At 51.2% G+C, this 115,343-nt stretch carries 99 protein-coding genes, 1 pseudogene and 2 riboswitches (2 of these 102 cut by a window edge); of the genes and pseudogenes, 75 read left to right on the top strand and 25 right to left on the bottom strand.

Annotation, left to right across the window (positions count from 1 at the left end):
* The 9 genes from EV294_RS14415 to EV294_RS14375 form a co-directional block, all read left to right on the top strand.
* Positions 1-69: the end of an ABC transporter substrate-binding protein gene (locus EV294_RS14415; protein ID WP_132307858.1), read on the top strand. It extends 1,674 nt beyond the left edge of the window; only the last 69 of its 1,743 coding nucleotides appear in the window; its start codon lies off the left edge, out of view; it ends in the stop codon at positions 67-69.
* Between the two features lie 162 nt (positions 70-231).
* The gene (locus EV294_RS14410) at positions 232-1,203 is read left to right on the top strand and encodes an ABC transporter permease (RefSeq protein ID WP_132307856.1); all 972 of its coding nucleotides are present in this window, start codon (positions 232-234) and stop codon (positions 1,201-1,203) included.
* On the top strand, positions 1,200-2,171 hold the full coding sequence (locus tag EV294_RS14405) for an ABC transporter permease (protein ID WP_132307854.1): 972 nt from the start codon (positions 1,200-1,202) through the stop codon (positions 2,169-2,171). The genes EV294_RS14410 and EV294_RS14405 overlap by 4 nt, the downstream gene beginning before the upstream one ends.
* Positions 2,138-3,163: an ABC transporter ATP-binding protein gene (locus tag EV294_RS14400; RefSeq protein ID WP_132307852.1), complete on the top strand. Its 1,026-nt coding sequence runs from the start codon at positions 2,138-2,140 to the stop codon at positions 3,161-3,163. The genes EV294_RS14405 and EV294_RS14400 overlap by 34 nt, the downstream gene beginning before the upstream one ends.
* Positions 3,160-4,149, top strand: a complete 990-nt coding sequence (locus EV294_RS14395) for an ABC transporter ATP-binding protein (RefSeq protein WP_132307850.1) — start codon at positions 3,160-3,162, stop codon at positions 4,147-4,149. Before EV294_RS14400 ends, EV294_RS14395 begins: the two co-directional genes overlap by 4 nt.
* 223 nt (positions 4,150-4,372) lie before the next feature.
* Entirely contained in the window at positions 4,373-5,485 is a 1,113-nt protein-coding gene (locus EV294_RS14390) for a sulfate ABC transporter substrate-binding protein (protein WP_132307848.1), read from the top strand.
* Positions 5,486-5,520: 35 nt separating this feature from the next.
* The gene (gene cysT / locus EV294_RS14385) at positions 5,521-6,360 is read left to right on the top strand and encodes a sulfate ABC transporter permease subunit CysT (protein ID WP_015846372.1); all 840 of its coding nucleotides are present in this window, start codon (positions 5,521-5,523) and stop codon (positions 6,358-6,360) included.
* A gap of 13 nt (positions 6,361-6,373) precedes the next feature.
* Positions 6,374-7,258 (top strand): sulfate ABC transporter permease subunit CysW, encoded by an 885-nt coding sequence (gene cysW / locus EV294_RS14380; RefSeq protein ID WP_132307846.1) that lies wholly within the window; start codon positions 6,374-6,376, stop codon positions 7,256-7,258.
* A gap of 53 nt (positions 7,259-7,311) precedes the next feature.
* A complete protein-coding gene (locus EV294_RS14375; RefSeq protein ID WP_127493128.1) occupies positions 7,312-7,530 on the top strand; it encodes a YezD family protein in 219 nt (72 codons plus the stop codon).
* A 58-nt stretch (positions 7,531-7,588) separates the two neighbouring features.
* Here EV294_RS14375 and EV294_RS14370 read toward each other — a convergent pair whose 3' ends face one another.
* Positions 7,589-7,735, bottom strand: a complete 147-nt coding sequence (locus EV294_RS14370) for a YqzM family protein (RefSeq protein WP_132307844.1) — start codon at positions 7,733-7,735, stop codon at positions 7,589-7,591.
* A gap of 358 nt (positions 7,736-8,093) precedes the next feature.
* Between EV294_RS14370 and uvrC the strand changes: the two genes are divergently transcribed.
* Positions 8,094-9,974: an excinuclease ABC subunit UvrC gene (gene uvrC / locus EV294_RS14365; RefSeq protein ID WP_132307842.1), complete on the top strand. Its 1,881-nt coding sequence runs from the start codon at positions 8,094-8,096 to the stop codon at positions 9,972-9,974.
* 30 nt (positions 9,975-10,004) lie between these two features.
* Here uvrC and EV294_RS30530 read toward each other — a convergent pair whose 3' ends face one another.
* The 3 genes from EV294_RS30530 to EV294_RS14350 all read right to left on the bottom strand — a co-directional run bounded on the left by EV294_RS30530 (position 10,005) and on the right by EV294_RS14350 (position 12,809).
* Complete coding sequence (locus tag EV294_RS30530) at positions 10,005-10,457, bottom strand: hypothetical protein (protein WP_207918147.1); 453 nt, start codon at positions 10,455-10,457, stop codon at positions 10,005-10,007.
* 105 nt (positions 10,458-10,562) lie between these two features.
* Positions 10,563-11,051, bottom strand: a complete 489-nt coding sequence (locus tag EV294_RS14355) for a hypothetical protein (protein WP_132307840.1) — start codon at positions 11,049-11,051, stop codon at positions 10,563-10,565.
* 165 nt (positions 11,052-11,216) lie between these two features.
* A complete protein-coding gene (locus EV294_RS14350) occupies positions 11,217-12,809 on the bottom strand; it encodes a CPBP family intramembrane glutamic endopeptidase (protein WP_165930684.1) in 1,593 nt (530 codons plus the stop codon).
* A gap of 250 nt (positions 12,810-13,059) precedes the next feature.
* Positions 13,060-13,221: riboswitch (cyclic di-AMP (ydaO/yuaA leader) on the top strand.
* A gap of 71 nt (positions 13,222-13,292) precedes the next feature.
* Here EV294_RS14350 and EV294_RS14345 point away from each other — a divergent pair.
* A complete protein-coding gene (locus EV294_RS14345) occupies positions 13,293-14,633 on the top strand; it encodes a TrkH family potassium uptake protein (RefSeq protein ID WP_132307836.1) in 1,341 nt (446 codons plus the stop codon).
* Positions 14,634-14,650: 17 nt separating this feature from the next.
* Positions 14,651-15,313: a potassium channel family protein gene (locus tag EV294_RS14340; protein WP_132307834.1), complete on the top strand. Its 663-nt coding sequence runs from the start codon at positions 14,651-14,653 to the stop codon at positions 15,311-15,313.
* 371 nt (positions 15,314-15,684) lie between these two features.
* On the opposite strand, the gene EV294_RS14335 is transcribed toward EV294_RS14340, so the two are convergent.
* Positions 15,685-16,563, bottom strand: coding sequence for a LysR family transcriptional regulator (locus tag EV294_RS14335; RefSeq protein WP_132307832.1), 879 nt, complete (start codon positions 16,561-16,563; stop codon positions 15,685-15,687).
* A 323-nt stretch (positions 16,564-16,886) separates the two neighbouring features.
* Here EV294_RS14335 and EV294_RS14330 point away from each other — a divergent pair, with 323 nt between their 5' ends.
* From EV294_RS14330 to sdhB, 3 genes are read left to right on the top strand one after another with little or no spacing between them, the layout of a single operon-like run.
* Positions 16,887-17,558: a succinate dehydrogenase cytochrome b558 subunit gene (locus EV294_RS14330; protein WP_132307830.1), complete on the top strand. Its 672-nt coding sequence runs from the start codon at positions 16,887-16,889 to the stop codon at positions 17,556-17,558.
* A 27-nt stretch (positions 17,559-17,585) separates the two neighbouring features.
* Positions 17,586-19,343 carry a succinate dehydrogenase flavoprotein subunit gene (gene sdhA / locus EV294_RS14325; protein WP_132307828.1) on the top strand — a complete coding sequence of 586 codons (1,758 nt, stop codon included), beginning with the start codon at positions 17,586-17,588 and terminating at the stop codon, positions 19,341-19,343.
* A 2-nt stretch (positions 19,344-19,345) separates the two neighbouring features.
* Positions 19,346-20,104, top strand: coding sequence for a succinate dehydrogenase iron-sulfur subunit (gene sdhB / locus EV294_RS14320; protein WP_132307826.1), 759 nt, complete (start codon positions 19,346-19,348; stop codon positions 20,102-20,104).
* Positions 20,105-20,272: 168 nt separating this feature from the next.
* On the opposite strand, the gene EV294_RS14315 is transcribed toward sdhB, so the two are convergent.
* On the bottom strand, positions 20,273-20,581 hold the full coding sequence (locus tag EV294_RS14315; protein ID WP_279513580.1) for a winged helix-turn-helix transcriptional regulator: 309 nt from the start codon (positions 20,579-20,581) through the stop codon (positions 20,273-20,275).
* A 196-nt stretch (positions 20,582-20,777) separates the two neighbouring features.
* On the opposite strand from EV294_RS14315, the gene EV294_RS14310 reads away from it, so the two are divergent.
* A complete protein-coding gene (locus EV294_RS14310) occupies positions 20,778-21,176 on the top strand; it encodes a DoxX family protein (protein WP_132307824.1) in 399 nt (132 codons plus the stop codon).
* A gap of 495 nt (positions 21,177-21,671) precedes the next feature.
* On the opposite strand, the gene EV294_RS14300 is transcribed toward EV294_RS14310, so the two are convergent.
* Both EV294_RS14300 and EV294_RS14295 read right to left on the bottom strand, forming a co-directional pair.
* On the bottom strand, positions 21,672-22,481 hold the full coding sequence (locus tag EV294_RS14300) for a histidinol-phosphatase (RefSeq protein ID WP_132307822.1): 810 nt from the start codon (positions 22,479-22,481) through the stop codon (positions 21,672-21,674).
* Positions 22,482-22,618: 137 nt separating this feature from the next.
* Positions 22,619-23,521, bottom strand: a complete 903-nt coding sequence (locus EV294_RS14295) for a LysR family transcriptional regulator (protein WP_132307820.1) — start codon at positions 23,519-23,521, stop codon at positions 22,619-22,621.
* Between the two features lie 213 nt (positions 23,522-23,734).
* On the opposite strand from EV294_RS14295, the gene EV294_RS14290 reads away from it, so the two are divergent.
* Both EV294_RS14290 and cysK read left to right on the top strand, forming a co-directional pair.
* Positions 23,735-25,009, top strand: coding sequence for an MFS transporter (locus EV294_RS14290; RefSeq protein ID WP_132308042.1), 1,275 nt, complete (start codon positions 23,735-23,737; stop codon positions 25,007-25,009).
* A gap of 62 nt (positions 25,010-25,071) precedes the next feature.
* The gene (gene cysK, locus EV294_RS14285) at positions 25,072-26,007 is read left to right on the top strand and encodes a cysteine synthase A (RefSeq protein WP_132307818.1); all 936 of its coding nucleotides are present in this window, start codon (positions 25,072-25,074) and stop codon (positions 26,005-26,007) included.
* 753 nt (positions 26,008-26,760) lie between these two features.
* Here cysK and corA read toward each other — a convergent pair.
* Positions 26,761-27,696 (bottom strand): magnesium/cobalt transporter CorA, encoded by a 936-nt coding sequence (corA, locus tag EV294_RS14280; protein ID WP_132307816.1) that lies wholly within the window; start codon positions 27,694-27,696, stop codon positions 26,761-26,763.
* Positions 27,697-28,057: 361 nt separating this feature from the next.
* Positions 28,058-28,160, top strand: a riboswitch (SAM riboswitch).
* A 104-nt stretch (positions 28,161-28,264) separates the two neighbouring features.
* Here corA and metA point away from each other — a divergent pair.
* The 11 genes from metA (at position 28,265) to EV294_RS14230 (ending at position 38,433) form a co-directional block, all read left to right on the top strand.
* A complete protein-coding gene (metA, locus tag EV294_RS14275) occupies positions 28,265-29,182 on the top strand; it encodes a homoserine O-acetyltransferase MetA (RefSeq protein ID WP_132307814.1) in 918 nt (305 codons plus the stop codon).
* A 44-nt stretch (positions 29,183-29,226) separates the two neighbouring features.
* Positions 29,227-30,387 (top strand): aminotransferase class I/II-fold pyridoxal phosphate-dependent enzyme, encoded by a 1,161-nt coding sequence (locus tag EV294_RS14270; protein WP_132307812.1) that lies wholly within the window; start codon positions 29,227-29,229, stop codon positions 30,385-30,387.
* 6 nt (positions 30,388-30,393) lie between these two features.
* On the top strand, positions 30,394-31,566 hold the full coding sequence (locus EV294_RS14265) for an aminotransferase class I/II-fold pyridoxal phosphate-dependent enzyme (RefSeq protein WP_132307810.1): 1,173 nt from the start codon (positions 30,394-30,396) through the stop codon (positions 31,564-31,566).
* A gap of 153 nt (positions 31,567-31,719) precedes the next feature.
* Positions 31,720-32,859: a cyclic dehypoxanthinyl futalosine synthase gene (gene mqnC / locus EV294_RS14260; protein ID WP_132307809.1), complete on the top strand. Its 1,140-nt coding sequence runs from the start codon at positions 31,720-31,722 to the stop codon at positions 32,857-32,859.
* Positions 32,860-32,980: 121 nt separating this feature from the next.
* Positions 32,981-33,166: a hypothetical protein gene (locus tag EV294_RS14255; protein WP_132307808.1), complete on the top strand. Its 186-nt coding sequence runs from the start codon at positions 32,981-32,983 to the stop codon at positions 33,164-33,166.
* Positions 33,167-33,229: 63 nt separating this feature from the next.
* The gene (locus EV294_RS14250; RefSeq protein WP_132307806.1) at positions 33,230-33,610 is read left to right on the top strand and encodes a hypothetical protein; all 381 of its coding nucleotides are present in this window, start codon (positions 33,230-33,232) and stop codon (positions 33,608-33,610) included.
* A 120-nt stretch (positions 33,611-33,730) separates the two neighbouring features.
* Complete coding sequence (locus EV294_RS14245; RefSeq protein ID WP_132307804.1) at positions 33,731-34,678, top strand: putative sporulation protein YtxC; 948 nt, start codon at positions 33,731-33,733, stop codon at positions 34,676-34,678.
* 373 nt (positions 34,679-35,051) lie between these two features.
* On the top strand, positions 35,052-36,989 hold the full coding sequence (gene thrS / locus EV294_RS14240; protein ID WP_132307802.1) for a threonine--tRNA ligase: 1,938 nt from the start codon (positions 35,052-35,054) through the stop codon (positions 36,987-36,989).
* A 60-nt stretch (positions 36,990-37,049) separates the two neighbouring features.
* Positions 37,050-37,640 carry a 3D domain-containing protein gene (locus EV294_RS14235; RefSeq protein ID WP_132307800.1) on the top strand — a complete coding sequence of 197 codons (591 nt, stop codon included), beginning with the start codon at positions 37,050-37,052 and terminating at the stop codon, positions 37,638-37,640.
* 75 nt (positions 37,641-37,715) lie between these two features.
* Entirely contained in the window at positions 37,716-37,844 is a 129-nt protein-coding gene (locus EV294_RS30900; RefSeq protein WP_279513579.1) for a hypothetical protein, read from the top strand.
* 211 nt (positions 37,845-38,055) lie between these two features.
* A complete protein-coding gene (locus tag EV294_RS14230) occupies positions 38,056-38,433 on the top strand; it encodes a hypothetical protein (RefSeq protein WP_132307798.1) in 378 nt (125 codons plus the stop codon).
* Positions 38,434-38,495: 62 nt separating this feature from the next.
* Here the strand turns inward: EV294_RS14230 and EV294_RS14225 are convergent, their stop codons facing one another.
* Positions 38,496-39,788, bottom strand: coding sequence for an ammonium transporter (locus tag EV294_RS14225; protein WP_132307796.1), 1,293 nt, complete (start codon positions 39,786-39,788; stop codon positions 38,496-38,498).
* A gap of 315 nt (positions 39,789-40,103) precedes the next feature.
* On the opposite strand from EV294_RS14225, the gene liaF reads away from it, so the two are divergent.
* The 10 genes from liaF to glnA all read left to right on the top strand — a co-directional run bounded on the left by liaF (position 40,104) and on the right by glnA (position 51,926).
* Positions 40,104-41,213 (top strand): cell wall-active antibiotics response protein LiaF, encoded by a 1,110-nt coding sequence (liaF, locus tag EV294_RS14220; RefSeq protein ID WP_243711664.1) that lies wholly within the window; start codon positions 40,104-40,106, stop codon positions 41,211-41,213.
* Between the two features lie 6 nt (positions 41,214-41,219).
* Complete coding sequence (locus tag EV294_RS14215) at positions 41,220-42,266, top strand: sensor histidine kinase (protein WP_132307794.1); 1,047 nt, start codon at positions 41,220-41,222, stop codon at positions 42,264-42,266.
* The gene (locus tag EV294_RS14210) at positions 42,253-42,918 is read left to right on the top strand and encodes a response regulator (RefSeq protein ID WP_132307792.1); all 666 of its coding nucleotides are present in this window, start codon (positions 42,253-42,255) and stop codon (positions 42,916-42,918) included. Before EV294_RS14215 ends, EV294_RS14210 begins: the two co-directional genes overlap by 14 nt.
* 74 nt (positions 42,919-42,992) lie before the next feature.
* Positions 42,993-43,406 carry a YugN-like family protein gene (locus EV294_RS14205; RefSeq protein ID WP_132307790.1) on the top strand — a complete coding sequence of 138 codons (414 nt, stop codon included), beginning with the start codon at positions 42,993-42,995 and terminating at the stop codon, positions 43,404-43,406.
* Between the two features lie 220 nt (positions 43,407-43,626).
* Positions 43,627-45,258, top strand: coding sequence for a S1C family serine protease (locus EV294_RS14200; protein ID WP_132307788.1), 1,632 nt, complete (start codon positions 43,627-43,629; stop codon positions 45,256-45,258).
* A gap of 79 nt (positions 45,259-45,337) precedes the next feature.
* A complete protein-coding gene (locus tag EV294_RS14195; RefSeq protein WP_132307786.1) occupies positions 45,338-46,030 on the top strand; it encodes a response regulator transcription factor in 693 nt (230 codons plus the stop codon).
* Between the two features lie 6 nt (positions 46,031-46,036).
* The gene (locus EV294_RS14190; RefSeq protein ID WP_132307784.1) at positions 46,037-47,554 is read left to right on the top strand and encodes a sensor histidine kinase; all 1,518 of its coding nucleotides are present in this window, start codon (positions 46,037-46,039) and stop codon (positions 47,552-47,554) included.
* A gap of 30 nt (positions 47,555-47,584) precedes the next feature.
* Positions 47,585-48,550, top strand: coding sequence for a 4-hydroxy-3-methylbut-2-enyl diphosphate reductase (locus EV294_RS14185; protein ID WP_132307783.1), 966 nt, complete (start codon positions 47,585-47,587; stop codon positions 48,548-48,550).
* A gap of 636 nt (positions 48,551-49,186) precedes the next feature.
* Positions 49,187-50,248: a 3-deoxy-7-phosphoheptulonate synthase gene (gene aroF / locus EV294_RS14180; RefSeq protein WP_132307782.1), complete on the top strand. Its 1,062-nt coding sequence runs from the start codon at positions 49,187-49,189 to the stop codon at positions 50,246-50,248.
* Between the two features lie 253 nt (positions 50,249-50,501).
* A complete protein-coding gene (gene glnA / locus EV294_RS14175; protein WP_132307781.1) occupies positions 50,502-51,926 on the top strand; it encodes a type I glutamate--ammonia ligase in 1,425 nt (474 codons plus the stop codon).
* Positions 51,927-51,938: 12 nt separating this feature from the next.
* Here glnA and thpR read toward each other — a convergent pair whose 3' ends face one another.
* Complete coding sequence (thpR, locus tag EV294_RS14170; protein WP_165930683.1) at positions 51,939-52,553, bottom strand: RNA 2',3'-cyclic phosphodiesterase; 615 nt, start codon at positions 52,551-52,553, stop codon at positions 51,939-51,941.
* Positions 52,554-52,681: 128 nt separating this feature from the next.
* On the opposite strand from thpR, the gene serC reads away from it, so the two are divergent.
* Positions 52,682-53,770 carry a 3-phosphoserine/phosphohydroxythreonine transaminase gene (gene serC, locus EV294_RS14165; RefSeq protein ID WP_132307779.1) on the top strand — a complete coding sequence of 363 codons (1,089 nt, stop codon included), beginning with the start codon at positions 52,682-52,684 and terminating at the stop codon, positions 53,768-53,770.
* A 61-nt stretch (positions 53,771-53,831) separates the two neighbouring features.
* Here the strand turns inward: serC and EV294_RS14160 are convergent, their stop codons facing one another.
* Positions 53,832-54,548, bottom strand: a complete 717-nt coding sequence (locus EV294_RS14160) for a response regulator transcription factor (RefSeq protein ID WP_132307778.1) — start codon at positions 54,546-54,548, stop codon at positions 53,832-53,834.
* 167 nt (positions 54,549-54,715) lie between these two features.
* Here EV294_RS14160 and trmL point away from each other — a divergent pair, with 167 nt between their 5' ends.
* From trmL to EV294_RS14145, 3 genes are all read left to right on the top strand, one after another.
* Entirely contained in the window at positions 54,716-55,180 is a 465-nt protein-coding gene (gene trmL / locus EV294_RS14155; RefSeq protein WP_132307777.1) for a tRNA (uridine(34)/cytosine(34)/5-carboxymethylaminomethyluridine(34)-2'-O)-methyltransferase TrmL, read from the top strand.
* Between the two features lie 120 nt (positions 55,181-55,300).
* Positions 55,301-55,552 carry an AbrB/MazE/SpoVT family DNA-binding domain-containing protein gene (locus tag EV294_RS14150; protein WP_132307776.1) on the top strand — a complete coding sequence of 84 codons (252 nt, stop codon included), beginning with the start codon at positions 55,301-55,303 and terminating at the stop codon, positions 55,550-55,552.
* 392 nt (positions 55,553-55,944) lie between these two features.
* On the top strand, positions 55,945-57,144 hold the full coding sequence (locus tag EV294_RS14145) for an aminotransferase-like domain-containing protein (protein WP_132307775.1): 1,200 nt from the start codon (positions 55,945-55,947) through the stop codon (positions 57,142-57,144).
* Here EV294_RS14145 and EV294_RS14140 read toward each other — a convergent pair.
* Positions 57,128-57,958, bottom strand: a complete 831-nt coding sequence (locus tag EV294_RS14140; protein ID WP_132307773.1) for a DUF2161 family putative PD-(D/E)XK-type phosphodiesterase — start codon at positions 57,956-57,958, stop codon at positions 57,128-57,130. The genes EV294_RS14145 and EV294_RS14140 overlap by 17 nt on opposite strands.
* 209 nt (positions 57,959-58,167) lie before the next feature.
* Between EV294_RS14140 and EV294_RS14135 the strand changes: the two genes are divergently transcribed.
* From EV294_RS14135 to EV294_RS14115, 5 genes are all read left to right on the top strand, one after another.
* Positions 58,168-60,063, top strand: coding sequence for a PrkA family serine protein kinase (locus tag EV294_RS14135; RefSeq protein ID WP_132307771.1), 1,896 nt, complete (start codon positions 58,168-58,170; stop codon positions 60,061-60,063).
* A 220-nt stretch (positions 60,064-60,283) separates the two neighbouring features.
* Positions 60,284-61,285 (top strand): globin-coupled sensor protein, encoded by a 1,002-nt coding sequence (locus tag EV294_RS14130; RefSeq protein WP_132307769.1) that lies wholly within the window; start codon positions 60,284-60,286, stop codon positions 61,283-61,285.
* Positions 61,286-61,530: 245 nt separating this feature from the next.
* A complete protein-coding gene (locus EV294_RS14125) occupies positions 61,531-62,991 on the top strand; it encodes a circularly permuted type 2 ATP-grasp protein (RefSeq protein WP_132307767.1) in 1,461 nt (486 codons plus the stop codon).
* Between the two features lie 30 nt (positions 62,992-63,021).
* Entirely contained in the window at positions 63,022-64,017 is a 996-nt protein-coding gene (locus tag EV294_RS14120; protein WP_132307765.1) for an alpha-E domain-containing protein, read from the top strand.
* The gene (locus tag EV294_RS14115; protein ID WP_132307763.1) at positions 64,014-64,901 is read left to right on the top strand and encodes a transglutaminase family protein; all 888 of its coding nucleotides are present in this window, start codon (positions 64,014-64,016) and stop codon (positions 64,899-64,901) included. The genes EV294_RS14120 and EV294_RS14115 overlap by 4 nt, the downstream gene beginning before the upstream one ends.
* Positions 64,902-64,984: 83 nt before the next feature.
* Here EV294_RS14115 and EV294_RS30290 read toward each other — a convergent pair whose 3' ends face one another.
* Complete coding sequence (locus EV294_RS30290; RefSeq protein ID WP_165930682.1) at positions 64,985-65,128, bottom strand: hypothetical protein; 144 nt, start codon at positions 65,126-65,128, stop codon at positions 64,985-64,987.
* A gap of 433 nt (positions 65,129-65,561) precedes the next feature.
* Here EV294_RS30290 and EV294_RS14110 point away from each other — a divergent pair, with 433 nt between their 5' ends.
* Complete coding sequence (locus EV294_RS14110) at positions 65,562-66,590, top strand: C40 family peptidase (protein WP_132307761.1); 1,029 nt, start codon at positions 65,562-65,564, stop codon at positions 66,588-66,590.
* Positions 66,591-66,774: 184 nt separating this feature from the next.
* Here EV294_RS14110 and EV294_RS14105 read toward each other — a convergent pair whose 3' ends face one another.
* Positions 66,775-67,524 (bottom strand): hypothetical protein, encoded by a 750-nt coding sequence (locus EV294_RS14105; RefSeq protein ID WP_132307759.1) that lies wholly within the window; start codon positions 67,522-67,524, stop codon positions 66,775-66,777.
* 145 nt (positions 67,525-67,669) lie between these two features.
* Between EV294_RS14105 and EV294_RS14100 the strand changes: the two genes are divergently transcribed.
* Positions 67,670-68,449, top strand: a complete 780-nt coding sequence (locus EV294_RS14100; RefSeq protein ID WP_132307757.1) for a YheC/YheD family protein — start codon at positions 67,670-67,672, stop codon at positions 68,447-68,449.
* Between the two features lie 68 nt (positions 68,450-68,517).
* Here the strand turns inward: EV294_RS14100 and EV294_RS14095 are convergent, their stop codons facing one another.
* Positions 68,518-69,954: a SpoVR family protein gene (locus tag EV294_RS14095; protein ID WP_132307755.1), complete on the bottom strand. Its 1,437-nt coding sequence runs from the start codon at positions 69,952-69,954 to the stop codon at positions 68,518-68,520.
* 165 nt (positions 69,955-70,119) lie between these two features.
* Here EV294_RS14095 and EV294_RS14090 point away from each other — a divergent pair, with 165 nt between their 5' ends.
* The 7 genes from EV294_RS14090 (at position 70,120) to EV294_RS14060 (ending at position 81,639) form a co-directional block, all read left to right on the top strand.
* Positions 70,120-71,898 carry a sensor histidine kinase gene (locus EV294_RS14090; RefSeq protein WP_132307753.1) on the top strand — a complete coding sequence of 593 codons (1,779 nt, stop codon included), beginning with the start codon at positions 70,120-70,122 and terminating at the stop codon, positions 71,896-71,898.
* The gene (locus EV294_RS14085; RefSeq protein WP_132307751.1) at positions 71,895-73,454 is read left to right on the top strand and encodes a response regulator; all 1,560 of its coding nucleotides are present in this window, start codon (positions 71,895-71,897) and stop codon (positions 73,452-73,454) included. Before EV294_RS14090 ends, EV294_RS14085 begins: the two co-directional genes overlap by 4 nt.
* A gap of 203 nt (positions 73,455-73,657) precedes the next feature.
* Positions 73,658-74,578: an ABC transporter permease gene (locus tag EV294_RS14080; RefSeq protein ID WP_132307749.1), complete on the top strand. Its 921-nt coding sequence runs from the start codon at positions 73,658-73,660 to the stop codon at positions 74,576-74,578.
* 28 nt (positions 74,579-74,606) lie between these two features.
* Positions 74,607-75,524 (top strand): carbohydrate ABC transporter permease, encoded by a 918-nt coding sequence (locus EV294_RS14075; protein ID WP_132307747.1) that lies wholly within the window; start codon positions 74,607-74,609, stop codon positions 75,522-75,524.
* A gap of 56 nt (positions 75,525-75,580) precedes the next feature.
* Complete coding sequence (locus tag EV294_RS14070; RefSeq protein WP_132307746.1) at positions 75,581-77,164, top strand: DUF3502 domain-containing protein; 1,584 nt, start codon at positions 75,581-75,583, stop codon at positions 77,162-77,164.
* Between the two features lie 271 nt (positions 77,165-77,435).
* Entirely contained in the window at positions 77,436-80,888 is a 3,453-nt protein-coding gene (locus EV294_RS14065) for a glycosyl hydrolase 53 family protein (protein ID WP_132307744.1), read from the top strand.
* Positions 80,889-80,910: 22 nt separating this feature from the next.
* A complete protein-coding gene (locus tag EV294_RS14060; RefSeq protein ID WP_132307742.1) occupies positions 80,911-81,639 on the top strand; it encodes a sulfite exporter TauE/SafE family protein in 729 nt (242 codons plus the stop codon).
* On the opposite strand, the pseudogene EV294_RS31095 reads toward EV294_RS14060, so the two are convergent.
* Positions 81,636-82,010: pseudogene (locus EV294_RS31095) on the bottom strand (GGDEF domain-containing protein); the annotation flags it as partial. The gene EV294_RS14060 and the pseudogene EV294_RS31095 overlap by 4 nt on opposite strands.
* A 136-nt stretch (positions 82,011-82,146) precedes the next feature.
* Here EV294_RS31095 and arfA point away from each other — a divergent pair.
* Both arfA and EV294_RS14045 read left to right on the top strand, forming a co-directional pair.
* The gene (arfA, locus tag EV294_RS14050; RefSeq protein ID WP_132307740.1) at positions 82,147-83,658 is read left to right on the top strand and encodes an arabinosylfuranosidase ArfA; all 1,512 of its coding nucleotides are present in this window, start codon (positions 82,147-82,149) and stop codon (positions 83,656-83,658) included.
* 13 nt (positions 83,659-83,671) lie between these two features.
* Positions 83,672-84,589: an ArsR/SmtB family transcription factor gene (locus EV294_RS14045; RefSeq protein WP_132307739.1), complete on the top strand. Its 918-nt coding sequence runs from the start codon at positions 83,672-83,674 to the stop codon at positions 84,587-84,589.
* A gap of 515 nt (positions 84,590-85,104) precedes the next feature.
* Here EV294_RS14045 and odhB read toward each other — a convergent pair.
* Positions 85,105-86,346, bottom strand: coding sequence for a 2-oxoglutarate dehydrogenase complex dihydrolipoyllysine-residue succinyltransferase (gene odhB / locus EV294_RS14040; protein WP_132307737.1), 1,242 nt, complete (start codon positions 86,344-86,346; stop codon positions 85,105-85,107).
* A gap of 6 nt (positions 86,347-86,352) precedes the next feature.
* Entirely contained in the window at positions 86,353-89,235 is a 2,883-nt protein-coding gene (locus EV294_RS14035; RefSeq protein WP_132307735.1) for a 2-oxoglutarate dehydrogenase E1 component, read from the bottom strand.
* A 380-nt stretch (positions 89,236-89,615) separates the two neighbouring features.
* Here EV294_RS14035 and EV294_RS14030 point away from each other — a divergent pair, with 380 nt between their 5' ends.
* The 6 genes from EV294_RS14030 to EV294_RS14005 all read left to right on the top strand — a co-directional run bounded on the left by EV294_RS14030 (position 89,616) and on the right by EV294_RS14005 (position 95,535).
* A complete protein-coding gene (locus EV294_RS14030; protein WP_132307733.1) occupies positions 89,616-90,434 on the top strand; it encodes a sugar phosphate isomerase/epimerase family protein in 819 nt (272 codons plus the stop codon).
* The gene (locus tag EV294_RS14025) at positions 90,434-91,561 is read left to right on the top strand and encodes a Gfo/Idh/MocA family protein (RefSeq protein WP_132307731.1); all 1,128 of its coding nucleotides are present in this window, start codon (positions 90,434-90,436) and stop codon (positions 91,559-91,561) included. The genes EV294_RS14030 and EV294_RS14025 overlap by 1 nt, the downstream gene beginning before the upstream one ends.
* Before the next feature lie 27 nt (positions 91,562-91,588).
* On the top strand, positions 91,589-92,791 hold the full coding sequence (locus EV294_RS14020) for an MFS transporter (RefSeq protein WP_243711663.1): 1,203 nt from the start codon (positions 91,589-91,591) through the stop codon (positions 92,789-92,791).
* An 84-nt stretch (positions 92,792-92,875) separates the two neighbouring features.
* Positions 92,876-93,589: an S-layer homology domain-containing protein gene (locus tag EV294_RS14015; protein ID WP_132307727.1), complete on the top strand. Its 714-nt coding sequence runs from the start codon at positions 92,876-92,878 to the stop codon at positions 93,587-93,589.
* A 160-nt stretch (positions 93,590-93,749) separates the two neighbouring features.
* Positions 93,750-94,706 (top strand): 3'-5' exoribonuclease YhaM family protein, encoded by a 957-nt coding sequence (locus EV294_RS14010; protein ID WP_132307725.1) that lies wholly within the window; start codon positions 93,750-93,752, stop codon positions 94,704-94,706.
* Positions 94,707-94,758: 52 nt separating this feature from the next.
* Positions 94,759-95,535, top strand: a complete 777-nt coding sequence (locus tag EV294_RS14005; RefSeq protein WP_132308036.1) for an HNH endonuclease — start codon at positions 94,759-94,761, stop codon at positions 95,533-95,535.
* A gap of 313 nt (positions 95,536-95,848) precedes the next feature.
* Here the strand turns inward: EV294_RS14005 and glsA are convergent, their stop codons facing one another.
* On the bottom strand, positions 95,849-96,796 hold the full coding sequence (glsA, locus tag EV294_RS14000; RefSeq protein ID WP_132307723.1) for a glutaminase A: 948 nt from the start codon (positions 96,794-96,796) through the stop codon (positions 95,849-95,851).
* 250 nt (positions 96,797-97,046) lie between these two features.
* Here glsA and EV294_RS13995 point away from each other — a divergent pair, with 250 nt between their 5' ends.
* On the top strand, positions 97,047-97,865 hold the full coding sequence (locus EV294_RS13995) for a MetQ/NlpA family ABC transporter substrate-binding protein (RefSeq protein ID WP_132308034.1): 819 nt from the start codon (positions 97,047-97,049) through the stop codon (positions 97,863-97,865).
* Between the two features lie 235 nt (positions 97,866-98,100).
* Here the strand turns inward: EV294_RS13995 and EV294_RS13990 are convergent, their stop codons facing one another.
* Positions 98,101-99,456, bottom strand: coding sequence for a dipeptidase (locus EV294_RS13990; protein ID WP_132307721.1), 1,356 nt, complete (start codon positions 99,454-99,456; stop codon positions 98,101-98,103).
* A 143-nt stretch (positions 99,457-99,599) separates the two neighbouring features.
* A complete protein-coding gene (gene trpB / locus EV294_RS13985; protein ID WP_132307719.1) occupies positions 99,600-100,763 on the bottom strand; it encodes a tryptophan synthase subunit beta in 1,164 nt (387 codons plus the stop codon).
* A 195-nt stretch (positions 100,764-100,958) separates the two neighbouring features.
* On the opposite strand from trpB, the gene EV294_RS13980 reads away from it, so the two are divergent.
* From EV294_RS13980 to EV294_RS13970, 3 genes are all read left to right on the top strand, one after another.
* Positions 100,959-102,023: an ATP synthase beta subunit C-terminal domain-containing protein gene (locus tag EV294_RS13980; protein ID WP_132307717.1), complete on the top strand. Its 1,065-nt coding sequence runs from the start codon at positions 100,959-100,961 to the stop codon at positions 102,021-102,023.
* Positions 102,024-102,052: 29 nt separating this feature from the next.
* Positions 102,053-102,637: a GNAT family N-acetyltransferase gene (locus EV294_RS13975; protein ID WP_132307715.1), complete on the top strand. Its 585-nt coding sequence runs from the start codon at positions 102,053-102,055 to the stop codon at positions 102,635-102,637.
* A 170-nt stretch (positions 102,638-102,807) separates the two neighbouring features.
* The gene (locus EV294_RS13970; RefSeq protein ID WP_132307713.1) at positions 102,808-104,073 is read left to right on the top strand and encodes an Ig-like domain-containing protein; all 1,266 of its coding nucleotides are present in this window, start codon (positions 102,808-102,810) and stop codon (positions 104,071-104,073) included.
* 61 nt (positions 104,074-104,134) lie between these two features.
* Here the strand turns inward: EV294_RS13970 and EV294_RS13965 are convergent, their stop codons facing one another.
* Positions 104,135-105,481 (bottom strand): FAD-binding oxidoreductase, encoded by a 1,347-nt coding sequence (locus EV294_RS13965; RefSeq protein ID WP_132307711.1) that lies wholly within the window; start codon positions 105,479-105,481, stop codon positions 104,135-104,137.
* A gap of 275 nt (positions 105,482-105,756) precedes the next feature.
* On the opposite strand from EV294_RS13965, the gene EV294_RS13960 reads away from it, so the two are divergent.
* Both EV294_RS13960 and EV294_RS30685 read left to right on the top strand, forming a co-directional pair.
* Positions 105,757-106,536 (top strand): hypothetical protein, encoded by a 780-nt coding sequence (locus EV294_RS13960; RefSeq protein WP_132307709.1) that lies wholly within the window; start codon positions 105,757-105,759, stop codon positions 106,534-106,536.
* Positions 106,537-106,642: 106 nt separating this feature from the next.
* Complete coding sequence (locus tag EV294_RS30685; RefSeq protein WP_243711661.1) at positions 106,643-107,128, top strand: CPCC family cysteine-rich protein; 486 nt, start codon at positions 106,643-106,645, stop codon at positions 107,126-107,128.
* A 31-nt stretch (positions 107,129-107,159) separates the two neighbouring features.
* Here the strand turns inward: EV294_RS30685 and EV294_RS13950 are convergent, their stop codons facing one another.
* Together EV294_RS13950 and yhbH are read right to left on the bottom strand one after the other, a co-directional pair.
* On the bottom strand, positions 107,160-107,642 hold the full coding sequence (locus tag EV294_RS13950) for a DUF2975 domain-containing protein (RefSeq protein WP_132307707.1): 483 nt from the start codon (positions 107,640-107,642) through the stop codon (positions 107,160-107,162).
* 593 nt (positions 107,643-108,235) lie between these two features.
* Entirely contained in the window at positions 108,236-109,399 is a 1,164-nt protein-coding gene (gene yhbH, locus EV294_RS13945) for a sporulation protein YhbH (RefSeq protein ID WP_132307705.1), read from the bottom strand.
* Positions 109,400-109,665: 266 nt separating this feature from the next.
* Between yhbH and EV294_RS13940 the strand changes: the two genes are divergently transcribed.
* The 4 genes from EV294_RS13940 to EV294_RS13925 all read left to right on the top strand — a co-directional run.
* Positions 109,666-111,234, top strand: coding sequence for a response regulator transcription factor (locus tag EV294_RS13940; RefSeq protein WP_132307703.1), 1,569 nt, complete (start codon positions 109,666-109,668; stop codon positions 111,232-111,234).
* Between the two features lie 13 nt (positions 111,235-111,247).
* Positions 111,248-113,029: a sensor histidine kinase gene (locus EV294_RS13935; protein WP_132307701.1), complete on the top strand. Its 1,782-nt coding sequence runs from the start codon at positions 111,248-111,250 to the stop codon at positions 113,027-113,029.
* A gap of 159 nt (positions 113,030-113,188) precedes the next feature.
* A complete protein-coding gene (locus tag EV294_RS13930; RefSeq protein WP_132307699.1) occupies positions 113,189-114,496 on the top strand; it encodes an ABC transporter substrate-binding protein in 1,308 nt (435 codons plus the stop codon).
* Between the two features lie 145 nt (positions 114,497-114,641).
* Positions 114,642-115,343 carry the 5' portion of a carbohydrate ABC transporter permease gene (locus EV294_RS13925; protein ID WP_132308030.1) on the top strand. It continues 174 nt past the right edge of the window, so only the first 702 of its 876 coding nucleotides appear in the window; it begins with the start codon at positions 114,642-114,644; its stop codon lies beyond the right edge, outside the window.

The raw sequence follows: 115,343 nt of genomic DNA, 5'->3' as shown, positions 1-115,343 counted from the left end.
GATGCGCCTGTACCAACGCAGCAAACCGGATACTTCTACCACATGATCAAATGGTGGCTGGCCGAATAAACGGCTTAATCAATCGTTTGCAGAAGAAGAGGGCTAGGCCCTCTTCTTCCTTGTAAACCATGTTGTTTAGGATTCCGCAAAAGATGCGGCAATTCTTAGGTTTATGCTTACGAAGTAGAATTGCCACAAGAGCAGTGGCAATTCTTTTAGGAGGATGGGCAAATGACCGAGTTTATTATTCGCCGAACACTTCAGTCCGTCTTGGTGCTATTCCTGATTACGCTCGTGACATTCGGGCTTATCCATGCCGCTCCGGGAGGACCGTTTCAAATCATGCTGGCGCCAGGCTTATCGCCGGAAGCCATGGAAATACAGGCACATAATATGGGTCTTGATAAGCCTCTTCCCATGCAATATTTAAGTTGGTTAGGCAATTTGCTGCAGGGCGACTTGGGTTATACCTTCAAGAATCATGTGCCGATTGGCGAGATTATTTGGCCAACCGTTAAAAACACGTTTATTCTGATGAGTGTCGCTTGGCTGCTGACGCTGATCATTGCTATTCCATGGGGGATCTACAACAGCACGAAGGAATACAGCCTCTCCGATCAAACGGCTTCCTTTATTTCGTATATTGGATTTGCGATGCCGACCTTCTGGTTCGGGATCATTCTTCAGCAGATCTTCTCGATAAAGCTGGACCTTCTGCCGCTGGCCGATATGTATTCCATGGATAAAGAAGGTCAATTTGGCGACTTGATGCTGCATCTTGTTTTGCCGGTGACTGTTCTTACTCTCGGTTTTCTGGCTGCTTACGTGAAATATTCGCGTTCCAGCATGATGGAAGTGCTTAACCAGGATTATATCCGTACGGCACGGGCAAAAGGAGTGCAGGAAGGGAAAGTCATCTACAAACATGCTCTGCGCAATGCGCTTATTCCGATTATTACGATTATTGCGCTTGACCTGCCGCTGCTCGTTGCCGGCGCAGCTATAACCGAGAGTGTCTTCAATTGGCCGGGAATGGGCCGTTTATTCGTTCAGATGGCGGTTGCGCGCGAATACTCCGTTCTTATGGCAATAACTCTTTTGACGGCTGTTATTGTCATTTTCGGTAATTTGCTCGCCGACTTGTTGTATGCCGTCGTTGATCCGCGCGTGCAGCTTGGCAAGAGAGGGGGAAGGTCGGCATGAGCGAAGCCAATATGCAAACCTCCGCGGTTATCCCGCCTGTTGAAGTAAAGGCGATTAAGCCGCTTAAGCGTCCTCCCGGGCCTTGGCGTACGGCCTGGTCCAAATTCAGACGCAATCCTTATGCGATAACCGGTCTGGTTGTCCTTCTGGTTTTTATATTGGGAGGAGCGTTCGCGCCTTGGCTTACGAAATACGATCCGGCAAAAATCGATATGATGTTTGTTAACGTAAAAGCGGGTACGGACGGACATTTGCTAGGTACAGACGAGCTCGGCCGGGACATCTTCGCGAGATTGCTCTATAGCGCCCGGATTTCTTTGATGGTGGGATTTTCGGTAGCTGCCGGATCTGTCATTATCGGGGCCGTCATTGGATCTATATCCGGTTTTTTCGGCGGATTTATCGATACCTGCTTTATGCGGCTTGTAGACGTGATGAATTCGATTCCGTTATTGTTCCTTAATATTCTGGTGCTTGCGATCTTTGGCACGGAATTCCGTTACATGATTATCGTTCTGATTCTAACCAGCTGGATGAGCGTGGCGCGGCTTGTACGAGGAATGTTCCTGCAGCTTCGGGAGATGCAGTACGTAGAAGCGGCAAGGGCCATCGGGGTTTCGAATCTCGGCATTATTTTCAAACATTTGCTCCGCAACGCCAGCTTTCCGATTATCGTAAACGCAACCTTAATGGTGGGGTCAGCGATTTTGAGCGAATCGGCATTATCGTATCTCGGCTTAGGCATTCAAGCGCCAAAAACAAGCTGGGGGCTGATGCTGAGCAACGCGCAGGAATTTATGCTTGTTGACCCGCTCCAGGCCGTCTACCCCGGCGTTTGCATTCTTCTAGTTGTGCTTGCCGTGAATTTTATAGGTGACGGCATTCAGGACTCTTTAAATCCCCGGCAGAAAATGTCCGAGAGGAGGATCGACAGATGGCGGAAAAGCTTCTTGAAATCGAAAATTTAACGGCCGGATTTCTGACGGTGGGCGGTACGGTTAAAGCAACCGAGAATCTGTCGATCTCCATAGAAAAAGGGAAAACCGTATGTCTGGTTGGAGAGTCGGGCAGCGGCAAAAGCGTCACTTCATTGGCCGTCATGCGGCTGATTGATTATAACGGCGGCGCGATATTGGAAGGCAGCATTAAATTCCAAGGTGAGGATCTGGCGAAAAAGAGTCAGGACGAAATGATCCGGATCCGGGGCAACAAAATCGCAATGATCTTCCAGGACCCGATGTCCTCTCTCAATCCGGTCTATACCGTAGGAGACCAGATCGCCGAGAGCATTATGCTTCACCGGAAAAAAGGGAAGAAGGAAGCCCGTAAAATGGCGGTTGACATGCTGCGACTGGTTGGCATCCCGGCTCCCGAAATTCGGGTGAAGCAATATCCGCATGAGCTGTCCGGCGGGATGTGCCAGCGGGTTGTAATCGCGATAGCCCTAGCGTGCGATCCCAGCCTGCTTATCGCAGACGAGCCAACCACGGCTCTGGACGTTACGGTTCAAGCTCAAATTCTCGACCTGCTCCGCAGCCTGCAAAAGGAGCTTGGCATGTCGATTCTGCTTATTACGCATGACATGGGCGTTGCCGCCGAGATGGCAGACCGCATAGCGGTTATGTACGCCGGCATTATCGTGGAGGAGGGCAGCGCAAACGAAATATTCGCGCGTCCAAGCCACCCTTATACGGAAGGCCTTCTCAATTCAGTGCCGGGCCTCGATGGCGCGCGCGGTGAAGAATTATATACGATCCGGGGCAATATCCCCGGGTTAAGCCAGCTCCCCGAGGGCTGCCGCTTCCATCCGCGCTGCCCGTATGCGAAGGAGATTTGCAGGGAGAAGGCGCCGCCGGCTATGGCCGTAACCGAAGATCATTACGCTTCCTGCTGGATGTACATGGAGGAAGGCGGAGCAGCTGTTTGGAAAAATGAATCGAACCCCGAGGTGAGCCGATGAACGCGGAATATGTACTGGAGCTGCGCGGAGTCAAAAAATATTTTCCGATTCGGTCGGGTCTTCTTAACCGGGTAGTCGGCCAGGTCAAAGCGGTGGATGACGTGACGCTGTCCATCCGCAAAGGCGAGACGTTTGGGCTCGTTGGCGAGTCGGGTTGCGGCAAATCGACGCTTGGCCGGGTTGTGCTTAATCTTCATAAGGCGACGGAAGGCGAAGTTAGCTTCAATGGAACGGATGTCCAGAAGCTGGCGGGTTCGGAGCTGCGCCGATTGCGCAAGCAGATGCAGATTATTTTCCAGGATCCGTTCGGATCGCTGAATCCGCGGTTTCTGGTAAAGGATATTATAGGAGAGCCGCTGCGGCTGCACGAGAGGATGACGGAACGCGAGATCGACAGTCGCGTCGTCGAGCTGATGGAGCTAGTTGGCTTGGATGCTACGCGCCGCAACCGGTATCCGAACGAGTTCTCCGGCGGCCAGCGGCAGCGGATCGGCATTGCTAGGGCTATCGCGCTGAATCCCGAGTTTATTGTCGCGGACGAAGCGGTATCCGCCCTCGACGTATCGGTGCAGTCGCAGGTTATTAACCTGCTGATGAAGCTGCAGCGGGAGCTTGGATTAACCTTTCTTTTTATTGCCCATGGTCTTAACGTGGTGAGGCATATCTCCGACCGGGTAGGCGTTATGTATCTGGGGAAAATCGTCGAGATCGCGCCAACGGAAGAACTGTTCGCCAAGCCGCTCCATCCGTATACGGCAGCTCTTTTATCGGCTATTCCAAGACCGGACCCGACGCGGAAGCGGGAGAGAATCGTACTGCAGGGCGATGTGCCGTCGCCGGCTAATCCGCCGTCCGGCTGCCGTTTCCATCCGCGCTGCCCGGCTGCGCAAGCCAAATGCAGCGTTGAAGAACCGCTGCTCAAGGAGCGGGAGGATGGAAGGCAAATCGCCTGCCATTTTCCGCTGGATGCGGCTTCAATTCAATAACGCAGCACAAAGCCGGGCTTTCAGCCCGGCTTTGTTGCGTCTTCGTTTATAAGTTTGCCTTATATAGTCAATAAATAATTTCCAATTTTCTATTGACAGATGATTGGGCGGACTGGTAATATTCATCCATAACCAACTAAACAGGTAGGAATAATATTATCTACCCGGACCACCGGATGCTAACCATTATTCGTCTGTCAATAAAAATAGGGGTGTGTTGACAATGAAGAGATTAGCTATTATCCGATCGTTTGTACTTATTCTTACTTTTACGCTGGCGCTCGCAGCATGCGGCAATAACTCCAACTCCAATTCAAATTCCTCGAACAGTGGAAATAAAGAAACTCCTGCAGCCTCCAATGCGGGCACTGCATCGGAAGCTCCAACCGAAAAGCCCAAAGATGTTGAACTTTTGAACGTATCATACGATCCAACCCGTGAGCTCTACGTTAAATACAACGAAGCATTCTCGAAATATTGGCTGGACAAAACAGGCCAAAAGGTTACCGTTAAGCAATCCCATGGCGGTTCCGGCGCTCAAGCCCGCGCTGTAATTGACGGTCTGGATGCCGATGTTGTAACGCTGGCGCTTGGTTACGATATCGACGCTCTTGTCGCTCCGGGCCTTATCAATCAGGACTGGCAAACCAAATTTGAACATAACAGCGCGCCATATACATCCACAATCGTATTCCTTGTGCGCAAAGGCAATCCAAAAGGCATTAACGACTGGGGCGATCTGATCAAGGACGGCGTGCAAGTCATTACGCCAAATCCGAAAACATCAGGCGGTGCGCGCTGGAACTACCTCGCGGCTTGGGGTTACGCGCTCAAACAGAACAATAACGACGAAGCAAAAGCGCAAGAGTTCGTACAGCAATTGTATAAACATGTTCCCGTACTTGACTCCGGTGCACGCGGCGCTACAACTACGTTCGTAGAGAAAGGCATTGGCGACGTGCTGCTTGCTTGGGAGAATGAAGCCTACCTGTCCGTGAAAGAGCTTGGTCCGGATAAGTTCGACATCGTATATCCTTCGCTCAGCATTAAAGCGGAGCCTCCTGTTGCAGTCGTTGACAAAGTGGTAGACAAACGCGGCACGCGAGATGTAGCTACAGCTTACCTGCAATACCTGTACTCCGATGAAGGCCAAGAAATTGCGGCGCAAAATTACTACCGTCCAATCAACGAAACGATTGCAGCGAAATACAAAGACCAATTCAAAGACCTTGAACTGATTACCATCGATGACTTCGGCGGCTGGAAAACCGCTCAAGAGAAACACTTTAATGACGGCGGCATCTTCGATAAGATTTACACGCCAGGCTCGAAATAATGAGGGTGACCATAGATGAACGGAGCTGACTTCACATGAAAGGTTCCAAAAGGAAGTCCAAAAACGTATTGCCGGGCTTTGGCTTGTCGATGGGCTTCACAATCGCTTACCTCAGCTTGATCGTTCTTATCCCTCTCGCCGGTGTGTTTGTGAAAACAACCGGCCTGAGCTGGAACGAATTCTGGGCGATTATTACGAATCCAAGGGTAATCGCTTCCTACCGGATCAGCTTTACCACATCTTTTTTCGCCGCGCTAACGAATCTCGTATTCGGGCTGCTGGTCGCCTGGGTGCTTGTCCGGTACCGCTTCCCGGGCAAAAAAATTATCGACAGCCTCGTCGATTTGCCGTTCGCTCTACCGACGGCGGTTGCCGGTATTGCGCTGACCGCAATCTACGCACCAAATGGCTGGGTAGGCTCGATTCTCGCGCCGCTGGGGCTGAAGGTTGCTTATACGCAGCTTGGCATTACGATTGCACTCATTTTTATCGGAATTCCTTTTGTTGTCCGGACGGTACAGCCTGTCCTGCAGGACTTTGAGAAAGAAACCGAGGAAGCGGCGGTTATGCTTGGCGCCTATCGGCTGCGGACATTCTGGAAGGTTATTTTGCCGGAGCTGATGCCGGCGCTCTTAACCGGGTTCGCGCTTGCATTCGCACGGGGGATCGGGGAATATGGCTCTGTCGTGTTCATCTCGGGCAACATGCCGATGAGAACGGAAATCGCTCCTCTCCTCATTATGACGAAGCTGGAACAATTCGATTATAAAGGGGCAACGGCGATTGCGCTGGTTATGCTTATTGTCTCGTTCCTGCTTCTGCTGCTTATCAACTTCATGCAATGGCGGATTAATCGCCGCACGATAGCGGATTAGGGGAGGGATTATCATGGCTGGAGCAGTTACCGCGCACTTGTCGCAGGAAGCGTCGAAGAGACCGAGGCATATTACCGAGTCGGCTGGCGTAAAATGGACTTTAATCAGCATCGCCGTGTTATTTCTGGGGCTGGCCGTTGCGATGCCTCTTGTCTCGGTATTTATCGAAGCCTTCAAGAAGGGCTTTGATGTATACAAAGCGGCAATCACCGATCCGGATGCCTTATCCGCTTTGCGATTAACCTTGCTAGTAGCGCTAATTGCCGTACCGCTAAACGCGGTGTTCGGTATAGCGGCGGCATGGGCAATCAGCAAGTTCCGCTTCCGGGGGAAAAATTTTCTTATCACTTTAATCGATTTGCCGTTTGCCGTCTCGCCGGTTATTTCCGGACTTATCTATATTTTAATGTTTGGCGCGCAGGGCTTTTTTGGCCCTTGGCTTGACGAGCATGATATTAAGATCGTTTTTGCGCTTCCGGGTATCGTATTGGCCACCATCTTCGTTACCGTTCCGTTTGTAGCCCGCGAGTTAATTCCGCTCATGCAGGCGCAAGGCGTGCAGGAAGAGGAAGCCGCAGCTAGTCTTGGGGCAAAAGGCTGGCAGATTTTCTGGCGCATCACGCTTCCGAATATCAAATGGGGCCTGCTGTATGGCGTGATTCTATCCAACGCCCGAGCGATGGGGGAGTTTGGCGCCGTATCCGTCGTATCCGGCCATATTCGTGGGGAGACAAATACGCTTCCGCTGCATATCGAAATTTTGTATAACGAATATCAGTTCTCTGCTTCCTTTGCCGTAGCATCCCTGCTTGTGATGCTGGCCGTCCTGACTCTGCTGGTGAAGGCTTTGTTCGAATGGAAAACGAATCAAAACGCATCGCGCGAACAAGCCGAGTAAATTTTTTTTGAAACTAATGCCGAGTAAATCGGTTGATTATGGAGGGGTTAATAATGGCAAAACCGTTGGAAGTAGATCAGTTGTGGTTGGACCGTATCCTTGAGCAAGTTAATGGGCTGCAGTATGGTTCTGTCAATATTACCGTACATGATGGACGTATTGTTCAAATCGACCGTACTGAACGCACACGTTACGATCAGCCTTCCCACAAGCAGGCGCAGCCCGAGCAAAAGGCTGCTAACGGCGATAATCTTCGTGCCGTCGCTCAATAAGAATAAAGCGAAAAAGCTCCGTACCGGATATCCGGTACGGAGCTTTTCTTGTTTGTGGTTACGAGATGATGAATTTAATGATGACGGCTGCAGCGAAAAAGACGGTCATAAAGCCGAGCATTCCGCCAAAGCCGTTCATAACGTCCATCAAGTCGTGGCGCGGTTCTTCGTTCACATGTTCGCGCGGATCACGTACATTTTCCATTAGTGGATTACGCCTCCCTTGAAGACCATTCAAGCTTCTAATAGTATACCCAACTTTACGAATAATTGTAAAGCAATTCATTGACAATTATTAAGCGAAACATGCGTTCGATATGCTAAAATAAAGGAATAGATAAACAGCGCTAAGCCGGTGTTTTGGAAGTAAGAATCACCTCAATGGCCAAGGTTGGGCCATTTGTGTGGTGATTCTGAGCTTATGCTTACGAAGCAAGAATCACCCCAATTGCCAAGGTTCGGCCATTTGTATGGTAATTCTGAGCTTATGCTTACGAAGTAAGAATTACCCCAATTGCCAAGGTCCGGCCATTTGTATGGTAATTCTTTTCAGGAGGGACAATATGGATCAGCAACAACAGAATACAGCTGTCAGCAGGGCAGAAGCCGAAGAGCTCATCCGCAACAAATTAGCGCTGCTTCCAGACCAGCCCGGCTGTTATTTAATGAAGAACGGGGAAGGCACGATTATATATGTAGGCAAAGCGAAAGTGCTGAAAAACCGCGTCCGTTCCTACTTTAACGGCAGCCACAACGGGAAGACGCAGCGGCTCGTATCGGAAATCCGGGACTTTGACTATATTATTACCTCGAGCAATATGGAAGCACTCATTCTCGAATGCAATCTGATCAAGCAATATCATCCAAGGTATAACGTCCTTCTGAAGGACGACAAAACTTTTCCATATATTAAAATCACGAATGAAAAACATCCGCGTCTAGAGGTTACGCGGCGCGTCGTCAAGGACAAAGGCAAATATTTCGGGCCTTATCCGAATGCCTACGCGGCCCAGCAGACCAAGAAGCTGCTGGACCGGCTTTATCCGCTGCGCAAATGCGGGACGCTGCCCGATAAAGTCTGCTTGTATTATCATATCGGCCAATGTATTGCTCCTTGCGAATACGAGGTGGAGCAGGGCCAGTACGACGCAATGATCCAGGAGATCACCAAATTTCTTAACGGCGGCCATGATGCGGTAAAAACGGAAATTCAGCGTAAGATGGAGGCGGCGGCCGAAGAGCTAAATTTCGAACGTGCCAAGGAATATCGCGATCAGATCATCAGCATTGACGCTGTTATCGAGAAGCAGAAGATTACGATGAACGATGCCCTCGATCGCGATATCTTTGGTTACGCGGTAGAGAAGGGCTGGATGTGCGTACAGATTCTGTACATGCGCCAAGGGAAAATGATTGAACGGCGCGGCACAACGTTTCCTTATTATGGGGATGAGTACGATGATTTTATGACGTTCGTGACCCAATATTACAGCGATAATCCGGCATTGCCGAAGCAGATCTTGCTTCCGCTCCCGGCAGAAGAGGAAGAAGGGGCGGCGGAATCGTCCACGGCCGCGGATGAGTTTGCTGCTATGCTGCATAACTGGCTGAAGGTGAAGGTGCTGATGCCGCAGCGCGGACGGAAAAGCGAAGCCGTATCCATGGCGATCGATAACGCCAAGATTGCGCTTGCCGATAAATTCCGCCTGATCGAGCGGGATGAAGAGAGAAGCATCCGCGCTTCGGAAGGATTAGCCGAATGGCTGGGACTCCCGGAGGTCCGGCGTATCGAGGCTTTTGATAACTCGAATATTCAAGGTACCAATCCGGTCTCGGCAATGGTTGTCTTTACGGATGGCAAGCCCGACAGGAAGGAATACCGCAAGTACAAGGTCAAGACCGTTGTTGGCGCCGATGATTACGAGACCATGCGCGAGGTTGTGCGGCGCCGTTATGAAAGAATGCTGAAGGAGCAGCAGACCCCTCCGGATCTCATCGTAGTCGACGGGGGCAAGGGGCAAATTTCCGCAGCACTTGATATTCTCCAAAACGAGCTCGGATTGTATATTCCGGTTTGCGGACTCGTAAAGGATGCGAAGCATAAGACGGCCCAATTGATGACCGGCGACCCGCCGGAAGTGGTGCCGTTGCCGCGCGACAGCCAGGAATTTTATTTGCTGCAGCGGATTCAGGATGAAGTCCACCGGTTTGCGATCTCCTTCCACCGCGAACAGCGCGGCAAGTCAATGATCGCTTCCCAGCTGGATGCGATTCCGGGGATCGGGGAGAAGCGCCGCAAGCTGCTGCTCAAGCATTTTGGCTCGATCAAGAAGATTAAGGAAGCTTCCATCGAAGAATTTAAGCCTCTTTCGATTGGCGAGAAGCTGGCTTCGCAAATTTTAGTTGCTTTAAACGAAGAGGTAAAAGAAAAAGAAACGGAATGAATTTTTCATCCCGTTTCTTTTTTTTATTCATTAATTGCCTTTGCTTTTATCTTTGCCCTTGCCTTTTTTGCCCGATTTGTTCTCCGCTCCGGCTTCGGTTGCCGCGCCTGCGCTGCGTCCGCCGCCAGGACTTTGGTTGCCGCCGGTGCGGTTGCCGCCGCCAGGGCTTTGGTTGCCGCCGGTGCGGTTGCCGCCGCCAGGGCTTTGATTGCCGCCGGTGCGGTTGCCGCCGCCAGGGCTTTGATTGCCGCCAGTGCGGTTGCCGCCGCCAGGGCTTTGATTGCCGCCAGTGCGGTTGCCGCCGCCTTGGCTTTGGTTACCGCCGGTACGATTGCTGCCGCCAGGGCTTTGATTGCCGCCGGTGCGGTTGCCGCCGCCAGGGCTTTGATTGCCGCCAGTGCGGTTGCCAAGGCTCTTGTTAGCTGCATCGGGGTTTTGTTTTTGATGCTTCTCGTTATTATTGTTTTTGTTTTTGTTTGGCAAATCTATCACTCCTCTTAAACGTAGTACTAGATTATATGAAGGATGATAGATTTGCGTCTGTACGAAAGTGGATATAAATGCGAAATGGTTCCTTGTCCGGTGCTTTTAAAGAGCGATGCTCGTAATTTTGTTCAGCGGGACATAAACGAGGTAAGTGGTTTTGTAGTTGAAGGCAGAGAATGTAGCATGCCCGTTCTTAAAGCCAGCCCATTTCGCTTTATCCAGATCCTTTCCGTTATCCAACGTAACGCGGTGAATAACTTGTCCGAGCGACAGCTTGCTAAGGATGCCATAAGCATATTCAGCATAACTTTTTCCGTTTGATTTTTCTTCCTTTTTATACGGAATTACTGAATTGTCGCTGCAGCCCGAAGATTTGTGCTCGCATTTGCAGCCATTTGATTTGTGTGAATAGCCGTACGATTTTTTGCTTGAAGACTTGTGTTCATGGCAATCGTTTTTCTTGCCGCCCGATGTGTTCTTTTTCCCGGACGATTTGTGACGGCCGCTTGACTTTTTGCCCGACGACTGTTTCTCACAGCATTTACTGCCTGAGCTCTGTTTGCGGTCATAACCGCTGATTCTTGCAATCAATCCTATCACACTCCATATATTGGTATAATAGATTATATTAAGGTGGACAGGATTCCTCTTGGACAAAATGACCGTTTCTATTAAATGGGCTCTTTGCGGTACCGGTAAAACGCAAAAAAGGAATGTATCTTTAACAGATACATCCCTTTTATAAAGAGAAATCGTTCAGACCCGTATAAAACGCCGGCCATGCCAGTACTTGATAACCCACGCGACGATAACAGGGAGAACAGCGTAGATAAGGGCAGCGGTAATATTGACGCCTCCTCCAACGCCGACCAGCTCGAAGCCCATGATAAGGCTGTCCAGTATGGCGTGGGTGAACACGGCGGTTATAAAGCCGTAGCGGAGGAAGATAAGACAAAATACCGTTCCCAGAATAACCAGCTCTACGATACGCGTATAGAACGGGAAGATCGGATAACCGACATGCCCCAGCGCCCACATGACCGTGGGAATAAGAGTGGCGATAAACGTATTTTTAAACCATTTCTTGAATAGAGCAATGCCGAACAACCGGAATATCGCTTCTTCGGAGATGGCCGCGCACCAGGCCATCATTGGCATCAGCCACAGCATATCCGTATTGTATGCGGATTGCGTAGCATCGCTGGTTGCCCAAGAACCGGCAAGAAACTTCATGGCGACCATAATAATCGCTTGCGCGCCGAGAATAATAGCCGCAAAGAGATAGGAGAGGCCAACGCTGCGCCATACATGCTCGCCATAGCCGCGTTCGCGGAATCCCGGCCATAACGGCCGTTTCTGCGAGCGCCACATCCCGTCGCCGGCGACAAGGGCGAAGTAAACGGCGAGGCCAACCGGAATCAGCAGCACGACGGTAATCATGACGGTAGCCTTCATCTCGGCATCCGACCGGCTCTGCTCGCCCAAGGTTGCCAAAATGCCGTCGAGTACATTCAGATTGTTATAAATGTAGAAGAAGATAAACACAAGGCTGATAAATACCCCGCGTTTAAAAGTCGTGTGTCTTCTGTACAGAATCGCGTATATAAGCGACAAGACAAGGGAGATAAAGCACATGTACGCCAGGCTGACCACAGACAGCGCGCTGCCCGTCTTTTTCTGGCCTTCCACATAAGCGACGTAATCAGCCGGAGCCTGGAATGCGGGCTTGTACCTGGTGATCACAGGTTTATCGTCGATAAGACCAACGCCGATAATCAGTTCGAGAGAAGCGTCTCCAAGCGTATAACCGGTTGGGTGAAGAACCGCGTCACCTTGGTCATTTCTATACAAGCTGTCCAATTCTTCAGGCCGGAATCCTTTTGTTTCGGCAAAAGCCTTCGCTGACGTTTGAACCAACTGGGCATTCCCGGCAGATTGACCGCCAAGCCAATGCCAGCCCGTGATGCCGCCGTTTGTCATATGGACGTAGACGTAAGCCTTGGTGTCGTCCTCCAGCTCCAGATTGACCTGGAACGTATCGGTCGGGAACTTGGCATCGTATTGATCCTCGAACTTGCCAAGCAGATCTTCCTTGGAGAAATACCCGTTTGCCAGACTGTCGGTCTGATAAATCGCATGGGCGGCTACGGCCGTTTTGCCGAACTGTTCCTGGACGAACGTTTTCGCGGTGGACTCGGCTTCGCTTTTTGCGATAACCTTAGGTGTAGAGCTTGAGAACAGCTGGTCCCCGGCTGCAGGGCCGAATTGGGTAAAGATAAAAATAATTGCGCCTGCAACAGCAGCCCACAAGAACCTTTTCCAATCATGAGGAGCGATGGAAGGGATCATACAAAACCTCCATTTCGAATTCAGACGATGCTTCGCTACAGTTACCATACCATTATTAACCTGATTTATCCAATGCGGGCAAAAGCGGAGGATGCAAACGGAAAGCGGTGAAATAAGGACTTGCAGCCAGCAAGTGACCATTTGCTTTATAGCATTGCCTATATTTGAACGAATTCCGCCTAATTATCGCTTAGGCTCATTTTGATCGTTTCCGTCCTTAAGGCGTATAATCGTTAACGTCATATAAATCGAATCGTATCAGCCGAATTTCGTTATTGAAAACGGGGGAACCAAACCGCTGTCCGGAGCCATCCGCCAGCATGGGGTGAATTTCGAGCATTCCGCTTGAATAGGGCTGCCTTTCCAGGCCCGAATCCGTCAGCTAACCTCGCAGGCTGTGTGGAACAGGACTCATCCGGCATGGGAGTTCCCGTGCTTTTTTTTATGCCCAAATGTTGAAAGGTCCATTAAAAGGAGAAAACAATGACCAAATACCTCAATATCTTGAAGTGGTCTCCGCCAAGGATTCTTGTCTTTGGGTTTGCGATGATCATTATCATTGGAGCGATACTGTTGTCGATGCCCTTTGCCTCCAATGACGGATCGCGCCTGCCCTTTATCGATGCGCTGTTTACAGCGACCTCGGCGACCTGCGTCACCGGCCTTGTTGTTGTCGATACGGGTACATACTTCTCTACCGCCGGCAAGATCGTCATCCTTTCGCTGATTCAAATCGGCGGGTTAGGCTTTATGACCATGGCCACGCTGATTGCGCTGGTGCTGCGCAAGCGAATTTCGCTTAAGGAACGGCTCATTCTGCAGGAAGCGATGAACCAGACGAGCATGGAGGGCATCGTTCGTTTAATCCGCAGGGTTATCTTTTACTCCTTGACGATTGAGCTGGTTGGCGCGGTGCTGTTCGCCGTCCGGTTTGCATTTGATATGCCGCTCGGCCGAGCGGTTTGGTACGGGGTTTTTCATTCGATCTCCTTCTTTAACAATGCGGGCTTCGATATCTTCGGCCTTTTCCGCAGCTTAACGATGTATGTGGGCGATCCGCTCGTTAATATCGTGTCGATGCTGCTTATTATTTTTGGCGGATTAGGCTTTGTGGTCATGGCGGATTTGCTGGAGTTTCGGAAAAACAAACGGCTTTCGCTGCATAGCAAGGTTGTTCTATCGGCAACCGGCATTCTGATTGCCGTCGGTGCCCTTGTTATCTTTGTTTTCGAGTTTTCGAACAGCAAGACGCTGGGATCCCTCAATTGGGGCGATAAAATACTGGCTTCCTTTTTCCAGTCCGTTACGCCAAGGACGGCAGGGGCCAATACGCTGGATTATACCCAGCTCCGGCAGGCTACCGTATTTTTCACCGTTATTCTGATGTTTATCGGCGCATCTCCGGGCTCCACGGGCGGGGGAATCAAAACGACGACCTTTACGACTATGGTTGGGGCGGTTATCGCAATGATCCGCGGGCGGGAGGATATCGTTCTCTTCCATTACAGGCTTGGGAAAGACCGGATCTTTAAGGCGCTTACGATTACGATGCTGTCGCTGACGCTGGTCATATTGGTCACGATGCTGCTGTCCACAACGGAAGACCAGCAGTTTCTGAAAATTTTGTTCGAAACAACGTCGGCGTTCGGTACCGTTGGCCTCACGACGGGCATTACGCCCGAGCTGACGTTTTTCGGCAAGATTGTCATTGCATTAACGATGTTCGCCGGCCGGCTTGGTCCACTGACGCTTGCTTACGCTCTTGGACCAAAAACAGAGAAAGAGCTGTACCGGTATCCGGAAGGCAAAATTACGATTGGATAGGGGAATAGGGAGCAGGAATGAAGAACAATCAATTTGTGATCGTAGGCTTGGGACGGTTTGGCTCGAGTCTCGGAAGAGAGCTCATTAAGCTGGGCTACGAGGTGCTTGGAATCGACCGGGACGAGGAAGCCGTTCAGGAGATGAGCAATGTGCTGACCTATACGGTATCGGCCGATTGCACGGACGAAGAGACGCTGCGATCGCTAGGCGTTCGTAATTTTGACTGCGGAGTGGTGGCGATTGGCGATGACATCCAGGCCAGCATACTGACGACTATATTATTGAAGGACCTGGGCGTGAAGCGGGTTGTGGCCAAAGCCATGAGCGAGCTGCATGGACGGGTGCTGGAGAAAATCGGCGTCGACCGGGTTATTTATCCGGAACGCGATATGGGCATCCGGGTTGCCCATCAGCTTGTCTCCCCGAATCTGCTTGATTATATCGAGCTGTCGAAGGAGTATACCATTGCGGAGCTTTCGGTGCCGAAATGCCTGAACGGCAAGTCGCTTCAAGATATGAACCTGCGTGCCCGGTTCGGATGCAGCATCGTAGCCATTAACAAGCCTTCCGGTATTATTATTGCTCCTACGGCTATGGATGTTGTGACGGAAAAGGACGTTATGGTCGTGATCGGAACAAACGACCAGATTGAACAGTTTGAAGAAACCATAATCAGGTGATGATAAGGACAGTGGGCGCGGTTAGCGTTCTCTGTCCTTTTTTTGCTCGCTGGCTGGCAGAGGTGGTGGGGAATGGATGGGGCGGGATGGCTCCGCGGGACGGGGTATCTCTTCCGGCCGCTGTTGTCATTCCTTTGCTCTGAACAGGTTTACATAGATGCAGCAAAGGAAGTGACAAAGGCGAACGCTTCGCTCCTCCAGAGATACCCCTTTCCCGCCTCGCGCCGCACCCATCCATTCCCCCTCGCGAGGGAATGAAAGAGGAAAGTGAAGCGCTAAAAAGCGCAAGCCACTGTCCTCCCTTGCGGGAGCGAGAAGAGAGAAAAGACAAAAGAGAAAGACAAGTGCGAAAAGATTAAAAGCGCCCCTCTTTACTGGCTGAGCTCCGAGATCCATCTGCGGACCGCCGGATGAAGATCGGAAGGGTCGTTGTGGATGAGACAAGTCGTTCTCTTGGTTTCTTCAAGCTCGCGGATGGGGACAACGACAAGTTCGTTGTCGGCTAATAACTGCTTGCGCATATAGGAATGCGGGAGCAAGGTTGCCGCGCGGCACGTATGAAGCAGACGGACGATAGCCTCGAAGGAATCGATTTCCATCCTGACATCCGGCTGAAGATGGTATTTGGCGAAAACCTCGTCGGTCAGCTTGCGATACCAGGTTCCTTTGGAGAACAAGATCATCGGCAGCCCGTTTAAATCTTCTATTGAAAGAGGCTCTTCATGCGTAACGGCAACGCTGGTCGGGATGACGAGCAGCAGATGATCGTCGAACAGCGGCACGCAATGAAGCTGGGAGTCCTCGATCATGGAGGCGACGATGGCGATATCCGCTTTGTTGTCCCGGACAAGAGTGACAATCTCGTGGGTTTTCCCGGTTACGGCCTTGATGTCGAATTCCGGATGACTGGCGTTTAGCGTCTTGATGAAATCGGGTAAGGTTGTTTGCAGCGTCGTTAAGCTGGCCCCAATCGTAATGGAGGTACGTCCCGCCGCGGTGTATTCGGCGACGGAATCCATATAACGGCGGTGCAGCTTGCGGAGGTTTACGGCATATTCGTAAGTCAATTGGCCGACGCGAGTCAGTTCAAGCCTTTTGCCTACGCGCTCGAACAGCTTGGCGCCAATCTCTTCTTCAAGCTTGGCCAGTTTGCGGGATAAAGCCGGCTGGGACAAATTAAGCAGCGCAGCTGCCTTGTTCATGCTGGAATGCTCAACAATAGATGCAAACATATGAAATTCTTCGATCATTTTGGTCTCCCCGATCGCTTATGCGAATTGGTTATAATAAATTATAATAAATATGCAATTCCATTATAAGCTCAAAAGGAGTAGGATTAAAAGGGTGGCATACACGGAACGTTCACAATTTTCATAGCCCTCGCAATGCAATGTGAAGCCTAAGCTCCGAAGTCCTAATATTTTGCGGGGTTCAATAAAAGTCGAGAAATGAAACTTTCGCAAATGGTGTCGACTTTTGTTGACGGACTTAATAGCCGGGGGTACAATGTAGAATGGTTTGTCAACAGTAAAAATGTCATGGAGCGACCACAGTCTGGAAAGGAGAAGTATTAATGAAAGGAAATTCGTACTACTGGCGCAAGCTTCACTCTCTGCTTGGGGTGATTCCGCTGGGTGGATTTATCATCGTGCATGCCCTGGCCAATTTTCAGGCGTATGAGCGCGGGCCGGAAGGCTTTACCAGAGCGGTTCATTTTATTAACGGCCTGCCTGTCGTAACGCTGCTCGAGATCTTCGGCATCTATCTGCCGATTTTGTTCCACGGTGTTTACGGTTTGTATATGGCTTATCAGTCGAACCTCAACTCGGGACGTTTCAAATATGAGCGTAACTGGGCGTTTACGTTGCAGCGTATAACGGGGGTAATCACGTTTATCTTTGTTATCTGGCACGTGTTCGAGACTCGCGTGCAGGTAGCGCTTGGCAATGTAACGCATGAAGAGCTTGGCTCGACCATGCATAATATTGCAACTAGCCCTGCTTTGTTCATTCTGTACCTCATCGGTATTCTGGCTGCGGTATTCCACTTCAGCAACGGCCTCTGGGCGTTCCTGATCAGCTGGGGTATTACGGTCTCCCCGAAAGCTCAACGGGTTTCGGCGAATATCTGCATGGTAATCTTTGTGCTTGTAGCTGCGCTGTTCATCCTGTCCCTCGTAGCATTTATGGGTGACGAATTCAAGGAAACGGCAAGTGCCGCATTGGCATTGACCAATATCGGTTAGTAGTATTTAGACAAGGAGCGAAACGTTATGGCTAAAAATAAAATTATCGTCGTTGGCGGCGGTCTTGCGGGCCTTATGGCAGCCGTTAAAGCGGCGGAAGCGGGCGTGCATGTGGAACTGTTCTCCCTCGTGCCGGTGAAACGTTCCCATTCCGTTTGCGCGCAAGGCGGCATTAACGGCGCTGTAAATACAAAAGGTGAAGGCGACTCCCCTTGGGAGCATTTTGACGATACCGTTTACGGCGGCGACTTCCTCGCGAATCAGCCTCCGGTAAAAGCAATGTGCGAAGCCGCGCCTGGCATTATCCACTTGATGGACCGAATGGGCGTAATGTTCAGCCGTACGCCGGAGGGTCTGCTTGACTTCCGTCGTTTCGGCGGCACGCAATATCACCGTACGGCGTTCGCGGGCGCAACAACCGGCCAGCAGCTGCTGTACGCCCTGGACGAGCAAGTTCGCCGCTGGGAAGCAGCCGGTCTCGTAACGAAATACGAGCACTGGGAATTCCTTGGCGCCGTACTGGATGACGAAGGCATCTGCCGCGGTGTTTCGGCGCAAAGCCTGCGCACGATGGAAGTACATACTTTCGTCGGCGACGCCGTTATTCTCGCATCCGGCGGTCCTGGTATCATCTTCGGTAAAACAACGAACTCCGTTATCAATACGGGTACAGCTGCATCCGCTGTATATCAGCAAGGCGTTCATTACGCAAACGGCGAATTTATCCAAATCCATCCAACGGCTATCCCTGGCGACGACAAGCTGCGCCTGATGTCCGAATCCGCACGCGGCGAAGGCGGCCGGATCTGGACGTACAAAGACGGTAAGCCTTGGTACTTCCTTGAAGAGAAATATCCGGCGTACGGCAACCTAGTTCCGCGCGATATCGCAACACGCGAAATCTTCAGCGTCTGCGTTGACGAGAAGCTTGGCATCAACGGCGAGAACATGGTTTACCTTGACCTGTCGCATAAAGATCCGAAGGAGCTTGACGTTAAGCTCGGCGGCATCATTGAGATTTACGAGAAGTTCATGGGCGACGACCCGCGCAAAATCCCGATGAAAATCTTCCCTGCGGTTCACTACTCGATGGGCGGCATGTGGGTTGATTACAACCAAATGACGAACATCCCTGGTCTGTTCGCGGCGGGCGAATGCGAATACCAATACCACGGCGCGAACCGTCTTGGCGCGAACTCGCTCCTGTCCGCTATCTTTGGCGGCATGGTTGCCGGTCCTAAAGCCGTTGAATACATCAAAGGCCTTAAGAAATCGTCTGAAGACATTTCCTCATCGGTATTCGACCGCGAGAAGAAACGTCACGAAGACAAGTACAACAAGATCCTCGGCATGAACGGTACCGAGAATGCTTACGTTATCCACAAAGAGCTTGGCGAGTGGATGACAAACAACATGACGGTTGTACGCTTCAACGACAAGCTGCAGCAAACCATTGACAAGATCAAAGAGCTGAAGCAGCGTTACCAAAACATCAATATCAACGACTCGCTCAAATGGAACAACTCCAGCGTAGCGTTCACGCGTCAGCTGTGGAACATGCTTGAGCTTTCCGAAGCGATGACGCTTGGCGCTTTGCTCCGCAACGAAAGCCGCGGCGCGCATTACAAGCCGGACTTCCCGGACCGTAACGACGAGGATTTCCTCAAAACAACGAAAGCGACCTGGACGCCTGAAGGTCCGCAAATTTCGTATGAGGATGTCGATACTTCCCTTATCAAACCGCGTAAACGCGACTACACAGCCAACAAGAAGAAAGGAGAATAACAATGGCTCAAACGACAGCAACAAAAACCGTAAAGTTCGTTATTACCCGTCAAGACGGACCGGACTCCGCGCCTTATACCGAAGAGTTTGAAATTCCTTACCGCGCCAACATGAACGTAATCAGCGGCTTAATGGAAATTCAGCGTAATCCGAAAAAAGCGGATGGCGGAAACACGGCTCCGGTATGCTGGGAATCCAACTGCCTTGAGGAAGTGTGCGGTGCCTGCTCGATGGTCATCAACGGCAAGCCTCGTCAGGCCTGCAGCGCGCTGATCGATAAGCTGGAACAGCCGATTCGCCTCGAGCCAATGCGCACATTCCCTGTCGTGCGTGACCTTGTTATTAACCGCGAGCGCATGTTCAATGCGCTGAAACGGGTTAAAGCATGGATTCCGATCGACGGCACGTATGATCTGGGCCCAGGCCCGCGTCTGGCAGAAGAGAAGCGCCAATGGGCTTACGAGCTGTCCAAGTGTATGACTTGCGGCGTCTGCATGGAAGCCTGCCCGAACGTTAACGACCGCAACAGCTTTATCGGTCCGCAAGCAATCTCCCAGGTCCGCCTCTTCAACGTTCACCCTACAGGTGAAATGAACAAAGCTGAACGTCTGGAGACGCTGATGGAAGACGGCGGCATCGAAGGCTGCGGCAACTCGCAAAACTGCGTGCGTTCGTGCCCGAAAGGCATTCCGCTTACGACTTCGATTGCTGCAATCAACCGTGATACTACCAAACAATTGTTCAAAAAATGGCTTGGCTAAGAAGGATGCCCTCCGCGCAGGCGGGGGTATTTCTTTTTTTCTATTTGATAATGATAACTATTATCATTATAGTAATGGAGCTAGCGTTGAAAGTCAACTCAAACAAAAAAGCTGCGCGGGACGGGATAGTGATATCCTAGTCCGGCACAGCTTTTTTGTTTGACGGCGTTACATCCATTGCTCGCCCCAGCTTTGAATCGACTCGATCACGGGCTGGAGCTCGCGACCCTTCGGCGTTAACTCATATTCGATTCGAACAGGCATTTCAGGATAGACAGTTCGTTTTACAATGCTCTGACTCTCTAGTTCCTTTATCCGATCCGTTAACATTTTGTCGCTCATCTCGGGGATCTGCTCTTTAATTTCCTTGAACCGTTTAGGTCCGCCAAGCATAACCCGGATGATAAGCCCTGTCCACTTCTTACCAAGAATGTCGGCCGCAGCTTCATACTTTGGGCACATAGTTGAATAATCCAACGCGATCACCCCTTTTTCTACCTATATTGTAGCATATGTTCTAAGGAAAAGTAAGTTCGTTAGCGCAGCCAAATTTGGGTATTTGCTAATTTTAATATATTTACTTGACTTAAGTAAGTAACATACATTATGATGATTGCATCAAAGAGAGCGGCCGCTCAATTAACGAGAAAATAGATAAAGGGAGAGGTTTTAAATGTTGGATACTGGCTTGTTGATCATTCGGGTTATTATTGGTTTATTGATGATTGGACACGGCGCGCAGAAGCTGTTCGGATGGTTCGGCGGTTACGGTCTGAAAGGCACGGGCGGTTGGCTGGAATCGATCGGATTGAAACCCGGCGTATGGATGGCAGCCGGCGCAGGCTTGTCCGAGGTTGTAGGCGGCGTATTGTTCGGAGCGGGGCTGTGGGTGGAAGTAGGAGCGGCATTGCTGATCCTTACCATGATTGTAGCGATTGCGAAGGTTCATGGCGCCAATGGTCCCTGGGTTACGCAAAACGGTTATGAATATAACCTGGTTCTGATTGCCGTTCTGCTCGGCGTAGCCTTCACGGGCGCTGGCGATTTCTCGATCGACGCTTTGCTGAAATAATAATAGTTTTTAAGAAAAGCACCTCGGGGTTCTGCACGGCAGACTCTGGGGTGCTTTTTGCATTGTAAGGGCAGAACGTTCAAATCCGAATAATGAGTAGCCCGGCGATCGTCAATACAAAAGCGGCCCATTGCGCACGGTTCAGCTTTTCCTTGTAGACGAGAATGGAGCGGTTCATGTTAGTAAGCGGGACGTCAAGGCGGCGGGGCCATAGTCCAGCGCCTTCATAAATAAAGCATTGCCAAGAGCAGACCCTGCTCCGATAATGATTCCAGCCAGCCATATCCGGTAATCGCTTAAATGATGGAATGAATTTGTTACACAATTGAAATAGTTCTGTTACGGTACAAACATATTATTAGGCTATTATAATAAACAAGACCCCCTTTTAATATATCGATTTTGGACCTGTGAGCGCACAGGTCCACTTTTTTTGTCCGATAAAGAACGCAGCAAAAAGGCTTTGCCTGAAAGGCAAAGCCTAGATTTCTTTTACTACAGTGGAACAATGATTTGCTGGCGTTTGCGGTAGAATACCCACTGCGAGAAACCGATTTCCTTCAGGCGCTTGCGTACCCGCTCGAAATCCTCGCCTATACGGCTTGGTTTATGGGCATCGGAGCCAAACGTGACATTTACTCCAAAATGAAGCGCTCTCTCTAGAATCGCATCGGAAGGGTACCAGCCGCCAACATCCTTGGTGCCGCCGGACGTATTGATCTCAATGGCGACATCGCACTTGGCGATAACTCGAAGCGTATCATCAACTACGTCATTGGCCGGAATATCGGAGAAGGCCGGGTAATAGCCCTTCATCGCATCGATATGACCGAGTATGTCGAACATGCCGCTTCGGGCGGATTGCCGGATAAGCTCGTAATACGCGACTTTTTCCGAGATCTTCTTCTCCTCGGACAAGCCTTTCCAACGGTTGCGGTTAAAGATGCTCACACCGCTGACCTGATGGACCGAGCCAATCAAGTAGTCAAACGGGACATTGCGATAAGCATCCCTATAGGTTTCGGCGTGTTTGGGGAAGAAATCCGACTCCATGCCAAGCAGCACTTCAATGCGGTCTTTATATTTCTCTTTCAGGCGGAGAACCTCGTCTACATAGCTCTGAAAATCGCTTCGGGCCATAGCGATGCCGGGAAAAGGCTGATCCTGCTCGCTGCCGAAATACGGCGAATGGTCGGAGATGCCAATGACTTCAAGGCCTGCGTCAAGCGCGGCAATAATGTAATCTTCGATCATGCCGTCGGCATGGCCGCAACGTTCGTGATGGGTATGCAAATCGAATTTCATGATGAATTCCTCCTAAAAAGAATGGCTGCCCAATGGCCAGAGCTGTTGGCCATGCAGGCATTCTTGCATCGTAAGCATGGGGCTTAAAGAATGGCTGCCCAATGGCCAGAGCTGTTGGCCATATGTAAGGATTCTGTCTACTCGCTGCCAAGAAAGGATTGCTCGGGCATGCCTTTTAAGTCGCTTAAAAATTGCTGCATGGCCGTATTTAAATATCTGCCGGATTTATAGACGACAGCCACCGGGTGATAGGGCTCAAGCTCCGTCGCTTTGATGATTTTGAGCGAACCAAGCTTTAATTCATTGGCAATGGACAGCTTGGAAACGACCGCAATGCCAAGATTAATCTCAACCATTCGCTTTACTTCTTCGCTGCTCGACAGCTCCATAATAATATTCGGCTGGATATTATTTTTCTTGAAGATTTGATCCAGGAAGCGGCGGCCCAAGGTGTCGGGCGCAAGCATGATAAAGGGGTAATCCTTGATCATATCTATCGTAGTATGCGCTACTTGGCTTAAAGGATGAGCGGGAGATGCAACGAGGACAAAGGAATCGTAATAAAGAATGGATGTGTCCATATTCGGATTTTTTTCCGAGATGTAGGTAATGCCGATATCGACTGAACCGTTCTCCACGCTGGCCAGAACTTGCGAGGATGGCATTGTGTGTATCGTCGTTTTGATCAACGGATACTGGTCCTGGAAGTAAGATAACACCCGGGGCAAGATCTGAATGGCCATGGATGAGGTGGTTCCGAGTACGATATGGCCCTGGGGTATCGCATTCAAATCGGACAGCTTCTGCTTTAATTCTTCAACAACCGCAAGTATTCTCTCCGCATGCTCCAAAAAAACTTTTCCGTGGTCGGTCAAGGTGACGGGCTGATTGCGATCGATGAGAACTGTCTTGAATTCGTCCTCCAGCGTTTTTATTTGAGCAGAGACGGCCGGCTGTGTCAAATTCAGCAGCTCGCCGGCTTTGCGGAAGCTCATCGTCTTCGATATGGTGAGGAGCGTTTCAAGCTGGCTAATATTCAATTCAATTCCCCCTCGAACATGATCACTATTTATTATAAAGCAAATGGATGATTACAGCAAAAAAGCGGGCAAGCTTCAAAAATTCTTAATCTAATGTTTTCGAAGCATGAGGTTAATGTTAATTTTTTGTATGGCCATTTCAATTGAAAAGGAATAAATGGGGGACTGTCGAACTATTGCTGAAGTATGGCCAATGAAACGGGGGCGTTTGTTCTGGACCAAAGAGCATTGCGTGGCTGGAAAATGTACGATTGGGCAAACTCCGCCTTTGCCACCACGATGATGGCAGCGGTGCTGCCGGTTTATTATTCCGATGTTGCAGCCGTTCATCTGGCGGGCAACCGGGCCGAGACCTATTGGGGTTATACCCAAAGCATTGCGATGCTGCTGGTGGCCGTGTTATCGCCGATTCTTGGGGCTATTGCCGATTATACGGGCTCCAAGCTGAGGTTTCTGTCCGTATTTATGCTGCTTGGCGTATTGTCCTGCGTATTTATGGCATTTGCCGGTGAAGGCGATTGGCTGTTGGCTTCATGCCTGATGGTGTTGGGCTCTATAGGCTTCTCCGGAGGGAATACCTTTTATGACGCGATGCTGGCGGACGGTGTGCCGCAGGAGTTAAGAGGCCGAGTCAGCTCGCAAGGTTATGCTTACGGTTATGCCGGAGGCGGCCTGCTGCTGCTTATCAACGTTATTATGATTGAAGGCTGGGAGACGCTGGGCTTCCCAAGCAAAACCTTTGCCACCCAGATGGTCTTTATTACGGTGGGGGTTTGGTGGCTGCTGTTCTCCATTCCGATTCTTCGCTTGGTGAAGGAAAGCAGGAAGCCAACCGGCCATCTCGGCAGGGGCGAAATCATCCGGGCAGGCTTTGTCCGGATTGGAAAGACCTTCTCGGTTATCAAGCGATATCCCGAGCTGCTGAAGTATATGGCTTCTTTCTGGTTTTTCAACGATGGAATCAACACGGTTATTGTCATGGCAACGATATATGGTGCGGGTATCGGCATTGAAACAAGCGATCTGATTATTGCGCTGCTGATCACGCAGTTTGTCGGGTGGCCATGTACGATCCTGTTCGGCAGGCTGGCCGGTCGTTTTGGTTCGAAGCGCATGTTGTATTATTCCTTGCTTATTTATGTTCTTATCGTCGGGCTAGGCTTCTTTATGACCAGCGCCATTCATTTCTATGCGCTTGCCATCATGGTGGGCCTTGTGCAGGGCGGTAGCCAGGCGGTAGCCCGTTCGATCTATGCCAATCTGGTGCCGCCTTCGCGGACGGGCGAGTTTTTTGGCTTCCTGGCGCTGTCGAGCAAGTTCTCCTCCTTTGCGGGTCCGTTTGTCTTCTCCGTGGTGGGGACCCTTACCGGTTCGAGCCGGGTCGCGATTTTGTCTCTGATTGCCTTCTTTATAATCGGAATCGTTTTATTGTGGAAGGTTAATCTGGAAAAAGGCTCGCGCGAAGCGGCAGAGGAAGAGATGGCATAAGCAGGCTTCGGCAGCAAATGCTATAATGGGTAATGATCCAATAAAGAAAGGTGCGATGATGAATGCCACGCATTTACAGTAATTTGACAGAGCTGATCGGCAACACACCATTGCTCGAGCTTACTCATTACAATAAGAGTCAGGATTCGCTTGCGAAAGTTATCGCGAAGCTGGAATACTTCAATCCGGCTGGCAGCGTGAAGGACCGGATTGGTTTTGCGATGATTAAGGATGCTGAGGAAAAAGGAAAGCTTGTTCCCGGCTCGGTGATTATTGAACCAACAAGCGGCAATACCGGCATTGCGCTCGCTTTTGCGGCGGCGGCTTTGGGCTACCGGCTCATTATAATTTTGCCTGAATCGTTCAGTATCGAACGCCGCAAGCTGCTGGAGGCGCTTGGCGCGGAGCTTGTGCTTACGCCGGCATCCGAGGGCATGTCGGGAGCAATCCGCAAAGCGGATGAGCTGGCTGCTCAAATTCCAGGCTCCTACATACCGATGCAATTCAGCAATCCCGCGAACCCGGACATCCATAAGACAACGACAGCGGAGGAAATCTGGCGCGATACCGACGGCCGGGTGGATATCTTTGTGGCCGGCGTTGGTACGGGCGGTACGGTCTCCGGCGTAGGCGAACGCTTGAAGCAGCTTAATTCAAACGTAAAAATTGTTGCCGTTGAGCCGTTTAGCTCCGCGGTATTGTCTGGCGGCGAAAGAGGTCCCCATCTGATTCAAGGCATTGGCGCGGGCTTTGTGCCGGATAACTATAACGCGTCCGTCGTGGATGAGATTATTACGGTCAAAAACGAAGACGCGTACCGCACTTCCCGCATGCTGGCGCGTAGCGAAGGCTTGCTGGTCGGCATCTCTTCCGGCGCCGCGGCATTCGCGGCTTCTCAATTGGCCAAACGTCCGGAGAACAAAAACAAAACGATTGTTGTCCTTCTTCCTGACACGGGCGAACGTTATTTGTCGGCGAATTTGTACGACGAAGCTTAATATGGTGAGGAGTGCGAGCTATTCGCATAACGCAATAAGACCCCATGAGGGTCTTATTGTGTTATAAGGGGACTGAAGTCGCCGTGATAAGACCCTGCCGTGGTCTTATTGTCTATAAGAGCAGACTGAAATTGGCAGGAACGGTCAGTTGGCGATGAGATAAGACCCCACGAGGGTCTTATTGTGCTATAGGGGGTTGAAGTGGCTGCGATAAGACCCTGCCAGGGTCTTATCGACTATGGCGAGCAGGGTGGGTGAAACTGGCGGAAACGGTCAGTTGGCGATGAGATAAGACCCCACGAGGGTCTTATTGTGCTATTAGGGGGTTGAAGTGACCGTGATAAGACCCTGCCGGGGTCTTATCGTCTACGCGAGCAAGGTGAAACTGGCGGACGGTCAGTAGGCGATGGAATAAGACACTGTCAGGGTCTTATCACGATGTGAAATCGGGCTCGTGCGCAGCGCCTGAGCCCCTTTCGGACCTCTCCCCAAAGCCGACGGGGGTTGTGGGCAGCGGTGCTGGGAGCGCGGGGCGGTCGGGGAGGGGCGCAGGGGTAAGTGAAGGAATCTCCTGCAGGAGCGGAGCGCCCGCCTTTGTCTACACTTTGCAACCTTGGAACATTAAGTTCAGGCAAAGTGTAGACAACAGCGGCTGGAAGGAGATCCTTCACGTCCCCGAAGTACACCGACCCGACCGACCCGGCCACAAAGCGAACAGCAAAAAGCCGCCCCAACACCCGGGCGGCTCCACACTCATAACCATTTTTTCTTTCTAAACACAATCAGCATTCCAGCCCCCAAGGCGAGCATGATGCCAAGCAGAATAATTGATCCGCCGCGCACATGCATCCCGGGAATAAAGTCGAAGTTCATCCCGTAAATCCCGGTAATAAAGGTCAGCGGCATGAAGATCGTCGTCATCGCGGTGAACACGCGCATGATCTCGTTCGCCCGTGCCGAGATCGTCGACTGATAAGCTTCTCGCAAGTTGCCCATGAGCTCTCGGTACGTATCGAAGGACTCGGCGATTTTGACGGCATTCTCGTAAATGTCGCTGAAGTACTTTTGCAGCTGGTCATCGATTAGCTTCAAATCCCGCTTGTTCAGCGTGGCGATAAGGTCCTTTTGCGGGCCAAGCACTTTCTTCAGCCACAAAATTTCGCCGCGCAGACCGATGATTTCGTTCAGATGCGTTTTTTTCGTATTCATTAATATATCTTCTTCCAGCATTTCGATCCGGTTGTCGATCCGGTCGCCTACGAGGAAGTAATTGTCGACCACGATGTCGACGAGATGATATAGGAAATAGTCCGGCCGATTAACTTCCTGCTCCCACAGAACGGGTTTCAGCGTGCGCAGCTCGTTGAGCTTTTGCTTCGTAATCGTAATAATATAATGACGGCCTAGAAAAATATTCAGCGCGCGGAGGAAGATTTCCTCGTCATCGAACCGGATGCTGTTAATGACAATAAAATATTGGTTTTCATAAATTTCGATTTTCGGACGCTGCTCTTCCTCGCTCAGGCAGTCCTCGACCGCCAGATCATGCATGCCGAACAGCGGCTGCAGGATCGCAAGGTCTTCCACGTCGGCATCAATCCAATAGAAGCCTTCCGCTGCCGGAACCAGCGTCTCATTAATGTCTTCGATCAGGGTAAATAACCCGTTGTTTACATGACGAATTTTCATCCGAGCTTCTCCTCTCTTGTGACGAGCTGCCGGATGAACGAGCAAAAGAACGGACTTAAAACGCAAACGCCCGCTTGAGCAACGATAGATCCGGCAGCTGCCGTATTCGGTTGTTGTCAGGCTTCGGTCGATCGCCTTCCATTCTGTTTGCACTCCTTTACCTTTTATTCTTCATGAAAAATCGGCTTTTAATCCTTGTCTAGTATACTCCCCTATACACTTTACATTCAAGCGGAAAAATAGGCCGACTGACCTTTTGGAAAGCCTTCTACAGCATATGTCAATAACGTCCTTGACGCGAATGGCAGAATCCATTAAAGTTAAGAATAGAATTGGATTTCTACAACCGAATAGAACCACTTTCTTATCAAGAGCAGGCGGAGGGACTAGCCCGATGAAGCCCGGCAACCGGCGTAAGCACGGTGCTAATTCTTGCGGAAACTTTAGTTTCTGAGAGATGAGGGAGGCGAGAGCTCTTTTTTTTGATGAGCGCACGACCTTTTCTCACGGCAGAAAGGGTCTTTTTTGCGTTGAGAAGGCCGATAATCAAGTAAAGGAGTGAATCGCAATGCCGATTAAAGTACCTGATTCCCTGCCAGCCAAAGAGATTTTGAACAACGAGAACATTTTCGTTATGGATGAAAGCACCGCTTTCCATCAAGACATCCGTCCATTACGGATCGCCATATTGAATTTAATGCCTACCAAGGAAACGACGGAAACGCAGCTTCTTCGACTCATTGGCAATACGCCGCTGCAAGTGGAGATTGTATTGCTGCATCCGAAGACCCATACATCGAAAAATACGTCGCACGAGCATTTGGAATCGTTCTACAAAACCTTCGATGACATCAAGGACCAGTATTATGACGGTCTTGTTATTACGGGCGCTCCGGTTGAGCATCTGAACTTCGAGGACGTGAATTACTGGGAAGAGCTGAAGGACATTATGGATTGGAGCAGACGCCAGGTGACGTCGACCTTTCATATCTGTTGGGCCTCGCAGGCGGGATTGTACCATCATTACGGCGTACCGAAATACGAACTGGACAAGAAGATTTTCGGCGTATTCCCGCATACAACCGAGAAGCAGAACGTCAACCTGCTCCGCGGCTTTGACGAAATGTTCTTTGTGCCGCAATCCCGTCATACCGAGGTCCGCCGCGAGGATATCGAGAAAATCGGGGATCTGGAAATTTTGTCGGAGTCCGAAGAATCCGGCGTATATATCGTGGCTTCCAAAGACGGCAGGCAAATTTTCGTCAGCGGGCATTCGGAGTACGATCCGCTTTCGCTGAAATACGAATATGACCGCGACAAAGCAAAGGGGCTGGAAATTGATCTGCCGAAGAACTATTTCCCGGGAGATAATCCGGAAAAACTCCCTTATTCGACATGGCGCTCCCACGCGAACTTGCTGTTCTCGAACTGGTTGAACTATTATGTATACCAACAAACGCCTTATGATTTGGGCGCAGGCATCTAATTAATAAATTAGAAATGACGAAGACGAAGGAGACGGACGAACTTATGAAAATTGAAAGTCATCTTGCGCATATCGGTTCCGAGAAGGAGCCTGTTACGGGTGCGGTAAGCTTCCCGATTTATCAAGCAACGGCGTTCCGCCATCCCAAGCTTGGCCAAAGCACGGGCTTTGATTACGCCCGCACCAAAAGTCCGACGCGTACCGTTCTGGAAGAAGCGGCGGCTCAGCTCGAATCCGGCGACGCGGGGTTTGCCTGTAGCTCCGGTATGGCCGCTCTGACAACGATCTTCGCTTTGTTCAGCCAAGGCGACCATTTGATCGTTTCGCTTGATTTATATGGCGGCACATACCGTCTGCTTGAGAAAATCATGTCCAGATACGGCGTTACGGCTTCGTATGTCGATACGAACGATCTTGACGGCATGTCCGAGCTGCTTCAGCCGAACACGAAGGCGGTTCTGATCGAGACGCCAACGAATCCGCTGATGATGATTACAGACTTGGAGCGTGTATCCGCATGGGCAAAGTCCAAAGGTCTTCTTACTATTGTAGATAATACGCTGCTTACTCCGTTCTTCCAGCGTCCTATAGAGCTTGGCGCGGATATCGTCGTTCATAGCGCAACCAAATATTTGGGCGGTCACAATGACGTTCTAGCGGGTCTGATCGTAACGAAGGGCAAAGAGCTCTCCGAGCAGATGGCTTTCCTGCATAACTCGCTTGGCGCCGTTCTTGGTCCGCAGGACTCCTGGCTGCTGATGCGCGGCATGAAGACGCTCGCGCTTCGCATGGAACGCCATCAGCTTAACGCAACGGCTATCGCGAATTATCTGCTGGAGCATGAGGCGATCGAGGATGTCTATTATCCGGCGCTGCCCCATCACCCGGGTCATGATGTGCAGAACAAGCAATCCTCGGGCAACACCGGCATTTTCTCCTTCCGTCTGAAGGATGCCCGTTATGTAGAGCCGATTCTCCGTCATATCAAGCTGATCGCGTTTGCGGAAAGCCTTGGCGGCGTCGAGTCGCTTATGACTTATCCGGCTGTTCAGACTCATGCCGATATTCCGTTGGAAATCCGCCAGAAGATCGGCGTTGACGACCGTCTCCTTCGTTTCTCGGTTGGAATCGAGCATGCCGATGATTTGATTGCCGATCTAAAGCAGGCGTTGGCTGAGGCAAAGCGCGAAATCGAGGGGGCTTAAGGCGCCATGAGCGAAAGACATAATCCCGAAAAAATCGCCGGACGCCGCTTTGCAACAAAGCTGCTGCATTTCGGCGCTGAAATCGACGAGCAGACCGGCGCATCCAGCGCTCCGATTTTCCAGGCGTCAACCTTCCATCAGGCGGACATTCAAAATCCTCCGCATCATGATTACAGCCGTTCGGGCAACCCGACCCGCGAGGCGCTTGAAAACTATATCGCTTTGCTGGAAGGCGGAACCCGCGGCTTCGCTTTCGCCTCCGGCATGGCGGCGATCTCGACGGCGTTTATGCTGCTGTCCGCAGGCGATCATGTGATCGTAACGGAAGACGTATACGGCGGTACATACCGTTTGCTTACGGCCGTGCTGACCCGTTTCAATATTGAAACCACGTTTGTGGACATGACGGATTTCGACCAAGTAAAAGACGCGATAAAACCAAACACCAAAGCGGTATTTATGGAGACGCCGTCCAACCCGACGCTCAAGATCACGGACATCGCCCGAGTGACGGGCTGGGCGAAAGAAAACGGCCTCCTGACGATGCTCGACAATACGTTCATGACGCCTTACCATCAGCGTCCGTTCGAGCTTGGCGTTGATATTGTGCTTCACAGCGCTACGAAGTTTCTGAGCGGCCACAGCGACGTGCTCGCTGGACTTGCTGTAACTAACGATGAAGCTCTTGGACGCCGGCTTTATCAGCTTCAGAACGGACTCGGTGCGGTTCTGAGCGCTCACGAGAGCTGGCTGCTGATGCGCGGCATGAAGACACTGCAAGCCCGCATGGAGCATAGCGAACGCAGCGCCCGCAGACTGGCCGAATGGCTGAATGATCATCCGGAGGTTGCCAGAGTCTACTACCCTGGTCTTGAGGATCATCCGGGCCGGGAGATTCACGAGAAGCAGTCGAAGGGTTACGGCGCCGTCGTTTCCTTCGACGTAGGCAGCGGAGAACGCGCGGCTTCGCTTCTGAGCCGCGTTCAGCTGCCGCTGGTTGCGGTCAGCCTTGGCGCGGTGGAAAGCATTTTATCCTACCCGGCCAAGATGTCGCATGCGGCAATGCCTAGGGAGGTTCGCTACGAGCGGGGAATTACGGACGGTCTTGTCCGTTACTCGGTAGGGCTTGAAGATATAGAGGATCTGATTGCGGATCTGGACGCTGCCCTGCGCGGATAATTTTTGTTCAAAATAAGCGAAAAATGCGGCTGTCGTTTGCGACAAGCCGTATTTTTTCGTATTTCCGTAACATACGAAAGATGACGGACAAGAACGAGATATGATAGGATTAGTTGATAGCTATTAAGAACGGAAAGATAAGGAGGTCTTGCGATGTCTACGTTGGACCAGATTTTGGATAAAGCGCTGCAGGGCGAACGGATTACGTTTGACGAATGCGTAACGCTGCTTGAATCCGATGAAATTGAAAAAATGGGCGAGGTTGCGAACCAGCTGATGCTGAGACGCCATCCTGAACCGATTACGACCTTTGTCGTGGGCCGGAACGTCAACTATACAAATATTTGCGATGTCTATTGCCGGTTCTGCGCATTCTACCGCGCGCCGGGATCGAATGAGGGCTATGTCCTCTCGAACGAAACGATACTTAACAAAATTCAGGAAACCATCGATGTAGGCGGTACGGAGATTCTGATGCAGGGCGGTACAAACCCGAATCTGCCGTTCTCCTATTACACGGACCTGCTCCGCGAGATCAAGCGGCATTTCCCCGACATCACGATGCATTCCTTCTCGCCTGCCGAGATTCAGAAGATGAAGGAAGTTTCGGATGGGCTGTCGCTTGACGAAGTGATCCGCCAGCTGCATGAAGCAGGCCTTGATTCGCTTCCGGGCGGCGGCGCCGAGATTCTCGATGACCGTACCCGCCGCAAAATCAGCCGTCTGAAGGGCTCCTGGACGGATTGGATGGACGTGATGAAATCCGCTCACCGTCATGGCATGAACACCACGGCAACGATGGTATACGGCTTTGGCGAGACGGCGGAGGAGCGTGCGCTTCACCTGCTCCGCATTCGCGACGCGCAGGATGAATGCATCGCTAACGGTTACGATTCGAAGGGCTTCCTTGCGTTTATCTGCTGGCCGTTCCAGCCTGACAACACCAACATGAGGAAAGTGGAGAAATCGAAGCCGGAGGAATATCTGAAGATGGTTGCGGTAAGCCGCATCATGCTCGACAATATCGACAATTTCCAATCCTCGTGGGTGACGATGGGGCCGGAAATCGGCAAGCAGTCGCTTTCGTACGGCTGCAACGACTTCGGCAGCACGATGATCGAAGAAAACGTCGTATCCGCCGCGGGCACCACGCATAAAGTCAACATTGAACTTATTCTTCAACTGATCCGCGAGTCCGGTAAAATCCCGGCGCAACGCGACACGAAATACAACACGCTTAAGATGTACGACGACAACGAGCACGCTTCGAAAGACTTTGTTATGCAGAACTAATTAAGGAATAAGCATCCGGTCCCGGTTCTTGGGGCTTGGATGCTTATTTTTATTTCCGGCGAGAAATGAGGTTGGTGTCACCTATTCTTTTCCATGAACAAGACAAGGGGAGAAGGATGCGGTGACGGAGCAGGAGGGCAGCGGCAATGCCGACGTTTTCCATACCGTTTCCATTGATACATGCGTGAAGGAGCAGGGGATCGGCAGCCTGGACCTGATTCTGCTATGGAGGGTCTTGAGCATATCGTTCTTCAAGGCGCCGAGGGAGATCACATCATTGCCCTGCGCGATTGCAACACCAATGTAGATATGACCGGTAAACCGATTGAAATTATCGCTGCGGGTTTACCTTGAGGGCCCTCCTCATGGCTTGAATATGATCGCTGTCAAACATCTTTCTATTCTGGATGATCCCCGGATCAAGCTTTGCCACGACGTCAGCCCCAAGCCTCTGACCCATAAAAAAGGTTATCCCCTCAACCAATGGAGTAGCGCCATCGCCTGCGCTGCGTTGGATTACCTCTCTAAATTTGCCCGCAAAATCGAGAACTACGCTGGACTGGATCCAACGCAAACTCGAAACACTATGTCCAGTCACTTGTATCGAATTAACGGAGCAAAGATTAACGCCTTTGTTCCCGGATTTCAACCGCAGCGCGGCTTGAATCGAAGAAATCCGGGAACAACAGCGATCGAAAGGACGTTACTTTCGCGCAGCGACATCGCCGCCATCAGCAACATCCCAACCTAGCCAGCTCAAAAAACAAACCAGCACTCACCGCCGCCACTGCCCATCATCTCCCACCACTCCATTCGTATATACCCAACCCCCCAGCCATATACTTATAAGGGGAATGAAAGGGGTGAGCTCATGGAGCTGTTTACCGTAACGCTGCCTTCGAACATGGAGCAATCCGCTGCCCAATTAGCGGCGTTAATGGCGGAATACACGACCACTGATCTACATATCGCAAACATCGAAGAAGAAGCTATACAGTACACGCTGCTTTCCGATAAGGAAATAAGCTGCCAAGCGATCCTGCCGTATTTTCAACTGGCTGACCATAGCCAATCGGTGTATCAAGCGGCATCCAAAGCGCTTGCCGAATTCATCGTAACCGATATGGAACCGCTCATACTGGCAGCCATCATTCGGAGAAAATACAGGAACAACCATGCCATCGATGCGCCTGTCATCGAAAAATATTGCCACGAGCTGCTGCACGGAACGGAATGGGACGGTCTCGGGACGAGATTTTTGGATGCGGACCGGCAGAGACGCAAAACGAAGGTAGCCGATGAGATTGACCGCTACCTGCAAGAAAACTCTGTTTTGCATTTGGACGGATTAACCTCGTTTCGGTTGCTTGCTTACCGTACGGAGCTGGCGGAAATTGTAGATTACGCTTTGGATGAATACGTGCTGGATAAACAGTACCAGGAGTTTATTTCGCTGCTGAAATATTTTGTGGGCTTGCAGGAATCCAAAGTGCCCATTGTCCATCTGGTGCATAAAGGAAGCCATGAATTTGTCCTCTACAATGAAAAATTTCAGCCTTTTGAACCGAAGCCCCACTCGGACAAGTTAGTGGCCGAGATGCTGGAGACCGAGATGAATATTGAAGATATGGTCATCAGCTCGTTAATTGCCGTCTCTCCCAAGCATATTATGATCCATACGAGGCAGGAGGATATGCAGGTGATCCGGACGATCGAGACGATTTTCGACAACCGCGTATCGGTCTGCACCCAATGTCCGGCTTGCAGCCCATGCTTTGAAGGAAATGGAACCATTCAGCCGGATAGCCGCATCTATTGACCAATGGGGGACAAAGCGGTTATAATTTGCTCATAACTATGCAAAAAGCCATGACAAAGCCATGTATTTGCTACGCAATGTCGGTCCAGAGAGAGGAAACTCGGCTGCAATTTCCTTCAAGACATCAGCAAATATACCCCTTTGTAGCTGTGCCGTTGAACGTGGATCATAACGAATAACCACTACTAAGCTGCACCGGATGTCTCCGTTATCAGATCAATACAAGGACTGCCTCATTTCTCTGATTCAGAGGAAAGAGAGCAATCGAAGTAGGGTGGAACCACGGGTAATCAAGCACTCGTCCCTTTGCGGGATGCGTGCTTTTTTTGCGTTCATCCCGCCTGCTATGCCAACTTTCTCAGGAGGGAAATCCATGTCTATCCAAGTTACTTTTCCAGACGGCGCGGTACGAGAGTACGCGGCTGGAACAACAATCGAAGAAGTAGCCGGCTCGATCAGCCCGGGTCTTCGCAAGAATGCAATCGCAGGTAAAATCAACGGCAAGGTCGTTGACGTATATTCGCCAATCGAGTCCGATGCGGCGATCGAGATCGTTACCGTTGAATCGGCCGACGGCCTTGAAGTGTACCGTCACAGTACGGCTCATCTGATGGCACAAGCCATCAAACGCCTGTATGGCAACGCAAACGTGAAGCTTGGCATCGGTCCGGTAATCGAGGATGGCTTCTATTACGATATCGATATGGACCAGTCTCTGACTCCGGAAGATCTGACCAAGATCGAAAAGGAAATGCAGCGCATCGTTAACGAGAATCTTGACATTCGCCGCCGCGTTGTCAGCCGAGAAGAGGCGCTTGCGATTTTCACCGAGCTTGACGATAACCTGAAGCTTGAGCTGATCCGCGATCTGCCTGTGGATTCGGTTATTACGATGTATCACCAAGGCGAATTCTTTGACCTTTGCCGCGGACCGCATCTGCCCTCCACAGGCCGTATCAAAGCATTTAAGCTTCTTAGCGTAGCCGGCGCTTACTGGCGCGGCGACTCGAAGAACAAGATGCTGCAGCGCATTTACGGAACGGCTTTCGCGAAGAAAGCCGAGCTGGACGAGCATCTGCACTTCCTGGAGGAAGCGAAGAAGCGCGACCACCGGAAGCTTGGCAAAGAGCTGAAAATGTTCACGTTCTCCCGCGAGGTGGGTCAAGGCTTGCCGCTGTGGCTGCCGAACGGCGCAAAGGTTCGCCGTACGCTGGAGCGCTATATCGTTGACCTCGAGGAGCGTCTTGGCTACGAGCATGTTTATACGCCGGTTCTCGCTAACGTCGAGCTTTACAAAATCTCCGGACACTGGGAGCATTACAGCGAGGATATGTTCCCGCTCATGGCGCTTGATAACGAAGAGCTTGTTCTTCGTCCGATGAACTGCCCGCATCACATGATGGTCTACAAGAGCGATATGAGAAGCTACCGCGATTTGCCGGTTCGCATTGCCGAAATGGGTACCATGCACCGCTATGAGATGTCCGGCGCTTTGACGGGTCTGCACCGCGTACGCGCGATGACGCTGAATGACGCGCATATTTTCTGCCGTCCGGATCAGATTAAGGAAGAATTCGCGCGCGTGGTTAACCTGATCCGCAAAGTTTATGAGGACTTCGGCATCAAGGAATACCGTTTCCGCTTGTCGTACCGTGATCCGCAGGATACGGAGAAGTACTTCCAGAACGACGAGATGTGGGAAATGTCGCAGCGTATGCTGCGCGAAGTAGTCGAAGAGCTTGGCCTGCCATTCTTCGAAGCGGAAGGCGAAGCGGCGTTCTACGGTCCCAAGCTTGACGTTCAGATCAAGACGGCGCTTGGCAAGGAAGAGACTTTGTCGACGGCTCAGCTCGATTTCCTGCTGCCTGACCGCTTCGAGCTTGAATATACCGGCGAGGACGGCAAGAAGCATCGTCCGGTCGTTATCCACCGCGGTATCATCAGTACAATGGAACGGATGACTGCCTTCCTGCTCGAGAATTTTGCGGGCGCATTGCCGCTCTGGCTGTCGCCGGTTCAAGCGAAGGTTATTCCGGTATCCACGGCTTACGAAGCTTACGCGCGCGAAGTGGAAGAGAAGCTGCAGCTGGCCGGTATCCGCGTAGAGAGCGATCTGCGCAACGAGAAGCTGGGTTACAAGATCCGCGAAGCGCAGCTGGAGAAGCTGCCGTATATGCTTGTCGTAGGCGACAACGAAGCGCAATCGGGCTCCGTATCGGTACGCAAGCGCGGCGAAGGGGACATCGGCGCCAAGCCTGTAGCCGAGCTGATTGAGATGCTGCAAAACGAAATCGCAACAAAAACAATCTAAGTTTCATGCATAAAGCTTGGACCGTTTGGGAAATATTCTTCTGAGGAGGAAGCTGCCCAAATGGTCACAAGCTTTTTTACTTGTACAAAAACAATTTCAGGCCTGGCGATAGCCGCCATGCTGACAGGCGGAGTTGCCGCTCCGAGCCTTGCTGCAGCACCTGCGGCCAAGCAGGAAATTCATGAAGCAACAAAGAAAAACAAGGACGGCAATGCAGCGGTTGAAGCCATTGCAGAGCAGGCTCTGTCAACCGTTCAAGTCGTAGCTACCGGTTATACGGCTGGTTACGAATCGACCGGAAAACGTCCGGGGCATCCGCAATACGGAATCACTTATTCCGGAGTAAAAGTCAGAAGGGGGCAAGTGTCGACCGTTGCGGCGGATACAAAGCTGTTCCCGATCGGTACGCTGCTCTATATTCCGGGCTATGGCTACGGCGTAGTGGCGGATACCGGCTCGGCCATCAAAGGCCACAGGCTCGACTTATACTTTGAGACGATAAAAGATGTATATAAGCAGTGGGGGAAAAGAACGGTCGATGTCCAGGTGCTTCGCAAAGGCAACGGCAAGCTTTCCCAGTCCTGGCTGAACCAAATTAACCGCGCGGTAGAGGCGGGAAAACCGATTCCGCAGACCTATCTGGAGTCATGATCCCCCGCTTTCGCACCTGCATAATAAGCCTTCCCGCAGCCATACTAAGGTTGAACGGGGAGGTGAATGACTACCATGGCTAAGAACAAAAACAACAAAGCTCAAAACAATAAGTTCAATGCTGAATTCGCTGAAGAGTTCAATAACCAAAATGCTACAGCTGGTAAAACAGCTAACCAAGCCACTCAAAAAGCGCAAAAATAATGACTTAAAACAATCAACAAGAGGGACCGTCCCTGGTTCCTCTTTTTTTCTTGAATGCGCTCCGCAAGGACGGCGATCAAGCAGCTTGACTTGAAAATATTGTTTTTGTCAAATTTTCTAATGTTACATAAATTGAGTTTTCAAGAACGAATCTTTGTTGTATGATTAGGTATGTAATAAATAATCACGCAATGAAGACAGGTGAGTTGACATGACCGATCCAATTATCCATACGAATCATTCTTCGACCCATCATCGCAAAGCGGCTGAGGTGCTGCCCTTTATTGATGCGTACGTAGCGAAGAAGGAGCAGGAAATCGCAGAAATCGAGCAAATGGTTGAACGTTACGAGAAGCGGCGTCTGAAGGAAGAACGTGCTTACCAATCCATGTCCACGTTGCGCCGGTTATTGTCAGGCCGGAAGCCGGATCATCATTTGGCCGTTGAGTACATTCATTTCGTTAAAAAACCGATGGAGCAGGTTCGCGCGCTTCGGCTAGAGATCGAGCATGCAAGATCTATTCAGGTCTCGTCGCCTACAGATATCGTAACGGTCTCCGGAGATTTGGTTAATGAACTATATCGATAATACTTATCCTATAAATAAACGGCGTTCCCCTTCGGAGGAACGCCGTTATTTTTCTAATAACCTTATTTTCTTGTGATGTGGTCAACGTCGATAAAGTCGTTCTCCTGGCTGTAGGCAGGGACGCCATGGATTCCGACATCAAGGCCCACCAGCTCTTCGTCTTTGGAGACGCGAACCGGCATCGCTTTGCGGATAAGCCATAATACGGCCCACGTAAGGCCAAACCCCCAAATCGCGATAACGACAAGTCCAAGGGCTTGGGCGCCAAGCAGGTTCCAGCCGCCGCCGTATAGCAGACCGTAATAGCCTTTTCCGACGCCTTCGGTAAGCTCCGGAATCGCGCATAATCCGACGGCCAGGGTACCGATGCTGCCGCTAATGCCATGCACGGCGAAGGCTCCGACCGGATCGTCGATTTGTTTGCGCTCCATGTATTCCGTCACCAGAACCATCGCAATCCCGCAGATAGAGCCGATCCAGATGGCCGCGCCGTCGGAGACAAAGGCGCAACCCGCCGTAATCCCGACCAGGCCGGCGAGAGAGCCGTTAATAACCATCGGCGGATCCGCTTTGCGGTAACGGAACATCGTAAAGAGAATGCAGATGGCGCCGCCCGATGCCGCGGACAGCATGGTCGTTACGGCGATGTGGCCGATTGCCGCGTTCGTTGCGCTAAGCGTACTGCCGGCATTAAAGCCAAACCAACCGAACCAGAGAATAAAAGCGCCAACCGAAGCGAGCGGCAGGTTGGAGGGGGATACGATGTTTACTTTGCCGTCAGGCGAAAATTTGCCGATCCGCGGACCGATAAACAAGGTTGCGGCAAGCGCCGCGAATCCGCCAAGAGCGTGGATTGCCGCCGATCCGGCAAAATCGATCATGCCAAGCTTGCCTAACCAGCCGTTCACCGCCCATACCCAATGCCCGGACAACGGGTAGATCAGACCGGTCATGGCAATGGTGAGCAGAATATAAGCACGGAAGTGGATCCGTTCCGCAACAGCTCCGGATACGATGGAAATAACGGCAATTACAAAGGCGCATTGGAACAGCCAGTAGGTTTCGTGGGAAATATTCAGACTAATATGAGACAAGTCTCCGTTAAGCATGAAACCGGATGAGCCGAACAAGCCGCCGATGTCTTTGCCATACATGATGGCAAAACCGAAGAAGTAAAAGACAAGTGCACCAAATACAATGTCAACAAATACCTTCATAATAATGCTAACCGCATTCTTCTGCCGGACAAAGCCGGCCTCAAGCAGGGCAAATCCGCCTTCCATCAGCAAAATCATTGCTGCTGTCAAGACAACCCATATGGTATCCAGCCCTCTCGACAGTTCTGCTACATCCATTGATTCAACTCCCGTTGTTCATAGTCGTTATTGATGTAAGGTTTCTCTGTCTCTATGAATCCGCTCACCATTATAAATAGCCGAAGTAAGAAATGTCAACGTATTAGCGTGATGTTTTATAACGCAGCCTAACTTTTTTTTACAGAATTTCATAGATTGGAAGCGAAGGGCTGGCAACTGATCTTACAAACCGTTTTGGACTCCGTCTCGAGACCGATGCCAAGTTCAATCGGCCGTCCCTTTATATCGCTTCTTTCATTAGCTATACTAAGTAGCAATAAGACATTCTGAAGTACAGGCAGGGAGTTGACTAAATTGAACGGTAGCTTTCTAAACCGGCTGTTATCGGGTCTTGTCATCATTTCCGTTGGCGTATTCTTCTTATTGAAGCAACTGGGCATGATTGATTACGACATTAGTATTGGCGAGACTGTCTCCAATTATTGGCCGGTCGTGCTGCTCTGGATCGGATTGCACGGACTGCTTGCGGGCCGTCAGGGTCACGGCTCGGGCTGGTGGGCAGGGATGATGATTATACTCGGCTTTTTGTTCCTCGGTCATAACCTGGAGTGGTTCGCCTGGTCGTTCAGCGATATCATTTCCTATGCATGGCCGGTCATCATCATCCTGGTAGGCATTAACTTCTTGCGTCGTCCGAGGCACCGTCACCCAGAACCGCCGCAATACGATGACGAGTGGAAGTCGTACAATGCTTATACCGATTACAAAGGCGAAGTGCCGTCGGCGCCTCCGCTTCATCCGGACCCTACGAAGCCGGACGGCTTGGACGGAGGGAATAAATCCGGCAGCGAAGGAGACGCGTCTGCCTTTGCCGAAAGGAACGAACGCGGCGAGCCGGCCGGGAACTACCGCGAAGAACCGCTCCATCGCATGAGACATCATGATATGAAACAGCAGTGGCGCCGGCAGCTTCACGAGCAAAAGCGTCATATACGGGAGCATAAGCATCAGGTAAGAGAGCATATACGCGAGCATCGCCAGCGGGCGAAGCACGGCTCATTTGAATATTGGAATCACGATCCGCATGCGCAATCCAGATCGGGGTTTATCGGAGATATTCATATCGGCCAGGATTATTGGGAGCTGAAGCCGCTTAATATCTCGCATTTTATAGGCGATACCATTGTGGATTTAACGAAAGCGCAAATCCCGTTCGGGGAGACGAAGATTTGCATCTCTTCCTTTATAGGCGACGTCAAAGTCTATGTGCCGAACGATTACGAGGTAGGCGTACAGGTCGTCTCGAGCGCTTTTGTGGGCGACGTGAAGATTTTGGGCCAGAAGGAAGGCGGAATGTTCAAGAGCATCCATATCCATTCCCCTTACTATGAGGAGACGGATAAAAAAATCAAACTCGTCGTTAGCACGTTCGTCGGCGATGTTCGTGTGACGAAGGTGGGATAGACGGTTATGATCGTTCGATTGTTCCGCGGCGGCAAATGGCAGCTGCTCACGATGTTTGTGGCTTCTTCCGTAACCGCGCTGCTGCTTGGAATCGCCGTGTGGGTAGGATTGGCAGACGGAGACAATGTTCAGACGGAAGTGCGCTATGGCGCAGCGTCCGTCTTTCTGCTTGTCAGCGCGGGCTTCGGGTACTGGACGGGCCAGCATATTCAGAGGCGGATCGATACGCTTCAGCTTGCGCTTAAGCAAGCGGTAAACGGGAATTTCCAGGTCCGGATTACGGAATCCGGCGACTCCTCTTTTTCGGAGCTGTACCGCGAATTTAACGATCTTGCCGAGCTGATGGAGGAGAGAATGAAGCGTCTCCAGATGACCGGGGAAGAGCAGGTGATGTCGCAAGCGGCGTCTAATGAAGCTGCCGTTCAGGAGGAACGCAAACGGCTGGCCCGGGATTTGCACGACACGGTCAGCCAGCAGCTTTTTGCCATGCACATGTGCGCTTCTTCGCTGCCGAAGCTCCAGGAAATCGACCGGGAACGGGCAGCTTCCGTCTTGGATCAGCTTATTCAGATGTCAACGCTCGCTCAGAAGCAGATGCGGATCTTTATCGCGCAGCTGCGGCCGATGGAGCTGGAAGGGCGCACGCTTTTGGAGGCGCTTGATAAATGGTTTCCGGATTACTGCCGGCAGAACGGTCTGCAGGGGGTATTCGACTGGCGGTTGACTGAGCCGCTTACGGAAGCCAAGGAGCATCAGCTGTTCCTGATCGTTCAAGAGGCGATGGCGAATGTCGTTAAGCATTCCGGTGCGCAGAGCTGCTCGCTAAGTCTGACGGAGAATGAGCGGCAGGTTGTGCTTAGTCTGCAGGACGATGGAGCGGGCTTCCGGGCGGATCAAGTAAGACGAGGTTCATACGGGTTGTCGACGATGCAGGAACGGGCCCAGCAGCTGGGCGGTCTGGCGGAGATTATAAGCAAGCCGGGCAGCGGCACGCGAGTAAAGGTTACGATACCGAAAATGTGGCGGAGGAATGAAAACGATGACCGGGACTAATACGTTAAAAGTTATGATTGTGGATGACCATGACATGGTGAGAACAGGCTTGCGCACGTATTTAATGCTGGAGCCCAAATTTGAGGTCGTAGCGGAAGCGGGCAGCGGTCAGGCCGCGATTTCGATGCTGGAGGCGGGTTTGCCTTCCGGCATTCCGGATGTTATCCTGATGGACTTGATGATGCCGGGCATGGACGGCATTGAGACGACCAGGCAGCTGATTGCCAATCATCCGAATCTGAAGATTATCATGCTTACAAGCTTCCTGGAGGACGACAAGGTGTACGGGGCCATTGAAGCGGGAGCAGTCAGCTATGTTCTTAAGACCGTATCGGCGGAGGAACTGATCTATGCGCTGCATGGGGCGGTCAAGGGCATGCCGGTGATGACGGCGGATGTATCGCAAGCGCTGACGAGAGGCCTGCGCCAGCGTACGGCCCAGTCGGGCGACGAGGAATTGACGGAGCGGGAGAAGGAAGTGCTTCTGCTAATTGCGGAAGGACGCTCCAACAAAGAGATTGGCGAAGAGCTTCATATCAGCGTCAAAACCGTCAAAACCCATGTCAGCAATCTGCTTATGAAGTGCGAACTGGAGGACAGAACGCAGCTGGCGGTGCTCGCTCATCGCAAAGGCTGGGTAAAAAACACATAAAGGGCTTATTGGCGGGGCATATTATCCTTTAGCGGTTATATAAGCAAGAGATGCCAAAGGAGAGCTGAACTGTCATGATTCCACTATCCTCATCGCTGGAAGCCCGTCAGCAAGCATTTACCGACTCCAGAGACTGGCTGGAGCAGCAGCAATTCTCGCTTGGGGGCAACTGGGACTATACAAACGGTTCCTTCGACCGGGCGTTGGATGAAGAGAATAAGGTGTGGCTTCGACTGCCGTTTCAAGTAACGAACGGCAGCGTGGTGGACGTAAACGCGGATACGAATGCCGTCATTACGTTTGCGCAGCCCTATGTGCTCAGGCATGAATACCAGGAGGGCAATGATCCGGAGGCAAGCGCCCGCGTAGTAGGAGCATTATTCGACCAGTTCCAGGCGCCATCCGATCCGGATGCCCATGTCGACCAGAAGTGGGTAGGCAAGGCGAAGGAAGTTCTAAAAGAGGTCGAAAGATTGTTCCCCCAATAGAATATCGCACGCCAAACTCTCTATTGAGAAATGGGGAGTTTGGTAGAGTCAAACGAAAAGTGCATAGAAATAACGTCGGCAGACGTTTTTTTTATGTTCGTTTTAATTCATTTTAAGTTTGTTTTAAGGTAGAATGTGCATGATAGGAATACAGGAATTAAGCGCCGATGAATGAAAGATTCGGCTGCTTTAACGGAATAGATCAAGGAGGAGAACGGAAATGGACGATCAGAACAAAAAATACGACGATTTCTTTCAGAATCGTGCTAATGGTGATGATGACAACAATTCGCGGGAAGAAGACAACACGGCATCAACGGCTGAAGGATCGGAAGCTCCGGGTAAAACGTCCTACTATTATTCATACGGGCCTTTCAAATCATCCGCGCAAGACGATAACGGAGCGAGCGTTCCTTCCCGGTCTAATCCTCAGGATTATTACGAGGCGTCATCCGGCGACAACGAGCCTGAGCTGGAACAGCCTAAGGTAGAGGTAACGCCTCCGGTGCCGATGAGACCCTTTACTTATAACCAGCAATCCGGCAAAAGCAATTGGCAGAACCGTGAGCCTCGCAAGAAGAGCCCGATTAAAGGAATGTTCGTTTCTTTCCTCGCCGGCGTTGTGGTGGTAGGCGGCTTGATGGGCGGCCTGATGTACGCTTCGGATACGAATAACTGGTTTACGAGCAACTCGGTATTTTCCTCGAAGCAGGACAGCACGGCTAACGCGGGCTCGGGCTCAACGGCATCCGGTACGACAAGCGGCAACGGCGGCGCGTCCGTAGCGGCGGCAAGACCGGATAACATTGCTTCGCTGTTTGAGAAAGCGAGCCCTGCGGTAGTGAAAATCGAGACATATGTGAAGCCGCAAACACGCAGCAGCGGCGGCGGCAGCATTTTGGACGATCCGTTCTTCCGTCAGTTCTTTGGCGAGGATGCGCCGGATGCGAATCAGCCGCAGGACAATAACAAGAATGACGACAACAACCTGCAGGCGGCGGGAATCGGTACAGGCTTCTTCTTTGAATCCGACGGTTACATTCTGACGAACCAGCACGTTGTTGCGGATTCCGATAAAATCGAAGTGACGGTACAAGGCTACGACAAGCCGTTCACGGCTGAACTTCTGGGCTCCAGCTTTGATCTGGACCTTGCCGTACTGAAGGTTACGGGCGAAAAAGCATTCCCTACACTGCCGCTTGGCAGCTCGGATAAGATCAACATCGGCGACTGGGTTGTTGCGATCGGCAACCCTTACGGATTCGACCATACCGTAACCGTAGGCGTGCTGAGCGCGAAGGAGCGCCCAATCGATATTCAGGATACGGACGGTACGCGCGAATACAAACACTTGCTTCAAACCGATGCTTCCATTAACCCTGGCAACTCCGGCGGTCCTCTTCTGAATGTGAATGGCGAGGTTGTCGGTATCAACACCGCGGTCAGCTCGCAGGCGCAAGGCATTGGCTTTGCGATTCCGACAAGCACTATCCAGGAAGTTCTGGATACGCTCAAAAACAACAAGGAAGTACCGAAAGAGCCGGTTCCGTTCATCGGCGCAGAGCTTGGCGACGTAACGGATGCCATTGCGAAGCAGCTTGGCATGGATAAAGCGCAAGGCTCGATTGTCAGCAACGTTTATTACAACTCTCCGGCCTACATTGCCGATCTGAAGCAATTCGACGTTATCGTAGGTATTGACGGCAAATCGTTTGACGGCACGCAGGCGCTTATTGACGAAATCAAAAAACGCAAGGTTGGCGATAAAGCCGTACTGAACATTATCCGCAGAGGCGAGAAGATGGATCTGCAAGTCGAGATTGGCGACAAAAACAAATTTAATGCCGAGTAAGCAGGTAAAGCAAGCGCAGAGGAAAGTCTCTGCGCTTCTTTTCTAGACAAAGATAAGTGATACAAGGGGAGAATAGAGAATGAGACAACACATCATGGTCGTAGACGACGACGAGAAAATCACTTCGTTGCTCAGAAGAAGCCTTGCATTTGAGGGTTATGAGGTAACGACGGCAAGCAACGGGATGGAAGGCTTGAAGCTTCTTTTAACAGCGGATCCGGACATGCTTATACTCGATGTCATGATGCCGCAGGTAGACGGCTGGGAAGTATGCCGCCGCGTGCGGGAAGGCGGAAGCGCCGTGCCGATTCTTATGCTGACGGCGAAAGACGATATTTCGGACCGGGTCAAGGGATTGGATGCGGGCGCGGACGATTATTTGATCAAGCCATTTGCGCTGGAGGAGCTTCTGGCCAGAGTGCGTGCTTTGCTGCGCCGCAAATCGGACAAGATTGACGAGTCCAGCAGCAACAAAATTGTGTTTGAGGATCTGGCATTGGATCTGGATTCCCGCGAAGCTATCCGCTCCGGCAGAAGAATCGAGCTGACCGCAAAGGAATACGATTTGCTGCTCTTATTTATGCAGAATCCGCGCCGCGTATTGACGAGAGATGCCATTATGGAGAAGATCTGGGGCTATGATTTCAGCGGCGAGTCCAATGTACTCGAAGTGTACATCGCGATGCTCCGCCAGAAGCTGGAGGAAGGCGGGACCAAGCGGATTATCCAGACCGTGCGCGGAACCGGCTATGTACTGCGGGGAGAGGGTTGATTTCACATGACGATCAGGCTTCGTCTGACTTTATGGTTTTCCGGCATTCTTGCGGCAGCACTTATCGTGTTATGCGTGGCGATTTATTTTTTCGTAAACATGAATACGTACGCTGATACGAAGACACAGCTACGGGATCAGGCTGATTCCTATGACATCGTGAAGTACGAAAACGGATTAAATCAGATTGACCTGAACATTAAGAGAAATTCCCCGTTTTACGAGAAAGATTTTTACGTGCAATTAGTCAACTATAAGGAAGGCGTCATAAAAACCTCCGGTGAGCTTCAAATAAACGGAATTAAGTTCCCGATCCCGGAAGCGAAGACCAATCCGGATTATGGCTATAAAAAAGCGGTTTTGAATACAAATGCGGGCGAAGTTGCGTTTCTAATCTATCAAAAACCAATTCCCAATAATACGGACGGGTCGTTAATTGGCCTGCTTCAAGTTGGCACTGTTGTAGCCAGCGAAGAGAACTACCTGGCCGGACTTCGGGTTATTCTTATATTGTCCTCTTTGATATGCCTTATAATTGCCTTTACTGTTGGTCTCTTTATGGCGCGCAAAGCTCTTCAGCCAATCGAACGGGTCGTCCACGCCACCGAAAAAATCCATAGCGGTTCCGATCTGAGCGTGCGGATTCCGATTGAAGGTCCAAAGGATGAGATCGGCCATTTGGTCTATACCCTGAATATTATGCTATCCCGCATCGAAATGGCGTATAACGGACTGGACGAATCGTATAAAGCGCAGCGAAGATTTGTCTCGGATGCCTCCCATGAGCTGCGTACTCCCCTGACGACGATTCGCGGGAATATCGAATTGCTGCAGCGGATGTGGTCGAAGACGCTTGAACCGGATGAAGCGGGAGATATTGTGCTGGCACTGGATGCCCAGCGCTATGAGCTGTCAAACGAAGCGATGCAGGATATTGCGGCGGAGGCGCGGCGGATGTCCACTCTCGTTAATGACCTTCTTGCTCTGGCAAGAGCGGATGCGGGTTACGAGATGGAGAAAACAACGCAGCCTATGCTTCCGATTGTGGAGGAAGTAGGCCGGAGAGCGGGGCTGCTGCCTCGCAATGCGGAATGGCGGATTGGGGATTTGACCGCGCTGGACGGTTTCCAGGTATACGGTAATGCCGATTACTTGCAGCAGCTTTTGTTTATCTTCATTGAGAATGCATTCAAATACACGCCAAGCGGCTGGATCGAGATGTCGGCGACGCGCCGGGAGAACCAGCTTGGCATTATTATCAAAGATACCGGAATCGGCATGAATCCGAACGAGGTTCCCCATATCTTCGACCGGTTCTACCGGGCGGACGAATCGCGCGGCAAGACCGTTGGCACAGGGCTTGGCCTGTCCATCGCCAAATGGATTATCGATGAGCACCGCGGCTCGATCGAGGTCACGACGATGGAGGAAGAAGGGTCCACGTTTGTCATTTGGCTGCCAATAGACTTTTCCGCCCAGCCTGCTTCGTTTATAATAGAAGGAACCGATCGAATCGAAGACTAACCTTCGTTATTCAGAAAGCAGGTGCAACAAGTGGAGATTGTTAAAATATCGCCGCGCGGCTATTGCTATGGCGTTGTGGATGCCATGGTGCTCGCGCTGCAAACCGCCAAAAACCTGGACCTTCCGCGTCCGATTTATATTCTTGGCATGATTGTTCATAATGCCCATGTGACCGAGGCTTTCGAGCAAGAGGGCGTTATTACGCTTGACGGCGAGAACCGTCTGGAAATTTTGGAGCAGGTGGAGAGAGGTACGGTTATCTTTACGGCCCACGGCGTCTCCCCCGAGGTTCGCAACCGGGCGCGCGAGAAAGGCCTGACCATTGTGGACGCGACCTGCCCGGACGTAACCAAAACGCATGATCTGATCCGGGAGAAAGTCGCCGAGGATTATCATATTATTTATATCGGCAAAAAAGGCCATCCGGAGCCGGAAGGCGCGATTGGCGTAGCGCCGGACCGCGTTCACCTGATTGAGCGCGTTGAGGATATTTCCAAGCTTGACGTGCCTGAAGGCCGTATTATCATTACGAATCAGACGACGATGTCGCAATGGGATATCCGTCATATTATGAGCAAGCTTCTGGAGACGTATCCGAAGGCGGAGATTCATAACGAAATCTGCCTGGCTACGCAAGTACGCCAGGAAGCGGTAGCGGAGCAAGCCGGACAGGCGCAGCTGTGCATCGTTGTTGGCGATCCGCGCAGCAATAACTCCAACCGTCTGGCGCAGGTATCTCAGGAGATCGCGGGCGTGCCGGCTTATCGGGTATCCGACGTGTCGGAGATTGAGCAGGAGTGGCTTAAGGGCATCGAACGCGTTGCCGTAACCTCAGGCGCGTCTACTCCAACTCCGATAACAAAAGAAGTTATCGCATATTTGGAGCAATACGACCATAACGATCCTTCCACGTGGGAGATCAAGCGTACGGTCAACAAGAACAAGCTCCTGCCAACAATCCGTACCAAATCGGCTTCCAGCTCAGCTGAAGCTTAATAGAAGATCGAGTCAATGCGGTGCTCCTTTGCACCGCATTTATTTTTTTAAGCTAGTGCGGCCACTTCCATGGTTAGCCATGCCTTAACGATACGCGGCATCGGAAGGATGTCCGCTCTGCTCCAAAAGTGGAGCTTAACACTGCCGCGTATCGTTAAGGGTAGAACTAGGCGTCAAGCTGAGTAGAGTCAAGTTATCCTAACATCGTCAACGAATGATGTGACGATCTTATTATGTGACAGTAAGTGCGGATCGACCTGGAGAAGGTTTGAAGGCCCAGTTTCCCCGGACTCTTAGGTTGAGTTTTTTATTGTTTTTTGTCAATCAAGCGGTTGCGGCGGAGGAAGTGAATGTTCTGGAGAAGCGGAGATTATGCTTACGAAGTAGCTTTCCTTTGGAAAGCTTGTAGTTCGCCTTGTGAGATAGATTCCAACCTCGGAATAGTTAATTAAGGGAATCTATCGAGCACAGCGATCGTAAGAATATTCACTTCCGTAGCTGCTAAACAGCTGATCTAAGAAAATAATAATTGACGAATCAAGAGTCCATATTGTATATTTGCTTTAACAAGTAAAAGCATAAAAGCCAAAAAGCATAAAAGCGTATAAGCGTTGAAGTGGAAAAGGAGAGATGGACATGATCGTTATTACTAGCCCGCATATTGCTGAAGAGCGTATTCAAGAAATTGTGAACCATATCGAGAGAGCTGGCGTGCAAGCCCATGTATCGAGAGGAACCGACCGGACGGTTATCGGAATTATCGGCAAGGCAGAGCCAACGCTTGCCGAGCATCTCCGCCAAATGAAAGGCGTAGAGAACGTGATCAAGATTTCGAAGTCCTACAAGCTGGCGAGCCGTGACTTTCATCCGGACGACACAGTCATCGATATTAAAGGCGTTAAGATCGGCGGCGACAACCTCGTTATTATGGGCGGTCCTTGCGCGGTCGAATCGCCTGAGCAAATCGATGAGATCGCACGTCTTGTCAAAGCCGCCGGCGGACAGGTGCTCCGCGGCGGTGCGTTCAAGCCTCGCACGGGTCCATACAGCTTCCAAGGCGTTGGCGTGGAAGGTCTGGTCATGATGGCGGAAGCGGGCAAGAAGCATGGCCTGCTCACGATTACGGAGGTTATGACACCAGAGTATGTGGACGTATGCGCCGAATATGCCGATATCCTTCAAGTCGGAACGCGCAACATGCAGAACTTCGACCTGCTCCGCAAGCTTGGCACCATTCAGACTCCGGTGTTATTGAAGCGCGGGTTCAGCGCAACGTATGACGAATTCCTGAACGCGGCGGAATACATCCTCGCAGGCGGCAATCCGAATGTTATGTTATGCGAGCGCGGAATCCGAACGTTCGAAACTTACACAAGAAACACGCTGGACTTGTCCGCGATCCCGGTTCTGCAAGGGCTTAGCCATCTGCCGGTCATCTCGGACCCTAGCCACGGTACAGGACGCCGCGAATTGGTAGAGCCGATGTCCAAAGCCTCCGTTGCGGCAGGGGCGAACGGTCTGATTGTGGAAGTGCACACAGATCCGGATAATTCGATGACAGGTGACGGCGTACAATCCTTGTTCCCAGACCAATTCGCTAATTTATTAAAGGATTTAGAAAAGCTGGCGCCAATCGTCGGCAAGCAATTTAACACTCCGAAAGAACCAGCAGCCGCTTTCGCGGAATGGAAAATTTAAGCCAGTTCTGAAATGCGAAAAGCCGGGAAGCCTTGATACATAAGGCTTCCCGGCTTTTCTGATCGAATGTAAAGGCCTAATTGTGAACAAATGTTTAAACTTGTAAGTATACCTCACATATGAATAAAAAATACCTTACATAAGTATTGACGATGCCAAACCGTAGTTTTATAATTACCTCATAGTTTAGCACGAAAATTGAACGATAACAGTTCAACACTAAGCAAATGTTCGGAAATGGAGGAAATATCTGATGTCAGTTCAAAATGTTTTGAACACAATTCAAGAAAACAACATCCAGTTTGTAGATTTCCGTTTTGTGGATCTCGCTGGTCGCGCGCACCACATTACTCTTCCTGCTACAGAAGTTGACGCTGATACTTTCGTAAACGGAGTAGCATTCGACGGTTCCTCGATCCCAGGTTTCCGCGGTATCGAAGAGTCCGACATGGTAATGATGCCGGATACCGAAGCAGTATTCGTTGATCCTTTCACAGATCATCCTACACTGAACATTATGTGTAACATCCATACACCGGACGGCGAGCGTTACGAGCGTGACCCACGCAGCATCGCTCAAAAAGCGGAAGAATACCTGCAAACGACTGGTATCGGTACTACTGCATTCTTCGCTCCTGAGTCCGAATTCTTCATCTTTGACGAAGTTCGCTACGAAAGCACAATGAACTCTTCTTCCTTCTACGTGGATTCCGAAGAAGCAGGTTGGAACACGAACCGTAAAGAAGAAGGCGGCAACCTTGGCTTTAAAGTTCCTGTAAAAGGCGGCTACGTGCCAGTTGCTCCAGTTGACCAACAACAAGACATCCGCAGCGAAATGGTTCGCCTGATGCAAGAAGTTGGCCTTCGCGTTGAGCGTCATCACCACGAAGTTGCAACTGCCGGTCAAGCAGAAATCAACTTCCGCTTCAGCACTTTGACTAAGACAGCTGACAACCTCATGCTGTACAAATATATCGTTCACAACACAGCTCGCCAATACGGCAAAGTGGCTACTTTCATGCCAAAACCGCTGTTCGGCGACAACGGTTCCGGTATGCACGTTCACTCCTCGATCTTCGACGGCGACACTCCGCTGTTCTATGAAAAAGGCGCTTACGGCAACCTGAGCCAGCTGGCTATGCATTACATCGGCGGTATTCTGCACCACGCACCAGCTCTGATCGCTTTGACGAACCCTTCGACAAACTCGTTCAAACGTCTGGTTCCTGGTTACGAAGCTCCGGTTAACCTCGTATTCTCGAAAGGTAACCGTTCCGCTGCCGTACGTATTCCTATCGCATCGGTAACGCCAAAAGGCTGCCGTATCGAGTTCCGTACTCCGGACTCCACGGCTAACCCTTACCTGGCATTCGCGGCTATGCTGCTTGCTGGTCTGGACGGCATCAAGCGTAAACTGGATCCAGTTGCTCTGGGCTACGGACCATTCGACAAAAACATTTACGAACTGCCAGAAGAAGAGAAGAAAGAAATCCGCAGCGTACCTGGTACACTCGACGAAGCGCTTGACGCTCTTGAAGCGGATTCCGAATTCTTGACTGAAGGTGGCGTATTTACGGAAGAGTTCATCGCTAACTATGTTGCCGTTAAACGCAGCGAAGCTAAAGCGGTATCGATCCGTATTCATCCACACGAGTACAGCCTCTATTTCGGCTGCTAATTCGAAACGCACTTATTCAAGCGGGCTCCCTTGGTGGGAGTCCGCTTTTCTTTTGTCGAATTGTGCAACCGCAAGCGGTTCATACATAGGTCTTTCGCCTAGCCGTGTACGGTATAACGTGATGCCGGTTATGTCGAAGGCTGTCTGATACTGCAGAAAGGGGCTGGAGAGCTCCTCAAGCTTTCCGGCTGAGCATGGTTCGGTAGCGGAATATTTCCTCGCTAAGGTCACGTGAGGCCGGTAAGGACGGGTCTCCGGCGTATAGCCAATACCCGAATGAAGCGATTGGCCAAGCGCTTGATGAAGCCGAAGCAGTTCATCGGGCAGCCGCTTTAAGCCAAGCCATAAGACGGAGGGGCGTTCCTCGCGGCCAAAGCTGCCAAGCTTCGACAACTCCAAAGAGAAGGACAATGAGCGGGAAGCGGCTTCCCGCATCGCCGCCTGTATGGCGGGAATGGAAGAAACGGGCGTGTCTCCGATAAAATGAAGCGTGATATGGAGGTCCCGGGGATCCACCCATTTCTGAAAAGAGAGCCGATTCTGCCAATCGGGCAAATGGCTAACGATTTGTCCGGTAATGTTTGCTGGAATGGATATTGCGGTGAAAATCCGAATATTTTCTGCCATGTGAATAATCTCCGTTCGACTTTTTGTCACTAACATTATGTAAATGTACTTGAAGAGAGCCGGTAAAATTGCTATCATAATCAATATCATGTGAGATGTTTAACAAAAACAAAAGGTGGGTAACGGAAATGAAACGAGCCTATAATTTCAATGCAGGACCGGCCGCTTTACCGCTTGAGGTGCTGCAGCAGGCGCAAGAGCAATTTGTCGAATATCAGGGCGCGGGGATGTCCATCATGGAAATGTCCCACCGCAGCGCACTTTATGAGCAAGTGAACAACGAATCACAAGCACTCATGCGCGAATTGTTCGGTATTCCGGATAACTATCACGTTCTTTTCCTTCAAGGCGGCGCAAGCCAGCAGTTTGCCATGATTCCAATGAACCTGCTTTCCGCGGGCCGTCCCGGCGCTTACGTCAAGACTGGCGCTTGGGCTGACAAAGCCATCAAGGAAGCGAAGCTGGTCGGCGAGACGGTCATTGCCGCTTCGTCGGAAAACGACAATTTCATGCGTATGCCAAGCATTAATGATTTCGTTGTGCCCGAGAATGCCGCTTACCTTCATTTGACATCCAATGAAACCATCGGAGGCGTACAGTTCCAGGAGTTCCCGACGAACCTTGGCAATGTTCCGCTTGTAGCCGATATGTCCAGCGATATTTTAAGCCGTCCTATTGATATTAGCAAATTTGGTCTTATCTATGCCGGAGCGCAAAAAAATCTCGGTCCATCCGGCGTTACGGTTGTTATCGTACGCGATGACCTTGTTCAAGAAAGCCCGAAAAACATCCCGGCTATCTTCCGTTACGATACCCATGCGAAGAACAAGTCGCTTTACAATACGCCGCCATCCTTCTCGGTATATATGGTTAACCTGGTTTTGAAATGGATCAAAGGCAACGGCGGAGTTGCCGCGATGGAGCAGCTCAACCGTGATAAAACAAAGCTGATTTATGACGCGATCGACCAAAGCAATGGCTACTACGTTGGATGCGCTCATCAAGACAGCCGTTCGCTTATGAACATTACTTTCCGTATGCAAAACGAAGAGCTGGAGAAGCAATTCGTGAAGGAATCGGAGCAACACGGCTTTGTTGGCCTGAAGGGCCACCGCGATGTTGGCGGTCTGCGCGCTTCGACGTACAACGCCGTGCCGCACGAGAGCTGCAAAGCGCTTGCTGAATTTATGGCTGATTTCCAGCGCCGTAACGGTTAAGAAATGAACAAAGACCGCCATTTCCGCAAACCGGAAAGGCGGTCTTCCTTGTTAGAGGTGTTTATGCAAGCGACGAATCGGCCATATTAGGGGCGTGAAGCTTGTATCCGACATTGCGGACCGTCATAATGTACTCGGGCGTTCTTGCGTTTTGCTCGATTTTATCTCGAAGATGGCTGATATGAACGTCAACGATTCGCGTATCGCCGAGGAAGTGGTAATCCCACACCCCATGGAGCAGCTGCTGACGGCTTAATACTTTGCCTCTATGCTTGCATAAGAAAAGAAGAAGCTCGAATTCCTTGGGTGTCAGCTCTATGGTGCGGCCATCGATCAGCACTTCACGCTGTTCGGCGCGTACCGTCAATCTGCCGATATCGAACGACGTTGATTCAGCTTGACCCGGAAGGGACTGAATGCGGCGGAATATCGCCTGAATACGGGAGATCAGCTCTTGCGGGCTAAATGGCTTTGTCATGTAATCGTCGGCTCCGTTATCAAGCCCGGCGATTTTGTCCGTAACGTCCTGCAGGGCAGTCAGCATTACGATTGGCACCGCATTGCTCTGTTTGCGCAGCTCACGGCATACTTGAATGCCATCCATCTTCGGAAGCATCAAATCGAGTACGATCAGGTCAGGACGGAATGGCTTTAACATCTCGAATACGGCTTCGCCATCGCTTACGCACCGGACATCATAACCGGCGAGCTTCAAGTTAAATTCGATAAGCATGGAGATGGACGGCTCGTCATCAACGACCAATATTTTCTTTTTCATCGTATCTATTCTCCTTTTGCCTCCTACAAGATGTTTTCATTATGGGGGAAGACATTTATGCGGAGATTAAGAGTACGTTAACCTAATGTAAAAATTGCCTCTTTGGCACTGGTGCGATAACGCAGTGTTTCGTGTATAATGACATAGAATGTGAGGTTGGTACAGATATGGCTTTTCATATTGTTTTGGTTGAACCTGAAATTCCTGCTAACACGGGCAATATCGCCCGGACTTGCGCCGCAACAGGCGCGTTTCTTCATCTTGTACGTCCCCTTGGTTTCCAGACCGATGACCGCACTCTTAAGCGCGCCGGACTGGATTATTGGCATGCGGTTCATGTGGAATACCATGATTCCTTCAAGGAGCTGCAGGATGCGAATCCAAACGGCAGATTCTTTTACGCAAGCACAAGAGCTACGAAGGTGTACACGGAGTTTGAATTCCAAGACGGAGATTTCTTCGTGTTCGGCAAGGAGACGAAAGGGCTGCCGCAGGAGCTGATTGACGCGAATCTGGATACTTGCATGCGGATGCCGATGACGGGAGATGTCCGGTCGCTGAACCTTTCCAACTCGGCGGCTATTATTGTGTATGAGGCATTACGCCAGAATAAGTTCCCGGGAATGGACTGAATTTACATAATATTAAGGACTATCCTTGTTTAGGAAGGAATCTGTAAAAGGCCATCGAAAGTCTACTGTGCTATGTTTCACAACGTTAGCTTGCAAATCCAGTCATAAAGAGGTGAAAAGATGAAACCAGCAGGTGTGGTTAGAAAGGTGGACCAGCTCGGGCGAATTGTCCTTCCTAAATCACTTCGTAAACGGTATCAAATGAATGAGGGGGATCCTGTAGAGATTTTAGTGCAAGGCGACCATATTATTTTGGAACGTTACCGTCCGAGATGCGTGTTCTGCGGATCAATGGAAGAAGTGAAGGAGTTCAAGGACCGTTATTTATGCGAGCCGTGCATGAATGAAATGGGACAGCTTCATAACCGTTAACCGGATTCTATCCTCCATAAAGCACTCATACAAACATACGATGAAAAAAAAGAAGCTTCTCCTGCATGCAGGGTAAGCTTCTTTTTTTGAATTCCAAGAATTTATAAGTGCTGTCTTATAAATGGCTTAGAATTCGGGCTTGGCCTTTGTTTAAAGGCCTTTGGTCTTGTCGTCGTTGTACGATGACGTCAAGATGGCAGTCAGGAACAAAATAAAGACTGTCATAACAATAACGAAAGTAATAGACATTTTGTGCACCTCCGATATGCTAGCTTCATTATAACCAAGTATTAGGGAAAAGAAAACGTTTAAGTTTGCATGGATTCTTTTTATTATGCGACAATAGTGACAGTGCAAATCATGATTTTTTATTGCGGGAGGAGAAGAAAAATATGGAGTTTCGCTTTGCATCAAGAATGACGCAGGTTAAGTCTTCCGTCGTGAGGGATATTCTGAAGCTGACGCAAGGCAATGACATCGTATCCTTTGCCGGCGGTCTGCCGGCGGAAGAGCTTTTTCCCGTACAGGCTGTCAGGGAAGCCGCGGACCGAGCGATCTCCGCCGGTACAAGCGCGCTGCAGTATGGGCTTACCGAGGGTTACCTGCCGCTGCGGGAGCAGCTGTGCGTCCGCATGGCCCAGAAGGGGATGAACGTGCAGCCCGATGACATGATTATTACGACAGGCTCCCAGCAAGCGATCAGCCTGCTTGTCCAGGTTCTGACCGAGCCGGGGGATACGGTGCTTGTTGAACGGCCTACCTATTTAGCCTGCCTGCAAGTGTTTGAGCTGCATGGTCTAAAGGTTGTAGCCGCGGAAAGCGATGAGCATGGCATGATTCCGGAGGATGTGGAACGTCTGGTCCGCCAGCATAAGCCGAAGTTTATATATGCCGTTCCGACCTTCGGCAATCCGACGGGCAACGTGTGGAGCCTGGAAAGAAGGCACCAGCTCCTGCGTATTTGCGCCGGCCATCAAGTGCCTATTATTGAAGATGATCCTTACGGCGAGCTGAAATACGATGAACACGAGGCTTTCCCAACCCTGTTTGCGCTTGACCAGAAGCAATACGGGAGCGGCGTTGTTATTTATACGAGCACCTTTTCGAAAATCGTGGCTCCCGCACTTCGCACCGGCTGGGCGATCGGCGATGCCCGGGTAATCAAGATGCTTGCAAAAGCAAAGCAAGCGGCAGATCTGCAGTCCAGCACGATGGATCAGCAGATCTTGAGCCAGCTGCTTGCGCATTTCCCGCTCGACGAGCATATACGGATTATCTCGGAATCCTACGGGGACCGGATGCGGGAGATGCAAAGCCTGATCAAAGAGCAAAAAATCGAAGGGCTGCATTGGATCGAGCCGAAGGGCGGCATGTTCCTGTGGATGGAGCTTCCCGAGGGACTGGATGCGGAAGCGCTGCTGCGGGTTGCGGTATCGAAGGGCGTAGCTTTTGTGCCGGGCAGCGCCTTTTACGCGTATGATCCGAAACGAAACACAGCGCGGCTTAATTTCACCCATAATAAAGGGGAGAGAACGGTGCTTGGCGTTGCGCGCCTGGCGGAAGCGATCCGCGAGTTTACGGCTCGTAGCTAAAGGGGACTCCCTTCGCGCGTTTGGTCGTCTTGCCTTTGGAGGCTTTAGGAGCTTTCGGTTTTTGTGCTTTAACGGGCTTCGGCTCGGGTGCCGGCGGGAGAGTGAAGGTCTCTTTCCATTCTGCGATCACCTCGGCATATTCCGCCAAGGCTAAGGCGCCGGCTGCCGTTAGCCGATATTGGCCTCGCCCTACCTTTTCGAACCAAAGATAATAATTGCTGCGCAGCATCGAGGCGCTTTGCGGATTGCCCGTCAGCGACGCCAGCTGGCTTGGCGACAGGATGCCGGCTTGCTGCAAGGCATAGGCGGCCCGGAGCGCCTTCTCCCGATAGGCCGTAACGAGCTTGCGGCCGGTGCTGCCGCCTACATTGTAATCGCCGCTCCGTTCCCGGAACTCCCGGAGGAGCCGTGCCTGGCGCGTTCTTCGGATGCCGCGCTTTGGCATCTCGCCGGGCTCGCACAGCATTTCGATCAGCGGCGCTTTGGTCTTGAAGAAGGTGACGGTCATTAAACCAAGACCAAGCATCCGGCACAGCTCCGTTATATCGCCGAAGCGCTGGTTATGGGCGCCGCTTTTCTTGCGGTTGCGCTCTACGGCGAGCACAACATGATCATTTATGCGTAAGCGTTCAATCCCTTGCAGCAGCAAGGCGAGATTGAACGTTTTTTTCATTTCGACAACAACCGCCTCGCTGCCATCCGGCTTCATCGCAACCAAATCGCAGTGTAGAACCTCGCTTTTTACCGTAAAGCCTAGCTTTTCGTAGTAGGCCTTGATGGGGCTGTACAGCTCCTCTTCCTTGTTAACTGCCATGTTAATTCCCCTCTTTCTCCCCTCATTATAGCAAATGCTTGTCGTTATTTGCCGGATTGCCGCCTAAAATAGTGGTCAATTTCCTACATAACTAAGCATAGGATTGTAATACTTCAGTAAAAAGTTGGTCCACACGATCAATGATGTAGAGATAATCCCGGGCGGAATGAAAACTAGCGGATTGCGGAAGCGATGGGAGGAGGCACGGCATGGACATTTTCAAGCGAATATCGGAGTATCAGACAGAGAGTGAAAAGCTTGCGTGGACGGGATCTTTCAGAGAATATATTCAATTGCTTAGAGAGGACCCGACCCCGGCCATGACTGCGCACGCGCGCGTCTATGAGATGATTGAATCTTTTGGGGTAGAGGACGATAACGGAAGGAAGCGTTATAAGTTCTTCGAACAGGAAATTTTCGGTCTCGACCGCGCCGTGGAGAAGCTGGTGGAGGAATACTTCCACTCGGCTGCCAGAAGGCTGGATGTCCGTAAACGGATCCTGCTTCTCATGGGGCCGGTCAGCGGCGGCAAATCCACCATTGTAACGATGCTGAAGAAAGGGCTGGAGCGTTTCTCCAGAACGGAGAAGGGAGCTATTTACGCCATTAAAGGCTGCCCGATGCATGAAGAGCCGCTGCACTTGATCCCGCATGAGCTTCGTCCAGAGATTGAGAAGGAGCTTGGTGTCCGTATCGAAGGCAACCTGTGCCCTTCCTGCCAAATGAGGCTTCGGGTTGAATACGATGGAGATATAGAGAACGTCATTGTCGAACGCGTGCTTGTGTCGGAGGAAAACCGGGTGGGTATCGGTACATTCAGCCCTTCCGATCCGAAGTCGCAGGATATTGCCGACTTGACAGGCAGTATCGACTTCTCGACGATTACGGAGTTCGGCTCGGAATCCGATCCGCGCGCGTACCGCTTCGACGGGGAGCTCAACAAAGCGAACCGCGGCCTGATGGAATTCCAGGAGATGCTGAAGTGCGACGAGAAGTTCCTGTGGAACCTGCTCTCGCTGACGCAGGAGGGGAATTTCAAGGCGGGCAGGTTTGCGCTTATCTCGGCCGACGAGCTGATCATCGCCCATACGAACGAATCCGAGTACAAGTCGTTTATAAGCAATAAGAAAAACGAGGCGCTCCAGTCGCGTATGATTGTAATGCCGATTCCATACAACCTCAAAGTGTCCGAGGAAGAGAAGATTTATACGAAGCTGATTGGCCAAAGCGACATGAAGCATATTCACATCTCGCCGCATTCCCTGAAATCGGCAGCTATCTTCTCCATCCTTACCCGCCTGAAGGAAACGAAGAAACAAGGCATGGACCTTGTGAAGAAGATGAGAATGTACGACGGCGAAGAGGTTGAAGGCTTCAAGGAAGCCGATCTGAAGGAAATGCAAAACGAGTACATTGAAGAAGGAATGACCGGCATTGACCCTCGTTACGTCATTAACCGGATATCGAGCGCTCTGATCAAGCAGGATATGCAGTGTATCAATGCCCTCGATGTACTGCGGGCATTGAAGGACGGTCTTGACCAGCATCCTTCGATTACGAAGGAGGAGCGGGAAAGATACCTGAATTTCATCTCGGTAGCGCGCAAGGAGTACGATAACCTGGCCAAGAAGGAAATTCAGAAGGCGTTTGTCTATTCCTTTGAAGAGTCCGCCCGGACTTTGTTTGAGAACTATCTCGATAACATTGAATCCTATTGCAACTGGACCAAAATCAAGGATCCGCTTACCGGCGAAGAAATGGATCCGGATGAGCGCCTGATGCGGTCTATTGAAGAGCAGATCGGCGTATCCGAGAATGCGAAAAAAGCGTTCCGCGAGGAAATTCTGATCCGCATCTCTTCGTACTCCCGGAAAGGGAAGAAGTTCGATTTCACTAGCCATGAGCGTCTGCGCGAGGCCGTTGAGAAGAAGCTGTTCGCCGACCTGAAGGATATCGTGAAAATTACGACTTCGACCAAAACGCCGGATGAAAGCCAGCTGAAGCGCATTAACGAAGTGACCAAACGGTTGATTGACGAACACGGCTACTGCCCGGTATGCGCAAACGAGCTGCTGCGGTACGTGGGGAGTCTCTTGAATCGTTAAATAATCTCATAAAGCGGTGCAGGGAGTATCCTGCATCGCTTTTTTGCTTTCGGCGCAATGGATTCAAAGGAACTCCTCTTTCGTCATGAAGAATACAAGAATGCTTACAAGCCGGTTCCCTATTTTCCGATATAATCTTTATAAGACAACGGTCAATGCTTACGATGTAAGAATTGCCGCAAAAAGCGTGTAACCATTCTTTGAAGGGGAGATTAGATCTATGATTAAAGTCTCGGGAGAACGCCGCAGGCAGTTGGAATATACCCGTATTACGGAAGAGGATTTGAAAAGGCTCGCCGACTGCAAGCCGATATTCGAACAAGTCGTCGAAGAGGTTGTGAACCGCTTCTATGACAACATTGGACAACAGCCGCATTTGATGCACATTATCTCGAATGTAAGTACCATTGAACGGCTTAAACAGACACAGCGCGGTTATTGGCTGTCCCTGGCATCCGGTGTCATTGATCAGGATTACATCGAGAATCGCATTACGATCGGGCTTGTCCATTCCCGGATCGGCCTGACGACCGACTGGTATCTGGGAAGCTACATGACTTATCTGGATATCGCCGCAACGGTCCTGCAGCTTGCGATCCCGGAGAGATGGACCTCCGTGCTTCACTCCTTGTCCAAGATGTTTAACCTGGATTCGCAGCTGGTGCTTGAAGCGTATAACCGGGCCGAGCAGTCTTTGATTCAGGAGCTGGCTGATCAAAGATCGGTTATGCTCACTACCATAACGGAGTCGGTGCAGCAGCTGGCCGGCCTGATGACGGAGCTTGACCAAGGAGCCAAGTCGATTGCCGAAGCGGCCGTGTCCACTTCCCAGTCGCAGGACCGCTCGCATGATCTGCTCGGAGATCTGCAGGAGGAGCTGGCGGGTATTACCGAAATGGGGCTGCTTATCCGCGGGATTGCAGACCAGACGCATCTTCTTGGCCTGAATGCCGCTATTGAGGCGGCGCGTGCCGGCGAGATGGGACGAGGCTTCGAGGTTGTGGCCAACGAGGTCCGCAAGCTTGCCGCAAACTCGCGTTCCGCGCTGGAAACCATCCAGACGAATCTGGACGAAATTCATAAGAAGATTCATCTGGTTCAGATGGAATCGGAGAAAACCTCGGTCGAAGCCCGCAATCAAGCGGCGAGATCCCAGGAGCTTGCCGTATTCGTGCATACCGTGGACACCGTTACAAAAGATTTACGCCAATTGAATACATAACAAGAGAATAGGCATAGGATATAAAGCAGGGTTTCTTCGCCAGCGCAGAAGCTCTGCTTTCGTGCTATAAAAGTTGACATGAAAATCCAATTCTTGTATGATAAATCTAACAAAAATTTACTTTCATTAAGGTTATTAAATATTTCATGTAAGTTAATATGACATTATGGGTTATGAGCCAACTTTGGAAGTCATCAATGAGGCGTCAGGGAAGGTGCTGTACCATCATGGAGGAGGCGGTTGGCATGTCGACGGCCAAACAGTCGCAATCGCAATATTACGATTCGCAATCATTTTACGATGAAATGTTCGAGAAAGACTTTTCGGTTCGTCCCCACTATGACAATATCCATCGGTTGTTCGCCAAAATGAAGCCGTCGGAATTGACGATGAGGCAGCATGCTCTCAATCAGCGCATGATGGAAGAAGGAATCACCTTTACCCTGTATAGTCCGAGCCAAAGCGAACCTCTGGAAAGAACCATTCCCTTTGATTACATCCCTCGCGTTATCCCCAAGCATGAATGGGAAGCCGTGGACCGCGGCGTTTGTCAACGGACCAAAGCGCTTAATATGTTCATCCACGATATTTACCACGCCCAGCGCATTGTATCCGACGGGGTTATTCCAAGACAAATGATCGTATCTAACGTATATTTTCGTCCGGAAATGATGGGGTTAGACGTTCCGGGAGGCGTGTATATCACCTCCTCCGGCATAGATTTAATTAGAGACGAGAAAGGCCGCTATTTCGTCCTCGAGGACAATCTCCGTTCGCCTTCCGGTTACTCGTATTTGTTCAAGGGCCGCACCATCATGAGCGAGCTGTTTCATGATTTATACTTGTCCTCCTCCGTCCAAAGCATTGAGCGAAGCCTGAACTATTTCCTCCGTTCTTTGCGTTCCCTTGCGCCTAACGGGAAGAAGGATCCGCTAATCGCGCTTCTTACTCCGGGCTCTTACAATTCCGCCTATTACGAGCATACCTTCCTTGCGCAGCAGCTGGGCATTCATTTGGTTGAAGGCCGTGACCTCGTCTATAAGGATCATAAAATTTATTTGCGCGATCTGAGAGGCCTTCGCCAGGTGGATGTCATTTACCGCCGGATAGACGATGATTTTCTTGATCCGCTTGCCTTCCAGCCGGATTCGCTGCTAGGGGTTCCGGGGCTCATGAACGCTTACCGCGCCGGCAATATCGCAATAGCGAATGCGCCGGGTACGGGGGTTGCGGACGATAAGGCAGTGTATGCTTACGTTCCGGATATGATTCGTTATTATCTCGGAGAAGAGCCGATTCTGCATAACGTGCCGACTTATCTGTTATCCCGGAAGGAAGAGCGCGACTACGTTCTGGATCATCTGGACCAGCTGGTCGTGAAGGAGACCTCCCTCTCCGGGGGGTACGGCATGCTGATTGGTCCGACGGCTTCTCCAAAGGAAGTGAAGGAGTTCGCGGAAGCGATCAAAAAGGATCCCGGCCGTTACATCGCCCAGACCACCATGAAGCTGTCGCGCGCGCCTGTCATGATTGACGGGCAAATGACTCCTCGCCATATCGATCTGAGGGCCTTTGCGCTAATGGGGGAGGATTCCACCCATGTAATTCCGGGCGGGCTTACCCGCGTCGCTTTGCGGGAAGGCTCGCTCGTTGTCAATTCTTCGCAAGGCGGAGGAGTCAAGGATACATGGGTGTTAAATCGTTAAAAGTTTCAATCAAGAAACGGGGGTATCGCTGTGCTTAATCGAAACGCTGAAGCGTTGTTTTGGATCGGACGCTATATGGAACGGGCGGAGAACCATGCAAGATTAATTGATGTCCACTATCACCTGCAGGCAGAAGATGAACTAGGCGTTGAAGCTTGCGGTCAGGACGGCGAGAGCAGGGAAATTCCATGCAAGTGGACCCGGATTGTCGACGCTCTGGGCAGCAGATACGCTTATGAACAGCAATACGGCAGCTATACGGAGCAAGACGTTCTTCATTACATTACGCTTGACCGGGATAACGCCAACTCGCTGGTCTCTTGTGTAAGCCATGCCCGAGGCAATCTCCGCACGCTGCGGGAGAAGGTGCCAAGCGAGCTGTGGGATACGATTAATGCGTTCTACTTATGGCTGCGCGAGAAACAGCCGGAGGACTTGATGAAGGAATCGCCTCATTTGTTCTATGGGCGGATTAAGGAATGGGCGGCTTTGTTCCAAGGCTTATGCCAGTCGGTAATGCCCCGCGAGAACGAATGGCATTTCATCGAATGCGGGCGTTTCCTGGAGCGGTCGGAGAACACGCTTCGGATTATTAAAGCAGTAGGCAATGCCGCCGTTGGAGACGGCTGGAACAATGCCGGCGCTTATCCGTATTTGCAGGCGGTCCTGAAATCGCTGAGCGGTTATCATTCGTTCCGCCGATACTATGCGGACGGCATGTCTGTCGAATCGATTGTGGAATTCGTCATTCTGAACCAATCCTTCCCTCGTTCCGTTCATTTCTCCTTTCATGCCCTCGACGAGCACATGAAGCTCATTGAACTGTCGGATAAACAGCTCCGCAGCGCCCATGACCGAATCATCCGCCAGGTGGCGAAGGTAAAGGCGGACCTGGCTTGTCTGGAGCATGACGATATGATCGTCGACCGGAACGGGTCGATCGTTGGCCATTTGCTCGAGGCATGCCAGATGCTGGGGCAATCCTTTGCCAAAACCTTTTTTCGCATGGGGGAGGCAAGCGCATGAAGCTGAATATATCACACGTGACGCAATACGAATACGAGGAGTCTGCGACGGACAGTGTCAATGAGATCAGGCTCACGCCAAGCACCAATGAACGTCAGTCCTGCTACCAGCAGGCCATCTTCATTGAGCCGAATGCCTCGCTCTTCAGTTACGAGGATTACTTCGGCAACCGCGTGCATTCCTTCTCGGTGAATCCGCCGCATAAGCGTCTGACGATCCGGACGCAAATGACGGTCGTTACGAGGCATGCGCCTAGCCCGGAGGAGCAAGCGGCTCTTCTGAACGGCAAGCTTGCCAGGGAGGCGTGGGCATGGCTGGAGACGGAGGAGGCGGCTAACCGCTTCGCGGAGTTTCTGCTGCCGACCGGTTACGCGGACGTAACGGCTGATGTAAAGCGATATGCGGATAGCGTATATGCCAAAGAGAGCAAGGATATGAGCGTGTTGAGCTGGCTCATTTCGTTGTCCGGAAAGATCAGAGCCGAATTTATTTACGATCCGGAAGCTACGACGGTTACAACCAGAGCCAGCGATTTGATCGAACGCAAACGAGGGGTATGCCAGGATTTCGCCCATCTTATGATCGCGTGCTGCCGGACTCATCGGATTCCGGCCCGTTACGTAAGCGGCTATCACTTTGTCGGGGATCTCCAGGGCGGAAGCGCCGATTTCGAGCAGGCCTCCCATGCCTGGGTGGAGGCGTATGTGCCAATGCTTGGCTGGTGCAGCTTTGATCCGACGAACGAAGCGCCGGTTGGGGAGCGGTATGTCAAGCTGGGGCATGGCCGGGACTACAAGGATATTGTGCCGGTAAAGGGAGTGTACCGCGGAAGAGGGCAGCAGAACCTAAAGGTAACGGTAGATGTACGCAGAGTCGAGGATTAACGGGATGACGATTTAAATAAGGCTGCTTTCGCAGGTTCAGTTGAGTGGATTGAACCAATGAAAGCAGCCTTTTATTTATGTCTCTATCCAAGAAAATAATCGAGCTCGACTTCAACCTCTTCGATGACGACATCCGTGATCCGCTGGTCCCGCGTAAATCGCCACTGTTCGTAATAATCCTCTTTCATATAGACATGAACCATAAACCTTGGTCCTACGTTAAACATAACCCTGTAACCTATGAATTTATCTTTGGACAACGGTATCACCTCGGAAGTCTTATTGCGCGTTAGTAGGTACTAGAAAAATTATAGTAAAGAAAGAGAGAATTTGCTATAAGCGGATATCTTGCTTACTTGGGCGAGTTTTCCTAAATTTTTTCTCATAATTGGTAATAGAGGAAATGATGTTTGGAGGAATTTTTATCCTGCAAAATCGCGGAAAACAGCCTAACAACAAGGCCTGAGGGGCCCTGCCAAAGCTAGTCCCGGCCTAGGTTTTACGGTGGTTTTCAGTTTACCTTGACAAGAAAAAGACATGGTAATTATTAGAAAATTAGAGAGTTGTAAGATTGGCTCCGTCTATCAATAGTGGTACTTTTTGGTCATTGCGGTGAGAGTTGGCATATATTTTAATAGGGGTGGGAGGGATGACAAAAACATGAAAAAGCAATTACTAAGCCTCGCTATTATCGGATCTTTACTAGGGACAGCCGGCATTGCAAACGCAAGCACGACCTGGACCACGTCAAGCGCAGTAAAGAAATACAATGAGTACATAAACGCGGATAGCTACGTGAAGGACGAGCTCTATAATGTGGCGGATTTCCGGGCCAAATACGGAAGTCAATCGAACACTCTCGCTTACCAAATCGTCGAACGGGCGATCTGGTATATGGAAAACGGTTATATGGTTTACGGCAGCGGTTCGGATGCTTACGGCAAATACGGCTACGAGGACTGCTCGGGCTTTGTCCGTTTCGTATTTGGCGATTTCGGATTTAACGTTACGGGAACATCAGCGAATTACAACACGGTGGGCACAAAGGTAGCCGGTGTCGGCAAACAGAAGGTGAACGGCAAGTGGAAGCTTACCGGCATTGAGAACCTGAAGCTTGGCGATATTCTGACCTGGCAGGAAACCGATCATATTATGCACGTTGCGATTTACATGGGAACCAACCGCGATGGTCAGCCGGTTGTGATCGGCACGCGCTCGGACGGCAATCCGACGGCGCTTGGCACCGTTGACGGCTGGGAATATTGGTGGGGCGAGAACTTCAAGGAAGCCCGCCGCGTAGTTCCTGCAGCCGGCTTCACGGGGATGGCCGGCAAAACGGTTAAAGCGCCTATCATTCCAGATTCGTATGTGCTTCCGCCGCAAAAGCCGGTTCCGGCCTGGACAGGCCCATCAACCGGGGGCGGTTCCACAACGCCGGCTCCGGATCCGACGCCGTCGAATCCGTCGAATCCGTCGAACGAGAAGACTACATACGTGGTGACGGTAAAGGGCTGGGTTAGCCTGAAATCGGCAGCGAGCTCGAGCTCTTCCACGGTTGGCAGACTGCAGCTTGGCCAAAAAGCCGAGCTGATCAAGAAAGCCAACAGCTATTGGTATCAAATCAAAGTAAACGGCCAAACCGTTTATATCACAACAAACAGTACGTATACGAAGACGATAACGGAATAGGGGATGAACAGGGGGAGAATTATTCCTTGAGGCATTGATTCGCGCTATAACAGGTGCTTTGGGAAGGGCTCCAGGGACAAGCGCGGTTCTGCCGCTAAGAGGAAGAGGACCTCTGTTCAACACAAAAAGGGTTGTTTCGGGAAGCTGAATGTTGGCACCGAACAACCCTTATTTATTAGGCTTATCAGGATTCGTTAGAGTCTGCCAGCAACGTCCGTATCCGGTTATCGACGAGAGCGAGGTCCCACGGATAAAAGAAAACATGATCGCCGTCGTCCGCGATGCTGAAGGAATAGGCGATGGGCTCGTCCGTATAGAAGATCATGTAGTAATAGTCGGGGTCTCCGTTCTGGGTATTTGGCGTATAGGCAGGCTTATATTCGCCGGATTTCAGCAGATGGATAAAGTCGGACTGCTCCTGATTCACAAGCGTCCGGTACGGAGCGGTATCATCCTTTTTATACAGCTCGATCTTGCTGACTTTGTCCATAGGAAGGTCCTTGAAGCTGCGCCGGTTAAGCGTTTTGTAATAGGAGTCCTCCACATACAGGCGGTATCCCCCGATTCTCGTTTTGTCCTCGGCAGCAATCAATTCTTCCGGTTTATACCCCTTTACCTCGTACAGCTGCGTGCCGATAGCAAGGAAAGCCGCGTCGCCTTCCTTGGTCCGATAGTCCGGATTAGAGACAACATCCCCTACCTTGAACTTCACCTTGCCTGCGACAGCATCCGTTACATCGTCCGGATTGACAAGCACGCCGTCGTAAAGGCCGGTATAGGTATGGCCGTTAAGCTTAACAAAGTCGACCCAGTCAATAACGGCATTGCCCTTGATCGATTGGGAATTGTCGCGGGTCAGCGCCCAATAGGTGAATGCGCCTAGTCCCAAAATAAGCAGCAAGCTTGAACAGAAGATAACCGCGTATTTTTGCAAGAAACACCACTCTCCCTAATAACTATTTAACGGGTGCCGGAACCGAATAGTTGCAGCTGCGGCCGCAGTTGTATGGGGGCCTATCCACTTCAGCACAAGTGGCGTTAAGCGGCGGAACATACACTGGGATTGGAGGGTGAGTCCCATGTATGTAAAAAAGTATAACAGCCGAAGCATCTACGGAAAGCTTAAGGTGTGCCGGTATTTGAAGTCTCACAAAAGCCTGAAGAAGCTTGTCCCCCATACCGTGTCGTTTAGCCGGAAAAATATGGCCTCGATGCTGGCGGAGCACTCTTCGGTCTATGTAAAGCCGGATACGGGCTCGCAGGGGATGGGGATCTTCAAAGTCAAGAATGCGAAGAGCTCGGGCTATACGGTTAAGCATATCGTGAAGAAGAAGCAGCTAAGCCGTCATTTGGGTTCGGCTTCAGCCGTGTATAACCATATTAACAAAAAGTCGGAGAAAAGGCTTATTATTCAGAAGGGCATCACGCTCGACCGCGTGAACGGCAGAGCGTACGATATCCGGGTGATGGTGCAGCGCAAGCCGGGCGGCTCCTGGACCGTGAACTGCTATTCGGTGAAGGTTGGCGCTCCCAAGAAGATCGTTACGAATTATTATCAGGGCGGCAAGCTGTATTCGATGGAGAAGCTGGGGAAGAAGCAGGGCCTCTCGCCGAAGAAGACGGCGAAGCGGATCTCGCAGCTAAAGTCAAAGTCGCTCAAAATCGCAAAGCATCTCAGCGGCAAACGCAAAGGCATGCACGAGCTGGGCATCGATTTTGCTTACGACAAGAAGCAGCGTCTCTGGGTTATCGAAGTCAACTCGAATCACCCGCAGTTTTATCCCGTGAAGCGGCTTAATCCGCAGGCGTACAGGAAGATGAAAGAGTTCGCGAGAAGCTACGGCAGAAAGGACGATTAACAGGGGAAAGCCGCAATCCGGTGCCTGACGAAAAGGCCATGGATGCGGCTTTTTTAACTATAAACACTCTAAACAAACTTCCGGCTGGTCTTCTTCCCGTCGCAGCTGAAGACGATTTTCTTGTCCTCAACGATGGTCTCCAGATGGACGTTCTTGCCCCAGAGCTGCACGACGTAAGGGAGAGTGCGCTCGACATATTTCAGGTCAAGCTCGGTTCCCTCGTAGTTATGCTTCAGGTACAGCTCACCCACCCGGTTGAAGTCGCCGTCGGTAACCACGATGCTTGGGAAGCCGCCGTTTACCTTCGAATAGACGAGCTGCTCGCGGATATTTTCCCAGGATTTATCGGTGATTTTCCATTCCGGCCCTTTCTTCTCGAAGATATAGAGATCGAGTTCATCGGTCAGTTCCTTCGTTAAGTAATTGCGCAGGAAGGAAATGTCGGAATCGAATTCCCGCACTTCGAAAATTTTCTCCCGGCCTTTGCCCGGCACGCGTCCAAACCGCACCTGTTCTTCCTTCGTAGGTTTATCCCAGCGCTTCTCGATATCCTCGAAGATCTTCAGCCCGAGATAATACGGGTTGAGGCTATGCCTGGATGGGATAACAACGGAGGAGTTCAGCTTGGCGAACTCGATCGTCTCGTAGCTGGTAAGCGGCAATTCGCGGATAATGCGCTGATGCCAATACGAAGCCCAGCCTTCGTTCATGATCTTGGTCTCGATCTGCGGCCAGAAGTAGAGCATCTCGTCGCGGAGCATCGACATGATGTCGCGCTGCCAAGGCTCGAGCTTCGGCGAATATTCCTCGATGAACCAGACCAGATCCTTCTCCGGCTCCGGAGGGAACTGATTGGGCGCTGGAGCGGAAGGTCCAGCCGAAGCCTCAATCTCCTCCAGCGACCACAAATCCTCGTACTCCGACTTTGCCGTCTGCTTCGAGGAACGCGATTTCTCCTTCGTCAGCAGCTCGATATACCGGGATTTATCGAGCTGGTATGGCTTAATAATGGTCGGATCCACATGCTCCTGAATGGCCAGAACGGCGTCGATAAACTTCTCCACGGCTTCCGTTCCGTGGTCCATCTCGTATTGATGAATGCGGTCGGCGGTAGCGGACATGCTCTCCACCATGTTGCGATTGGTTTGGCTGAAGCGGGCATTGTTCTTGAAGAAATCGCAGTGGGCCAGAACGTGCGCGACAATAAGCTTATTCTGAATCAGCGAGTTGCCCTCGAGCAGGAAGGCGTAACACGGATTCGAGTTGATCACAAGCTCGTATATTTTGCTTAGACCGAAGTCGTATTGCATCTTCATCTTGTTGAACGTTTTGCCAAAGCTCCAGTGGCTGAAGCGCGTCGGCATCCCGTAAGCGCCAAAGGTGTAAATGATGTCCGCCGGACAAATCTCATAACGCATCGGGTAAAAATCGAGCCCAAAACCTGTTGCGATTTCCGTAATTTCATCGATGGCATATTCCAGTGCACGGATCTCATCCTGATTCATTGCGCTATCCCCCCGTACTTGATAAATACCGTTCATACCATGTGTATGCCGCCGCCGCTGTTGGATATGCCCTGAGCGTTCAAGTAATCTCCTATTTATTTATTGGACAAATTCGTATATGATTTCCCTATTCATGAACGATAGGACCTAGGAGGGCGCAGCAACATGGAGAAGCGGTTGAGAACCTTCATGCCGTTTACGTATAAAATGATGATTTCCTACCTGCTGCTCGTGCTGGTTACGGACGCGGTTATCGGTTATTTTTCGTATACGATGCTGGTGCAATCCCGTACGGAAATGGCAGAGACAAACATTAAGACGGCAATGGAACAAACGGAAAATAACCTGGGCTATCAGCTTGACGAGATTCAGCGGATGTCCGATACGCTGTTCGGCAGCTTATCCTTTCAACGGGCGCTGCAGAAGAAAGGCGATCCGCTCCAGACGTATCTGACGATGCTGGACGAGATCGTGCCCCAGATCCAGGCGCCGCTCCATTTGTACGGCAATCATATCCGTCTTCTAGTCTATACGACAAACGGCTATTTGAACGAGGTTGACGGAGACAGCATGTACGAAGAGATTAAGGACAGCGATTATTACATTTTGCCGTACAGCGAGATTACGAATAAGTCGTGGTTCAACGCGATCAAGGATTCGGACAAGGATAATATTTGGCTGCAGGTCGACACCGACCGGACGCTCAACAATATTTCGCACTTCCGGAAGCTGGTCTCTTACAACGATTACAAGACGATTATCGGCTACGTCCGGATCACGACGCGGCTGGACGATTTGCTTGGCGATTTTAAAGCGTTTCCAACCGAGGAGGGGCTCATTCTTCGTCTGGTGGACACGAGCAACGATACGGTTCTTTATCAACGGGGCGACAATGAGCATACGGATGCGGAAGCTGCGGCTGGCGCGATGCCGGAAGAGGATAACGGCACTTATCTCGTCATGCAAAATAAAATTCCGAACACCAGCTTTGTGATTGAGACGCTGGTTCCGAACGAGTACCTGAGAAAGGATGCCGGCAAGCTGGGGAGCGTTATTTTCTACGTATGCCTGATCAGCTTCCTTGTGATGTCCTTGATCGGATTCCTGGTGGCCAGACTGTCCGGGCGGAAAATGAGGCGCATTGTCTCGTTTCTGGGCTCCTTCCAGCAGGGCAGCTTCCAGAAGCGCCTGCGCTTCAGCGGCAATGACGAATTTGTTCATATCGCCGGCGCGTTTAACGATATGGCGGAGAACATTCAGGATCTGATCAAGAAGGTATACGTGGAAGGCATTCAGAAAAAACAGGCGGAGCTCGAGGCGCTGCAGGCGCAGATTAATCCGCATTTCCTGTACAACACCTTGTCGACGATAGGCAGCCTTGCGAATTTGTCGGAGACGGGGAAGGTAACGGGCATGGTTGAAGGACTCGCGAAGTTTTACCGGCTTTCGCTTAATGACGGCCAGGTATTTATTCCGCTCGCCAAGGAGCTGGAGCAGGTGGAGGCTTACCTGGACATTCAGCGCATTAAATACGCGGGAAAATTTGACGTCCATATCGATATGGAGCGGGGACTTGAAGATTGCAGAGTCATTAAGCTGATCCTGCAGCCTTTCGTGGAGAACATCTTTAAGCATGCCTGGTTTGGCAGTCATATCGCGATCCGGATCAGCGGCAGAACGGTCGGAAATAAGGTGGAGCTGAAGGTCATCGACACCGGGATCGGGATGAAGCCGGATGCTTTGAGGACGGTAATGGCACAGCCGGGACAGTCTGGCGGATACGGCATCCGCAACGTGGATGACCGCATTAAGCTGCGGTATGGCGATGAGCATGGCATCGAGATCGGAAGCGTGTTTGGCGGAGGGACAACCGTACGGATCCTGCTGCCGGTAGACCGGCAGGGCAACGCCGACGAGGAAGAGCAAAGGAGACAGCTGGCATGATTACGGTATTACTGGTAGATGACGAAGCGGTAGATCTGGAATGGATGCGGCGCAGGGTAACGGGCAGCCCGCTGCCCTTGCGGGTGGTTGGCACGGCGAGCAGCGGATTCGAAGCTCTGAAGCTGATGGAGGATGAGCGGATTGACGTCATTCTGTCCGATATCCGGATGCCGATTATGACGGGGACGGAATTCGCGCGGAAGGCGAAGGAACGGAACCCGCATGTGCAAGTTGTTTTTATTAGCGGTCACGAGGACTTTCAATACGCCAAGGAAGCGATTCAGATGAACGCTTCGGGTTATTTGCTGAAGCCGGTCAAGGACCAGGAGCTGCATGACATGCTGGAAACCGTCTATAAGCAGGTGGAGAGCGAGCGGAAGCGGCATTCGATCGTAACCGAGGCCCTGTCGCTCGTCAATAGGGAGCTGATGCTTAAATGGCTGGCCGATACGGCCGAAGACCATGAACGGGAGCATATCGCTCCGTTCCTGAATTCGCTTCTGCAATACGGGGCAGCCGCGGCGGTTATCGAGATCGATGACGTAGAGTGGAAAATCCCCGAGCAGGAGCGGCGCAGTCAGATCCGCGGCATTTCCTCCTTTATCGAGCAATTCGTTGGCGACCATGACGGAGGGACGGTGCTGGTGAGCCATGATCAGCGGATTGTTATTCTATCGCCGATCTCCGATGACCGGTTTAACGCGATGCTGGAGGAGCTGGTCGGCGAGGTCCGTCAGAACTTCCCCGTCACGATTACGGCAGGCGCGGGAAGCTCGGCGAGGGATACGGAGGAGCTTCGCGAATCCTACCGGCAGGCGCAGGCAGCACTTAGCGCAAAGTGGCTGCTGGGCAAAAACCGGCTGATCAAGGATGTGTCCGGCACGGCGAGAGAGGACAAGCTGGAGCCCAATGTCGAGGAGAACGTCGGGCAGATGCTGACCGCGATTCTCGATTATGACCTTGTCGCGATTGATGACCGGCTGCTCAAGCTGTTCGACAAGAACGAAAGCGTATCCCAGAAGCAATATGCGTACGACCTGATAATCCGGGTAACGTCGAAGCTGCATGCCGATCTGCTGCAGCAAAACGAGAATCTGTACGAGCTGCTGAAGTGGGATGCGCAGAAGGCAGCCGTTCTGTTCCAATTCGAGACGATCGACGATATCCTGTCTTGGCTGCGCAGAAGATTTTTCGAGCTGTCCGAGTTATTGTACGTGAAGCGCCAGAAGCAGAAGCGCAAGCTGTTCGATAACATTATGGCGTTTGTGGACGAGCGGCTGGAGCAGAAAATTACGCTGAAGGAAGTAGCGGCGCATTTCGATTTTACGCCCAATTATTTGAGCACCCTGTTCAAGGAGGAGACCGGTACCTTGTTCAGCGACTGGCTGAACGAACGGCGCATGGACCGGGTTCGGGAGCTGCTGGCTGATCCTTGCCTGAAGGTGTACGAAATAGCCGAGCGGGTCGGCTACAAGAATATCATTTATTTCAACCGGCAGTTCAAGCAATTCACGGGCATGACGCCGGGCGAGTACCGAAAGAAGCATAAAATCTAGTCCGTTTGACCTTAATTCGTAAGCCTGCGGCTGTTTTTCCAAGCTGCAGGCTTTTGTTTTTTTTCGATCCGTATAAACGAAACTTTCCGTCCGAAATCGTAGATTAAGTATTACTTTTTGTAGTTTGGCTTAATTTTGGAGGGGCGGCGCGGTTTATATAATTAACCTATGAGACAGAGAGATTATACAGGAGGAGAAAACGAATGATGCGACGCGGATTTTGGGGTTACGCCCTTCAGAACAAGACGCTGCTGCTCATGCTGGCGCCGGCGGTATTCTTTTTTATACTGTTCGCTTATATCCCGATGGCCGGCATTGTACTGGCATTCAAACAATACAACAACACGGGCGGCATATTCGGAAGTCCGTGGAACGGAATCAGCAACTTCCGTTTTTTCTTCGAATCGGGCAATGCCTGGATGGTTACGAGGAATACGGCGCTTTATAACATCGCCTTTATCATCGTCAACAACGTGCTGCAGATTGCGGCGGCGATATTCCTGTTTGAAGCGGTGGGCAAATGGTTCCGAAAGTTAACGCAGACCATGCTGTTCCTTCCTTACTTTATTTCATGGGTTGTCGTAGGCGCTATCGCTTACAACCTGTTCAACTACGACGTGGGTACGCTGAATGTGCTGCTGAAGGCCGTAGGCATGCAGCCGGTTGATATTTACAACACGCCTTCCTATTGGCCGGTCATTCTCGTGCTTGTATCCGCCTGGAAAACGCTTGGCTACGGCTCGGTCATGTATCTGGCGGCCATCACGGGGATCGACAACGAGATGTACGAAGCGGCTGAGATCGACGGAGCAAACGTATTCCAGCGGATCTGGCGTATCACGCTGCCGAATCTGTTCCCAACCGTGATTATTCTGGTCCTGCTCGCTGTCGGCAATATTTTCAGAGGGGATTTCGGGATGTTCTACAACATGGTCGGCAACAACGGCCTCTTGTTCTCCTCAACCGATGTTATCGATACCTTCGTCTTCCGGTCTCTGACGACATCGAACGAAATCGGCTTATCGGCTGCGGCAGGCTTCTATCAATCCGTGCTTGGCTTTGCAACGATCTTGCTGGCTAACTATGCGGTACGCAAATACGACAAAGATCATGCTTTGTTCTAAGCTGATACTTACGAAAGAGGGATTATAGATGAGTGCAATTGCCCAAACGGGGAAAAGCGGGGTTAAACGTCAGGCGGACATCATGCTGCTGAGAGTCATCGGCTACATCTTTATATCGCTCTTGGCTGTCATCTGCTTCATACCGTTCCTGCTCGTAGTATCATCCTCATTATCGCAGGAAAGCTCTATTGTGGAGAAAGGTTATCAGCTCATACCGGCCGTTTGGTCCGCCGAGGCCTACAGCGTGCTGTTCAAATATCCGGAGCAGATGCTCCGGGCGTATGGGGTCACCATTGCGGTGACGGCAATCGGGACGCTGGTCGGGTTATTCGTAACCGCGATGACGGCTTACGTCCTTCAGCGGAAAGATTTCAGGTGGCGCAACCAGTTTGCTTTCTTCTTCTTCTTTACGACATTGTTCAGCGGAGGTCTTGTACCATGGTATATGCTGATCGTTACGTATCTGGATTTGAAAGACAAGTTGATCGTCCTTATCCTCCCGATGCTTCTCAACGTGTTCTATATAATCGTGATGAAGACGTTCATGAGCAGCATTCCGGAGGCGATTACCGAATCGGCCAAGATCGACGGCGCGGGGGACTTCCGCATTTTCGTCCAGCTGATTCTGCCCCTGTCCAAGCCTGTACTTGCCACCATCGGCTTGTTCATCGCTTTGGCTTACTGGAATGACTGGTACAACGCGCTTCTGTTTGTCAGCGACGAGAAGCTGATGCCGCTTCAGTATTATCTGTACAAAATGCTTGGCAACATGGATGGCATGCGCAAGGCGATGGTCGCTTCGGGAGCGGTCGTTACGACAAACATCCCGACGGAGAGCCTCAAGATGGCGATGACGATTGTCGCCACCGGGCCGATCCTGCTCGCCTATCCGTTCATTCAGCGTTATTTCGTGCAAGGCCTTACGCTTGGCGCGGTGAAAGGTTAGGATGACCTCAGGGCAACCTGGTTATCATATATGACTATATTTTTAGGGGGATACACATGCGAAACAAAAAATCGGTCATGCTGCTGGCGGCAACGTTTGCCCTTTCCGCAACAGTGCTAGGGGCATGCGGCAGCAATAATGGAAATAACGGCGGGACGAATGCGGAAGCGACGCAGTCGCCGGCTGCGGAATCGCAATCTCCTGCGGCATCGGCGGATGCCGGCGCGGTCGACACGTCCGAAGAGCTAAAGATCAAAATGCTGATGGTTGGCGGCAAACCGGTTGACTATGACGCGGTATTCGCGGAAATCAACAAAAAGCTGAAAGAAAAGGTTAACGCAACCATCGATGCGGAGTTCCTAGACTGGGCGGATTGGACGCAGAAATATCCGCTGAAATTCGCGGCGAACGAGGATTTCGATATTGCCTATACGGCTAACTGGGCGTTCTACAATGACCAGGCGCTCAAAGGCGGCTTCATGGAGCTTACGGGCGATATGCTGAGCAAGTTTATGCCGCAAACGATGAAAGCGATGCCTGCGGTAGCATGGGAGCAGTCGAAGGTGAACGGCAAGCAGTTCATGGTGCCGAACAACAACCCGGAAGTAACGGACAAAGCGGTACTGATCCGCGAAGATCTGCGCAAGAAATACAATCTGGAGCCGGTTAACAGCCCCGAGACTTATGCGGCTTACCTGAAGGCGGTTGCGGCTAACGAAAAAGGCATCAACGGCTTTAACGCCAAAGGCGCCGACGGCTGGAAATGGCATGAGCTTGACCAAATCCTGCTCGAGCAGGCGAATGATTTCAACCTGGTAGACTACAGCATGCCGCTTGCTTACAAGCTGGACGATCCAACAGGCAAAGTATTCAACATTTACGACACACCGGAATTCAAATCCCTTCTTGCTTATTATAAAGATCTGGCAGACAACGGCGCATGGTCCAAAAACATCGTGTCCAACAAAAACGACGTTTGGCAGGATATTAAAGCCGGAAAAACCGCTTCTTACGCACAAAACCTGGGTACGGTAGCGATGAACCTGGCGGAACTGAAACGCGAGCAGCCGGATGTTGAGCTGGCCATCGCGGATCTGACGCCTAACAGCAAGAAAATCGCGGCGATCTCGACGCAAAACGGCTTTGCGATCCATGCGACATCGAAGAAAGCCGAACGTTCGCTGATGGTGCTCGACCTGCTGCAAAACGATAAAGAAATCCACGACCTGTTCATGTACGGCATTGCGGGCACGAACTATGAGCCTGTAGGCGATGACAAGTTTAACGCTTTGCCTGGCACGCCGAACTACACCGGCTTCTCCAACTGGGGATCGAACTCCCCGCTGAACCGCAAAGACGCATCGTACCCTGCCGAGGCAGACGCGATTGCGGCGGATTGGGAGAAAAAGGTTTACCACTTCAAGCTTGAGACCTTTGTCTTTAACGATGCAAACGTGAAGAACGAAGTAGCTAACGTAGGAAACGTGATGCTCCGTTACGCGATTCCGCTCGAGTACGGCCTGATCAAGGACATCGACAAAGGCCAAGCGGATCTGATCGCGCAGCTGAAAGCAGCGGGTATTGAGAAGGTGCAGAAGGAGCTGCAAAGCCAGATCGACGCTTTCTTGGCTAATCAATAAGGGGAGACGATTGTCTCTCCTGCCTTTAGGAAAATGATTCGTTAGAGAATGTGGGTCGTGCAGGAACGGGGTATCCCCTTCGGCCACTGTTGTCTGCAGGAAATTTGAATTTTATCTCCAAAGGAGATTTCCCGCAGACAAAGGCGGACGCTAACGCTCCTCAGGGGACACCCCTTTCCCTTTCGCCGACTATTCTCTAGTGAACCATTTTCTCAGCTTGGAGGAGACAAAAGTCTCCTCCTTTTTAAAACCCAAAAAGGGAGGAAAAAAGATGAAAAAGATAGCTAGAAGAAGCATTCTTTTATTTTTCACGTTTACGTTAGCGCTTACATCTCTGCTGGCTATTGGGCCGGTGAAGAAATTGGAGGCGGCGGAAAGCAATTTGTCCGATCCCGATACGTTTATTAAAGGCGTCGATATTTCGACTTTACAGGCGCTCGAGGATAAGAATGTAAAGTTTTATGATGGAGGAATCCAACAGGACCTGCTGACCATTATGAAAAATCACGGAGTCAATTATGTCCGTCTTCGCCTCTGGAATGATCCGGTGCAGGCGGATGGCTACAATGACAAGGCCCATGTGCTTGCGATGGCGGAGCGGGTGAAGGCGGCAGGGATGAAGCTGCTGCTTGACTTCCATTACTCCGACTTCTGGGCGGATCCGGGACAACAGGTGAAGCCGGCGGCGTGGAAGGATCTTAGCTTTGCGGATCTGAAGACAGCTGTCTATGATTATACGGCAGACGTCATGAGCGATCTTGCCGAGGCGAATGCTTATCCGGATATGGTTCAGATCGGCAATGAAATTAACAGCGGCATGCTGCTGCCCGATGGGTCAACAAGCAACATGGATAACCTTGCCGGGTTGATCGGCGAAGGCGTTAAAGCGGTACGGGACACTACGCCAAACGGTCAAACGACGCAAATCATGCTGCATTTGGCGGAAGGCGGCAATAACGGCAAGTTCCGCAGCTTTTTTGACGCAATGGAAGCACGGAATGTAGACTATGACGTTATCGGCATGAGCTATTATCCGTTCTGGCACGGCACGTTCCAGCAGCTGAAATCCAATATGGACGATATTGCCGCAAGATACGGCAAGCCGATTGTCGTAGCGGAAACGTCGTATGCCAATACGCTTGAGAATGGCGATGATCATCCCAATACGGTTGGCGAGAACGAGACAAAGCTTGTTGGCTTTGAAGCATCCGTGGCGAATCAGAAGCTTGTCACCGAGACGGTGCTGAATACCGTTGCCGATGTGCAAGGCGGGCTTGGACTCGGCGTATTTTACTGGGAGCCGGCTTGGCTGCCGGGTGTAGGCTGGAAGCAAGGCGAAGGCAATGCATGGGAGAATCAGGCGATGTTTGATTATGACGGCAATGCGCTTGACTCGCTAAACGCATTCCAATATGTACCGGGCAGCATCGCAAGCGTAGATCCGATTCTCGTATATCCTGCTACGCCGGTTACGATTGCAACGGGAGATGTCTTGTCGCTGCCGGCGGATACAAAGGTACTCTATAACGAAGGAACCATTACGGCGGCACCGGTTGAATGGGAGGAATATAACCAAGAGCTGTTAAGCGCGCCGGGAACGTTTACGGTTCAAGGGAAGGTGGCGGGTACCAATCTTAGCACCTCGGTAGAAGTGACAGTGACGGGAAGCCCTAATCTGCTGAAGAATGGCAGCTTTGAGAGCGGTACGCTGGCGGATTGGACGGTTACCGGGGATACGGGCACGGTGAAAATCGAGCATAATGCGGGTAATGCGAAAGCCGGCGAATACGCACTGAATTATTGGTCGGGCTCGGCCTTTGCTTATCAGGTATCGCAGACGGTAACGGGGCTGGAGAACGGAACGTATGAGCTTCGCGGATATGCTTCCGGGGGTGAATATGCGGACCAGACGATCATGCTGACGGCTGAGACTGGCGGGCAGACGCTATCCGCTCCGGTAACGAATGCCGGATACAACGTCTGGAAGCAGTACACGATCGGGGATATTCAAGTGAAGGACGGCCAGGTAAAAGTCGGTATTCAAGTAAACGGACCGGCAGGAGCATGGGGGTATTTTGACAAGCTTGAGCTGGTGAAGGTAGAAGCCGCGGAGGTTAACGTCGTGCAAAATCCGGGCTTCGAAAGCGGCGCTTTGGCGCCATGGACGGTTACCGGAGATAGCGGAGCGGTTAAGGTTGAGCATAATGCGGCTAATGCCAAAACAGGCGAGCATGCGCTTAATTATTGGCTGGGCACAGCATTTAAGTATAGGGTTACGCAGTCTTTCGAGAATCTTGAGAACGGAATTTACGAGCTTCGCGCATCGGCATCCGGCGGCGTATACGACGAGCAGAAGATAAGCTTGTTCGCCAAATCCGGCAGCTTAACGTACAGTACAGATGTTGTAAATACCGGCTGGAATGATTGGCATTCCTACAAGGTCGGCGCAATTGAAGTGCGGGACGGCAAAGTCTCGATCGGTATTGATGTGGATGCTCCGGCGGGAGCATGGGGTTACATGGACGATATTGCGATGGTGAGAGTAGGAGATCTGACTCCAGGAGGAGAAAATAACGGCAACGGCGGAACCAACGGCAATAGCGGGGGATTAAGCCATACCATTACCGGCGTAGCTACCGTTACTTCCTCCCAATTGGCTGCGGATGGCAAAGGCGGGTATACGGTAGAGTTGCCTTTGGGAACAACGCAGGCTGTTTTACCATCCGGCTTGTATGATCAATTGAAGAAAGGGCCTGTTACCTTATCAGCAGGGGATCTGTCCTTGACGATTCCTTCGGCTGTCGTAACCGAGCTGCTCGGCAAGCTGAAGACGGAAGCGGGAAGCAAGATTATTTTAAGCTTTGTGCCCGTTACGGGGGCGGCTGCGGATAAATTGCTTGCAGGCACCGGCGCGGATGTCCGAGCGCTTGGCACCGTTTATAACTTCGAGTTGTCGGTAACCGGTTCGGACGGCAATGCGGAGAAGCTGACCAAGTTCAGCAGTCCGCTAACTGTTCGCCTGAAGGCTTCGCAAAGCGGAGACGCGGAATTGACGGGTATTTATTATTTCGCCGAAGACGGATCTATCCATTATGTTGGCGGGCAATTATCAAACGGCGTATGGCAGGCAGACGTTGCGCATTTCAGCAGCTACGGCTTGCTTGAAGTAAAGAAATCCTATACGGATGCGCCGGCCGAGCATTGGGCAGCACTTGCGATCGGATCCCTTTCGGCGAAGCAGATTATAAATGGGACAGCAGTCGCAAGCTTTGAACCGGAGCGCGCGATCAGCCGTGCCGAGTTCACTGCCATCCTTGTTCGTGCATTGAAGCTGGCCGGCACCGGCGGTCAAGCTTCGCGCTTCAGCGATGTACCGGCATCCGCCTGGTATGCCGAAGCTGTATCCGCGGCTTATGAAGCGGGTCTTGTAAAAGGGCGTTCGGCAGAGCTCTTTGTACCTAACGGCTCGATTACGCGCCAAGAAATGGCCGTTATGCTGGCCAAAGCCTATGAAATTTCCCATAAAGCAGCTTCTGCTTCCTCTAATGTTGACAAGGAGCTTCCGTTCCTGGACAAATCGTCGATTGCGAATTGGGCGATGCCTTCTGTACAATGGGCTTATGAGCAAGGGCTGTTAAAAGGACGGAGCGGCGGCCGGTTTGCCCCGGCAGCATCGATGACACGCGCGGAGGCAGCTGAAGTCGTCTATCGCTTGCTTAAATAGAATCAGGAGTATTTATTCCGTTATGCATCTAGATGAACTTGTGTTTGTTTTTATGATTGTCCTGCTCGCTGGCTTTGTGCAAGGATTGACGAGCTTTGGATTTGCTCTAATCTCCATGCCGCTGCTAGTGAAGCTGATGCCGATGCAGCAGGCTGTCCCGGTCGTTGTAGTATTAAGTCTCTTGACCAACATTGCCGTGCTTTACAGCAGCCGGAAGCATATCCGAATCAGGCAGATTTGGCCGCTTCTGGCCGCGAGTTTACTCGCGGCACCGCTTGGAGCTTATGCCTTGCTATATGTTCCGGCGAATGCGCTGAAGCTAGGGGCTGGCCTGCTCGTTGTCGTCGTATCCATCTTGATGCTGAGCGGAAAAAGCTTTCCGCTTGGCCGGCTGGCTTATGTGCCGGTTGGTGCCGTAAGCGGCTTTTTGAACGGAAGCATCTCGATGAGCGGGCCTCCGGTGGCATTGTTTTTAACCAACCAAGGCCTAGACAAGATGACCTTTCGGGCCAACATTACGGCTTACGCCTTAATCCTGAATATCATTACGATTGGGACGTATATGTACGAAGGACTGCTTAACGAGGCGTCTATGGAGGCGGCAGGCTGGGCGGTTCCGGCGCTTATTATCGGGGTTATTATTGGGATCAAGGCGGTTGGCCGGCTGAATGACAAGCTGTTCAAAACCATCGCGCTTTGGCTGATCCTGATTACCGGAATATGGACAGCGGTCGGCGGACTTATCGGCTAACAGCAGCTAAACAAAAAAACCTTGAAGGTGTGGCGTCTAGGCTTGGCGCTTCTGCCTTCAAGGTTTTTTCTCGACTGCTTCTTTTGATACATCGCTTGGTCTGCATCCGTAATCAACTGTTTCAGACTGGCGTACCGGTCTTGAGTGGAGCTTATGCCAATGCTGGCCGATAGGCTGACGGGCTTGCCCTGAACAAGAAACGGATCCGGGAAAGCGGCGTTGATTTTGTCATGTGCCGTGCGAATGCTGTTATCCTCGCTTAAGTTCTGGAAGCAGTTAATAAACTCACCGCCTCCATACCTGACGATCCGGTCGCTGTGCCTGATTTGCTGCTTCAGGCGTTTGGCGATTTCAACCAGCAGCAGGTCTCCAAACTTATGTTTAAACTACCTTATTAATTAATAAATATATTAATTCAATTATATAAGAATTCGTTATTGAATTATTTCATCGGCTGATGTTTAATAAAGATATTGATTTATACATTTATCACGAGGTGATTCTTTAATGACGAACCGTGCCAAGATGATCGTAGACAAAGATTTTATCGTAGGCGAAGTAGATAAACGAATTTATGGTTCCTTTATTGAGCATTTGGGACGTGCGGTATACGGCGGTATTTATGAGCCTGATCATCCATCCGCGGACGAACAGGGCTTCCGTTCGGACGTGCTTGAACTTGTAAAAGGATTAGACGTACCTATCGTCCGTTACCCGGGCGGCAATTTTGTATCCGGTTACAACTGGGAGGACGGCGTTGGTCCGGTTGCTGACCGCCCGAAGCGTCTTGAATTGGCATGGCGCACAATCGAGCCGAACCTCGTAGGCTTTAACGAGTTTGTGGACTGGTGCAAAAAAGCAAACACCGAAGCGATGATGGCCGTTAACCTCGGCACCCGCGGACCGGAAGAAGCCCGCAACCTGATCGAGTATTCCAACCATGCCTCCGGCTCCTACTGGTCGGATCTTCGAATCAAGCACGGATACAAAGACCCGCATAATATTAAAACCTGGTGCCTTGGCAACGAGATGGACGGCCCTTGGCAAATTGGCGCAAAGACAGCCGTGGAATACGGCCGCATTGCGAATGAAACGGCTAAGATCATGCGTTGGGTGGACCCAACGATTGAGCTCGTGGCCTGCGGAAGCTCGGGCCTTGGCATGCCAACCTTCCCGGATTGGGAAGCAACCGTGCTTGATCTGACGTACGATAACGTTGATTACATTTCGCTGCATCAGTATTATGGAAATAGAGACAAGGATACGAAGAACTTCCTGGCTCAATCGTTAGGAATGGATTCCTTTATTCAGACGGTTATCTCCACGGCCGACTATGTGAAAGCGAAGAAGCGCAGCAAGAAAAACATTAATCTCAGCTTCGATGAATGGAATGTATGGTTCCACTCCAACGAGAGCGACCGCAAGATCGAGCCGTGGTCCATTGCACCGCCGCAGCTGGAGGATATTTATACGCATGAGGACGCGCTTGTTGTTGGCTGCATGCTGATCAGCTTGCTGAAACGCGCCGACCGGGTTAAAATGGCTTGTCTCGCACAGCTTGTTAACGTCATTGCGCCGATTATGACCGAGAACGGCGGAGCGGCATGGAAGCAATCCATCTATTATCCGTATATGCATGCAAGCCTGTTCGGCCGCGGCACGGTATTGGTTCCTTTGCTCAAATCCGATAAATACGACTCCAAGGATTACACCGATGTGCCTTACGTGGAAGCGGTAGCCGTTCATAACGAGGAGCTTGGAGAAGTAACCGTATTTGCGGTTAACCGCGATTTGGACAATGCGAGAACGTTTGACATCGATCTTCGCAGCTTTGGTTCCTTCCGCATAGTTGAACATATTGTCCTCGAGAATAATGATCTGCAGGCCGTTAATACGGCAGCAAATCCGGATAACGTGAAACCGCATGCGAACGGCAATGCAAAGCTTGAACAAAACGGCACGATTGAAGCTTCTCTTAGCAAAGCTTCCTGGAACGTCATTCGAATTAAACTTCAGTAACAGGATGTGAAACATGTTAATCAAAGCGGATACCGATCAAGCCTGGCTTCCGCTTTATGAAGCGCTGGCTAGTCCTGTGCGATTAAATATTCTGGATCTTCTCGCCGGTGCAGCTGAGCCAATGAATGTCAAAGATCTGGCTGCAGCGCTTGGTCTGAGCAGTGCCATCGTAACGATGCATGTCCGCAAGCTCGAGCAGGCGGGAATTATCCAGACGAAGATGGTCAGAAAACAGGGTGGCACGCACAAAATTTGCGAAATCGCGGCCTCCCGCATCCAGATTGATCTGCCTCAGCCCGGCTTTACTCCGAAGAAAACGCACGAGATCAGTATACCGGTCGGCCATTATACCGAATTTGAGGTGTATCCGACTTGCGGTATCGCAACAACGGAAAAAGTTATTGGCCAATTCGATGACCCGAGGTATTTCCTCGAGCCGGAGCGGATGAATGCCGGCATTCTATGGTTCGGCAAAGGATACGTGGAGTATCGGATACCTAACTATCTGCTGCCGGGTCAGCACCCCGAGGATCTCGAGATTGTGCTGGAGATCAGCTCCGAGGCGCCGGGTTACAATGAGAACTGGCCGTCGGACATCGTATTTACCCTAAACGGCGTCCGGATTGGCATGTGGACCAGTCCCGGCGATTACGGAGCCGTAAAAGGGAAATACACGCCAACCTGGTGGCAGGATTTCGTTAATCAGTACGGTCTGCTCAAGATTATCCGCGTCCAGAAAAACGGTACCTTCATCGATGGCCAGAAAATTTCGGATGTCGGAATCGACCAGATCGGATTGAACCGCAATCAGTGGGTATTCCGCCTCGCCGTCGAAGACAACGCCGCCCATGTCGGCGGCCTGACGTTGTTCGGCAGAGGCTTCGGCAATTACAATCAGGACATGATTTTCCGTGTCCACTATTTGGAGTAGGGCTCGCGTGGTGGTGTCGCTACAGAAGTAAATGTTCTTCCGATCGCTGTGCTTTTCCGGTTCCCTGAACTGGTTGTATGGGTAGGAACCGGAAAAGCAAGGCGAACGCTACGCTTCTCCAGAACATTTACTTCCTCCGCTCCAAAGTCGCTCGCCCCTGTGGGTGGGCCGTTGAAGGACTGCTGATGACCCAGCAGTCCTTTCTTTATTGGCTGTTCCTGGGCTGTTAGCCAGGAACGGTAGGCGGCAGCAAAAAGGGCTGAACCCATGGGCTTTTAGCCTTGGGTTCAGCCCTTTTTTTGGTTGCGTGGCGAGCCGGGAGTGCGCGGAGGAAGTGAATGTTCTTGAAAAGCGTTAGCGCTCGCCTTGGCTTTCGGGTTCCTACCTTGAAACCTCTTAATGAGGGAACCCGAAAGGCACAGCGATTGAAAGAATATTCACTTACGCAGCGACGACCGACAGCGAGCCGCACCACACACAAAAACGGGCTGTACCCAAGGGTACAGCCCACTTTTTTAGCCCTCCAAAAGAAGGGTTTCCGGATCTTCCAGCATTTCTTTTACTTTTACAAGGAAGCGTACTGCTTCTGAGCCGTCAACGATACGGTGATCGTAAGTGAGGGCGATGTACATCATCGGACGGTTCTCCGAACGTTCTGCGTCGATCGCTACCGGACGAAGCTGGATTTTGTGCATACCCAGGATGCCGACTTGCGGAGCGTTCAGGATTGGAGTCGACAAGAGCGATCCGAAAGTACCGCCGTTAGTGATGGTGAATGTACCGCCTTGCAGCTCTTCCAGCGACAGCGAGTTATCGCGTGCTTTTTTAGCCAGGGATACGATCGATTTCTCGATCTCTGCGAAGCTCAGACGATCCGCATCGCGCACGACAGGAACAACCAGACCTTCTTTAGCCGATACCGCGATGCCGATATCGTAGTATTGTTTAGCGATAATATCGCCGTTGTTGATTTCAGCGTTCAGAAGAGGGAACTCTTTCAACGCGCCAACAACCGCTTTAGTGAAGAAGGACATAAAGCCGAGACCAACCTCGTGTTTGTCCAGGAACGATTGCTTGCGGCGTTTACGAACGTCCATGATCGCTGTCATATCCACTTCGTTGAACGTAGTCAGCATAGCTGCCGTATGTTGTGCTTCAACGAGGCGATTAGCGATAGTCGCGCGGCGGCGGGACATTTTCGTACGCGTGTAAGGCTTGTTCGACGTAAATTCAGGTTGAGCAGCTTTTGCAGCCGGTGCCGGTGCTGCCGCAGGTGCAGGAGCCGCCGGACGAAGCTCAACGCGTCCAAGCGTCGATTGCGCTTCGCTGATGTCGATGCCTTTTTCTCTTGCAAGCTTGCGGGCTGCAGGAGAAGCATTCAGGTGGCTGTCAGCCGCAGGCGCCGGAGCAACGGCTACCGCTGTAGCCGGAGCAGCAGCTGGTGCTGCAGGAGCCGGAACGGCTGCCGGTGCAGGCGCTGCTTCAGCTGCAGGTGCAGCCGGCGTTGGAGCGGCAGCGCCGCTGCCAGCTCCGATTGTGCCGATCACTTCACCGATTTCAACGGTGTCGCCTTCGTTTTTCGCGATTTCTTGCAGAACGCCGTCTTGCTCGGCGCTGATTTCGATGTTTACTTTGTCTGTTTCAAGCTCAAGAAGCACGTCGCCTTGTTTAACGGCGTCTCCTACTTTAACGACCCATTTGGAGATGGTGCCCTCCGTAATTGATTCACCCATTGCCGGTACGATAATTTGTTGCACGTGAGCTTACCTCCCTGTGTTATATGTCAACGACGGACTATACTTTAAAGTTTGCAATAAAATGTGCTGCTGCTCGAAGCTGTGTACTTGCTGGAAGCCGCTTGCCGTACTGGAGCGTTCCGGACGGCCGATGTAGCTTACGCTTGCAGCGGCTGGCGCGATCTTGCGCAGACGAGGCTCCATGTAGAACCACGAACCCATGTTTTGCGGCTCTTCTTGTACCCAGACGATTTCCTTCAGATTCGGCAGGCGTTCGATGATCGCTGCGATTTCTTTCTCAGGGAACGGATACAGCTGCTCGACGCGTACGACATGCAGCCAATCCAGCTCTTGATCGCCGTTTTTCTCGATCGCTTCCTCAATATCGATGGCCATTTTGCCAGTCGCGAGAACGAGGCGTTCTACGCGGTCCGGCTTGGCGCCAAGACCTTTTTGCTCGATAACCGGTTTGAACGAACCGTTGCTCAGCTCGGAAATTTCCGCAGCTACGCGAGGGTTGCGGATCAAGCTCTTCGGTGCCATGATGATCAGCGGACGAGCGGCATCGCTTTCCGTGATCGAAGCCTGGCGGCGAAGCAGGTGGAAATAGTTCGCTGCGCTGGACAGGTTCACGACCGTCCAGTTCTCTTCGGCGGACAACTGCAGGAAGCGTTCCAGACGAGCGCTGGAGTGCTCCGGACCTTGACCTTCGTAACCGTGCGGAAGCATCATGATCAGGCTCGATTTTTGCTGCCATTTTGCGCGGCCGGCCGAAATGAATTGATCGATTAATACTTGCGCAACATTCGTGAAGTCGCCGTACTGCGCTTCCCAGATAACCATGGTTTCCGGAGCGTGTACGTTGTAGCCGTATTCGAAGCCAAGGACAGCTGCTTCGGACAGCGGGCTGTTATGAATCGCAAACGACGCTTTCGCTTCAGGCAGGTGATGGAGAGGGCAGAACGTGTCGCCAGTCTCGGCGTCGTGCAGCACCAGGTTGCGGTGCGCGAACGTTGCGCGTTCTACGTCTTGGCCGCTGATGCGGATCGGCTTGCCTTCTGCAAGGATCGATGCGAACGCAAGCGTCTCGGCATGGCCCCAGTCCATTTTCTCGCCGTCGTTTACAGCCGTTGCGCGGCGTTCCAGGATACGCTGCAGCTTCGGATAAACGGTAAAGTTCTCCGGCCACTTCAGCAGGTTGGCGTTGATCTCGCGAAGCGTTTCGACCGAGATAGGAGCTACCGCATCGCCTGTTGTCAGATCGTTAGGCAGGCCTTGCGTCTGATGAACCGGCTCTTGACCCTCGCGGCTCTTCATTTCCTCGTAAGCGGCTTTCAGACGGCCGATAACTTCTTGCTTCAGGCCTTCCGCTTCCTGCTCGGTAATCGCGCCTTCCGCAATCAGTTTGTCGGTAAAGATACGGCTGACCGTCGGATGAGCTTTTACCTTCTTGTAAATCGTAGGCTGCGTTGTTTCCGGATCGTCCGTTTCGTTATGACCGTATTTACGGTAACCGATCAGGTCGATCAGGAAGTCCTTTTTAAACTTCGTGCGATATTCGCTTGCCATGCGAGCCGCCGCGATTACCGCATCCGGATCATCGGCATTGACGTGAACGATCGGGATTTCGTAGCCTTTCGCAACGTCGCTTGCGTAATGCGTCGAACGGGAATCATGGCTTTCGGTAGTGAAGCCGATTTTGTTGTTGACGATAATATGAAGCGTACCGCCATGCGCGTAGCCGTTAAGCTGCGACAGGTTCATGGTCTCCGCCACGATGCCTTCGCCCGGGAAAGCGGCGTCGCCGTGCATGATGATCGCTGCGGCGAGATCCGTGTTCTGCTGCGGATAACCCGGAGCCGTGCGGTCATCCTGCGCCGCGCGGGTGAAGCCGTCCACAACGGGGTTAACGTACTCCAGGTGGCTCGGGTTGTTCGCCAGCGTAATGCGGGTCTTAACCGTTTCGCCGGTACCGATCGAACGGTTCGCGCCAAGGTGATATTTCACGTCGCCGGTCCAGCCGTAGTTAATGCCGATGGAGCCTTCGGACGGACTCATTTTTTTGTTCGTTGCATTATGGAATTCGGAGAAAATCTTGCTGTACGGCTTGCCGAGCACATGCGCCAGAATGTTCAGGCGGCCGCGGTGAGCCATGCCCATCAGAATATGTTTAACGCCGTCATTGGACAGCTCATGAACCATCTCGTCAACGAGGGCCACGAGAACGTCGTTGCCTTCAACCGAGAAGCGTTTTTGGCCGACGAACGTACGCTGCAGGAAATCTTCGAACTGTTCGGCTTCGAACAGCTTCGTCAGAATCTTCTTGCGTTCCTCCGTGCTGAGCTTCGTTCCAGGATTTTCTTTCTCTACGCGTTGCTTCAGCCATGCGCGTTCTTCTTCGTTATGAACGTGGCTGAACTCGTAAGCGATTGTTCCGGTGTAAGCTTTGCGAAGCTTCTCGATCGCGTCCCAGCCGTTCTTAACGTCAGCAGGCGCTTTCGTCCAGACAAGCTCTGCCGGCAGGGCAGCCAGGTCGGCTTGCGTCAGGCCGTAGGTTTCCAGTTCCAGCATGTTGGTGCTTACTTTCGGACTGATACCGAGCGGGTCGATATCCGCAGCTAAATGGCCGAAAGCGCGTATGTTCCATACAAGCTTACCAGCCGCTACTAGGTTTTGAAGGACTTTGGCATCGATAGCCGCGCCGCCGGAGGCTTGCGCGTTTACGATAGGTGCCGCCGTTTGCCCCGCGTATTGAGGCGGTTCGCCATATTGCTCGAACAGCTCGCGGTACTCGGCTACGACGGATTCGGGATTTTGCTTAAACAGTTCGTATTGCTCTTGGACATAACCAAGGTTGGGCCCGTAATAAGAAGCCCAGGGATCTTGCTTGTGCAAATTGCCAGATGACATGACAGATACCTCCGTCTAGGATTTTGAAGTTCAAGGGACGGAAATTAGAACTTACTTATGAATCCATTATAGTATAAACAGGCCTTAAAACTTAAATAACGAATATGTATCATTATTATCTTGAATATAGATTGATTCGGCTTGGCGAGCGGCATTTTTCATTCTTATTATGCTCATATCGGCAATATCCAACACGTTAGCGCCGCATATAGCTGCCGTTATCTTTTAAAGCGCATACATTTTCGAGAACGATCTACCTTCTTGTCATGCCAAGCGAATAGAAATTTACCCCGCGAGCCGCTAAAAATATCCCTATTTCGCGCTGTTCAACCCCTATAATGGAAGGGGATGGACATATTGATAAGCGGGAGTGAGGAATCGTGAACGTATCAATTGGAGGCTATTCGTTTAACAACACCTATCTGGAAGGGAAGATGGATGTATTTGGCTATTTGGAAACGGTCAAATACCGCTACAAGCTGAATGTTGCCGATCTTTGGAACGGCTTCTTTATAGACCGCGGCACGGGGCCGATCTATCAGCTTGCCGAGGAGAGCTATATCCGCAAAATCCGCGAGGCACTGGACGAGAAGGAAATGTCGGTGGTCAACTTCGCCGTCGACGGCGCCCATCTATGGGACCCGGACCCGGAGGTTCGGAAACGGCTCCATGATAACGCCCTTGTGCATTTGCGAGCATCGGTTATTCTTGGCGCGAAGACCGTCCGGATGGATACCGGCGGCAGCTATCATGACGTGGAGACGATGACGGAGGAGCAATTCGATTATACGGTCCGGACGTACCGGGAATTTGCGCAATTCGCGTCGGACAACGGTTTCGTTATCGGCCCCGAGAATCATATGGGCGCATCGCTGCTGCCCCGCGAAATGAAACGGATCGCCGAAGCGGTCGACCACCCGGCCTTTGGCTTCCTTGTCCACCTCGGACGGTGGAAGGCCGATCGGGAAGAGGGCGACAAGCTTGTTGCGCCGTGGGCCTACCATACCCATTTCGACGAAAAAACCGCCGTATCCGGCGATGCCTTGAATACGATTGCAACGTTGAAGGATGCGGGTTACAAGGGCTATTGGGGAATTGAATATAACGCGCCGAAGCGGCAGTACCTGGAGACGGAGAGACTGCTCGGCATGGTGAAAAAGCTGCTTGCGGACGAAGCTGATTTAAGGAGTGAAGGGTAATGGAGACGGTTAAGATCGGGATCATTGGCGTTGGCCAAATCGGCAAGCAGCATATCGAGAAGTACCGCCAGGTCGCGGGCGCCCAGATTATCGCGGTATGCGACGTAAACGAAGCGGAGGCCGGGAGGGTAGCCGAGCAATACGGAATCCCGCATGTGTACTCCGATTACCGCGAGCTGATCGGGCGCGAGGATATCGTGGCGGTTGATGTCTGCCTGCACAATAACTTCCATGCCCCCGTTACGATTGCCGCGCTGCAGGCCGGCAAGCATGTGTATTGCGAAAAGCCGATCGCCGGCACTTACGAGGACGGCAGAAGAATGCTGGAGGCGGCGGAGGAAACGGGCAAGCTGCTGCATGTTCAGCTTTTTACGCTGTACGGCAAGGACACGAAAGCAGCCAAGACGCTGATTGACGGCGGCAAGCTGGGCAGGCTGTACCATGCGCGCTCCACCGGCTTCCGCCGCAGAAACCGGCCCTTCGTGGACGGTTACGGCACGCCGTTTTTCACCCGCAAAGAAACCTCTGCCGGAGGAGCTCTGCTCGATATGGGCGTCTATCATGTGGCTCAGCTGCTCTACCTGCTTGGCAATCCGGAGGTGGAACGCGTCTCGGGCAAAGTCTATCAGGAAATGGCGATGCTCGAGGAACGCAAAACAAGCAGCGGGTTTAACGTGGAGGAGCTGGCGACGGGCTTTATCCGGTTCAAGGGCGGCTTAACGCTTGATCTGATCGAAGCTTGGTCGGTTCATATGGGCGGCTTTGAGGGCAGCAGCATTCTTGGCTCGGAGGGCGGTGTCAGATTGCCTAACGGTCTGCACGGCGAGGGCTCCCAGCCGTTCAGCTACCATAGCACGGTATGCGACATCGATATGGACAGCACGATTGACCTGGACATGATGGATTTGCGCTGGCATAGGCTCCGCGAGAATGAAGACGCGTACGATTCCTCGCAGCATCACTGGATTGCGGCGCTGCAGGGCCGGGTTCCGCTGCTGCCGACCGCAGACATCGCCTTGCGTACGATGCTGATCAGCGAGGGTATTTATTTATCGGAGGAGCTCGGCCGCGAAGTGACGGCGGAGGAAGTAATCGCAAGGTCAAGCTCAACGGCTATTCCCGTCTAGGCTGCAAAGAAAGCGGTGATGGACAACATGAATGAGATAGAAGGAAAGACAGCGAGGAGAAGCTATCGCTTTATCAAGGCGTTCAACTTTTTCAGCTACGGAACGATAGCGGTCTACAGCACGTTTTTTGCCCTTTATTTGCAGTCGATCGGAATTAATCCGCTCAAAATCGGGGCGCTTATGGCAGGCGGGCCCATCGTGTCGCTCATTGCCAATCCTTTATGGGGGTATTTGAGCGACCGGACCCGCAATATCCGGCTGATCCTCATTCTGATGCTGGTTGGCAATCTTGCCGCGATGCAGCTCGTATTTTTAAGCGATTCCTACGCGTTTATATTTGGCTGCATGCTGCTGTTTTTCTTTTTCCAGATGCCGTTGTTCTCGCAGAGCAACAGCCTGATCCTGAACAGTATCGAAGGGACGCGCCACAAGTTTGGCGCTTTCCGGTTATGGGGCTCCTGCGGCTGGGCGATACTTGCTTTGGTTACGGGGCCGATTCTCGGGCAGATCGGCATCAGCCGGCTATGGCTGGTTTATACGGTTATGATGCTGGTCGCGATCGGGTTCGCTTTTACCCTGCCGAGAGGATCCTCTCCAAAGACGTCCCAGAGCATAAATTACCGGCAGATGCTGGGCAACAGGGTGTTTCTTGTGTTTCTCGTAATCGGGCTTCTGATCTCGATTCCGAACTCGATGAACACAACGTTTATCGGATTGTATATGACGGAGCTTGGCGGGCACACGGATCTGGTGGGCTGGTCGGCTTTTCTGTCTTCCGTCTTCGAAATTCCGGTGTTCCTGCTCTTTGACCGGTACTTGTCCAAGCATGCACGGACGATGGTCAGCTGCCTGATTCTCGTCAGCCTGCTGTATGCGCTGCGCTGGTTCCTGATGGCGGGAGCGGGCAACGCGGAGCAGATTATTTTCATCCAGGCGCTGCATTGTCTGACGTTTGGGGCCTTCTACTATATCGGCACGCAGCTGACGGCGCTTATCGTTCCCAGCGAGCTGCGGGCATCGGGGCAGGCGGTTTATGCTTTGACATGGGGCGGCTTATCGGGGATTGCCTCCGGATTTCTTGGCGGTTATCTGTTCCAGCAAATCGGGCCGAAGTCCATCTATTGGACGGGAGCGGGCATGGCATTAATCGGGCTGGTCGGGTTCGCCTTGCTTTACCTCTATATGAAGCTGACGGCGGTCAAAAAGTCGGAGCAGGAAATCAGCTTTTAGCAACCTTTCCCGCATGACCTTCGTCCATAACTTTGAACAGCTGTTCATTATCGCAGCTTAGAGGATGAAGGAGGACATACGATTATGAAAAAACGCATCACTGCCGCGGCGATTTCCGCCGCCGTCTTGTTCGGAGCGTTATCCGGGCAGGCGCTTGCGGCCGATGATTCCGGCTTTACCGACATCGCCGGCACCAGCAGCCGCGCGCAAATCGAAGCTCTGCAGGAGCTTGGCATTGTGAAAGGGGTATCCTCTTCGGAGTTCCATCCGGAAGAGAATCTCACGGGAGCGCAAGGGATTGAGCTGATCGTCCGGACGATGCAGTTAAGCCTGGCTGCCATTGATTTCAAACAAGCTCCTACCGCGGAGGGCTTTTTCACCCATGTGAAAAATGACGCCTGGTACGCGGAAAGCTTCGTCATCGCTCACTACAACGGACTCGATCTGCCGGCCGACATCGACCCGAACAAACCGCTGACCAGAGAAGAGTTCGCGTATTATCTCGTTCAGGCCCTTGAGAAAACCGGCCAATATCCGCTCGTTAAGATGTATATCAACATCCAGGACGAGAAGGATATCACGGTGGATTATCAGGGAACGATCCAGCGTGCACTGCTGTATAAGATCGTAGCGCTTGACGCCGACGGAAATTTCCACCCGCAGCAAATCGTAAACCGCGCGGAAGCGGCTGCCATTCTTTTTGCGGCTCATGAATTTGTCGAGACGCATAAGGATAACGGCGAAGCCGGAGCTCCTGAAGAACCGGCGGCTTCGGCGCCGGCGACGGCGTTGGAGTAAAAAAAGGCAGAGGCTGTCCATCCGACAAGAAGTCGGCGGACAGCCTCTTTCTTTTATCGCGCCGCAACGAGGAATTTCATAGTATAATAGGAGCATCATGTGTCCCATAGCGACGGCATTTACGCGCAATTGTTGTGGGCAGCTGGAGAGAGGAACACGAATGACGCAAATTAAAGATCTTCGCAATCAGGACGATTTTACCGGCTTCTATTTGCTTAAGGAGCTGGAAGTAAAGCAGACGAATGCAACTACGCCCAAGGATTATTTTGATATCGTACTTGCCGACGGCACCGGACAGCTGGGGGCCAAGTTCTGGGATGTCTCTTCGCAGGACAAAGAAACCTTCTTCCCCATGGGCCTCGTTAAGGTTCAAGGGAATGTCCATTTATACCGCGAGAAGCTTCAGATCAAAATTTCGCGCATGCGCCCCGCCGGCGAGGCAGACGGCATCACGCTGACGGATTTTATCCGTTCGGCGCCGGTTGCTTCGAATGAACTTATCGATACGATTCATAAAGCGAAGGACAGTATTCAAGACACGGAGATTAAGGCGATTGTCACTTATTGCGTGACGAAGGTGGAGGAAAAGCTGACGCATTACCCGGCAGCCAAGACGCATCATCATGCGTATTTTGCCGGACTTGCTTACCATATGGCGAGAATGCTGGAGATCGGGGAATTTCTGTGCAGGCAGCGCCCGTTCCTGAACGCCGATCTGCTGAAGGCAGGCATTATTCTTCATGATATCGCCAAGCCCGAGGAGATGATCGCGCAGCTTGGCATCGTATCCGACTACAGCCTTTCGGGCAAGCTGATGGGACATATTTCGCTGGCATCGACATGGATTACGGAGGCGGCCATCCGCTGCAATATTGATTTGGATTCGGAAAAAGTGCTGGGATTGCAGCATATGGTGCTGTCTCATCATAATCTGGGAGAGTGGGGGAGTCCCGTTCAGCCGCAAACGGCGGAGGCCGTGGCGCTGCATCATATCGATGCGATGGACGCCAAGCTGCAAATGGTCGAGGATGCCCTGCAAACAACTCCGGAAAGCGAGCCATGGACGCCTGTTGTCCGCGGACTGGAGAATAAACCGATCTATCGGATGAAGCTGTAATTATAAAGGGTAATGGGGTGAAAGACGGGTGCTAGAACACCCGGCACTACCGATGACCGATAACTTGCAAACGACTCAATATAAGCAATGCGTGCATTGCCTGGAGCAAAAGCCGGTGACGGATTTTCTCCGCCGCACGGGCAGACGTTCGGGACCGGCTTCGCGGCGCGGCGCCTGCCGCAGCTGCCGCAAGACAAGAGGCCGGATTACCGCTCCGGTTATGGTATCTATTGCTAAACATAAGGATGTGGCTGCCGCGCCACTGGTTGTGCCCGCGGCGGTTGCCGCCTTGCCGGCAAACCAGGCTGAGCCTGCTGCCGCGCCGGTTGCTGAGCCTGATGCGGCAGCAACTCCTGCCGCAGCGCCAAAGCGGCCTAGACCGTCCAAAGCTCCGGCACGGACTGCCGGAGCTGGCGGGAAATACCGTCCGAGTCCGCTTCCGGCGAATTATTCGCCGACGGATGCCACTCTGCTGCGGACGACGCGCAAAGGGACGGTCTGGATGCGCGGCAAGACCGATAAAGGACGGCGCTGGCATCAGGAGATTGATCTGGAGCTTGCGGTAACGCTCGTGAAGGAGAAGGCCGCCGTTATTGTGAACCGAACCACGATTCGGCGCTTGTTCAGCAATAAGGATTTCCGGATCTACATTCTGACAAGGGACAATTACACCTGCCATTTCTGCGGACAATACGGCGATACCATCGACCATATGCTGCCGCGGGCAAAGGGCGGCCATACGACGCCGGATAATTGCGTATGCGCCTGCAACGAATGTAATCAATCCAAAGCGGATAAAGACATTGACGAATTCATGCGGGAGCTTTAAGTAGGGTGGAGGTGTGCGGAGCCTGCCGAGTCTGGTACTCGGGGCTTCGCGCACCTCTTTTATTTTTGCTTAAAGTCCCTAGGGGAGCCTTAAGCTTGCTGAAAAGCAGCACTACGAGGTGCTTAAAGCCCTTTAGGGACTTTAAGTGAGCAGGAAGGTGCCGGAGACGTGCCGGAAGTGCTGGTTAATCAATAACTAAGGACACAAGGGATATATGTGAGGTATAGGCGGAAACAGTGAAAATGCGATTCAGCCCAAATAAGACCCTGTCCGGCTTCGGAGGGTCTTATTCGCTGTGAACTTTTCCAAACGCTTAGAACAAGCTCCAATCCAGTTCGCGCGACAGGGTCTCAAGCAGATGGACGCCCGCGATGCTGTTGCCTTTGGAATTAAGAGCCGGACCAATTACCCCGATGCCAAGCCTTCCCGGCACCATCGTGAGGATTCCGCCGGATACGCCGCTTTTTGCCGGAAGCCCTACCTGGATGGCGAATTCGCCCGACGCATTGTACATCCCGCATGTAATCATAAAGGTCTTCGCGATCTGCACATACCGGCGGGGGATCAGGGAGGCACCGGTTACCGGATCGGTTCCGTTGTTTGCAAGGACCAGCGCCATCCGGGCCAAGTCGCTGCATGTCACCTGAATCGAGCAATGACGGAAGTAAACATCCAGCACGTCCTCGACTTGCCCCTCCAGAACGCCGTTATCTTTCAGCAGATAGGCCATTGACCGGTTCAGATTGGCGGTATCCGATTCCGATTTATATACCTCCATGTCGTACGTTAACGTATCATTGCTTGCAAGGGCTTGGAAAAAGGACAAAACGCGTGCGGATTTCTCAGCCGAATTCCGGCCGTTAATCAAGGAAGAGATAGCAATAGCGCCGGCGTTAATCAGAGGGTTAAACGGGATGCCGGGACGGACAAGCTCCAGCTTGAGCATGGAGTTGAAGTTGTCGCCGGTCGGCTCCATGCCGACCTTTTGGAAGACGGCTTCCTCTCCGTTGTCCATTAAGGCGAGAATTAGCGTAAATACTTTGGAGATACTCTGCATCGTAAAAGAGAGCCCGCAGTCGCCAGCCGAAACTGCATGCCCGTTCGTATCGATCATGTGGATGCCAAGCGCATGCTGCGGAGCTTTGGCCAGCTCCGGAATATAGGAAGCCGTCTTGCCGTAGGCGGAACGGACCTTGCTCGCCTCTACCCAAACCGGGAGCTGGCGGTTTAATAATTCGATTTCTTGCGCAGTAAATGACATTGCGGGTTCCTCCCTTCCAAGCCTGCCCGAGACGAAGCGTGAGCTTTCGAAGCTGTTTTTATTTAATTATATTTCATATTCCAAATTGCGAACAGTGCGAGCGAATCTCTAGATTGATTTATGAATGGGACTCGCTTAGACTTGGGTCTTACAGGCGGCTGACTGTCAAATTTGGCAGAGAGAGATAATAAAGCCAGCCGGATATAAACGGGAGGAATGGATTGTGAGAAGTAAACTAATCGGGCTCGTCATGCTCGCGCTCCTTATGGCGATTGTCGCGGGATGCGGTCAAAATAATAAGCCGGACAAGCAGGACGATCAGGCGGCAAACGAAGGGAAAGCCGGACAGGAAGTGAACCTCAAGGTAGCGGTCCTAATCCCGCCGATGAGCGAGATTCTGGAGCTGGTCAAGCCGCTCTTGAAGCAGGATGGCATTAACCTGGAGATTGTAACGCTGTCGGACAACGTACAGCCGAACACGGCGCTTCAGCATAAAGAAGTAGACGCGAATTTTTTCCAGCACGTACCCTACATGAACGATTTCAACGCAACCAACAAGGCGAAGCTGGTACCGGTCAAAGCGATCTATAATGCGGTATACGGCGGCTACTCGAAAAAATATAAAAAAATCGAGGATCTTCCCGACGGCGCAACGATCGCGATTGCAAACGACCCGTCCAATATCGGACGTTCGCTTGTCATGATGGAGAAAAACGGCCTGCTCAGGCTGAAAGAAGGCGTTGGCATCAAGGCCACTCAAGCCGACATCGTCGATAACCCGCATAAGTTTAAGTTCAAGGAAGTGGATCTGCTGATGCTGGCCCGCGTCATCGATGACGTCGACATGGTGCTCATGACGCCGGCTTACGCGAAGCCGCTTGGTCTGACTCCCAAGAAGGACGCATTAATCAAAGAAGGCAGCGAATCCGACTTCGTGATTACCTTGGTCGCTCGCGAGGACAACGTAAACTCCCCGGCGATTCAGAAGCTGGCAGAGCGGATGACCGGCCCGGAGGTAAAAAAGTTCCTCGAGGACAATTACAGCGATATCGCGCTTCCGGCGTTTTAAAATATTGAAGAGGCAGCCCTAAAAATGGGCTGCCTCTTTTGTGTTATAGCCTACGGCATTGCACTATTTACAGCATAAGGATGCTGTTAAACCCATTAGCCGGCGATATCCTGCACAGAATGCAGGATATGAAGGCAAAAGCGACCAATAAAGGCCTATTCAGTGAAATATCCTGCACTTCGTGCAATGTAGAAGTGAAGTTAGTCTTCCGGTTACATAACCAGAGAGAGACTAATTAAACTCTTTTCAAAAACTCCACGATCGTCAGCAGCCCTTTGTCGAAGTTCTCGAGGTTGAAATGCTCGTTGGGAGCATGAAGATTCTCGTCCGGCAGGCCAAAGCCCATCATGATCACAGGCGCCGACAGCTGGCGGGAGAAGGTCTCGACAATCGGGATCGAACCGCCGTCTTTCGTAAACAATGCGCGTGTGCCGTATACGGCTTCATAGGCGTCGGCCGCCGTTTGCAGAAGCGGGATCGACGGATCCATATCGAAGGCGCGAGCTTTTTCGCCCGGCTTCACGGTTAACGTAACTCCGGCTTGCACGTTTGCATGAAGATGCGCGATGATGGCATCCAGAATGCGCTGAGGATCCTGCTGGCCAACCAGGCGGCAGGTAATCTTCGCATGCGCTTCCTTCGGAATAACCGTCTTGGTGCCTTCGCCTTGGAAGCCGCCCCATACGCCGTTCAGCTCCAGCGTTGGACGGGCGCCCGTGCGCTCTACGAACGTAAAACCTTCTTCTCCGTACAGCGTGCTTAGTCCAAGCGTTTTCTTCAGCTGCTCTTCATTGAATTGCTGTTTTTCGAACTCTTCATGAAGGGCTGCCGTCAGTTCGGGAACTCCTTCGTAGAAGCCTTCCACCGTAATGCGGCCATGCTTGTCATGAAGCGAAGCGAGCAGTTCAACCATGGCATGAAGCGCGTTGGGAACGCCGCCGCCGTAGGTACCCGAGTGCAGGTCCGTGTTCGAAGCGTTAATGGTCAACTCAAGCGAGCAAAGACCGCGCAGACCGGTAGAGATGGCCGGTTTGCCTTTTTCAATTAGGGAAGTATCCGAGATCAGCACGGCATCGGTTGCGAGCAGCTCTTGCTTCTCGTTCAAGAAGGTCAGCAGGTTAGGGCTTGAAATCTCTTCTTCGCCTTCAATGCAGAACTTCACGTTAACCGGGAGCTGCTGCTCCTGCTTGAGCAAGGCTTCAACGGCTTTGATATGCAGGAACACCTGACCTTTATCGTCCGTAGCCCCGCGAGCGTACAGCTTGCCGCCCCGTTCCGTCGGTTCGAACGGCGGCGTCTCCCACAGATGAAGCGGATCGACCGGCTGTACGTCATAGTGGCCGTAGACCAGGACCGTTGGTTTGCCCGGCGCATGAAGATGATCGGCATATACAATCGGATGCCCGGCCGTCTGATGAATCTTCACGTTCTCAAGGCCAGCTGACGCAAGCTTGCCTGCTACCCACTCGGCAGCCTTGATCATGTCCTGCTTATGCTCAGACAGCGCCGAAATGCTTGGAATTCTCAAAAATTCTTTAAGCTCCTCCAGCTGCTGCTCTCTACGTTCCGAAAAATACGTTTCATAACTCATACGTTTTATGTACCTCCCAAAAAGAAATTATCACGCAAACATCTCCGTAACCGCTAGACTATTAAAGCCTAACCCAAGTATACGCTTCCGGGCAGGCAAAAAAAAGGCAGCCCCGCCCAAAGGACGGAAGCTGCAGTCTTACGCTATTTATGAAGCATGTGGAACACCTGCTCCACGTCTTTATCGCCTCGGCCGGACAGATTGATAATAATGATCTCGTCCTTGTTCATCGTTGGAGCGAGCTTTTTCGCGTGGGCAACCGCATGGGCGCTCTCAAGCGCAGGGATAATGCCTTCCGTGCGGGACAGCTCCTGGAACGCTGCCAGAACTTCCTCGTTGCTTACCGTAACGTATTCCGCGCGGCCGCTGACCTTCAGATGGCTGTGCTCCGGTCCGATACCCGGATAATCGAGGCCTGCCGCGATAGAGTACGTTTTTCTTGGATTGCCCTCCTCATCAAGCAGCACAAGGCATTTGAAGCCGTGGATGATGCCAGGTACGCCTTCGGTCAAGGTTGGCGCTTGATCCGGTTCAACGCCGATCAGGCGTACGGATGGCTCGTCGATGTAGTGGGCGAAAGCGCCAATCGCGTTGCTGCCGCCGCCGGCGCAGGCGATCACGGCATCCGGAAGACGGCCTTCCTTGGCCAGAATCTGACGCTTCGACTCTTCGCTGATGATCGATTGGAAGTGCTTGACCATGGTTGGGAATGGATGCGGGCCTACGGCCGAACCCAGAAGGTAGAAGGTGTTCTTATAATTGGCTACCAGATCGTTCAGCGCTTCGTCAACGGCATCCTTCAGGCGGCCTTGCCCTTTGTCTACCGGTACGACGGTAGCGCCAAGGAGCTCCATCCGGAATACGTTAAGCGCCTGACGGCGCGTGTCCTCCGCGCCCATATAGATGACGCAGTCCATGTTGAACATCGCGCATGCGGTTGCGGTAGCGACGCCGTGCTGGCCGGCACCGGTCTCGGCAATGACGCGCTTGGCGCCCATTCGTTTGGCGAGCAGGATCTGGCCGACTACGTTATTGATTTTGTGAGCGCCGGTATGATTCAAGTCCTCGCGCTTCAGGTAGATTTTTGCGCCGCCCCAGGCGTTCGTCAGCTGCTCGGCGTAAGTCAGCGGATTTTCGCGGCCGACATATTCCTTCAAATAGTAGTCCAATTCTTCCTTAAATTCCGGATCATCCTTGAACTTGTTGAATTGCGCGCTTAAGTAGTCCAATACTTCCTTCAGCTCAGGCGGGACAAAGCTGCCGCCAAATTCTCCAAAATACCCTTCAGCCACTTGTTCTTGACTCATCTCAGAAAGCGCCTCCAATACTAGAGTTAGTCTCCCAATTCAAACCATATCGTAGCATAAAAAATAACAAATTTCTTGTTAAAAATAGGAAGGAGATAGATTGCGTTGTTCATTCGGCGTTCACATTATTTTACAATTAATTGTTGCGTTTTAGAGTAATTATGATTACGATATAAAGTAAGGAGGTGCTAAAAAATGGAGGAAGAATTACAGCTTAACGTTCCGCTATTGCGCCGCCGCGTACCCAACCTTACCTCTGCGGCACGGACAGCTGGTCTTCGGGCAGCAACCGTCTCCAATCTCTGTACGGGGAAAATTCCCGTTGGCCGCGCGGAAGTCCGCACTTTGGTTGCTTTAGCCGCATTGGCAGGATGCAGTCTTGATGAACTCATTATTAGAGGGAGCGGGATGAGGATGATCGAAACCGGAATCAAAGCGCTGGATTTGCTTGCACCAGTCGTACGGGGAGGAACCGTTGGATTTGTGGCCCGGCCCAATATGGGGCAGCTTGTGCTGCTGGCCGAGTTTATGCAGCGGATGAACAAACGGGGATATACGACCATTTTCTGGGATCCGGGTACCGATGCTCCGGGAATCAATCATGTCAAAGAACAATCCGAATACGTGCTTGCAACTAGAGATGACCTATACAAACAGATCGTTAAGCTTCGCGAGGAGAAGGATGTTTTGCTGGGCGTTGACCGCAGCACCGTATTAAGCGGTGAGCTTTTTTCGCTCAAGGAGAGCTTGAAGGAAGCGGGAGCAAGACCGATCACGGTCGCATTGGTGGATATGGCTTGCGCCGTTGCCGATGAATCGGCTGCCGAAGCTTACGGACCGCTCGATACGTTATGGAGATTCGATTCGGATTTAATCAGCCGCGGCATTTATCCCGCCATCGATCCTATCACCTCCACCTCGACTATTTCGGAGAGCAATTATTTGGATGCGGCGCATCTTGCGTTGCAGCAACGCGCGCGCAAGCTGCTTCGGCGTTATAGAGAGCTGAGATTGATAGTAACCACGCATGGACTTGATAAGATAGCGGAGTCAGATGCCCAGTTATACAAAAGGGGAGAGAGACTGGAGTCTTATCTGGCCCAGCCGTTTTTTGTCTCGGAGCCCTATACGAATACGGCCGGCGAATGGCTTTCCCTTTACGAAACGCTGGAGGACGTGAAGCGGATCCTGGACGGCGAGCTGGATGGGACGGAAGTTTCCGAGCTGTTTTTTAAAGGGCGGATTGAGGTTAGAAGCTAGTATATTTATAGAAGAAAGAGGCTGAAACGATGAGTCTTACCGGTATGAATCCAATTTTGATGACGATTCCCGAGAGCTTTGAAAGCGAGCGTCTTATCATTCGCGCCCCTTTATACGGAGACGGGGCGGCGGTAAATGAGGCAATAATTGAAAGCATCGAAGAGCTGCGTCCGTGGATGCCTTGGGCGAACAAAATTCCTACGATAGAAGAGTCCGAGATTAATGTAAGACAGTCCAGGCTTGAGTTTTTGGAACGAACCGACCTTCGCCTTCTTCTCTTTCATAAAGAGACAGGTCGATTAGTCGGCAGCAGCGGACTGCACCGTATGGATTGGCAGGCACGTAATTTCGAAACCGGCTATTGGGTAAGGACATCTTATGAAGGGCAAGGTTACATTACAGAGGCGGTTGAGGCGATTACGAATTTCGCGATTCAGGAACTGGAGGCTAACCGGATTGAGATTCGTTGCGATGCACGCAATAAACGGAGTGCAAATGTAGCCGAACGGTCAGGGTTTACGCTTGAAGGAATTTTACGCAGCGAGAAACGCGCTGCCGACGGTTCGCTGCGGGATACAAGGATTTATTCCAAGGTTCGGGGAGTTGAGTTTTAGGTAAAAGTGTCTATAACACAAGAACAGCGAGGACATCGTTCAGCCGAAGCAGCCGCGAAGCTGCTTTTTTTTGCGTCTGCTGAATCAATGAATTGCGGCCATGGGCCTACGAAACAAATGGTATAATCTTCTAGAATAACGAGAGTTTGGAGAGGAGTGGAAGGAATATAATGAAATTCCGGAGATTGGCCTATTTGTTCGCATGCGGTACCTTGTTGCTCTCGGGAGGGTTCACGGCACACAGCAATTACGCATTTGCGGCCGAGACGGCAACGCAAGAATCAGGTGTCAACCATGCGCCAACCGCAACAGCGGCCAGTGAAACGATGATGGAAGATACTACATTGGAAGGCCGTGTGGCCGGTACTGACCCGGACGGTGATCCCTTAACGTTTGCATTGGCAAGAGGTCCGGCACACGGGTCTGTTGAAATTAACCCGGATGGTACTTACATCTACAAACCGGCGCCGGATTACAGCGGCAGCGATAATTTTTATTTCAAAGCCGATGACGGTACGACAAAATCTACCGCAGCGACGGTTACGATTACAATAACCAATATTAATGATACGCCGTGGATAAATCCTAAGTCTTATACTACGCTTGAAGATATAAGCATAATCGCCAAGCTGATCGGATTTGATAAGGATGCGGGAGATCCTTTGACCTATTCCATACCGGCAGCCCCCGTTAATGGCGCTCTATCTATTAACAGTTCTACAGGCGAATTCGTGTATACGCCAAATCCGGGATACAGCGGTACGGATAGCTTTATGGTCATCGTTTATGACGGAGAGTCATACTCCGCGCCTGCGACCATTACGATTACGGTAACCCCCTTAAACGATGCGCCGGCAGCAAAACCTGCAGAGGCGGAAGTGAATCAGGAAACTGTACTCAGCAGCGTACTAAATGGAACGGATCCTGATGGAGATGATCTAACGTTTATTCAAATATCAGCCCCAACGCACGGCACTCTATTCATAAATGCGTCAACAGGCGCTTATACCTACACGCCGGAAGCTGACTATATCGGCAAGGATAGCTTCGCATACGCGGTAAGCGATGGAACCATTACCTCGGCTCCCGCAACGGTAACGATCACGGTTAATCCTGCGAATCATGCGCCAACGGCAATTGCAGCAAGCGGAGTAACCAAGAAGGGCAAAGCCTTAAGAGGCACGTTAAGCGGAACGGATGAGGACGCCGGAACAACGCTGACTTTTGCCGTAGCAACACAGCCGGAACATGGCAAGGTTACGCTAGACGCGTCAACGGGTGCTTACAAGTACAAGCCGTCAGCCGGTTTTACCGGTACGGACAGCTTTACCTTCACGGTAAGTGACGGGACGCTTACATCGGCACCAGCGGTAATCAGCATTACGGTAGAACCCAAGAATACAAAGCCTCACGGCAAAGAGGGTAACAATAAATAAGGTTGTCACTATTATACGGCACAAAAAACAGCGGTGGTCCGAATAGACCGCCGCTGTTTTTTTATTTTGCCGGAGGAATGCTTTGAGGGTTGTTAAACACGTTTTGCGGATCGTATTTGGCCTTAACTCTGCGCAGTCTCGCGTAGTTTTTCCCATAATAAACCGGGCCGGAGCATTTAATGCCTTGGTCAGGCACGTTGATATAAGAGCCTACGATAAACGGCTGCAGCTTCTTCCTCGTATTGCGAGCCAGGGCAATATTTTTAGCCGCATGGGACGGTTTCACCCACGAGCTGTTCCATTCCACGTAATATTGCGGATCACGCCAATAGAAGGCGGTAGCTCGAGGCGCAACTTTTCTAATCGCTCCTCCCCAGTTGAGGAAGTAGAAGCCGGCCGGCGTTCCGCCCTCGGCCTTTTCCAGGAACTCGCGCATATATTTAAAAGCCTTATCCGGGAACGGACGTCTGCCGAAGCCGCTGGAGAACTGATTGCTGAATTTTTGAGGAAGGATAGGATCCGGAGCCAGCAAAAACTTGGTCGCTTGCGGCCAAGGAAGAGACCGGATGTCCTTCTTGGTTGTCGTTCCGACGCTTAAGATAGGCTGTAAAAATTTAAGGGCTTTCTTTTTGCAGCCCAGGTAGACCCCCAGCATGCTGACATTTCCGCCTTTTTTCGGACCGACGGATAATTCGCTGCCCAGCTTGGTGCTGGTGAAAGGAGCCCATCTCTGCCAGGCCTTGACGACTTCCTCGAACTGATCCCATGGCCAGGTGATGCTGAATACGGTTGCCCTAACCGGAGCGCGTCTCACTTTGAATTTATACTTGGTATATACCCCGAAATTGCCGCCACCGCCGCCTTGGGAAGCCCAGAGCAGATCGGCATTGCGTTTCTTGCTTGCGCGGATGACTCTGCCCTTGGCATCGACCATTTCCAGAGCAAGCAGGTTGTCGCAGATAAGTCCGGTCGTACGCTGCAACGGACCAATCCCGCCTCCCGGGGTAATTCCGCCGATGCCGACGGAAGGGCTGTCGCCAAATGGCGCCATGTAGCCTTGCCGCGCAAGCGTATCTACGATTCTTCCGACGCGGTTACCGGTCTCGACAACGGCGGTATTGCTTTTTTTATTCAACGTAATCTTCTTCAGTTCGCTTGTATCGATGACAAGTCCGCCGTTTACCTGCGACAGGTTAGTTTCCAGCGCATGCCTGCCGCTTCTTGGGCGGATAGGCACCTTATGCTCCCGTGCCCATTTGATCGCATTTGCTACATCACGCGTTTTTTTCGCAAAAACAAATACTTTGGGAAACCGGTCCGTATGTGGATCCCAGTTCTTTCGAGCGGTCTCGTAACCGGGGTCGCCTTTGAAAATAACTCTTCCCGTAAGCTGTGTCTTGGCCTTCACGTATCCATCTCCCCATGAGTTAATGGTTATACTTAAAGTTGTAAGTCCATTTTTAGGCAGCTACGCTATAACGTATGAAGGCGACTAACAGCGCGTATAGGCGAACGTATGTAGTATAAGATTATAAATTCGCAATTCGATAAATTACCCGGGAAATTGACACGAATATGACAATTGAAGCTAGTGTCATTTAATTCTAATTTCAGAAAGAAAAATATGGTAAGATTTCTAAATAAACTTTGTGAGAATAGAAGGGACAATAGGAGGTCTTCACTGTGAAAAAAATAGTGCTCATTTGTTTTTTACTAGTGACGGTTATGCTGCTTATCCTGCAAGGCAACGAATTTGAGGCTCATACCCCTGCCATTCAAGATACAGGTATTTTACGTACTGATAATAAGCTGTATGCTGGAGATGTTGGCTGGGTGTATATGTCATGGCCGATTCCTTCCCAGTACGTAAGCAAACCGCTTATAGGATCCAAAGATCATGTACGGATTGCGAAGTTATTACAATGGATAGCAGAAGCGAAACAAATCGACGGCAAAGAAATGACGTCACCGCTAATGGAGCGCAGCATGGCTGTCAATATAGAATTCAAGAACCATGATATCCTGCAAATTAGACCCGCATGGCATTGTACAGCCACGAAGCAGGGTAATGGGAACACGGAGACCTCTTGTACCACTGTTCAAAATTCAATTTGGATATCTGATCCCGTTAAAGGAGAATATTTCGCCGATTCCGAAAAGCTTTTTCAGTTTGTATCAAAAGATCATTCCAAATGGCTTCCAGATGTATTACCTTATGAGGTACCTTCCGAGTTGAAATTAGGTTCTCCATTCACCGTTCTTGGACATGGTGCTCGAGCTGATCAGGTTGAGATATCCCTATTAAAGGGAAATCAGGTTATATGGAAGCAGAATGCACTCGTGAATGAGGGAGAGTGGCAAACAGTTGGGGAACTTCCAGGGGACTTGATTGAAGGAGAATATGACTGGAAGATAGGAAATGGAGAGAGCAGCTACGGTGTAGGTGTTCATATAAAAAAATAACAAGTATGATAAACACTCTTTGATCGGTCATCCTTTTTCATCTTTTTGTATAATATCCTCATTCATATAGGATATATTTCATTTAATTGTCCCTGGAGGGATGCAGTTGAGTGCTGATGAGGTGAAGCGAATAAAGTACGCATTTCTTTTCCGGAGAGCAGTAGAGGGTGAACTCTATTATCTAGCTTTTATGTTAGCTGCCTATTATTTGTTTCATAGAGAATTCGACTATTACGACTGTTTTGCCGGCGCGGCAATGGGGATCATTTTTGGGAATATGAATTGGCGGGATAAACAGAAGCGAGTTCAAGCCCAAATTGTAAGGTCAGCCTCAGGAAATAATATACAGTGTCCTTGCTGCGGATACTTCACAATCCGCAGCGATGATGAAGTCATCGTAGAAATTTGCGATGTTTGTTTTTGGCAATATGATCTAATAGCGCATGAAAGGCCTCATATAAGCATCGGAGCCAACAAGCTCTCATTAAATGAAGCCGTTAAAAATTATAAAAGGCATGGCGTTTGCAAAGTAAAGAAGAAGCATTTGGTTAGAGAGCCTATCGAAGAGGAATTACCTGAGAATAATGTGTGAGCGAATGAGGGATTGATTACATATCCGTTAATCATTCATTTTTTGGCTTTATATCTGGGACATTTTTTAATGGCTTTTGAAGTGCGTCCGCAATGGCTGCGATAATACTTGCTGCTAAAACCCCCATTAGACCTAGAGCTATTGGACCTGCTGCATCATCACCTGTGAATTGAGCATGGACCCTTAAATAAACTATTGCTAACAAAATGAAGAAAATGACAGTAAAAGCGCATTTTTTTATTGTCTTCAAAGATTGAAGAGATAACTCAGAGAAAGCATTGTTCTTTTCGATATAGGTTAAAAGTTTAAATACTTGATACAACGCTACAAAAAACGTAATACATATACCATATGCGCATACCAAAAGTGGATAGAGCGAATAATCACCTGGACGCTCTATCGCGTCTCTTATAGCTGCTTCAGGCAACAAAAATATACACACGGCAAGCATGGCAATTCCAAACAGAATAATAATTACCTTTAAGAAAGTGGTTGAAACTCGTTCAACATTCATTTAAAACACCTCACTTATTTAAGGACAACATGATTTTATCATATGATTTATCGTTTTACAATAAATTAGTGTTGTTTATTATTATATTATTATTGCTAAAGATTAATCATAAAGTATATGATTCTGTTCAAATTCGGACTTGCGGCATAATCGTTCACAGAGGATATTTAAAAAGAAGTTTACGGAAGTAACAACATCAAGAATAGTCTAAAATGAGGTAACGAAGAATGAAGAATCTAATCTTTTATATTTTCTCAGCAGTTTTAACCGTTCTATTGTTTTTTAGGATACAACAATCACAAATACCAGGATTTATATGCGTAATAATCGCATGGGTCGAGGGATTTGCTTTAATTTCGGCGACATTGTTGATTCAAAAGAGTGTGCAGCATAAAGGCAAGCCTTCGGTTACGCTGTATGGCGCTTTGCTTTTGCTTCTCTTAGTGTCATCACTAATATTCATTTCGCCTAATGCGGCAATCACAATCGTACAGATCCTCCTATGCATGGTTTGGATGGCGTATCTCTATACGTTAAGGAGAAAAGTAAAAAAATGAGAAAAACCGGCCGTCCCCTGGACGACCGGCTTCTTTTTACCCTACAACGCCTTCCCGCTTGCGGAAGAAAGACTTGAGGGCGTTATACACTTCGCCTTTCTCGCGAATGACGTAGTACATGAAATGCTGCATATTAATATGCTTATACGCGGACATAAGCGTACTCGAGCGGTTGTACTGGTTCACTTCGCCGTAGCCGAATAAGTTGGAGCGCTTGAGCAGCTCGCCGATCAGCTTGACGCAGCGCTCGTTGTCGCTGGTCAGGTTGTCGCCGTCGGAGAAGTGAAACGGATAGATGTTGTACATGCTTGGCGAGAACCGGCTGTCGATAATCTCGAGCGCCTTGATGTAGGCGGAGGAGCAGATCGTGCCGCCGCTTTCGCCGCGGGTGAAAAATTCTTCTTCGGTCACTTCCTTCGCTTCGGTGTGATGGGCGATGAATACGATTTCGACTTTCTCGTATTGATGCCGCAGGAAGCGGGTCATCCAGAAGAAGAACGAACGGGCTACGTATTTCTCGAATGAGCCCATGGAGCCTGACGTATCCATCATCGCGAGGATAACGGCATTGGATTGCGGACGCACAATCTCTTCCCAGGTCTTGTAGCGAAGATCATCCGGCGAGATGCCGTGGATGCCCGGCGTGCCCGACGTGGCGTTGCGCCGCAGGTTTTCCATGATCGTTCGCTTCTTGTCGATGTTGGACATGATGCCTTTTTTCCGGATATCGTTGAACCGGATTTCCTTCGTCTCGAGCTGATCCTTATCCTTCTGGCGAAGGAACGGCAGCTCTAATTCCTCGAACAGCATGCTCTCCAGCTCGGCCAAGCTGATCTCCGCTTCGATCACATCCTCGCCGGGCTGATCGCCAGCGCCTTCGCCCTTGCCGGGCCCTTTGGCCGCTTGCGGATCGACGCCTAACACGTCGCCGACCTGGCTGTCTCCGTCTCCTTGACCAACATGTTTATTTTTATTGTAGTTATACACAAATCGGAATTCGTCAAGGCTCCGAATCGGCACTTTGATTACTTGCTTGCCGTCAGACATGACAATGCTTTCTTCGGACACGAGGTCGGGCAAGTTTTGCTTAATGGCTTCCCGGACCTTCTGCTGGTGCCTGGCTTGATCCTGGTAGCCTTTACGATGCAGCGACCAATCCTCCTGAGATACAACAAACAGTCTATCTTCTGCTGAACCCATTTTCGGAGCACCTCCTTGCACAGTTTTTTGGGTTTGTTATTCAATATATTCAAGTCCTCCCCGGATATGTGAACCAAAAGTTGCCCGATTCTAGCAAACTTCCAAATAATTCGCCAAAATGTAACAAGGACAGCCGGCTCAGAAAGGTGAGAAATGGGCTCGCTTTATCGGTTATAATGTACTTTACATATGTAAGTGCAGAACCATGCTTACGAAGTAGGAATTGCCAAAAAAAGCATGCGGCAATTCTTTTGAGGAGGTACACCATGTCAAACTACTGCAAGCTGCTGATCGTGGACGACGAAGCTCTGATCCGGCAAGGGATCAAGCATTACATGAACTGGGAGCAGGAAGGCTTTCAGATCGTGGGGGAGGCTTCAAACGGCAAAGAAGCGCTTGAGCTGATCGCGGAGCTGCGGCCTCATATCGTGCTGACGGATCTTGTTATGCCCATTATGGACGGCGAAGAGCTGACTAGGCAGATCAAGCTGCAATACCCGGATATTGAGGTCATTGTCTTAAGCAGCTTTGGAGATTTCGATTACGTACGTTCCACCTTTCAAAGCGGCGTACGCGATTATATATTAAAGCCCAAGCTTGATACCGGCCACATGCTGAACGTGCTGAAAGCAGTGGCGGATAAAATTCCGTCCTTGCAAAGGGACGAGCAATCCGCGAATCAGGGGCCTACAATCGATTCGGTGCTGGAGAAGCTGCTATCCGGCTACGAGATGGATGCCAAGCAGCTTGAAGCGGAGCTGGGAGTTTATTTTCCGCATAGCGCCTTCTGCCTTCTTGGCGTCGACTTGCGCGGAATGACGGTAACGAAGGAGCAGGTGAATGCCATCCGGCTGACGATGCAAGGCGAGCTGGACAAACAGGCGCTTCATGCCGATCAGCTGGTCTACCACGTTCTAAAGGCCGAACCGCCTATGATTCTGCTGCTTCTTAATCTGGATTACACCATGCTGAGCTTGCTGCCCTATTGGGGCAGAACGATGGCGAGCCTGATCAATCAGCCGGAGCTGGATGTGGCGGTTGTGGTCAGCGAGCCTTTCTCGGCCATAACCGAATTGGAGCAGTCTTATAAGGCTAGTCTGCTGAAAATGATGGATTACGCCTTTTACTTCCCGGACAAGCATCTGCTATTGTTCCATGAGTTCCCGGAATCCGTGCAGGCGGCAGAACCGTTTAACCTGAACAGCTTTACGGAATCGTTCAAGCGGGAACGGTTCGATACGGCGTTTGACTATTTGCTGGATCATCTGGAAGCGTTCAAAACAAACTATACGACGGATGTCTTTGAGTTCAAGTCGTTTCTGAGCAATGTTATTTTCAACATTACCGTCCTGCTGGGCAATATGAACTACGGCACGCAGCAGCTGGAGACGAAGAAATATTACTACTTCAAGGCTATCGAGGAATCGCGGAACGCAAATGCGGCGGCAGAGCTGCTGACCGCGTTTATCGGGGAAGCGAAGCTGTGCATTGCCGAAAAAGCCGAGCAGTCCGGCAATGCCAACATGAAGCGGCTGCTGGATTATATTCACGAGCATTATGCCGAATCTCTCAATTTGACGGAGATGGCGAAGCATTTTCATTTTAACCCCTCCTATTTGTCGAGCTATTTCTCTACCCATCATAACGAGGGCTTTGTCGATTATTTGCATAGGGTGAGACTGGAGAAAGCATCGGAGCTGCTGCGGGCAGGGGAAGCTTCGATCTCGGAGATCAGCGGGATGGTCGGCTATTCGGATCACAGCTATTTCTGCAAAGTGTTCAAGAAGCATACCGGACTGTCGCCAAGCCGCTACCGGCAACAAAACCTGAGATGAGTGAGTGATAGCTTTGAGCAAAATACTCGACCGATTCAAATATAACGGCCTTTTCGTGAAAATGTTCATTATTATGGTCGTAAGCATTGTGGCCGTTTCGATTACGGCAACCTGGACAACGATGAACGTGTCCAGCCGCGTGTTTATGGAGACCTTCAGCATTACCAATTCGAAGATTATCGCGCAGATCAGAACCGGCATGGACTCCTTTAATTATTCGCTTGTGCTGACGGCAAATAAAATCTCGCAGAGCGGCACGATCAAGCAGTTTCTGACCGAAGGCAGCGGAGAATCGAACGTTATGGTAGGCAGTTATTTTCAAATGGGGCAGCAGATGAACAAGATCCGGTCCAGCGTGGATGCTTATGAGGTGGGCATCACGGTCACAGGCGTGAACGGCCGCCGTTATTCGACGGACCGTTCGTATTGGCCCGTGCCGGATGACGCGCTTGCGAATCATCCCATAACCAAGCGTTCTCTTGCGGAGCCTCGCAGGCTGATGTATTCCTATGACGACGCCGAAACCTCCGGTACGCCCGGCATCGAGCCTACGATAGTAGCGTCCAAGGCTTTGGTCGACCGCAGCGGGACGGTCTACGGCATGGTCTATTTTGCCGTGCGCGAGCCTTATTTCGCCCGGTTTTATGACAGCAATACGAGTCTTGGCAATGATGTGGCGGTTATTGACAGCCGGGGCACGATTGTATCCTCCAACCGCAATGACTGGATCGGGCAGCGTTCGCCGGATCTTCTTCAGTATGCGAAAGAGATCGACGAGAAGGGCCTGGATTACAGGAATGCCGACATAATGGGCAAGGACCATCTTCTTTTGTCCGAGTATATTGCCGGATTAGATTTGTACATGGTTAATGTGATTGACAAAAAGAAAGTTCTGGGACAGTTAACCGATACGCGGCAGATTACGCTTATCGTCATGGCGATTGTGGCCGCGGCGGTTATTATCGTGTTCATTATCTCAAGGCGGCTGACCAAATCGCTGACCCGGCTTGTGAAGCAGATCTCCACGATCTCCAAATACGAGTTCGACCGCCACGTGAAGGTGGACGGCAGCTACGAGACCAGACAGCTGGGCTTCGCTTTTAACGCCATGATTGACGAGCTGAATGAGTATGTCGACAAGCTGGTGGAGACGCAGAAGCAGCAGCGCAACGCGGAGCTGGAAGCGCTGCAGCAGCAGATCAATCCTCATTTTCTGTATAATACCCTTGCCTCGGTGAAGTTTATGGTCCAGCAGGGGAATAAGGAAAAAGCGGCCGAAACGATTAATGCGCTGATCTCGCTTCTGCAGAATGCCATCGGCAATGTCAGCGAGATGATTACGGTGCAGCAAGAGCTCGACAATATGAAAAATTACGTGTTTATCAATCAGGTTCGTTACGGCGAACGGATTCGCGTCAGTTATTTCATCGGCCCGGATTGCCTGAATTACCGGATTCCGAAGCTGATGATTCAGCCCTTTATCGAAAATGCGTTTTTCCATGCTTTTAACGACAAATCCGAAGGTTACATCTACATCATGGTTGCGCAGGAAGGTTCTTCGCTTGTCTGCGAAGTGGTGGATAATGGCGACGGCATGAATATGAACGGAGGAATCCCGAGTCAGGAGAACAGACGCCAGCTGTTCAGCGGGATTGGCGTGCGCAACGTAAATGACCGGATCAAGCTGTTATTCGGCGAGGAATACGGGGTTGCCATAACAAGCGAAATCGGGGAAGGGACCCGGGTCAAAATTCGCATTCCGCTTCTTGAATCTAACAATGATCCAAATTTCTAAAGATTGTCCTAGTGCGAATAGACCACTTTCAAGCAACTCATAATAAAATGACAATTCGTTGTAAAGATCGTTCTAACGAGCGCCGTGATGGGAATGCTATCATGGATTCGTAAGCCGGAAAACGCTTACAACACATATACAGATGCGGAGGTCTTGAAAGTGAAGAAATTAGTCACTGTACTTGCTCTTAGCGCAGTTGCTTTGTCGGCTTGTTCGTCTAACTCGGACAACAGCAAAAACAACGCGAATAGCGGCGCGGAAAACGGCGGTAAAGCCGCAAGCAAAATTACGGTTTGGGCATGGGATCCTAACTTTAACATCAAAGCGATGAACCTTGCGAAAGACGCTTATGCGGCAACGAACAAGGATTTGACCGTTGATATTGTAGAAAACGCTCAGAACGATATCGTTCAAAAGCTGAATACGGGCATGAGCTCCGGCACGACGAAAGGTCTGCCGAACATTGTACTTATCGAGGACTACCGCGCGCAAAGCTTCCTGCAAGCTTACCCGGATATGTTCTACGACCTGAGCAGCGTCATTAACCCTTCGGACTTTGCCGATTACAAGCTTGGACCAACAAGCGTTGACGGCAAATACTATGGCGTTCCGTTCGACTCCGGCGTTGCGGGTCTTTATGTAAGAACCGACTACCTCGAGAAAGCCGGCTACACCATTAATGATCTTCAAGACATTACTTGGGACCAATACATCGATATTGGCAAAAAAGTAAAAGAAGCAACAGGCAAGGACTGGATCTCCCTTGATCCGAACGACCTCGGTATTATCCGCATGATGATTCAATCCGCCGGCTCCTGGTACCTGAACGAAGACGGCAAAACGCCTAACATTGCGAACAACGAAGCAATGAAGGAAGCGTTCGAAGTATACAAAAAAATGATGGATGCCAACATCGTGAAAATTCACTCCGACTGGAGCCAATTCGTAGCGAACTATAACAATGGCGACGCTGCATCGGTACCAACGGGCAACTGGTTCACGCCTTCCATCACGGCGGAAGCTTCGCAATCCGGCAAATGGGCGGTTGCTCCAATGCCTAAGCTTGCGAAAACGCCTAACTCCGTACACGCAACAAACCTTGGCGGCAGCTCGTGGTACGTTCTGAACGTTCCTGGCAAAGAGCAAGCAGCCGAGTTCCTGAAAGCAACGCTTGGCTCGAACGTTGACCTGTACCAAAAACTCGTTACGGATGTAGGCGCTATCGGTACTTACAAGCCGGCAACAACAGGTGAGGCGTACACAGCGTCCAACGAATTCTTCGGCGGTCAAAAAATCGTACAGGACTTCGCGAAATGGACAGCGGAAATTCCAAGCGTGAACTACGGTATGCACACGTACGCAATCGAAGATATTCTGGTCGTCGAAATGCAGAACTACCTGAACGGCAAGAAGATCGACGATGTATTGAAAGACGCGCAAGCACAAGCAGATTCGTCTGTTAAATAAAGAGAGAAATTGACCTTGGAACATGGTCCTCCGCGTTCCGCCGCCATCTCTTAAGGGCGTGCCCCGCGGGGGCCCAGCCAAGGTCTTTATTATGAATGCTCAAGATAGGAAGGAGCTGGCTGCCGCTGTGAGTAAAGCAAAAGCAATGAATATTAAGGCGAGAGGCAATGCGATCGGCTGGTCGTTTATCGCGATAGCCGTCATCATGATTTGCGCCTTTTATTTCTACCCGATGATTAAGGCACTGATGTTATCGTTCCAGACCGGAACCGGCACGAACCTGCATTATGTTGGTGGAGACAACTATTCAAGGCTGTTAAAAGACCAGACTTTTATTACCGCACTGAAAAACACGTTTATTTTCCTGATTATCCAAGTACCAATCATGATTGTGCTTGCCATGTTTATCTCGGTTTTGCTTAATGACAGCAAGCTGAAGCTTAAAGGATTTTTCCGTACGGCGATCTTCCTGCCGGCCGTAACATCGCTGGTTGCTTATTCCGTTATTTTCAAATACCTGTTCGGCAATGACGGCTTGATTAACTCTTTGCTGACTAATTTGCATCTGATTAGCGCGCCTATTCAATGGATCACTGACCCGTTCTGGGCTAAAATTACGATTATTATCGCCATCACATGGCGTTGGACCGGATATAACATGATTTTCTATCTATCTGCCCTGCAAAATATCGATAACTCGATTTACGAAGCAGCACGGATTGACGGCGCTTCGGCCTTCCGCCAATTCAGTCAGATTACGGTGCCGCTGCTGAAGCCGATTATTTTGTTCACTTCGATCACCTCGACGATTGGTACTCTGCAATTGTTCGATGAAGTCATGAACATT

The sequence above is a fragment of the Paenibacillus sp. BK033 genome, assembly GCF_004345425.1.
Classification (GTDB): domain Bacteria; phylum Bacillota; class Bacilli; order Paenibacillales; family Paenibacillaceae; genus Pristimantibacillus.
Note: the sequence above shows the minus strand (reverse complement) of the source record. Positions and strands in the feature narration are given on the sequence as shown.

What these genes read in the sequence shown, in the direction of transcription:
- EV294_RS14245 (WP_132307804.1), top strand. Translation starts at nt 33,731, where the DNA reads ATGGAGCTGTTTACCGTAACGCTGCCTTCGAACATGGAGCAATCCGCT.
- EV294_RS14135 (WP_132307771.1), top strand. Translation starts at nt 58,168, where the DNA reads ATGGACATTTTCAAGCGAATATCGGAGTATCAGACAGAGAGTGAAAAG.
- EV294_RS14070 (WP_132307746.1), top strand. Translation starts at nt 75,581, where the DNA reads ATGCGAAACAAAAAATCGGTCATGCTGCTGGCGGCAACGTTTGCCCTT.
- EV294_RS14300 (WP_132307822.1), bottom strand. Translation starts at nt 22,481, where the DNA reads ATGAAATTCGATTTGCATACCCATCACGAACGTTGCGGCCATGCCGAC.
- EV294_RS14145 (WP_132307775.1), top strand. Translation starts at nt 55,945, where the DNA reads ATGGAGTTTCGCTTTGCATCAAGAATGACGCAGGTTAAGTCTTCCGTC.
- metA (WP_132307814.1), top strand. Translation starts at nt 28,265, where the DNA reads ATGCCGATTAAAGTACCTGATTCCCTGCCAGCCAAAGAGATTTTGAAC.
- trmL (WP_132307777.1), top strand. Translation starts at nt 54,716, where the DNA reads ATGGCTTTTCATATTGTTTTGGTTGAACCTGAAATTCCTGCTAACACG.
- uvrC (WP_132307842.1), top strand. Translation starts at nt 8,094, where the DNA reads ATGGATCAGCAACAACAGAATACAGCTGTCAGCAGGGCAGAAGCCGAA.
- mqnC (WP_132307809.1), top strand. Translation starts at nt 31,720, where the DNA reads ATGTCTACGTTGGACCAGATTTTGGATAAAGCGCTGCAGGGCGAACGG.
- EV294_RS14080 (WP_132307749.1), top strand. Translation starts at nt 73,658, where the DNA reads ATGATGCGACGCGGATTTTGGGGTTACGCCCTTCAGAACAAGACGCTG.
- aroF (WP_132307782.1), top strand. Translation starts at nt 49,187, where the DNA reads ATGATCGTTATTACTAGCCCGCATATTGCTGAAGAGCGTATTCAAGAA.
- EV294_RS14270 (WP_132307812.1), top strand. Translation starts at nt 29,227, where the DNA reads ATGAAAATTGAAAGTCATCTTGCGCATATCGGTTCCGAGAAGGAGCCT.
- EV294_RS14335 (WP_132307832.1), bottom strand. Translation starts at nt 16,563, where the DNA reads ATGATCGAAGAATTTCATATGTTTGCATCTATTGTTGAGCATTCCAGC.
- EV294_RS14375 (WP_127493128.1), top strand. Translation starts at nt 7,312, where the DNA reads ATGGCAAAACCGTTGGAAGTAGATCAGTTGTGGTTGGACCGTATCCTT.
- EV294_RS14160 (WP_132307778.1), bottom strand. Translation starts at nt 54,548, where the DNA reads ATGAAAAAGAAAATATTGGTCGTTGATGACGAGCCGTCCATCTCCATG.
- EV294_RS14100 (WP_132307757.1), top strand. Translation starts at nt 67,670, where the DNA reads ATGTATGTAAAAAAGTATAACAGCCGAAGCATCTACGGAAAGCTTAAG.
- EV294_RS14090 (WP_132307753.1), top strand. Translation starts at nt 70,120, where the DNA reads ATGGAGAAGCGGTTGAGAACCTTCATGCCGTTTACGTATAAAATGATG.
- EV294_RS14410 (WP_132307856.1), top strand. Translation starts at nt 232, where the DNA reads ATGACCGAGTTTATTATTCGCCGAACACTTCAGTCCGTCTTGGTGCTA.
- arfA (WP_132307740.1), top strand. Translation starts at nt 82,147, where the DNA reads ATGACGAACCGTGCCAAGATGATCGTAGACAAAGATTTTATCGTAGGC.
- sdhB (WP_132307826.1), top strand. Translation starts at nt 19,346, where the DNA reads ATGGCTCAAACGACAGCAACAAAAACCGTAAAGTTCGTTATTACCCGT.
- EV294_RS14370 (WP_132307844.1), bottom strand. Translation starts at nt 7,735, where the DNA reads ATGGAAAATGTACGTGATCCGCGCGAACATGTGAACGAAGAACCGCGC.
- EV294_RS14195 (WP_132307786.1), top strand. Translation starts at nt 45,338, where the DNA reads ATGAGACAACACATCATGGTCGTAGACGACGACGAGAAAATCACTTCG.
- EV294_RS14115 (WP_132307763.1), top strand. Translation starts at nt 64,014, where the DNA reads ATGAAGCTGAATATATCACACGTGACGCAATACGAATACGAGGAGTCT.
- EV294_RS14395 (WP_132307850.1), top strand. Translation starts at nt 3,160, where the DNA reads ATGAACGCGGAATATGTACTGGAGCTGCGCGGAGTCAAAAAATATTTT.
- glnA (WP_132307781.1), top strand. Translation starts at nt 50,502, where the DNA reads ATGTCAGTTCAAAATGTTTTGAACACAATTCAAGAAAACAACATCCAG.
- yhbH (WP_132307705.1), bottom strand. Translation starts at nt 109,399, where the DNA reads ATGGGTTCAGCAGAAGATAGACTGTTTGTTGTATCTCAGGAGGATTGG.
- sdhA (WP_132307828.1), top strand. Translation starts at nt 17,586, where the DNA reads ATGGCTAAAAATAAAATTATCGTCGTTGGCGGCGGTCTTGCGGGCCTT.
- EV294_RS14210 (WP_132307792.1), top strand. Translation starts at nt 42,253, where the DNA reads ATGACCGGGACTAATACGTTAAAAGTTATGATTGTGGATGACCATGAC.
- EV294_RS14085 (WP_132307751.1), top strand. Translation starts at nt 71,895, where the DNA reads ATGATTACGGTATTACTGGTAGATGACGAAGCGGTAGATCTGGAATGG.
- corA (WP_132307816.1), bottom strand. Translation starts at nt 27,696, where the DNA reads ATGAAAATTCGTCATGTAAACAACGGGTTATTTACCCTGATCGAAGAC.
- EV294_RS13995 (WP_132308034.1), top strand. Translation starts at nt 97,047, where the DNA reads ATGCTCGCGCTCCTTATGGCGATTGTCGCGGGATGCGGTCAAAATAAT.
- EV294_RS14340 (WP_132307834.1), top strand. Translation starts at nt 14,651, where the DNA reads ATGAAGAACAATCAATTTGTGATCGTAGGCTTGGGACGGTTTGGCTCG.
- EV294_RS14110 (WP_132307761.1), top strand. Translation starts at nt 65,562, where the DNA reads ATGAAAAAGCAATTACTAAGCCTCGCTATTATCGGATCTTTACTAGGG.
- EV294_RS14190 (WP_132307784.1), top strand. Translation starts at nt 46,037, where the DNA reads ATGACGATCAGGCTTCGTCTGACTTTATGGTTTTCCGGCATTCTTGCG.
- EV294_RS14025 (WP_132307731.1), top strand. Translation starts at nt 90,434, where the DNA reads ATGGAGACGGTTAAGATCGGGATCATTGGCGTTGGCCAAATCGGCAAG.
- EV294_RS13940 (WP_132307703.1), top strand. Translation starts at nt 109,666, where the DNA reads ATGTCAAACTACTGCAAGCTGCTGATCGTGGACGACGAAGCTCTGATC.
- EV294_RS14075 (WP_132307747.1), top strand. Translation starts at nt 74,607, where the DNA reads ATGAGTGCAATTGCCCAAACGGGGAAAAGCGGGGTTAAACGTCAGGCG.
- EV294_RS14350 (WP_165930684.1), bottom strand. Translation starts at nt 12,809, where the DNA reads ATGATCCCTTCCATCGCTCCTCATGATTGGAAAAGGTTCTTGTGGGCT.
- EV294_RS14205 (WP_132307790.1), top strand. Translation starts at nt 42,993, where the DNA reads ATGATTCCACTATCCTCATCGCTGGAAGCCCGTCAGCAAGCATTTACC.
- EV294_RS14060 (WP_132307742.1), top strand. Translation starts at nt 80,911, where the DNA reads ATGCATCTAGATGAACTTGTGTTTGTTTTTATGATTGTCCTGCTCGCT.
- cysW (WP_132307846.1), top strand. Translation starts at nt 6,374, where the DNA reads ATGGCTGGAGCAGTTACCGCGCACTTGTCGCAGGAAGCGTCGAAGAGA.
- EV294_RS14235 (WP_132307800.1), top strand. Translation starts at nt 37,050, where the DNA reads ATGGTCACAAGCTTTTTTACTTGTACAAAAACAATTTCAGGCCTGGCG.
- EV294_RS14035 (WP_132307735.1), bottom strand. Translation starts at nt 89,235, where the DNA reads ATGTCATCTGGCAATTTGCACAAGCAAGATCCCTGGGCTTCTTATTAC.
- trpB (WP_132307719.1), bottom strand. Translation starts at nt 100,763, where the DNA reads ATGAGTCAAGAACAAGTGGCTGAAGGGTATTTTGGAGAATTTGGCGGC.
- cysK (WP_132307818.1), top strand. Translation starts at nt 25,072, where the DNA reads ATGCCACGCATTTACAGTAATTTGACAGAGCTGATCGGCAACACACCA.
- EV294_RS14005 (WP_132308036.1), top strand. Translation starts at nt 94,759, where the DNA reads ATGACCGATAACTTGCAAACGACTCAATATAAGCAATGCGTGCATTGC.
- EV294_RS14020 (WP_243711663.1), top strand. Translation starts at nt 91,589, where the DNA reads ATGAATGAGATAGAAGGAAAGACAGCGAGGAGAAGCTATCGCTTTATC.
- EV294_RS14215 (WP_132307794.1), top strand. Translation starts at nt 41,220, where the DNA reads ATGATCGTTCGATTGTTCCGCGGCGGCAAATGGCAGCTGCTCACGATG.
- EV294_RS14130 (WP_132307769.1), top strand. Translation starts at nt 60,284, where the DNA reads ATGATTAAAGTCTCGGGAGAACGCCGCAGGCAGTTGGAATATACCCGT.
- EV294_RS14345 (WP_132307836.1), top strand. Translation starts at nt 13,293, where the DNA reads ATGACCAAATACCTCAATATCTTGAAGTGGTCTCCGCCAAGGATTCTT.
- EV294_RS14200 (WP_132307788.1), top strand. Translation starts at nt 43,627, where the DNA reads ATGGACGATCAGAACAAAAAATACGACGATTTCTTTCAGAATCGTGCT.
- EV294_RS14065 (WP_132307744.1), top strand. Translation starts at nt 77,436, where the DNA reads ATGAAAAAGATAGCTAGAAGAAGCATTCTTTTATTTTTCACGTTTACG.
- EV294_RS14045 (WP_132307739.1), top strand. Translation starts at nt 83,672, where the DNA reads ATGTTAATCAAAGCGGATACCGATCAAGCCTGGCTTCCGCTTTATGAA.
- EV294_RS14310 (WP_132307824.1), top strand. Translation starts at nt 20,778, where the DNA reads ATGTTGGATACTGGCTTGTTGATCATTCGGGTTATTATTGGTTTATTG.
- serC (WP_132307779.1), top strand. Translation starts at nt 52,682, where the DNA reads ATGAAACGAGCCTATAATTTCAATGCAGGACCGGCCGCTTTACCGCTT.
- EV294_RS14015 (WP_132307727.1), top strand. Translation starts at nt 92,876, where the DNA reads ATGAAAAAACGCATCACTGCCGCGGCGATTTCCGCCGCCGTCTTGTTC.
- glsA (WP_132307723.1), bottom strand. Translation starts at nt 96,796, where the DNA reads ATGTCATTTACTGCGCAAGAAATCGAATTATTAAACCGCCAGCTCCCG.
- EV294_RS14230 (WP_132307798.1), top strand. Translation starts at nt 38,056, where the DNA reads ATGACCGATCCAATTATCCATACGAATCATTCTTCGACCCATCATCGC.
- EV294_RS14265 (WP_132307810.1), top strand. Translation starts at nt 30,394, where the DNA reads ATGAGCGAAAGACATAATCCCGAAAAAATCGCCGGACGCCGCTTTGCA.
- EV294_RS13980 (WP_132307717.1), top strand. Translation starts at nt 100,959, where the DNA reads ATGGAGGAAGAATTACAGCTTAACGTTCCGCTATTGCGCCGCCGCGTA.
- EV294_RS14405 (WP_132307854.1), top strand. Translation starts at nt 1,200, where the DNA reads ATGAGCGAAGCCAATATGCAAACCTCCGCGGTTATCCCGCCTGTTGAA.
- EV294_RS14150 (WP_132307776.1), top strand. Translation starts at nt 55,301, where the DNA reads ATGAAACCAGCAGGTGTGGTTAGAAAGGTGGACCAGCTCGGGCGAATT.
- EV294_RS14010 (WP_132307725.1), top strand. Translation starts at nt 93,750, where the DNA reads ATGACGCAAATTAAAGATCTTCGCAATCAGGACGATTTTACCGGCTTC.
- EV294_RS14095 (WP_132307755.1), bottom strand. Translation starts at nt 69,954, where the DNA reads ATGAATCAGGATGAGATCCGTGCACTGGAATATGCCATCGATGAAATT.
- EV294_RS14330 (WP_132307830.1), top strand. Translation starts at nt 16,887, where the DNA reads ATGAAAGGAAATTCGTACTACTGGCGCAAGCTTCACTCTCTGCTTGGG.
- EV294_RS14400 (WP_132307852.1), top strand. Translation starts at nt 2,138, where the DNA reads ATGGCGGAAAAGCTTCTTGAAATCGAAAATTTAACGGCCGGATTTCTG.
- EV294_RS13975 (WP_132307715.1), top strand. Translation starts at nt 102,053, where the DNA reads ATGAGTCTTACCGGTATGAATCCAATTTTGATGACGATTCCCGAGAGC.
- EV294_RS13970 (WP_132307713.1), top strand. Translation starts at nt 102,808, where the DNA reads ATGAAATTCCGGAGATTGGCCTATTTGTTCGCATGCGGTACCTTGTTG.
- thrS (WP_132307802.1), top strand. Translation starts at nt 35,052, where the DNA reads ATGTCTATCCAAGTTACTTTTCCAGACGGCGCGGTACGAGAGTACGCG.
- cysT (WP_015846372.1), top strand. Translation starts at nt 5,521, where the DNA reads ATGAAAGGTTCCAAAAGGAAGTCCAAAAACGTATTGCCGGGCTTTGGC.
- EV294_RS14140 (WP_132307773.1), bottom strand. Translation starts at nt 57,958, where the DNA reads ATGGCAGTTAACAAGGAAGAGGAGCTGTACAGCCCCATCAAGGCCTAC.
- EV294_RS14225 (WP_132307796.1), bottom strand. Translation starts at nt 39,788, where the DNA reads ATGGATGTAGCAGAACTGTCGAGAGGGCTGGATACCATATGGGTTGTC.
- EV294_RS13950 (WP_132307707.1), bottom strand. Translation starts at nt 107,642, where the DNA reads ATGAATGTTGAACGAGTTTCAACCACTTTCTTAAAGGTAATTATTATT.
- EV294_RS13990 (WP_132307721.1), bottom strand. Translation starts at nt 99,456, where the DNA reads ATGAGTTATGAAACGTATTTTTCGGAACGTAGAGAGCAGCAGCTGGAG.
- EV294_RS30290 (WP_165930682.1), bottom strand. Translation starts at nt 65,128, where the DNA reads ATGTTTAACGTAGGACCAAGGTTTATGGTTCATGTCTATATGAAAGAG.
- EV294_RS14125 (WP_132307767.1), top strand. Translation starts at nt 61,531, where the DNA reads ATGTCGACGGCCAAACAGTCGCAATCGCAATATTACGATTCGCAATCA.
- EV294_RS30900 (WP_279513579.1), top strand. Translation starts at nt 37,716, where the DNA reads ATGGCTAAGAACAAAAACAACAAAGCTCAAAACAATAAGTTCAATGCT.
- EV294_RS14390 (WP_132307848.1), top strand. Translation starts at nt 4,373, where the DNA reads ATGAAGAGATTAGCTATTATCCGATCGTTTGTACTTATTCTTACTTTT.
- thpR (WP_165930683.1), bottom strand. Translation starts at nt 52,553, where the DNA reads ATGGCAGAAAATATTCGGATTTTCACCGCAATATCCATTCCAGCAAAC.